Below are 114,367 nucleotides of genomic sequence, written 5' to 3'. Positions count from 1 at the left end.
CTCCTACGAGAAGTACTTCGGCGCCAAGGCCTATGTCGCGGCCGCGTTCTTCTACAAGGACCTGAAGAGCTACATCTACACCCAGACCCGCGACGATTACGACTTCTCCGGCCTGGTCGCCGGCTACGTGCCGCCGCCGGGCTCGGCGCCGGTGCAGACCACCGGCACCTACAGCGCCCCGTTCAACGGCAAGGGCGGCACCCTGCGCGGCCTGGAACTGACCGCCTCCCTGCCGCTGGACATGCTGTTCGCCCCGCTCGAAGGCTTCGGCATCCAGGCCAGCGCGACCTTCAACGACAGCGACGTCAAGATCCGCGACCCGGAAAGCGCATCCAGCGTGGGCGACGGCGAGATCAGCCTGCCGGGCCTGTCCAAGCGCGTCTACAACCTCACCGCCTACTACGAGCGCAACGGCTTCGAAGCGCGCGTCAGCCAGCGCCGACGCTCGGACTTCATCGGCGAGATCGGCAACTTCAATGGCAACCGCACCCTGCGCTACGTGGTCGGCGAGAACATCACCGACGCGCAGATCAGCTACACCTTCGGCGACCTCAGCAGCCTGAAAGGCCTGAGCCTGCTGCTGCAGGCGAGCAACCTGAGCAACTCGCCGTACCGCACCTATGCCGGGACCAAGGATCGCCCGCTGGAATACATCGAGTGGGGCCGCACCTACGTGCTCGGGGTGAACTACAAGTTCTAGGCCAACCCTCCGTGCCTGCAGCAAGCCCGCCGGCGCGATGCCGGCGGGCTTTTTTGTGTCCAATGCGCAGCGCTGTGGCGCACGGCGAAACGCATCGGCCCGCCAGTCCAGCTTGAGCAAACCGGCGATGCCGGCGCGCGAACAATGAATGACGCGGGCGAGTGCCGCACGTTCGTTGCCCATGCCACGCGCGTAACGGCCACGGCCGTGCCGATGCAAGTGTCGGTATCGTCCGCGACAAAACGGGCGCATACATCGCAAGAGCCGCTTTCGCCCATAGATCATGGACAAGCACCATTTCAGTCAGAGCAACGGCTTGTGCACCTTAGGACAGCACAAGCCGATGCTTCGCAACCTGCCCGCGCTCTGGGCGCTGCCATGACGGCACCATGCGGGTTTGGATATGCAGCAGGCTGCGTGCGCAGATCGAGCACAGCAGCATTCAGGGGACAGGCGAACGTCCTGCACCAGGGAGGAAATCCACTCCCAGGCCCAACAGCGTCAGCCGTCCGGAAGAAGAACGGCGCTTGCGCTGCCTGTCACGCAGGCAGCTGAACTGGAGAATTCCGCGAAGGTTACATGCCTTCCAGGCACACCATCGCGTAACCGGGCAGCTGCAGGCCGCCCTCGACCTTGCCTGGATCGATGCCAGGTACTGCCAGCTGTCGCCATTGCCCCTCGGGCAGCGCCACTTCGGTGGCTTGCGCCGACAGATTGAACGCCAACAGCAGCGTCTGCTGCGCATGCCCGCGCTGGAACATCAGCACCGGCTCGTCGGTCTCGACGAACGCGATATCGCCTTCGCGCAAAGCCGCATGCTGCTTGCGCCAGGCCTGGAACTGCTGGAACGCGATCAACACCGAATGCGGATCGGCCAACTGCGCCGCCACCGACTGCGCGCGATGCGCCGGCGCCACCGGCAGCCACGGCTTCCCGGTGCTGAACCCCGCTTGCGCGCTGTTGTCCCACGGCATCGGCGTACGGCACCCATCGCGGCCCTTGAAGCTCGGCCAGAACGCGATGCCATACGGATCCTGCAATGCCTCGAACGGCACCTCGGCCTCGCCCAGGCCCAACTCCTCGCCCTGATAGATGCAGACCGAACCGCGCAACGAGCACAGCAACGCGATCAGCAGCCGCGCGAACGCGGGCGTCTGCGCGCCCTGCCCCCAGCGCGTCACCGCACGCTGCGCATCGTGGTTGGAAATCGCCCAGCACGGCCAACCTTCGGTCATCGCCACTTCGAGACTCGACACCGTCTCGCGGATGTAGCGCGCCCTGAAATCGTCGGTCAACAGCTCGAAGCTGTAACCCATGTGCAGATGCCCGGCCCGCGTGTATTCGGCGGTGGTGGCGAGCGAATCCTCGGACGAAATCTCGCCCAGGCTCACCGTTCCGGGATAGCGATCGAGCAGACCGCGCAGCTTCTGCAGGAACGGCAGATTCTCTGCCTGCGTGTTGTTGTAGTAGTGGTACTGGAACGCATACGGATTGTCGGGACTGAAGCCCCGCCCCACCCGCTTCTCCAGAGGCTTTGGCGGATTGTCCCGCAGCAACGGATCGTGGAAGCAGAAATTGATCGCATCCAGCCGGAACCCATCCACCCCGCGCGCGAGCCAGAACTCGACATTGTCCAACGTGGCCTGCTGCACCTCGGCATTGTGGAAGTTGAGGTCCGGCTGCGACGACAGGAAGTTGTGCAGGTAGTACTGGCCACGACGCGGCTCCCACTGCCAGGCGACGCCGCCGAAGATCGACATCCAGTTGTTCGGCGGCGTGCCATCCTCGCGCGCGTCCGCCCAGACATACCAATCGGCCTTGGGATTGTCGCGATTCTGGCGGCTTTCCTTGAACCACGCATGCTCCACCGACGTGTGGCTGAGCACCTGATCGATCATCACCTTCAAGCCCAGCGCATGCGCCTTGGCCAGCAAGCGATCGAAATCATCCATCGTGCCGAACAGCGGATCGACCTCGCGATAGTCGGCGATGTCGTAGCCGAAATCGGCCATCGGCGACTTGAAGAACGGCGAGATCCAGATCGCGTCCACGCCAAGCGATGCGATGTAGTCCAGCTTCTGCACGATGCCGGGCAGATCGCCGATGCCATCGCCGTTCGCATCGAGGAAGCTACGCGGATAGATCTGATAGATGACGGCACCGCGCCACCATGGAGCCTGAGTCATGCAACGCCCCCCTTCGGGCAGAGATCACGTGTGCAGTGGGCACACGGAAAGCTGCGTTAGGGTAACGTCGATGTGCGAATCGCAGAGGTGCTTGCATACGTATTCAGCGCATCGACATGCCAGCGAAGACATCTAACGAGTCGATGCTGAAGTTAGTGAAGAGCGATATAAACGTTTTACAAGAATGGCCAGGAACAGGACACCAATTTGCTCGAGGCAGCGATGCCAGGCAAGCAAGGGAAAAGGCACAGCCTGGAGCAGGGCTGCATTGTATGGATCAGTCAGAATACAACAATCACTAGACGATCTAAACTCGAAATACTCAAGACATCCAATCGTTGACCATCAACGCTCGTCTAATAGCGGCGAAATACAGGCATACTACAAGCTGAATAAATCACAGAACATTCTGAAGATTTATTGGCTTTCTTGCAATCCTTTTCAGCTATTGCAGTTGCGGCTTTTACATTTTTTCCTGGTCGAGTCACAGGAGAACCACCACGCTCAACCCCATTCACCGAGGGCGCAAGTATGGCGACGCACTGATTAGAATATGACATCACAATGCCGCAGTTCGCGCTACCCAAAGACCGGCATTTTTCCAAGGCATCATTGATGGCGTCTTCTTTCGAAGTCTTGTTGGCGGCCACTCCTGTATTTCCCGAAGTAGACATATCTGCGGCAACAGCACCGAATCTACTGTCCCATTCTCCAGCAGGCTGAGGGGGCGGAGGTTCTACATAGCTAACTGAAGGCCCACATGTTGCACTGCCTGCTGCCGTGCCGACCGGACATGCAGTTTGCGCTACTGCACCTCCAGCAAAATAACCTAAGGCAAATAAAAAAACCGCAATAAATTTTCTCATATAAATTACCTCAGAAAAAAGCCATTACCCAACATCACCACCTGGTTTCTTTCCAGCCAACCCCATATTTCTATTATTATAATTAAGATCTGGACCATCGGAGCCCGCAACTCGGCTCCCATGAGTATTAACTGGATTAGTACCTACGCCATTATTTTGAGCTTGTGCCTGCCCAAGATCCGAGGCACCTTGCGTTTGGCGAGGTACATAAGCCCCCCCTGGCCCCGCTGGCACCGCGCCACCACCAGCACCCATCGCCGAGTACGGGCTGAACTGGCCGAGCACGCCTTGGAAGAACGCAGCCGCCATCGGGGGCGCAGTCACAACCAGTGTCGTCATCACCAAGCCCAACCCTCCTTGCTGCAGCGACATGCTGCTGATGCCCTCGCCGGAAAGACTCCAACCATTTGCAGCCCATTTGGTAACGAATGCCAAAGCCACCGCCCCCACCACTTTGGTGGTGATCGCGACCATCACGCTCAATACCGACAATGAAAAAACCGTACCGATTCCGTAATACAGCCATTTGCTGAAGAGCTGTTTCGTGGCATTGAATAGCAGACACATGATGAACAGCGGCCCAAAACCAATGAACAGCGCCATCGCGATCTTGTTCAGCAGCAGCATCGAACCGGCGACCACGCCCGGTCCGGCGATGCCCAGGCCCATGAACCAGCGCGCGCGGGTCTTGTCGTCCTCCTGCTCCTTGTTGCCGGCCGCTTGCAACGCATCGATACTCGCCAATGCCGTCTGCATGAGCAGAAGGTTCTGGTCGATCTTGTCGTAAGGACTGGCGTCATCACCGGTGACCACCTCGGTGATCTCCTTGCTCAGTCCGTCGGTCAGCGTCCAGTACAGTTTGGAGGAGCCAGTCGCCATGCTTGTTGCCAAGGCGATGATCAACGTGGCGCGCAGCGCCGTCACCACCATCGCCATCGCCGAATCGCGCGCCTGGCCCGTCGCAATGCGATACCCCTGCAACAGGATCCACAAGGTCAGCACGGTCAACGCGATGGCACCCATCCACATCGTTGTGCGCTGCAGAAGCGCCCACTGGAAGATGTCGATCTCGTCGCGCAAATAATCATTGATCAGCGAAAAGAACGCATAGTTGGCCATGTTGCCAAGAAAGGAGCTGAGCGCCCCGCCAAGTGCGGCATCCATAAAACCGGTGGTCGTGTTAAACATGTTGGATCTTCCATGCGGGCGAGGTAGCACCCGAACCTGTGTTCAATTCGGAGATGGGCTTGGGCGGCACATCCATGCACAATGAGCAAACGACATATCTCAAGCGGCTTCGCTTCACTTTTCGAAGCTCAGCGTTTGCATCCCGGACGGCTTGCTGCTCTTGACACCCTCAAGCGCTCCCTTCATCACCATGCCCGCCACAGATGCCTTGGCCAGATCGGCGATCGGACCAGGCAAGTCATCGAACCAACCGTTGGGGTTCTTCTTCTTGCCCTTCATCGCGGCGTCGGTCTGGTCGGCCTGCTCTTTCTGCAGATACTTGAGCCGGATCTCGTACGCGAACATCGCAGATTCCATCTGCTGACGGTCGATATCCATCAACGTCTTGAGCGCGATCAGCTTGTTGGTGTTGTCCTCCAACTTGCCGACCTGGTTTTCCGCAATCTGGCCGCGCTCCTTCTCCAGCGCACGCAGGCGCTCCAGGCGCTTGGTGGTGATCTCGTACATGGCAACCATGTAGTTGTACTGAGCGTTCCTGGTCTTCTGCATGAGCTCGCAGTTGGTCTTTTGCTCGTCTGAGACTGGCGTGCCCTGGGTTCCTGCACAGTTGCCGGTGCCGTAGTCTTCCGCGACCTTCTTCGGCTTGGTATCGCCGTCCTTCAACGCCTCGACCTCCTCGCCGCTGGGCTTGTCCCCGGAGTCCTTGCCACCGATCTGGTTGTCCTCGCGGATCTTGTCGAGCTTCTTGTCGAGCGTATCCGTGTTGGTCTTGTTCTCCTCGATCTGCTTGTCGTCCTGTACCCACCACTGCGCGAACGCAGTCGACGGCACCAAAGCGCACGCGAGGCAAGCGATCGCCAACAGGCGGAATCGAGCGAAGGATTTCATTTTCTTGTCCATATAGACCTCACAGCTAGTCATGTAGAACGAAACGATCTTTCAGGGAATGCATGATCAAGCGAGCGCCGCGGTGCCCTTGCTGTCCGATGCCGAAGGCCTGGTCGCGGACTTGCCGGATCCCTTGCGCTTAGCATAGAACTCGCTGAGCCATTGCTCGGGCCGCAACTCATCCTGCGTCACCCCGTGCTCGGCCGCTTTCTGCTCGAGCACCTGGTGCATGATCTCGATGTTGTCGGTGGATGCCGAAATGACCGACAGCGCGTCGTCCATGCCGCGCAGGTTGAGCTGGCATACCGACGAGCCATGGCCTTGCTTGACCAGGAAGCAACGCGAGCGCTCGTCCAGATTGACGACCACCTGGTACTCGGCCTCGGTCAGCTTGAGGCCCTCCATGTAGTCTTCCTTGCTCGCATTCGGGTTGGGCAGCAGGATCATCGTGGCGGTCTGCTCGACCAGCGCCGCGGAAATGTCGCTGGCCAACGCATCTTCCGGACTCTGGGTAGCGAAGATGCCCAGGCCGTTCTGCTTACGGATGGTCTTCTGCTTGTTCTTCGCGAATTCCTTGAGGCCGCCCTTGCCGTCCAGGATCTTCCAGAACTCGTCCATCACATAGATCAGGGGACGCCCGTCGATCAGTGCCTCGAGCCGGTGCAGCAGGTAGTTGATGACCGGCACGCGCACTTCCGGGTTGTCGATGACGTCGGTGTAGTCGAAGCCGATGATGCTGGCCTTTTCCAGGTTGATGGTGTCGACCGGATTGTCGAACACCCAGCCCAACGAGTTGCCTGCGGTCCATTTGCGCATGCGCGCATAGAGGCCGTCGTCGCCCATGTTGGGCAGGCTCTTGCGGAAATTGGTCATGCTGCGCAGCTGCATCGGCGTATCCAGCATGCCCTCGACGGCACGGAAGATGTCTTCGTCGTCGCGTGAGCTGTACTCGGCCTTGCCGGCAAGCACCTTGATCAGGTCCGCCAGGAACTGCACGTTGGCTTCGCTGCGCTCGCACTGAAACGGATTGAAGCCGGTGGGGCGACCATTCTCCAGGGCGAGATAATTACCTCCACAGGCGCGAACGAAGATCTCGGCGCCACGGTCCTTGTCGAAGAAGAAGATCGTCGGGATCGGATCGAACTTTTGCACCTGGCTTAGCAGGAAGTTGATCAATGCCGTCTTGCCGGTACCGGACTTGCCGATGACCATCGTATTGGCGATCGCCTTTTCGCCCAGCGAATTCTCCGCAGGGTGCGTCGCATGGAAATTGAAGTAGTACGGCTGGCCGTTGGTGGTCTGCAGCGTGGTGACGCATTCGCCCCACGGATTGTTGTCGCGCTTGCCCTGCGCGAAGTTGTGCAACGGCGACAGGCCCAGGAAGTTCAACGAACTCACGTTCGCCAGACGCGTGCGATAGCGCCAGTTGCCGGGAAGCTGCGAATAGAACGACGAGGCGATGGCCAGGTCTTCCTTCGAAGAGACGAAGCCGGCATTGGACAGCTCGGCGCGCGTAGTCGCGATCTGTTGCGACAGCTTCTCCTGGGTATCGGCGTAGACCGCAATGGTGAAGTGGTACTCGCCGAGCACGAAATTGCCCGACGACAGCTGATCCATCGCCAGGTCCAGCTCATGGATCTGACTGACCGCCTTGTCGCCGGACGAGATCATCATGCCCTTGGTCCGATCCAGAACCTTCAGCGCATCGTGACGCCCCATTGGGCTGAAGGAATGCGTCACCACGTATTCGAAATCGAGGTACTTCAGTCCGTTCAGGATGCCTGGATAGGTACCGTCGGTGTATTCCTTGATATTCAGGATGGAACCGAAATGATTGGTGCCTTCGGGTGTCTTGATGACGAAGTCGCCGGTCTTGTTGGCGAACATATGCTTGCTCACCGGCAGGTATGCAGGCACCGGCGCCTGCAGGACCGGCACCGGCTCGTCGATCCGGTTGATCAGATAGCCGAAGAATTCCAGCGCTTCGGAAAAGACGACGCCGTTGCTGGCCTCGTACATGCTCAGCCGGTAGGGCGAGTAGTCCTTGAGCACGGCCTCGACGTTGCCGGCCAGCTCCACGACCTTGGCAATGGACTGATCCTGCTCGGACTGCAGCTGCGCCAGGTTGGCCGACTTTTCCATCAAGCGCTTCCCGGTGACCACCGGACGATACAGCATGGTCAGATACAGCTCGTTCTGCATGATTTTCTGCGACGAGAGCGCGCTGTAGTACTGATCCGACAACTCTTGGTTGAACGTCTGCTGAAACTTGCCGCGGGACTTGATGCGCCGGCGACGCCGCACGTCGTGCACCCAGAAGGCCACGTTGGCGAAGTCGGGAGCGCGCAAGGTCTGAAGCATGCGGTTGAAGGTGTTGTGGCGGTGCTCGATTTCCCACTCTTCGCGGCCGACGAAAGGCAGCCCGCCCAGATGCCAGGTCAACATGTAGTCCCCACCCGTCGTCTTGAGCACCGATGGTGCTACATGCGTAGAGACGGGAATGAACTCGCTGATCGAAGTGTCTGGGATGAACATAGGGAATTACTCTGAATCCATTTCGTCTTGCCGAGGCCCGATTCGGACGAACCGGGAGTAGTCAAACGCGTACCTACTACAAAAATTTATGCAACACGGTAAAACCGAACAACCCCATGCACGAAACGACTCGTTCGTGCATGGGGTTCAGGCACTGGCACAATGCCGAACTTACCGCTTGGCGCCAGGCACGTTTCTCCGATATTCGTTGGGAGAAAACACCCAGGCGCCGGAGTAGCGCTGCAGGTTGCGCACACGCATCCTGAACAACCAACGCAGCCCAAGCATCCTGAATATCATCTCGTCACGCTTGGTCATCTGCTGCAACCCAAAGATAATCACCGGGATCGACAACAGATACCAAAGGTCGAAGTACATTCCCGCCAGCAAGCCGCCACCTGCGCCGATGAAAAAGGGGATGTAGGGCACCCCCATGAACATGGCGGGGCGCGTGCAGCCACGGAAAAGTACGTTTTTATGCATAGTGCTGCAGCGCCTGCTGGACGAGATTCATGGTCGTGGCCGAGCAGGTGGAACCGGTATCGCCGATCAGCATTTTGGCCAGTTGTCCCGCGGTTCCGATGATGAGGCCACCGATCAGGATCGACGCCACCTCCGAAATGCGCTTGTGCGCGAACGCGATCTGGTAGCCGGCGATGATGACGGCGATGGTCACGACCGCGATCGAGCCCATGTTGAGCAGATTGTTGGTCTTGGTGAGGAAGCCGCAGACCTTGCCGTCGGTACCGGCGTAATCGGTCGCGCCCGTCGCCATCGCCGCACCGGCGACCAGCAACGAACCTACGAAAATGGCGGCCTTCAGCGCGGCCATGCCGGCCATCTTGGCGCCCGTGGTCATTTCGCTCTTCTTAGACATCATGGTGTATCTCCTGATTGGAACAGAGGGGTGGTGATCGAAACGCCATTCCCATGGCGGTGCTGCTTCCCTACGCTAGAAGACAAAGGCGCCATCGCCGGGGGCCAGCGGTGGCGAATTCAAGCTCGGGACGGCCGGCTCTGCGGAACCACCAAGGGCCGAACCCCTGGCCACAGATGCTTGCGAAGCTGGATCGGCTCCGCCACCAGCAGGCACCGCCACTCCTTTGCCGGCGCTTGTCGGGCGTATTACATACAGTTCCGCATCGGTTTCGGCCGCTTGACCCATTCGCACTGCGGAGGCATTCGACGCTGCACTGGAAAGCTGCGCTGCTGGATGCACTTGAGCAGGCGCTGCAGCCGCAGCCGGATAAGGTTGGACCTGGGCAGCCAGACCGTTGGCAAGCTGGTTGGCGCCTGCGATGCGGCGCGAGACGACCGAGTCGATTTCACGGACGACGGATGCCTTGGCGGCCTGGGCAGGTCGGCCAGCGCCATTCGGCACGACAGCGATGGCATCGGCGGACGCGACGGCGAGCGCCCTGCCCTGATTGATGGAAGCGTAGACCTTCTGCACATAGCCGTGCTTGTAGCCGGTCTCGAAATTGCCCGAGTAATAGCAGCTGAAGGACTTGCCCCAGTTTCCGCCGGAGCGGCCATAACACTCGGCCAGAATCCGTGAGGCCGCCTGCAGGTTGGGGCAGGTCTTGAACGCCTTCTCGTACGAATCGAGCCCATACTTGAGCAGGTTGTAGCGGTTGACCTGGCCCAGGCCGAGAGAAAAATTGTAACCCTTGTCTTCGAGCATCCGTGCCGTGGCGACGGCCTCGGAGAGATTCTGCGGTTGGCGCACCAGGCGGCCACCGACGACGCCGATCGCGAACGGATTGTGCGACGATTCGACGCGCACGACGTGCTGCATCACTTCAGCCGGAACTGCCATTTCGGGACAGCTCAGTAGTTCCATGCCTGGCAACATGCCGTCATTCCTCCTATATCCGTCGACTATTGGCCTGAGAACCATACAGCCGCAGATCACGCAAATTAATAGTGTCTGAAGAGAAAATCAAAGTCAATCCAACATCGCTTCAGCAATCACTTTCGTGAACAAATTCACTTGCTTCCATGAAGGGTCCGCTCCGGATCGAAATCGATACCCGTGATATAGCGACGCCCCGCATGCGACTTAATATGCACAACGATATCGATCGTCATCATCAGCAGGCGCTTGATCACCGAGAACTCAAGCCCCGAACCCTCGGCCGATGCCTTGACCATCAACGCGAGCTGATCCCAGGTCTGGCCGATGCTGCCTGCGTGGCAACTGGTAATCGAACCCGGATGGCCGGATGCGCAGTTTCTGATGAAGTAGAACGATTCGTCGCCACGCAACTCCGCCAGGATGATGCGATCGGGCTTCATGCGCAGGCAAGCCTCCATGCAGCTTTTCGCCGTCACGTTACTGGCACTTTGTCCACCTTTCGAGTAGAGCAAATGCACGGTATTGGGCTGGCTGATGAACAACTCGCGCGCGTCCTCGATCGTGACCAGGCGCTCTTCGTTGGGAATATGGTTCACAAGCGACTTCATGAACGTGGTCTTGCCGCTACCGGTGGCGCCGGCGACGACGACGTTCTTCTTGAACAGCACGGCCTTCTTGAAGAACTCCGAATAATTACGCTGCCTGCGCAGTTCCAGTAGTTCGTGATCCTGCTCGCCGATGCCCGCTTCCTGCTCGAGGATCTCCTTGAAGAAACCGTCCTCCTGGTACTGCTCCAGGGTCTTGGTGTGCTTGGACGGCAACCGGATTGTGATCGACACCTTGCCCGCGTCGCACGCAGGCGGAATGACGAACTGCGCGCGCTGCCCGGTCGGAAACGTAAGCGACACGACCGGATCGGTATCGGTAATGCGCTGACCCGTATTGCTCTCGTTGACCACCGCGGTGCAGAACTGGCGCGCACGATCGAAGGTCAGCGACGGAATATCGAGTTTCTGCCAACCGCGCAGCGTTTCCAGGTACAGCTCACCGGGGCGGTTGATGCAGATTTCCGTCACTTCCGGCGAATTCAGATAATCCAGGATGCCCAGCACCGAGTACTGGTAATCCAGGAAATCCGAAGATATCTGCGCGGTCGGTGAATCGTCGAGCGTCACGGGATTGTCTCTTCGCTGTCAGCGGGTGAGCACGGCAGAGAAATCGACGTCTTTGGCGACATAGACGCTGACCACGGTGCCTTGGTTGATCGTCACCGTGGCAGGACGGCGTCCCGAACGCTCCAGCGCCTGGTCGGCCATGCGCTGCACCGCGCGCGCCGTGTTGCTCTCAAATGGCTGCTCGGTCACCAGGCCAGAGTTGAGACCGACCGTCGTGGTCTTCGGACCATTTTCGGCTGCCGCCCATTTGAACGCATCGCTGAGCATGCTGATCATCAGGGCGGAAGAGATACGGCTGGCCCAATGCGCGTTGTACTTGCCCGGATGGCCTGAACTGCCGAGATTGTCGATACCAGGCCCCATCAGCGACACGTCGATACCGGTGGGCGTGGTGATCCGATCCCAGATGACCTCCATGCGCGGCCCGGTCGGTTCGACCGAATCGTATTTACCCAACAGCTTGGAGCCCTTCGGCAACAGCAAACGCCTGCCGTTGATGGAGTAGACCGGCTCGGTGATGATGCAGGAGGTGAAGCCCGCGAAATCGCTGATGATCCGCGTCTCGAGCACGCACCGGATATAGGTGCCGCGCACCAGCAGGCCATCAGGGTTGGCGATCGGCTTCGCCGAGGTCTCCTGTTCCTGCCCCTGGCCGGCGCCGGGCTGCTGCGCGCCAGGAGGCAGTATCCCGCCAAACCCTTGCTGACCGCCGCCTACCTGCGCCGGATCCTGCATCCCCGCCATGCGTCGCTCGAGCAGCGACGGACCGCGTTCCTGTTGCGCAGCAGGCGCGGTACGGATGTCGTTATCCGTAGGCATCGGCGGCAACGGCGGCAGGGTCTGCTCCTGCGCCAAAGGCACAGGTTCGGCCGGCAACGGCGCCGCTGTCTGCGGAAGCGCAGGCGCCACCACGGCTTCCTGGCGCGGCTTCGGCGGCGGCTCTTTCGAGTCGTTTCCGCCGACCAGCCAGAAGATGGCCACGATCAGCAGCAACGCGATGCCGCCCAGGAACAGCAGCGCCTTCCGGTTGAGCTTCTGCAGCTCGCTGGACCTCAGAACCGGTTCGTTGGCATCGAGGTCGGGATCCGCCGTTTGTTGTTGCCGGGCGAAGTAGGGATTTTCCTTGCCCACATCCCCGCCTTGCGGAGAACGAGGAGGCTGGCCCTCGTTGTGGCCGTTATTTTCGTCAGACGGAGGTATGTTTGAGTTCACTTTTGCTTATTCCTACGCAAGCCGACAACGTTCTTGCCGTGGCGAACAACCAGGAAAGGATAGGTCCCGTGGACGATCAGCGTATTGCCCTCGACCGTCGTGTTGACCAAGAAGTCCTCGTCATTTTCCTTTTCGCGCGCAAACACGGCTGGGAAATTGCCGGTGGGGAACCTGGTGAGATCCATCTTGATATAGGTGAACTTGCCGTCGTCGTACACGCTGTTGGGCACGATCCAGGTCTGCTTCGAGCGCGTCGAATAGTCGTAATCGAAGTAGTAGTGCCTGTCCTTGGACAGCCTGGTATCGATCTGCGACTCGTCCTTCACTTCTTCGCTGGCAGCAGCGAAGCTGGTGTCCTTTGGATAGACGAAGGTCACCTTGTACTGGACGCCGGCCTGCTTGGCTTGCTCAAGCCGCTGCCAATCGGTCGCCACGACCTTCAATTCCAGAATGTAGGAATGGGTCGCGGTGCGGATCATCATATTGGTGTCGACGTCGACGTTCTTCGGCTTCAGATAGAAGACGTTCTCGCGACGACTCAACTCCCAGCCACTGGTGAAACCAGTGCTGTAATCGAGGATCTTTTCGTTCGGACTCAGCTCGACCTGCGTGGTGATGCCGAGTCCGGTACGCACCTGGTAGATCTTGTCCGCTTCGTACTCGTATTGCTGGACAACCTGAGCGGACGCGAGCGGCGCAACCAAAGCCAGGGCCGCCAGCGCCAGACGCGCTGAGCCGTTTTTAGTCATGAAACTCATCTAACGTTCGCTCCATTGCCATTGTTCTGAGGTGCAGCGTTGGGCACGGGCGCTGCCTGGGTGGGCTGTGTGCCCGGATACACAGGCACGCCGGCAGCGTTCATTACCGGAGCCTGCTGCTGAGCGGGTACCGTTCCATTGACACCCGGCGCACCAGGTTGCGCCATCGGCTGGCCCGGCACCTGACCTGGCATGACCTGCTGCTGGCCTGCGGGCATGGCCTGGCCGACGGGTGCCGCCTGCACTGCCGGCGCCTGCAGCGCCGCCGGCGGCGGTGCAGGAATCGAGGCATAGTCCGTGTCGACGCGGTAATCGGTCACCTGAAAACCCAGCGGATTCTCTACTCGCAGGTTATCGGACATGGCCAGATTGCCGTTATAGCGGAACCCCATGATCGCGAACCGATTGTCCAGCAGCGTGGTCTGCCCCGACTTCTTGTCGTAGATGCTGCGCTGGAAGCGGACATTGGCCCCGGTATAGGGCTTACCGGCGCCCCCCTGCAAGGTGATGCTCAGGATGTTTACGCGGATGGACCTGACCTTGCCATAGATGAAATAAGGCGCCGACGGATTGTTCTGCGAATGCAGCGCCCGATACTCGTTGGCAACCGCGCCATCTTTCTCCGACATCGCAAAGACGGTGTTCCAGTCGTTGAGCCCCATCATCTCGAAATCGTAGGATTCGCGAGCGGTGATGAAGCGCGACACATTGCTTCTGGCCAGCGCCTCGCTTGCAGTGATGTTGCGCACATCGCCGGTATTCTGCAGGACAGCGACGGTTGCAGTGCCGGTGTAGGCATCGGCCATCACCAGGTACGGGGTCTTCTCCTTCAACGGCAGCATGTAGTAATAGCCACCGCCCAGCAGCAGGCACATGACGATCGCGCCGAACGCGACCCACCATGCACGGCGCTCGCTGCGCCGCGCCAGATCAGCGATGCTGATCTCGTAGTTGACAGCCTTTGCAACCGCCTTGTTGACGCTTTCGCTCTCAACTGGTTTTTTACCGAACATCAGACTTCACCAGGTTACGTAATGTGGCTGCGGAGGCACATGGATGGCCTCCGAAAGTAAAGTCACTTCGCGTTGCCGTCGCCGGCCGGCGCCGCGGCCCCGCTCAGCGAAGAAGATGGCTGCACAAGAATGCGGTTGCCCGCAGCGGAGACAGTGACGCCTTCCTGCGCATAGACCACGCTGAGTTCGGCGACCGCCTGCTGAATGCTCGTGGTGTTGATCTTGGCCACCGGCGCATAGAGCGTGTAGTCGGACTGGATGCTGTAGCTCAACTGCATGTTCGAGTCCTTGGCCCAGCGCTCGAGCATGGTCTTCAGGGTGCCGTCCATCGGCACCGCCTGGTACACGTACGAGGAGTACAGCGGGATCTCCATCGTCGACTCGGAGAACCGGTTGACCGGCTTCCACCTGCCGCGAAAATCCGGCGCAGGCCTGGTGGCGCAGGCGCTCAGCAGCGCAACGGCGCTCAGAGTGGCGATCATCCGAAACATATGCGTTCTTTTCACGCGAGCCTCTAAATTGCGGAAACGTTTTTTGATGGACGGCCGGCAAACGGCCGACGGTCTGAGAACTGCAGGTTTCGCCACAGGGACGGCACGGCGCGATGCACAGCCGGCGCAAGAGCCTGGTGACAGAGTCGGGGGTCGCGTAAATCCGGCGCAGGCACGCGCTCCCGCGGACGAAGGACATCCGAGGACAGGCTTTCAGCGCCGAGAAAAACGGAATTTGTCAGAAAACTTTCCATGTCACCCTCGCGTGTGTCCTGAGAACCCACGCCCCTGTTCCTATTGCCAATTGCACCGCACCAGCATCGCGAGAATGTGCCGTAGCGCCATGCTCACGTCAAGCATTTGGAAAAAAAGCGTTCAATCCAGCCAGATTCCCAATAATTTTGCCAACTACGTCACTCTATGTCACAAGGAAAGCGTGGGCACATCCACCTTCGGCTTCAGCCTTGCGGTGAAGTGCCGGTCTTTGTAGTACTTGATCTTGTCGCACTTCACAGGATGCGGGATGCCCTCGTACAGGAACACCTCATGATCGTTCCCCATCGCCTTGAGTTCCTGCGGCAGCATCAGCGCCCTCCTCTCTTCCGACACGCTGCGGGTCACATCCTTGCCGCGCGTCACGTTCTGCTTGCGGAAGGTGGTGTAGCCGAGCATCTCCGAGTAGTCGTTGGCATCCTGCTGCTCGCGCGGAGCGTAGAGGATCTGCAGTGCATGGTTCGTGATGATGGTGCGCGACACGTCCTTGCCGTAGGTCGCATCCAGCTGCGCCATGCTCTGGATGATCGGCAGAAGGCGGACATTGTAGCCGGCCATGTATGACACCGCCGAGGCGATGATGTCGACTTTGCCGATGGCAGTGAACTCGTCCATCAGCAGCAGGCACTGGTACTTCAACGCCGGGTTGCTCTTGGGCAGTTCCTTGGTGTTGAGGTTGATGATCTGGCTGAAGAACAGGTTGATGATCAGGCGGCTCTCGGCCAGCTTGTTGGGCTGGATGCCGATGTAGATGGTCATCTTCTTCTTGCGCAGGTCGGTCAGCAGGAAGTCGTTGTCGCTGGTGGCCGCGTCGAGCACCGGGTTGATCCAGGCATTGAGCGGTTCCTTCAACGTTCCCAGGATCGAGGCGAAGGTCTCCTCGGCCTGCGACAGCATGTTGGAGAACGCCGACTTGGCGTTGCTGCTGAGGAAGCGCCGTTCCGACAACGACTTCAGGTACTTCTTCAGGTCGCTGCCGTCGCCAGAGGACAAGCGGTAGATCGCCCCCAGCGTCGGCGTGCCGAGGCCGCCCGGGAAGCCGATGTTGCGCTCGTCGTCCCAGTTCTCGAACAGGTACAGCGCGAACGCCATGAATGCGTTGCGCGCCTGGCTGACCCAGAATTTCTGGTCGTCCGATCCATCCGGATACAGCATCGCGGCGATGCTCATCAGATCGGAGACGCGGAACGCCGGGTCGTCGGACACGTAGCTGAGCGGGTTCCAGCGATGCGTACGCCGGTCTTCGGCGAACGGGTTGAACAGGAACACCTCCTGTCCCTGGCTGGCGCGCCAGCCGCTGGTGAGATCGAAGTTTTCCTGCTTGATGTCCAGGACCACCACCGATTCCTGGTATTCGAGCAGGTTCGGGATCACCACGCCGACGCCCTTGCCGGAACGGGTGGGCGCGGCCAGGATGACGAACTGCTGACCGCTCAGGCGCACCAGCTTGCCGCGGAACTTGCCGACCACAATGCCGTTGCCGCTCTGCTTGAACAGGCCGTGCTTCGCCAGGTCGGCGGCGCCGGCGAAACGGGCGTCGCCGTGCAAGGCCTGCTTGCGCGGCTTGAACATCAAGAACAGGGTCAGCAGGCACAGCAACCCGGGCAAGCCAAAGCCCAGGTAGCCGGCCCACTTGATCTTGCCGACGAATGGCGCGACCTGCGGCAAGCCGATGGCGTGCACGTATTCGTAATAGGTGCCCAGCCCGAACAGGCGCGTGTCCAGCTTGAGCAGCAGTAACACCATGTAGCCGGACAGGAAATAGCCGACAACGGCAGTGAGTGCGACGACGACCACAGCCGCAACGATCTTACGATTCGACAAGCCCCTATCCTCCCTGATGCACCTTGGCGGCTATTCTAGCTTCGGCGCCGGGTACTCGGCTTGCTCTTCGACGGCTTTTTTTCGACGCTGACGCCGCCGCCGTCCTGCTCGACCAGGGTATCCATCCAGACCCGCGCCTCGTCCCAGGACATGTCGTGCGAGTCCAGGCGCGCGCCACCCTCGGTGGTCACGGTGTAGCCCACCACGTTGGCGGGGCTGTATTCCGGTTCGCGCGTCAACGCCACCAGCTGGTAGCGTCCTTTGACTTGAATCGTATGATGATATTCCATCATGCGTACGGCCTCCTCGCCTGATCGTCGGCCTGGATGCTAAAGCAAGCCGGGCGCCAGGGCCACCCGCCGCCGGTGCGCGACCGCCCTGCCCTGCTCTGGACGATAGGCAACAAAAAAGCCGGCGGGCGCCGGCTTGTCGTGTTCCACGAGTGCATTGCCTGCATGTCGTGGTGGGCGGTACAGGGTTCGAACCTGTGACCCCTACCATGTCAAGGTAGTGCTCTACCGCTGAGCTAACCGCCCATCGCTGCTGCGGACATACCGCTGCAGGGGCGCGAATCTTAGCCCACCTTGCGGCCAAGAACAATAGCCGCGCGGACCAGGCCAGCCGCCGTGCGGCTAGCTGACCAGGCTGGCGTCGCGCAGCTTCTTGATCTGGTCGCGCACCCGCGCCGCGTCCTCGAACTCCAGGTCGCGCGCGTGCTGGTACATCTTCTGCTCCAGCGCCTTAAGCCGGGATGCGACCTCGGCCGGCTCCAGCATGCGGTAGTCGGCCGGCTCTTCCGCCACCCGGCGTCCCTTGCCCTTGCCGGACTTGGTCTCGACCGCGCCATCGGCGCGCGCGCCCTCCAGGATGTCGACGATCGGCCGCGCCACCGACTTCGGGGTGATGCCGTGCTCGAGGTTGTACTCCACCTGCTTCTCGCGGCGACGTCCGGTCTCGTCGATCGCCGCCTGCATCGAACGGGTCATCCGGTCCGCATACAGGATCGCCTTGCCACGAAGGTTGCGCGCGGCGCGGCCGATGGTCTGGATGAGCGAACCGGTGGAACGCAGGAAGCCCTCCTTGTCCGCATCCAGGATCGCCACCAGCGACACCTCGGGCATGTCCAGGCCCTCGCGCAGCAGGTTGATGCCGACCAGCACGTCAAACTTGCCCAGGCGCAGGTCGCGGATGATCTCCACGCGCTCGACCGTGTCGATGTCCGAGTGCAGATAGCGCACCTTGACTCCGTGTTCGCTCAGGTATTCGGTGAGATTCTCCGACATGCGCTTGGTCAGCGTGGTGACCAGCACGCGATCGCCCAGCGCCACACGCAGCCCGATCTCGGACAGCAGGTCGTCGACCTGGGTGCCGACCGGGCGGATCTCCACCTCCGGATCGATCAGCCCGGTCGGGCGCACCACCAGTTCGGTGATCTCGCCGGCCGACTCGCGCAGTTCGTACGGACCGGGCGTGGCCGAGACATAGATACTGCGCGGCGAACGCGCCTCCCATTCCTCGAAACGCAGCGGCCGGTTGTCCAACGCGGACGGCAGGCGGAAGCCGAACTCCACCAGCGTCTCCTTGCGCGAGCGATCGCCCTTGTACATCGCGCCGATCTGCGGAACGGTGACGTGCGACTCGTCCACAACCAGCAGCGCGTCGGCCGGCAGGTAGTCGAACAGGGTCGGCGGCGGCTCGCCCGCGGCCTTGCCGGTGAGATGCCGCGAGTAGTTCTCGATGCCGTTGCAGTAGCCGACCTCGGCCATCATCTCCAGGTCGAACTGGGTGCGCTGCGCCAGCCGCTGCGCCTCGACCAGCTTGTTCTGCGCATACAGCTGCTCCAGCCGCTCCTTCAGCTCGATCTTGATCGTGTCCACGGCGCTGAGCGTGCGCTCGCGGGTGGTGGCGTAGTGGGTCTTCGGATAGACCGTGTAGCGCTGCAGCTTGCGCAGCGTCTCGCCGGTCAGCGGATCGAACAGGGTCAACTGCTCGACATCACCGTCGAACAGTTCGATGCGCAGCGCTTCGCTGTCCGACTCGGCGGGAAACACGTCGATGACTTCGCCGCGCACGCGGAACGTGCCGCGGTGCAGTTCGTATTCGTTGCGGGTGTATTGCAGGTCGGTCAGGTGCTTGATCAGCTGGCGCTGCTCGATATGCTCGCCGATCGACAGGATCAGGCGCAGCGACAGATAGTCCTCCGGCGCACCCAGGCCGTAGATCGCCGATACCGTGGCCACCACCAGCGCGTCGCGGCGCGACAGCAGGGTCTTGGTCGCGGCCAGGCGCATCTGCTCGATGTGCTCGTTGATCGAACTGTCCTTCTCGATGAAGGTGTCCGACGACGGTACGTAGGCCTCCGGCTGGTAGTAGTCGTAATAGCTGACGAAGTACTCGACCGCGTTGTTCGGGAAGAACGCCTTGAACTCGCCGTACAGCTGCGCCGCCAGGGTCTTGTTCGGCGCCATCACCAGGGTCGGCTTCTGGATCGCCTCGACCACGTTGGCGATGGTGTAGGTCTTGCCCGAACCGGTCACCCCGAGCAGGGTCTGCTTGGCCAGCCCGGCCTCGAAGCCGGCCATCAGCTTCTCGATCGCCTGCGGCTGGTCGCCGGCGGGCGAGTACGGCGATACGAGTTGGAAACGGTCGGACATGAACGGGCCTCGAGATGAATTTGAGTGGAGCGAACCTCGGCTGACGCAGCGCCGGGAAGATTCCTTACATGGGAACGGTGAACCCTCTCATTCAAGCCCCCATGCCAGAGGACCGAGACTGATAGCCCTCCCCATCGAAGGACGGCTTCCATGCGGAAATCCAGTGCTCAAGGCTACACATTGCTGCAGTTGGCAATCGTGATGGCGATGATCTGCGTGCTGACCGCGGTCGGCATACCGGCCTTCCAGGACCTTCTGATGCGCCAACGCCTGGCCGTCACCAGCTATCGGCTCAGTTCCCAACTTGCCCTGGCACGTAGCAGCGCCATCAGCTACGGCGTGCCAGTCAGCGTATGCCCATCGAATGGCGATGGGAGGTGCCGCGCCGACAACGACTGGAGCCACGGATGGATGGCCTACCGCGACCTGGATCGGCAGTCGCAACCGACCGACCCGGGTAGCGTTCTGGGCCTGGAAACCGCACCGGCGGTGACCTCCATGACCGTGATTTCGAACAGCGGCAGGCACGTCGTTCGCTTTCTTCCTGACGGCCGCAGTGCTGGCAGCAACCTCAGCATCAGGATCTGCGGGAAGGGACGCCTGATGGCTGAGGTCATCGTGAACAACGCAGGCCGGACCCGCTTGGCCAAGGCGGCGGCAAGCCAGGTTTGCCAAGCGAAAAGCTGAAAAAGCAAATTTCCCGGAAATTTTCCCGGCACAAAGAAAAAGGGCCTGCGGATGATCCGCAAGCCCTTGATATTTCTGGCGCCCGAAGTTGGACTCGAACCAACGACCCCCTGATTAACAGTCAAGTGCTCTAACCGGCTGAGCTATTCGGGCGGGGAGGCGCATTGTATAGAGGCCTCGTGAGCATGGCAAGAGGGTTGCTAGGCACTCTTCTTCCCCGTCAGCACGAGGCTGGCAACCGGGTCACCAGCATTCAGTCTCGAGCGCGCCGGTTGACGTCGTTCGCGCGCCTTTCTGGTCCAGCCCAAGGGTGCCGCACTTTGTGTCCTTCGTCAGCTGCCTCCCCTTCGGGGTTGCGGTGAGCTTGAAAGCACTTGCGCTCGGCGTGCCATCGAACGCGATCGTGTAGAACTGCGCCAAATCCGCATCGCATGTGGGCGCGGTTGCACCGAGGTAGGTCATGTTGGTCGTATAGAAACGTTCCACCAACTGCGCCCCTTGCTGCAGACAGACCGCCGCGGCGGAGCGCCGCGACTTCACGACATAGGACTCGTAGCTCGCGAACGCGATGGCGGCCAGGATGCCCACGATCAGCACCACGATCATGATTTCGATGAGGGTGAAGCCGCGCTGCCGCGAAGGAGTGCCAAGAAGGGGACGCATCAATCGTTCCTCAGGAGTTCACGCCAGGACACGCGCTTCATGCTGAGCGCGCTGCTATTGGTGCCAAGACTGATCGTACTGGCATTGTCCAGACCGATCTGCATCTGGTTGCCGATGAAGATGGGGCTGTTGGGACTGCTGTTCAGCCCTATCCCGGAAACAGGCTTGCCATTCAAGGTGTCTCCGGTGCTGGAGCCACCGCTGCCGTCCAGGTCGAAGAACGACTGCGGCATGCGCCCGCCCGTGAACGGATTGATCGCCATCACGAAGCCCTTGCCGCTGGGACTGCAGACATCGCCCGAGTCGGGTATCCGCGTAGTGCCGATCAATGCGGTTCCCTGGAAGAAATTCGATACGACCATGCGCTCTCCCTGGGCAGTCCCCGGTGGCGGTACCAAGTCCATATACCACCCATCCACACCGGGACTTGGCTGGTCTTCGATGACACGCACGGTGTACCCGTTCACTGTGCCCTGTTCCTCGATATCGACCTTGTTCAAGGTGGAGCGATCCGAAGCGATCGCGTCACCACGGTCGATCAAACCATACCAAGTCTGCACGTCCTTGTTGGAAAGGTCGCCATCGGACAGGTATTTGCCAGTACCGAAGAACACCCAGGTCAATCCCGTAGAGGGATCCTTTGCCGCGGTTGGCGCAGCAGTGATCGGCTGAGTCTTGGCCCCATACTGCGCGGTGAACAAGCGCGTCGCCGTGCCGGACGCGCCGGTCATGTCGAAACGCCACAGGTTGCCTTTCAAATCGCCGGCATAGATTCGATCGACGATGTAGTCGTTGTTCGAGGACCAGGCCAGCACTGAGGACAGGCCGTTGTCGCCAGCCGCGTCAGTCGAAATGCTGCTGGAGTCCCCACTCAGAATGTTGACCAACACCAGATCGGCCGAATTGCCGCTATTGTTGGGACCATTGCCGACCATTGCATACCACTGACCGTTGCCAAGCTGGCCGATGATCGGCTTGCCCAGATTGTTGCCGAGCGTAGTGAGGTCTGTGGAAGTCTTGTCCCACAGCAAGGAAATGTTGTCAGGATCGGTAACGTCCAGCGCGAACATGCCCTTGCCGCCGCGCCCCATGGTCCCGATCAGAACGGACCGCCAGCTCGCAGACGACGTGTCGTAGATGTCGGAAACGGTGAGCTCCCCATCCACGTAGTAGCGATGCTGATAATTGGGATCGGTGTAGTTAAGCAGGCCTGTCATCGCCGCCGTCGGCACGAACGCGAACTTCTCGACGCCAGATTTGGCATCGAAGCCATGCAGCATGCCGTCGTTTGCGCCCACATACAGCATTGGAGTCCGCGTCGCCTTGGCAGCGGCAAAAGCTGCGTAAGCACTCGCACCGGTAAAACTGGCCGTGGTGTAGAGCCGTGCATTCGGCGAGCCTACATAGACGGGTTGCGAATTGACGATATCTCCCAGAATGCCAGTCCGCGTGCGCAGCGTACCGTTAGTATTGGATTTCTCGTTGGAGCGATCTCCACGCAGATAGTTGATCTGCGCCTGAGTGGCAGCAGAGAGAGCAGTACCGGATAGATTCGAAGAATTGAAATCCTCTAGACCGCCCGCGCCACTGAATTTGATGACCCGATTATTCCACGCAGGAAAATTTTCACCAGCACTCCACGCCTGGGAAAGCACGCCAGTAGATTGATTAACATTATAGCCTACGACATCACCACGCCACGTACCGGCGTAAAACAACGACTGATAGGTCATCGCCCCCGCTTCCAACTTCGTCGTATTACTGGCAAGTGACGATGCCGAGCCCCTCAGCTGATCCAGGATACGCTGAAAAGCACTTTTAAGACTGCTAACCATCTTCGCGGCTTCGTTTGCCACATAGAAATTGTCAGCGCGCTGAAAAGTACTGCTGCCACCAACATATTCACCATTCGTCCACCAAGCCTCAATCGCAAGAGGCTTGACATTAGTATTAGGATCATAACCCGCCGGAACAGTAAAACCACCGTACTTTCCAGCCAACCAGTATTGATTCGTCACGTTGGTCTTGTAAACACCGCCTTCGACTACATCCACCCAATTCGTCGAGACAGTCTGGATTCCTGGCAAATCCGGACGCAGATCTTGAGTATGGGCATGATAGGCAAGCGCACCAATATACCCGGAGTTTCCATTTCCGTTAAAATTAGCAGAAGTGGCACGCGACAACGCAGTCGCATCAGACTGCCCTTCCATCTTCAATATATTAGTCAACAGCTTGACCACATCCACGGTCTTGTCATCCTTAACCTCCTGCGGCATCGCAGGCTCATTGCTGAGACTAGTACCCCCATACCCCTGATTTCCAGGAAGATTCTTATCATTATGGGTATTAGTGTCGCCGATACCAAGAATAACGTTTGTCTGACACCAATAGGATATGGGGTCGAGCTTCTTATCATTCCATTTATTGATTACAGGAAACGCATCCGCCTGCTGATAGCGCACATTGGCGTCAGTACTGGTAAAGGCAGAGTAGGCAGCCACATCACCCTGTTTTTTGAAGTACCGCAACGCGGCGTAATAAAGCTCGCTGACGTCATCGTTACTTTTAATATTCTTACCGGTCTTCATCTGCCCAAATCTATTCAGGTAGTTGATGACACCACTATTGACGATAGGCTTATTTGTGCCAACGAGAAGTGTCGTCGCATCCGCATCCGCCTTATCCGGATTTATAACAAGCACACCTGTTGTTGCGTCCCACTCGGCATTTGGATTGACTGCCTGCCCTTGCTCCGGTGCATACGTTTTGGGCCCTACAAACTTCTGCCTGGCACGCAAGACACCTGTATCAACCCCATTACCATCGATATTCAAATATCCAAATATACTGTACTTTATCCGCTGCGAATACTGCTGAATTAGCCCCTCGGGCTTGTAGCCCTGCGAGTACTTGACACAATTGTCTTCCAGACCAGCCGAACTATCGCAAACCTTGACCCGCACGCTTACCGCAAAGACTGCATTCTCGTCGGTCAGAACGCATTTATTTTTGCTGTCATAGCTTACACAGCTACCGTCCAACGTGTGCACTGCTGGATCGTATGGATATATCAAAGAGGTTTTGACGGCAGTGCTCGTGCTACCCACGTCGACATTCTTTGTGATCCACATCTCGCTACCGAGCCCATCCACGCGGATCTTGACGCTACTCCACTTGGAAGCGATGCCCCCCTTCACTGCATTGGCATCGGACACCGTGCGCCTCGGGAAATCTCCAACATCAACCCGCTCGCCGATCGCCTTCTCAACCACGGTGGTGGTCGGCGTATCGACCACGCGATATCCGCCGGTCAATGCCGAACGGAATGGATCGATAGTCTGAGTTCCCGCCCAATTGAGAAAATTTCCCGACCAATAGCCATCTGCATTGCACTGATAATTACTATTGGGCTGAGCCTCGGTCCGATTGACCGGATAAAAATAGCGATTGGCCTCAGTCGCTTCGTAGTGGTATTTGTAACATTTTGACGAGTCAAAATATCCCACATATTTTGTACCAACCACAAAACCGCCCAGGTTAGCCACACTGATGGCAGTCGGATACTCAACCGAAGGTACCAGCGCGAGGTTGCCGGGCACGTCACTGCCCACGTACAGCGGAGACTGCGACACATCGACGTCTGCGCCAGCACTACCGATTGTCCCGATCAGGAGACCTGCCGCCATGGCGAGGAACGAATCCTTGCGCGTCGCACTCTTTGTTCGACTGGTCATGGTGAAGGCCCTTACTTGACGGTGACGTTGGTTTGCAGCACGACGATCGCGCGCCCGCCTGCAGCGGTGGGGTTGGCGCTACGCGCGATGATGCGGTAGTAGTGTTCGAGCGAGGTACCGCCAGTACCGCCGTACTGGTTCTGGTTGATGCTCGACCCCAGCCCTAGCTGATCTTCGCTGGTGCGTTGCCCCATGTACTGGATGTAGTACTGCGCGGCGCTGGCCTGAAGCTTTTGGGTGACGACAGCGTCCACCCAGCACTCCTGGGCACCCAGTGCACACCCGTTGACGTTCCCTGTATAGGTATTGCTCGGAACGGCAGGACATACAGTCGTACCCGAAGCACAGTTGAATCCCACGGGACTACCGCTTGCCGCGGCGCCCTGGATGACTTTTTCCGCATCGCGCAGCGCGCCTTCCGCCGCCTGGAATGCCAGGCTGCGGTCGTACATGTTGGACGACATGCGCTCTTCCAGCAGGGTACTGCGCAGCACCGCCAGACCCAGCAAGGTCATGACCAGCAACAGCATCAATACGATGATGAGGGAGATACCGGATTGCCGATTGATGTGCGCATTCATGCTCACGAATTCCTGTTCCTGATGCTCACGATCGTCGTCACCTCGCGCGACAGCGGCGTATTGTCGCTACTGACGGCATCCGCGGAATTGACCGTCATGACGACCTTGACTGCCACCACGTTGGCCCAGTTCAAGCCTGCGCTGCCGTCCACATAGGCACTCGCACCAGTCAATAGATACTCGAACTGCAGATTCGAGACGCCTTCGGTGATTTCGTTGGAGGTGACCGTACCGCCCGGCCCGACCACGGCCTGGTACAGCGACGTGCCGCCACGTGTGTTGTCCGCCAAATACCAACGCACTGCGCGCAGTTCGGTCAGCAGGGAGTTCATCTCGTAGGTGTAATTGTTGGAACCGGCAACGCAGACTCCGGGCAAGCGACCCAACCGATTGCATGCGTTCAAGGAACCGCTTACGTAGGTCACGCTGGTGCCGGACACGCCATCGGCCTGCAGCACCGCGACTTGCTGTCGGTCGCATAGCAACATCACGGCATTGGCATGCAGATCGGGGGCGGCGGCGTTGAGGGTCAGGGTTTGGCTGCCGGCGTTATGCGCGGTAACGGTGGCACCGCCGGTGCTTGCGGACAGCACCTGAATCGCATCGGTGCCGCTCTTGGACGTGATGCCAGGCGGGCTGCTGTTGTCGAACCCTTGCAGCGGCTGCGCCCAGTCTTTCCACCAAGTGGCGGTAGGGTCGGACAACACATTGGCCACGGGCAGCCCGGAATCGCAAGGATTGCCGCCAGCCTCGCGGATGTCCCGCGCCATCATCTCGAAGGCGATGCGAGCCGATTCCTGGACACGGCTGAGGCCTTCGGTAGCTGCATAGGTCTTGCGATTGGATAGGAAAATACCGACGGCCGCGCCAACTACCAGCAGACCGAGCAGCATCGAGATCATCAACTCGACCAGATTGAAGCCGGACTGGCGAGACGGTGAAGTGCGAAGGGAGAGGGTTCTCACAGCTGCGTCACCGTTTCCAGCTTTTGCGTGGCACTGCCATTGGCGGCAGCGTCTTTTGCACGGCTGTCGTCCCACTGGACGCCGATTGCGCAATTGCCATCGAGGCAGGCGATGGAACCGCATGTCGTTTCGGGATCACCACCGATGGCGTCTTTCAGGCCAGCGAGCCAAGCGGCCTGGTCATTCTCGATCAGGCTGCCACCAGTGGGCGCCGTACAGAGCATCCCCGTGGTGTTGTAGCCGCCGATCAGGGCGGCGTCGCGGTTGGCGCGCATCGCGTCCAGGATGGTGTAGGTCTGCATGACGATCTGGCTGCGCTGCATCGCGCTCTGGTTGTTGCGTAGCGCGGTCGTCTGCATCGCGGCAACGCCGAGCATGCCGATTCCGAGTATCAGCACGGAAATCATCACCTCGATGAGGGTGACGCCGGCAATGTTCCTGTCACTGTGAAACCGTTTCATAGCGCCTCTGCTTGTCAAAGAGCGGTCTGCTGGGCCGAACATTGGCCGCCGTTCGAACTACGCGCGATGGAAACCCGACTGCCCCCGCTCATAGACACGGTGCGCACGTTGTCGGAAGGACTGGTGACCGGCATGCAGACAGTGATGTCCATTGCCAGCGGCGTACCGCTGCTGTCGCGAGCGATGCCGTCGGCGTTGAACGTAACCTTGTCACCCAGCGCATCCAGTGCCGAACTGGAAACAGACAGGCCGGTGCGCAGCGTCGTGGCCCGCAACACGGTGCCGTCGCGCGTCACCGTCAGCAGATGGGTCCAGTCGCCGCCGCTGGCGCAGGTGCTGCCGTCATCGCTGCGGCACAGACTGACCCCCCCGTTCAGGCGGACCGCCTCCGAGCGCGATGCCTGCAAGGCGGCGACCAACTCATTGGCCGTGCTGGTCAACCGGTTGCTGCGGATCAGCATGGTGAAGCTCGGAAATGCCAATGCCATGATGATCGCCAACACCGCGACCGTGACCATCAGCTCTACCAGAGTGAACCCGCGCTGCCCCGATATGGAAAGGCGACGCTGCTCAGGAACGCACATATCGTTTCCCCAAATTTCCCCAAGCGAACGCTAACGGGTGTACCGCCGCCGCGCCAGCCATTGCCGACGGATGGCGGATATCGGGGGCTGGACGGATCGTGCGGGCCGGCGTCGTTGCCGGCATGATGCGCGTCTACCCTCTTCCGCCCGCCCTCGATGCCCTCCCCCGCGTACTCGAACGACCAGTTGCAGGTGCTCAAGCAGCCATCCACCCTGATCTGGATCGTCATGGCCGGCGAATGCATCGCCGCCATCCTGGCGCTAACCCCAAGCCAGGGCCCGGGGGGGAACCGCTGGGTCTATTTCGGCCTGGCATCGCTCGGCATCCAATGGGTGGCATTGCTGACCCTGGCTAGTCTGCTGATGCTGCGCCGCAGCCTGGCCGGGAGAGGCATCCTGCTGATCACTGCCGCGACGCTTGGCCTGATGCAGTTGCTGACCTGGTTGATCAGCTGGGTGATCATGTCTGCGTTCGGCGACTACTGGCAGTTGTCGACCGCGGCATGGCTGACGCTCTCGCTACAGCTGTCCGGCATCGCATTGCTGATCGGCCTGCTCGGCATGGCCGCACTGAACAACCATATCCGCATCAAGCAACTGGTCGAACGCGCCAAGCAGGCGGAAATCGACGCGCTCACCGCGCGCGTACAGCCGCACTTCCTGTTCAATACGCTCAATACCGCGGTGATGCTGGTGCATCGCCAACCGCAGCAAGTCGAACAATTGCTGATGGATCTATCCGATCTGTTCCGCGCCGCGCTGGCAACGCCCGACTTGGTCAGCCTCGACGACGAAATCGACCTGGCGAGGCGCTACCTCGACATCGAAGCCATTCGTTTTGGACCGCGCCTGCGCGTGCACTGGGAGCTACCGTCGCCCTTGCCGCAGGCCAGGGTCCCGCGGCTTTCGTTGCAACCCCTGGTCGAGAATGCAGTGCATCACGGGATCGAATGCTCGCCCGATGGCGGCGAGATCCGCATCGCCATCGGCGAAACTCACAACCGACTGAAGATCGAGGTCAGCAATACGCTGCCCCCGGCCGGTTCCACGCCTCATCTGGGTCGTGGCCACCGGGTCGGTTTGTCGGCATTGCGCACGCGCCTGGAAAGCATGCAGGGCGGCGTCCTGAGCACGGGCCTGGAGGACAACGCGCTGTTCGTGGCGACGATCCGGATTGAACTCAGGCCATGACCCGATAACAAGGCCGATACTCCCCGGAAATCTTCATCCGGCGCTGCTCGACGAAGGCGCGCAGCAGTTCGTCCAGGGCCTGCATCATGTCCGCGTCGCCGTGGATCTCGAACGGGCCGTACTCCTCGATGCGGCGCATGCCGTCTTCCTTGACGTTGCCGGCGACGATGCCGGAGAAGGCGCGGCGCAGGTCCGCCGCCAGTGCGTGCGGCGGGCGCCCGTGGTGCAGGTCGAGCGCGGCCATCGCCTCGTGGGTGGGCACGAACGGACGCTGGTATTCCAGCGGGATGTCCACCGACCAGTTGAAGTAGAACGCGTCCTTCTGCTCCTTGCGGTGCATGCGCACTTCCTGGATGCCCTCGGCCATCTTGCGCGCCACCGCGATCGGATCGCCGACGATGATCTGGTAGCGCGAGGTGGCGGCCTCGCCCAGGGTCAGGCGCAGGAAGCGGTCGATCTGCTCGAAGTACGGCGCGGCGATGGTCGGGCCGGTCAGGATCAGCGGGAACGGCAGGCCGCGGTTCTCGTCGCGCAGCAGGATGCCGAGCAGGTACAGGATCTCTTCGGCGGTACCGACGCCGCCGGGGAACACGATGATGCCGTGGCCGATGCGGACGAAGGCCTCCAGGCGCTTCTCGATGTCCGGCATGATCACCAGGTGGTTGACGATCGGGTTCGGCGACTCGGCGGCGATGATGCCCGGCTCGGTGACGCCGATGTAGCGGTTGTCGTGCTTGCGCTGCTTGGCATGGGCGATGGTGGCGCCCTTCATCGGCCCCTTCATCGCACCCGGACCGCAGCCGGTGCAGATGTCCAGACCGCGCAGGCCCAACTCGTAGCCGACCTGTTTGGTGTACAGGTACTCGTCGCGCGAAATCGAATGACCGCCCCAGCACACCACCAGGTTCGGATCGGCCGGTTGCAGGATGCGCGCGTTGCGCAGCTGCCCGAACACGGCGCTGGTGATGCCTTCGCTGGATTCGAGGTCGGCGGCGGAGTCCGGGCCGAGTTCGATGGCCATGTAGGCCAGGTCGCGGACCACGGCGAACAGCAGTTCGGCCACGCCGTTGATGATCTCCCCGTCCACGAAGGCCATCGCCGGAGCATTGAACAGGTCGATGCGCGCGCCGCGGTCGCGCTGGACCACCTGGATGTCGAAGTCGGGATACAGGTCGCGCGCGGCGCGCGGATCGTCGGACGCGCTGCCGCTGGTCAGCACCGCCAGCGCGCAGCGCCGCAGCAGTTCGTGCAGTCCGCCGCTGGAGGCATCGCGCAGGCGCACCACTTCGGCGCGCGAGAGGATGTCCAGGCCGCCGCGCGGGTAGATCCGCGCGTCCACTACCGGCAGCGCCCGCGCGGCCGTATTGCTCGTCGTCATATCGGAATTCTTGTCGTTGTCGTCAACGGCGACTTTAGCGTCAGCCCCCGCAAAAGAAAACGGCCGGGTTGCCCCGGCCGTTCGCTTGTACCGCTGCGGTTGCGAGCGGATCAGAACTCGTAACGGAAGCCCAGGTTCAGCGACCACTGCGAAACGCCAGTGTTGAAACCGTCGGCATCGGCATTGGCGGCGGACGGCTGGTCGGTGTACAGGGTGTTGTACACGTACTTGCCGTTGTAGATGCCCTGCAGGTTCGCCACGCGCGCATCGGCGAAGAAGCCGTAGTCGTAGATCTGGCCCCACTTCTTGTTCAGCAGGTTGCCGACGTTCTGGATGTCCAGCCACACCTCGGACTTGTGGCCCTTGAAGAAGCCCGGCAGCTGCTGGCTGATGTGCACGTCGAAGGTGTTGATCCAGGACGAACGGAAGCCGTTGGCCGGAGCGTAGCTGCCCGCGTACTTGGCCAGCTGCGGATTCTGCGCCAGCCAGTCGAAGAACTGCTTCTCCAGCGCCGGGTTGGCGGTGAACGCGCCGGTGCTGCTGAGGTTACCGAACAGCACGTCGCCCGGACCCTTCGGCACGTAGAACAGGTCGTTGGTCGAACGGCTGTCGCCATTGGCGTCGCCGTTGTACACGTAGCTGTACGGACGGCCGCTGCGGCCTTCGTAAACCAGGCCCACACGGGTTTCATAGTCGCTGAAGAACTTGTGCTTCCAGTTCAGCGAACCGGAGATACGGTCCTTGATCTCGTAGCGCGACGTGTTCTCGGTTTCCGAGTTGGCGTTGAAGGCGTACTGGTAGCCCCAGCCGGAGCTGGCGGTGGAGCTGGTCAGCGAACCGACTTCGGTGGCGTGGGTATAGGTGTAGCCCAGGTTCCACGACCAGTCGCCGCCTTCGCTGAACGGCTTGGACAGCGACACGGTGAACTGCTGGGTCTTGCCCTTGTCGGTGTTCTCGATCAGGAAGACGTCGCTGTAGGCGCCGTTGCGGTTGTAGCGGTTGTTGCCGGCGGCCCACGCGCGGCCGGTCTGCGCCGGGTTCCAGTACAGCGCACGGCCATCCGGGCCGTAGTAGGCCGGGGCCGGGTCCTCGCCCGGATTGTTCACCCGACCGATGTTCAGGCTCTTGTAGTACAGGCCGTTCTTGACCTTGGTCACCAGCAACTCGGCCGACGCCACGATGCCGTACCACGGGGTTTCGTGGTCGAGCGCGAGGTTGGCCTTGTACAGCGACGGCAGCTTGAAATCGTTGCCGACGAAGCTGACGCCCTGGGTGGCGGAACCCGGCGCGGTCGGAATCGGCTGCGTGTCCTTGTTCGGGCTGAACGGCAACGCCGGGTTGTAGGCGGTATAGCTGTAGGCGTTGTAGTTGAACCCGGTATTGGAGTAGCTGTTGCCGATCCACACCTGCGGCGCATCGCCCTGGAACAGGCCCACGCCACCGCGCAACTGGGTCGGACGGTCGGTGTCGAACGTGTAGTTGAAGCCGAAGCGCGGCTGGATCAGGAAATCGCCGCCGAACACCTTGCTGTTGTCGTAGCCGAAGTACGCCTGGGCGGCCGCGTTATAGGTCGGATCCGGACTGACGCCCGGCCGGTCGCCGCGCAGGCCCAGGGTCAGGGTCAGGTTGTTGTTGACATACCAGGTGTCCTGGATGAACAGGCCGAGATTGTCGTTCTTGTAGTCGGCCGCGATCGAACCCGGGGTGCGCTCGCTGTTGAGCTGGTAGGAACTCCAGCGGCCATTGGCGAAGTTGTCCAGGCCCAGGAACGTGTACACGCCCCAGCTGTTGCGGCCGAACAGGTTGTAGACGTCGTTGGTGGTGTAGTCGACGCCGAACTTCAGGTCGTGGTTGCCGAGGGTCAGGGTGCCGGCGCCGTAGTAGTTCCAGGTCTTGGTGGTGAGGATGTTGCCCTGCGAATTGGTCTCGGTGCCGAGGAACAGCACGTCGCCGGTCGGCGCGGCGACGGTGCCGTCGAAGTAGATCGCGACGCTGGGGGCGTCGGTCGGCACCACGCGGATCGCGGAGTAATCGCGGTAAGACGCCTTGAACTCCGTGGAGAAGTTCTCGGACCAGTCACTGAACAGCTGGCCGACGTAGCTCTCGACGGTCTTCTCATGCTGGTACCAGTACGAGCTCAGCGAGGCCTGGCTGGTGCTGCTGGCGCCGTTGATGCGCAGCTTGCTTTGGTCGAGCTTGCTGTAGCGGAAGCTGGCGCGGTGGTTGTCGTTGATGTTCCAGTCGAGCTTGAGCGCGTATTCCTCAAGATCGGTATTGCCGTTGCTGTCGAGCGAACCGGCGTCGAAGCCGTAGTTTTGCGCGATCTGCTGCGCACGCGCCACGTCCGCCAGGGTGTACTTGGCGTTGGCCTTGCCCAGCGCGGTGCTGCCCAGGTCGAGGCCAGGCGCGTCCTGCTGGAACTTTTCGTAGTTGGCGAAGAAGAACAGCTTGTCCTTGACGATCGGGCCGCCGAAGGTGGCGCCGTAGGTCTTTTCCTTGGTGAAGCCGTTGAACTTGCTGCCGTCCGGGTTGTCGCCGAACCAGTCGCCATCGCGCATGTAGCCGTAGACCGAACCATGGAACTCGTTGGTACCGGACTTGGTCACCGCATTGACGGTGGCGCCGGCGGCGCTGGCGATGCTGACGTCGTAGTTGGACAGGTTGACGTCCAGCGCTTCGATGGCTTCCATCGACACCGGCTGGCGCCGGGTGGTCATGTTATTGCCTTCCAGGCCGAAGGTGTCGCTGGCCGAGACGCCGTCGATGTTGATCGAGTTGTAGCGCGGGTTCAGGCCGCCGGCGCTGATGGTGCCGGACGCGCGATCGACGAAGGCCACGCGCGGATCCAGGCGCATGTAGTCCTGGATATTGCCGTTGACCGACGGCAGCGACTCGATCTGCTCGCGGCCGACGTTGGTGCCCGCGCCCATCTTGGTGGCGCTGAACATGTCGGAACCGCCGGCGACCGCGACCGCGTTCACCGTCTGCAGCGTCGTCACGTCGCCACTCAGCGCGGCATTGACGCTGGCGGTCTGATTCACGCTCAGGTACACACCGTCTTCGGTCTTGGTGCCTTCGCCGGGCTTGGTGATGGTGATGGTGTACGGGCCACCGACGCGCAGGCCGCGCGCGTTGTAGCGGCCGCTGGCGTCCGTGGTGGCGCGGCTGACCGTGCCCGATTCGGCGTGGGTGATGGTCACTTCGGCGCCGACCACAGGCTGGCCATCGTGGGTGACCAAACCGCCGACGCCGGCGGAGGTGCTCTGGGCGAACACAGGGGCGGCGGCAAGCGCAGCAACGAGGCCAAGGGTGAGCTTGGACATCCGGAGACGGCGGGGTTGAGTCATTGCAATAGCCTCGATGGAGTTTGACGAAATGCGCATAGCTCGCCGTGCTGGTGGGCACACGGCAGCGGAATGTGGTTCGTGCCCCCTTGCTGGATCCCCCGCAAGGGTTAACGCGAGTTTAACACCATAGGGCCGATTTGTTGCCGAAACGTGACAAACCGGCATAGACGGACATGACACGACATGGATCGCAGTTCCCATGTCGGTGCAGGACACTGGGTGACGCCGCCGCGCGCACCTCGGGGCCTGCATCGCCTGCTCAGGTAGTGCAGTTACTCGATGGTTTGGCCGGTAGCGTCGGCTGCGCAGGATTTGCTCGAATCGTCGGCTCAGCGCCGTTTCCGGGCCGCCGGGCGCTGGTACGCAGGCGCTCGCGTATCTCGCCTGTCCCAGGACTGGTGGCCGGGCTAGGTCGCCCGCCCGGCTCCGCAACCGAGACGGCGGCGGCTCGCACTCCGGCACGCCGCATGGTGCTGCGAGCGCCCCTCACCCAGGTGCCCGACCGACTCGGAAACGGCTTGACGAGGGCAGCCATGGGCAACGACCCGACAAGGATCCGATGCAGATATCCGCACACTGCAACAGTCCCGTGGCGGGCTTGGCACGGCGACGGCGGAGCAAGCCCGCAAAAACGCAAACGGCCGGGGCTAGACCCCGGCCGTTTGCACTGCTTTCCGTTTCCAGCCCCGGTATGGGGCTCGGCCGTTCCTCAGAACGAACCGCCGAAGGTTACCGCGAACGCGCGCGGCTCCAACACGGAGTAGTACGGGGTGCCGGTGGACACCACATCCGGATACTCGCTGGCGCCGGAGGCCGCCAACACCTGCGTGGTGCTGGCCCAGGTGACCGCCTGCTTGTCGGTCAGGTTGTACAGATTGAGCTTGATCGACGGCTTCTTCAGCCAGCCCCAGTCGGCGAACGCGTAACCGGCATCGGCGCCGAAGGTGGTGTAGCCCCCTACCCGCTCGGTGTTCATGTAGTCGCCGTAACGCGAGCCGGAGTAACGGCCCTTCAACGCGATCCAGAAGTCGCCGATGCTGTAGCTCAGGCGCAGGTTGGCCAGGTTCTTCGGCGTATTGGCCAGCTGCTTGCCACCAACCGCATAGTCGTAGATGCCGTTGGACGTGCCCACCGCCAGGGTGTCGCTCAGGATCTTGGCCTGGGTGTAGGTGTAGGAGCCGTACAGTTTGAGATTGTCGGTGATGTTGTAGCTGGCCTCGCTGTTGAAGCCGCGCATGCGCACCTTGCCGATCGAGATGTAGGTGGTCAGCGCCGTGGCCTGGTCGTAGCTGGACATCTGCTTATTGCTGTAGTTGCTCTGGTACAGCATGGCCGACAGCGAGAAGCGGTCGCCGTAGTAGCGCCAGCCCAAGTCGTGGGTCCAGGCCGATTCCGGCTCCGGAATCTCCTGCGCGGCCGACAGGTTCACCGAAATCGAATTGGTCGCCGGTACGCGGAAGGTCTTGGCCACGCCGTAGTAGAACTGGTTGCGGCTATCCGGCGCGTACTTGATGCCGAAGGCCGGCAGCAGTTTGCTGTAGCTGTTGTCGAAGTCCACGCCGATCTCCTTGGCGGTATCCGGCCACTGGTAGTTGTGGCCCTTGCGCGTGGCATGGATCCAGGACACGCCGTAGTTGACCGCCCAGTCGTCGGCCGGTGTCCAGTTGTCCTGGATGAAGTACTTCTGCACGTCGGTGACGGTGTAGGTGCGGTAGCTCTGCTGCACCTGGCCATCGGCGTAGGCCAGGAAGCAATCGTCGCTGTCGGCCCAGATGTCGCAGGCCTGGCCGGTGCTCTGGTCGGTCTTGACGATGCTGTTGTTCTGGCTCTTGCGCGAACGGTCGTACCACAGGCCATAGACCAGGTTGTGGTCCATGCCGATGTCCTGGAAGAACTTGGCGACCACGCCCGGACGTACCGTGCTGGAGTAGGAATAGGTGTAGTCGACGTCGCGACTGCCGCTCACGCCGCTGGAGTAGCCATAGACGTTGCCGCTGCTGGTGGACGGATACACCGACGCGGCGCTGGAGCCGCCGCCGTCGCCCCACCACACGTACGGCACCACCGACAGGCGCAGGCTGTCGCTCAGGGTGAACTCGCCATCCAGGCTGGCGAGCAGGCTCTTGTACGGATTGCGCCGCAACTTCCAGTAGGACTGGTCGGCCGAGGTGCTGCCGCCGCCCCAGGTGTCGTTGTAGTCGTAGTCGTAATCGCTGGCCAGCTGCGCCTTGCTGGCGGTGTTGTAGGAGTAGTTGGACTGGCGGTTGTACTGGAACGAGGCGCTGATCGAGTTGCCGGGGCTGATGTCCCACACGCTCTTTCCGTCGATCTTGTTGACCGACATGTCGCCGTTGCCCTTCCACTTGTCGGCGCTGTTGGTCGAGAACGACACCCACGAACGCACCGCGCCGGTATCGCCGGTGTTCACGCGCACGAAGGTGCGCCGATAGTCGTTGCTGCCGAAGCTCTGGGTGAAATCCACGCCGAACGTGTGGCTCGGGTCGATCGTCGACCAGGCGATCTGGCCGCCGGTGGCGCCCATTTCCGGCTGGTCCACGTTGGGCGTGCCCTGGGTGACGGTGATGTCGTTGTAGTTCTCGGCATCGCCGTATTCGGTGGCGTAGACGGAGTAGCTGCCGCTGTCGGTCACCGGCGCGCCATTGACGGTGATGCCGATCGCGGAGGAGTCGAAGCCGCGCAGGCTGTAGTTGCCGTTGTTGAGGCCGGTCACGTCGCTGGTGGCGGCGTCCACGCCCGGGATCGCATCGATCATCTGGGTGAAGTTGCTGCCGCCGGATGCCTGCGCGATGGCCTCGCGGGTCACCGTGGAAATCGCCTTGCTGGCGGTCTGCACGGTCATGTTGCCGCCGCCGAGCACGTAGCTGCTCTTGTCGGCATTGACGTTGACCTTGTCCAACTGCTGCACGCGCTTGGTCTCGTAGGCGGCGGTGGTGTTGGAAGTACTGGAGGCGGTGACGCGCTGCTCCGCGGTGTCGGTGCCGGCGTCCTGAGCCAGGGCCGGATGCGCCGAAAGCGCGGTTGCCAGCGCCAGGCAAAGAGTGGAAATACGGTGTGCGGAACGGGACTTCATCGGGCGAACGCCTCTGTGGCTAACGTGGGAGCGGCAGAGAGCGGAGGCGCGATTGGCATGGACACGGCGCACGCGCGCCCACCGCTTCGGAAGGCGCTACGGTAGGCGGGCTATTTCGCCCGCGTATGCCTCGGGCGTTTACAGGAACTTAATCTGGCGCCACGCACCGACACACGGCGGCACAAAAAAGCGCCGCACATGTCATCGAATTGCCGCAAACGCCTGGGATGTCGCAGCGTTGGCGCGTAGCGACAGGCGCGACAAAGGCGCGCGGTGGCCCGCTCAGCCGGCGACCGGCAGCTTCAGATAGACGCCGAGACCGTCCAGGAACATCTGCACCGAGATCGCCACCAGCAGCATGCCCATCAGTCGTTCGACAGCGATCAGCACGCGCATGCCGAGCAGCTTGTACAGCAGCGTGCCGGCGAACAGCAGCGCCGAGGTGCCGATCCAGGCCAGTATCAGCGCCAGGCTCCATTCGCCCAGGCGGGTGGGTTCGTTGCTGCCCATCAGCATCACCGCGGCCATGCCCGACGGCCCGGCCACCAGCGGAATCGCCAGCGGCACGATGAACGGCTCGCCGTCGGGAATCTCGCCCATCAGCCCTTCCGGGCGCGGGAAGATCATGCGGATGCCGATCAGGAACAGCACGATGCCGCCGGCGATCGCCACCGATTCCTGGCGCAGGTGCATCACTTCCAGCGCGTACTTACCGCCCCACAGGAACGCCATCAGCACGCCCAGCGCGATCAGCAGTTCGCGCGCCAGCACCACGCGCTGGCGCTTGGCCGGCAGCGGCTTGAGCACGCTGAGGAACACCGGGATGTTGCCCAGCGGGTCGAGGATCAGGAACAGCAGCAGGGCTGCCGACAGGATGGTCATGCCAGTGGATTCCAGATCGCGCCGCGGTGCGCGGCGCCGGCGGACGACAGCAGTTGCACGCAGGCGGCGGCGTAGTGCGCCGGATCGACCGCGTCGAAGTCTTCCTGGTGGGTGTAGGCGCGTGCGCGCAGCGCGGTGCGCATCGGCCCGGGTTGCAACCCGGCCACGCGCACCGTCGAGGCGGCCAGTTCGCCGTGCAGGGTCGCCAGCAGGCCGCGACGGCCGTGCTGGGCCACGCCGTAGCCGCCCCAGTAGGCCTGGCCGACGCGCGCCGGGTCGTCGAGCGCGAACACGATCGCCGCGTCCGCAGCCTGCTTCAGCAGCGGCAGGCAGGCCTGGGTCAGCCAGCCCGGGGCGGTGAGGTTGACGTGGATGGCGCGCGCGAACTGCGCCGGGTCGGCGTGTTCGAACGGGGTCAGGCCGACGAAATCGGCGGCGCAGTGCAGCAGTCCGTCCAGCCGCCCGAGTTCGGCCTGCAGCCGCTCGGCCAGCGTCGCATAGTCTTCCGGCGTGGCACCGAGCAGGTCCAGCGGATACAGCAGCGGCGGCGCGCCGACGGCGGCGATCGCGTCGTAGACCCGATTCAGGCGCGCCGGCTTGTGCCCGAGCAGCACCACCGTGGCGCCGGCCTGGGCGCAGGCCATGGCCGCGGCGCTGCCCAGCCCGCCGGCGGCACCGCAGACCAGCACCACGCGCTGCGCCAGCGCGCCCGCGTGCGGCGTCGCCTCCGCTGTCACGGCTGGTAGGCCTCGGCCACGATGCGCTGCAACTCGCCGGATTCGAACAGTTCCATGGTGATGTCGCAGCCGCCGATCAGTTCGCCGTGGATGAACAGCTGCGGGAACGTCGGCCAGTTCGAATAGCGCGGCAGATTGGCGCGGATCTCGGGCTCGTCGAGCACGTTGACGGTGTGCAGCCGGTCGGCGCCGGCGGCCAACAGGGCCTGCAGCGCGCGACTGGAAAAGCCGCACATCGGGTACTGCGGCGTGCCCTTCATGAACAACACGATGGGGTGGTGTTCGACGTCGGCCTGGATGCGCTCCATCACCTGCATGGGGGATTTCTCCTGCTGGGGCGAAAAAACGGACCTCGGCGGTCGGCTAGACTTTCGCGTAGCCGCATAGTGTAAGCCCTGCGCACGACAGTACCGAAACGCGCTCCCGAAACCGCTCCCGAGGATCCATGGCCATCGAACTCGCTCCCCTGCCGTACGACCGCGCGGCGCTGGCGCCGCACCTGTCCGCCGAGACCCTGGACCAGCACCACGGCCAGCACCAGCGCGCGCTGGTGGAACGTCTCAATGCGCAGATCGCCGGCAGCGAATTCGCCGACCTGCCGTTGCAGGACCTGGTGCGCCGCACCCAGGGCCGCCTGTTCCAGCACGCGGCCGAGGTCTGGAACCACGAGTTCTACTGGCGCGGGCTGCGCCCGCGCGGCGGCGGCGAGCCGGGCGGCGAGCTCGCCGAGCGCATCGCCAAGAGCTTCGGCGACGTCGCGCGCTTCAAGGCCGAGTTCGCACGCATGGCGCTGGCCGTGTTCGGCTCGGGCTGGGTCTGGCTGGTGCAGCGCCCGGACGCCACGCTGGCACTGCTTGCCACCGTCAACGCCGGCTCGCCGTTGACCGGCGAGGACCTCCCGCTACTGGCCTGCGACCTGTGGGAGCACGCCTACTACATCGATTACCGCGGCGACCGGACGCGCTACCTGGAAGCGTTCTGGAAGCTGGTGAACTGGGAGTTCGTGGCGGCGAATCTGCGGTGAAGCCGGGATTGAGGATTGGGGATGACCGGCCTGCGGCCGCGTGGATTGGTCGAATGACGGCTGACACGTAGCCGCGTGGGCGTTGCCACCCTTTCGGGCCGCCCCAGGCGCAGCCTGGACGCGGCATTCCCAGTCCGCTCAGACTTCGCGCAGCCGCTCGATCACCGGCGCGACCTGGTCGCCGCGCTGCAATTGCGCGCCGACCGTGTGCAGCGCCTGCGCCAAGGCCGCCGGCGTGTCTTCGCGCAGCGTGGCGTGGCCGACCTTGCGGCCCTCGCGCGCCTCCTTGCCGTAGTCGTGCCAATGCCCGCCGGGTTGCGCCAGCACTGGCGCGGCGTCGGGCATCTGCCCGATCCAGTTGAGCATGCAGGCATGGCCGAGCATGCGCGTGGACCCCAGCGGCAGGCCCAGCACCGCACGCAGGTGGTTCTGGAACTGCGAGGTCTCGGCGCCTTCGATGGTCCAGTGGCCGGAGTTGTGCACCCGCGGCGCCATCTCGTTGGCGAGCAGTTCGCCGTCGCGGCAGAACAGCTCCAGCGCGAACACGCCCACGTACTGCAGGCGCTCGGCCAGCGCCTGCGCATGGGCAATGGCCGCCTGCGCCAGCGCCGCGTCGGCCTGCGCCGGGGCCAGGCTGGCCGACAGCACGCCCTGCACATGCCAGTTCTCGGTCAGCGGCCAGGTGCGGAACTCGCCGTCGCGGCCGCGCACCGCGACCACGCTGATCTCGCGCTGGAACGGCACGAAGGCTTCCACGATCAGGCCCACGCTGGCTGCCTGCGCGCCCAGCGCGGACCAGGCCGCATCGGCGTCGGCCGCGGACTTGATCCGGAACTGACCCTTGCCGTCGTAGCCCAGGCGCCGGGTCTTCAGAATGCACGGGGTGCCGACCTGCGCCAGCGCCGCGTCCAGTTCGGCGCGGCTGTCGATCGCGGCGAAATCGGGCACCGGGATACCCAGTTCGCGGAACAGGGTCTTCTCGGCCAGCCGGTCCTGCGCCACCGCTAGCGCGCGCGGGTTCGGGAACACCGGCACCTGGGCGGCCAGCCATTCGGCGCTGGCCGCCGGCACGTTCTCGAAATCGAAGGTGGCCACGTCGACCTTGGCCGCGAACGCGGCCAGCGCCGTCTCGTCGCGGTAGTCGCCGACCTGCAACGGCGCGACCTGCCCGGCGCAGGCGTCGGCCACCGTATCCAGCATCACGAAACGCAGGCCCAGCGGCGCGCCGGCCACGGCCATCATCCGCGCCAGTTGGCCCCCGCCCAGGATTCCGACAGTGGTGCTCATTGGCGCGGGTCGTCCTTGGCCATCACCTCGTCGGTCTGGCGCTGGCGGAAATCGTCCAGCGCGGTGGCGATGTCGGCGTGCTCGGCGGCGAGCATCGCCGCGGCGAACAGTGCGGCATTGGCCGCACCGGCGTTGCCGATCGCGAACGTGGCCACCGGGATGCCGGCCGGCATCTGCACGATCGACAGCAGCGAATCCAGGCCGTTCAGCGCCTTGGACTGCACCGGCACGCCGAGCACCGGCACCGCGGTCTTGGCCGCGAGCATGCCCGGCAGGTGCGCGGCGCCGCCGGCGCCGGCCACGATCGCGCGCAGGCCACGGCTGGAGGCCGCCTCGGCATAGGCGAACAGCACGTCCGGGGTGCGGTGCGCGGACACCACTTTCACTTCATAGGGCACGCCCAGCGCATCGAGTTTCTGCGCCGCATGCTGCATGGTCTCCCAGTCGGAGCGGGAACCCATCACGATGCCGACGAGCGGCGCGGTTTGCTTGGAGGTCATGGCCGTCCCCTGCCTTAAAGACGTATTCTAGCCGTCTTCCACGCAAGACGAAGACCGGATGGATCGCAAACTGCTCGACCTGCTGTGCTCGCCCGACACCCGCCAACCGCTGGCCCTGCTGGATGCGCGCGGGCTGGAGGCGCTGAACCGCGCCATCGCCGCCGGCGGCGTGCAGCGCGCCGACGGCAGCCCGCAGGCGCAAGCGCTGCGCGAGGCGCTGATCACCCGCGACCGCAAGCAGCTGTTCCGCGTCGACGACGGCATCCCGGTGCTGTTGGCCGAAGAAGCGATCGGCACCGCCCAGCTCGCCGACTTCCCCGGCAAATGAGCGGCGCCGCGGCGCCGCTGCAGCCGCCGGCGCAGGCCTCGATCGACGCCGACGTGGCACGCGCGCTGGCCGAGGACATCGGCAACGGCGACGTCACCGCCGCGCTGCTGCCCGATCGCGCCGACAGCGCCTATCTGTTGTGCAAGCAGGACGCGGTGATCGCCGGCCGGCCCTGGTTCGACGCCTGCCACCGCGCGCTCGACCCGCAGGTGCGGATCGACTGGCGCATCGCCGAAGGCGAACGCGTCGCCGCCGGCACGGTGCTGGCGCTGCTGCATGGGCGCAGCCGCGCGCTGGTCAGCGCCGAGCGCGCCTCGCTGAACTTCCTGCAGACCCTGTCCGCCACCGCCACCGCCACCGCCGCCTACGTGGCCGCGGTCGCCGGCACCGGCGCGCGCATCCTCGACACGCGCAAGACCCTGCCCGGCCTGCGCCTGGCGCAGAAGTACGCGGTGCGCTGCGGCGGCGGCAGCAACCATCGCTTCGGCCTGTACGACACGGTGATGCTGAAGGAAAACCACATCCATGCCGCTGGTTCGCTGACGGCGGCCGTGCAGGCCGCGCGCGCGCAATGGCCGGCGCTGCCGCTGGTGGTCGAGGTGGAAACGCTGGCGCAACTGCGTGAAGCCTTGACGGTCGGCTGCGACCGGATCCTGATCGACGACTTCGACGCGACGCAGCGCCGCGAGGCGGTGGCGATCGCCGCCGCCGCGCCGTTCCATCGCGCGATTCCGCTGGAAGTCTCCGGCGGCGTCGACCTGGACGGCGTGCGCGCGATCGCCGCCGACGGCGTGGACTGCATCTCCATCGGCGCGCTGACCAAGCACGTGCAGGCGGTGGATCTGTCGCTGAAGCTGGGCCCGCCGCCGCACTGACTTCACGGCCGCGGCCACGCCGCTCTGCGACGCTGCACGCATCCCCCCTATTCACCGAGTTCGCCGATGGCCCGCCCCTGGTTCGCGTTGTTGTGTGCCGCCGCCCTGTTTCCCGCCGGCCGCGCGGCCGCCGCGGAGGTGTGCGACCTGCCGCCACGCTTCGGCCTGACGCCCGCCGCCGTCGCCATCGTGCGCACCGCCTGCAACGAGCATCGCCTGTGGTGGCGGCCGTTCATCGACAGCGATGGCCGGCTCGCCGGCCTGCGCGTGACCGAGGCCGAGCGCAGCTATCTCGCCGATCACGGCATCGAGGCCTGGCAGCGTGTGGCCGCCTATTGGCGCGACAGCGGCACGCTGGGCGCGATGAGCGGCAGCGACGGCGCCGCCAGCTGCCAGCAACTGGACGGCTCGCGCTACCGGCAAGCGGACTGCCGTGCGTTCCTGGTCGACAACCCGTGGTCGGCGGCGTTCGTGTCCTGGGTGATGGTGCGCGCCGGCGTCAGCGGCTTCCATACCTCGGTGCGCCACATCGACTACATCCGCGCCGCCTACCAGGCCGGTGCCGACGGCCTGCCCTACCGCTATGCCGACCCGCAGCAGGACAAGCCCGCGCCGGGCGACCTGCTGTGCTTCCTGCGCGGGCGCAAGCAACCGCTGGGCGCGGCCGGGCTGCGCGAGGCGCTGGCACGCGGCGGCGCGCTGCCGTGGGAATCGCATTGCGACATCGTGGTCGCGGCCAACGTCGGCGGCGACCACACGCTGTACCTGATCGGCGGCAACGTGCTCAACGCGGTGACCATGCGCAAGCTGCCGCTGGACCGCGCCGGCCGCCTGCAGCTGGAGGCGCCGCTGGCGCAGGACCAGGTCGGCGACGACGGCGCAGGCCTGGAGTGCACGCCCGGCCACGAGGAACTGTGCGACTTCAATCGCCAGGACTGGGCGGCGCTGCTGAAGTTGCAACCGCAGGCGCAGTTGCAGCCACCAGTGATGCCGGGCGTCGTTCCCGCCGTGGATCCGGCCGCGCCGCAGGTCCCGCTGCCGGCCACTGCGCCGATGGCGCCACCGGCGGCATCCGGCGCGGCGCCAGCTGCACCGGCCATACCGACCGCGCCTTCCCCTGCATCGGCGACACCGGTACCGCAACCGCAAGCGACCGAACCGCCGCCGGGACGGTAGCGTTTTATCGACTGTCTGCGGCTTTCAGGATCCATGCCGACCCGCCTCGGGTCATCGGTCGTAGCGGGCTTTGTCAGTGAGGCCTGTCGCGACTGAAGTCGCTCCTACAAGAGGCCATGAGCCGCACACGAAAACTTTGCGCTCGCAATCGGCGCTTCTTCGAATTCCGGCCCCTGCCCCTGCCCCTGCCCGGCCCCGGCCCCGGCCCCTGCCTCTGCCCCGGCCCCGAGTCCCGAGTCCCGAATCCCCAACCAAGCATTGCCGCTCCACCCCGCGTCTCGCTACAGTGACGCATGCCTAGCCTGATCCTGTTGATGATTGCCGGCGCCGCGGTGTTCGCGTTCTGGAACGCGTCGCGCGCCGCCGCCGAACGCGCCGAAAGCCTCGGCCGCAATGCCTGCAAGGCGGCCGATGTGCAATGGCTGGACCAGAGCGTGCACGGCACCGGCCTGCGCCTGCGGCGCCTGCCCAGCGGCTGGCTCGGCTTCGAGCGGACCTTCCGTTTCGACTACTCCTACGATGGCGTCGATCGCCACAGCGGCCGCCTGGTGCTGCTCGGCGACCAGTTGATCGCCTTCACCGGCCCCTCGGTGGCCACGGTGACGGCGTTGCACGAAGGACGTGCGCCGCGCGAGTGAGGCGCTGCCGCGTCGTTCGCGAAGACGCGCCCCGCAAGGACTCTCTCGCAGGGCGGACAACGATGTTTTGCATGGATGTCGGTCGCGCCTGAAGGCGCTCCTACAGGGGCTCGATCCAACCTGGGATTGGCGCGCGGGGAGCCGCGGCGAATGATGCGCAGCGCCTGACGATGCGCGCGACCCGCCAGGCATCGACGCCAACAGCGAATCGAACTGTCGCGCCGGCCACATTCGCGCCGGCGCGGGTCCCACATTGTCGTTACTTCACCACGCGCAGATGTGGACGCTTGCCGCCAGAGCCATCGTCGGAACCGCTGGGACGCGGCGGCGGTGTATCGTCGCCCGGTGGCTCGGTGGCGCCGTGGATATCGTCCGGCAGCGCCATGCCCTGCCCGGTCTCGCGCGCGTACACCGCCAGCACCGCGGCCATCGGCACCTGCACCGGATAGCTGACGCCGCCGAAGCGGGCGGTGAAGCTGACCCCGTCGTTGTCGATCTGCAACCGCACCACCGCGCGCTCGGCGATGTTGAGCACCACCCGGCCGTCCTTGACCGCGCTCGGCGGCACCTGCACGTTGGGCAGGCCCGCATCCACCAGGATGTGCGGGGTCATGCCGTTGTCGTTGATCCACTCCACCAGCGCCCGCAACAGGTAAGGGCGATGGCTGGTCATGCGGGAAATATCGTCGGTCATGCGCCAATTCTACGCGCCGGCACGCAATGGCGCCGGCGCAACGCGGGAAAAACCGGATGCGCCACGCGCGGCCGGAGCATCAGGCCGGCAGGTCGCGCAGCTTCTTTTCCTGATCCGTCAGGCTGCGGATGAAACCGGGATTGCGGAAGATGCGGTTGCCGTAGTCCTCGATCGCCTTGCCGTCCTTGGGCAGCGGAATGTCCAGCGCCTGCAGGCGCCAGATGATCGGCGCCATCGCGCAATCGGCCAGGCTCATTTCCGGATTGAGGAAGAACTTGCTGGCCTTGAACAGCGGCACCGACGCGGTCAGCAACTCCTTGAGCCGCTTGCGCCCGGCCTCGGCCTGGGCCTTGTTGCCGAGTTGGATCGCCTGCACCTGCGGCACCCAGTCGTGCTCGATGCGCAGCATGGCCAGGCGCAGGCGCGCGCGCGACAACGGATCGACCGGCATCAGCGGCGGATGCGGATAGCGCTCGTCCAGGTATTCGCTGACCACGGAGGCGGCGTACAGCACCAGCTCGCGCTCGACCAGCGTCGGCACCGAGTGATAGGGATTGAGATCGATCAGGTCTTCCGGGGGATTCTGCGGATCCACCGCCACGAAATCGTAGGTCACGCCCTTTGCGGCGAGCACCAGACGGACGCGGTGGCACAGCACGTCATCCGTGGAAGAAAACAACGTCAAGGTATTTCGCATACGCACACTCGCCGCCATTCAAGGCTCTCCGACGACCGGAATCCGCCGGCCGCATCGATGCCGCCAACACCCTGCTGACGGTCATCACGGCCCCTGAGTGTGCAACCCTCGCTCGCAAAAGCCAATAGGATGAACAGGGGATCGGGTCAGCAACGATGCAGACAACGCGCCGGCACTGCGGCCGACGCTCAATGCACGTCCTTCCAGTATTCCTTCTTCAGCAGATAGGCGAGGAAGGTCAGCAGCGCCAGGAACAGCACCACCCACACGCCCAGGCTCTGTCGCTTCAGCGCGGCCGGTTCGCCGGCGTATTCGAGGAAGTTGCTGATGTCGCGGACCGTCTGGTCGAACTGCGCCGGCGTTTCCCGGCCCGGCGAAGACAGCTGCAGCCGTTCCACCGGCTTGTCTACGCCGGGCTGCTCGGCCTTGCCGTAGATCGGCTGCTGCAGGCCCTGCAGCTCCCACAGCGGATTGGGCATCGAGGCGTTGGCGAACAGCTTGTTGTTCCAGCCCAACGGGCGCGACTGGTCCAGATAGAACGACTTGAGGTAGGTATAGACCCAGTCGGTGCCGCGCACGCGCGCGATCAGGCTCAGGTCCGGCGGCGCCTTGCCGAACCACTTGGCCGCCGCATCGTGCGGCATCGCCGCCTCGATGTGCTCGCCGACCTTGGCACCGGTGAAGTTGAGGTTGGCCATCACCTCGTCCTCGCTCAGGCCCAGGTCCTCGGCCATGCGCGAGTAGCGCAGGTATTTCAGCGAATGGCAGCCGGAGCAGTAGTTCATGAACAGCTTGGCGCCGCGCTGCAGCGAGGCGCGGTCGCCGAGGTCGTTGCCGGCCTGCTGGGTGGCGCCGCCCTCGGCGGCCAGCGCCGAGGCGGACAACAGCAGCGCGGAGGCGAAGCAGGCCAGGACGGACATCAGGCGCTTGCTCATAGGGATCCCTCCGCCATCGCACCGAACAGGGAGCCGAGCGCCTGCCGGCCCCAGAACACGATCTGCCCCACCGGCAGCAGGTAGCTCATGGCGGACAACAAGAAGACGCTCGCGGAGCAGGCCAGCACGGCAATCACGGGCTTAGTCATGGGTGGTCACCCGCTCCGGCACCGGCTTGGTCCGGTCCAACGTGGTCCAGACCGGCATGGTCAGGAAGAATCCGAAGTACAGCACGGTCAGCACGCGGCCGATGATGGTCTCGCTGGCATCGGTGCCGGGACCGGAGCCGATCACGCCGAGCCACACGAAGCACACCGCCAGCACGCCCAGCATCACCCTGGAGATCCAGCCGCGGTAGCGGATCGACTTGACCTTGGCGCGGTCCAGCCACGGCACCAGGAACAGGATCGCGATCGCCGAGAACATCACCAGCACGCCGCCGAGCTTGTTCGGCACCACCCGCAACATCGCGTAGTACGGCGTGTAGTACCACACCGGCTTGATGTGCTCGGGCGTGACCAGGCGGTTGGCCTCGGTGAAGTTGTCGTGCTCCAGGAACAGGCCGCCGAACGCGGGCACGAAGAAGATGATGAAGGCGCCGATCAGCAGCAGGAAGCCGACCCCGACCAGGTCCTTGACCGTGTAGTACGGGTGGAACGGAATGCCGTCGGCCGGCTTGTTCGGATCCCAGCGGTTGCCCTTGGGTCCCTTCTTGATCTCCACGCCGTCGGGGTTGTTGGAGCCGACCTCGTGCAGCGCGCCCAGGTGCAGCACCACCAACAGCAACAGCACCAGCGGCAGCGCGATCACGTGCAGCGCGAAGAAGCGGTTGAGCGTGGCGTCGGACGGCAGGTAGTCGCCCATGATCCACTCGGTCAGGCCGTTGCCGATCACCGGGATCGCGCCGAACAGCGAGATGATCACCTTGGCGCCCCAGAACGACATCTGCCCCCACGGCAGCACGTAGCCCATGAACGCCTCGGCCATCAGCACCAGGTAGATCAGCATGCCGAGGATCCACACCAGCTCGCGCGGCTTCTTGTAGCTGCCGTAGAGCAGGCCGCGGAACATGTGCAGGTACACCACGATGAAGAACAGCGAGGCGCCGGTGGAGTGCATGTAGCGGATCAGCCAGCCCCACTCGACGTCGCGCATGATGTACTCGACCGAGTTGAACGCCTCGGCCGCGCTGGTCTTGTAGTGCATCGTCAGGAAGATGCCGGTGACGATCTGGTTGACCAGCACCACCATCGCCAGCGAACCGAAGTAGTACCAGATGTTGAAGTTCTTCGGCGCGTAGTACTCGCCGACGTGCTTGCGGTAGAACGGCATCAGCCCCGGCGCGCGCTCGTTGACCCAGTCGAACACGTTGCCCGCGGTGCGGGTAAGGAGATTGTCGGCCATGGCTTACGCTGCCCCCTTCGCGGACGAACTGGGATCGACGCCGATGATCAGCGTGTTGTCGTCCTGGTAATGATGGGGGGGCACCAGCAGGTTGATCGGGGCGGGCACGCCCTGGAACACGCGGCCGGCCATGTCGAAGCGCGACTTGTGGCAGGGGCAGAAATAGCCGCCCTTCCACTCCGGATCGTAGGGTTCGGGACGGATCTCGGCGACCATCTCCGGCGAACAGCCCAGGTGCGTGCACAGCCCGACCAGCACCGAGATGTCGGGCTTGATCGAACGGCCCTCGCCCTTGATGTAGGCCGGCTGCTGGTCGGTGACCTCGGACTTTGGGTCCTTGAGCCGCCCATCCAGCGTCGGCAACGCGTCCAGGATCGCCTTGGAGCGCTTGACGATCCAGATCGGCTGACCGCGCCACTCCATGATCAGGCGCTGACCTTCCTGCAACGCGCTGATGTCCGCGGTGACCGGCGCACCGGCCAGTTTGGCCTTTGCGCTGGGGTTCCAGGACTTGATGAAAGGAACCGCGACGAAACCCGCACCCACCGCGCCCACCACCGCCGTGGTGGCGGTGAGAAAGCGGCGGCGTCCTGCATTAACAGAATCGTTGACCCCATCGTTGGCCATCCGGCACTCCGATTTTTTGATTGGGTAGCATTAGGCTGCCAGCGGTTCGGTGGGGGTCGAACCGCATAAAATCCACTGCAGTGTAGCGGAACCCTTAACGCGCAGACAATGCATCGTCGCGACGGCAAGAGAATGCCTCAATGCGCCGTCGCCAGCACGCCGCGGTAGCGGTCGGCGAGCAGGCCGACGCGCTGCACGTAGCGCTGGGTCTCGCTGTACGGCGGCACCCCGCCGTGTTTGTCTACCGCGCCTTCGCCGGCGTTGTAGCCGGCGGCGGCCAGGGTCAGGTTGCCGTTGAAGCGCTTCAGCAGCCAGGCCAGGTACTGCACGCCGCCGCGGATGTTCTGCGACGCATCGAACGAATCGCTGACCCCGAAGCGGCGCGCGGTCGGCGGCATCAGCTGCATCAGGCCCTGCGCGCCGGCGCGGCTCAGCGCCATCGGGTTGTAGGCCGACTCGGCGTGGATGATCGCGCGCACCACCGCCTCGTCGACCCCGTACTCGCGCGCGGCGGCGGCGATCTCGCTCTGGTAGGCGGTGGTGTTCAGCCGCACCGCACCGAAGTTCAGCCCGGGGTTGGCGCAGGCGTAGCAGGTCTCGATGAAGCTGTAGCGGATGGTGCGCACCGCGCCGAGGCTGGCGACCTGGGTCGGCCGCGCGCTGGTGTAGTGGCGCACCCCGTCCTTCATATAGGAATAGACCTGGCCGCTGACCACCCGCCGCGGCGCGGCACCGGTCATCGCAGGCACGGGCGCCACGCTCTTCGGCGCCACGCTGGCGGCGACCGGCGCCGGCGCTGCGACCGGCGTGCTGATGATGGTGGCCGGGGCGCCGGACTGCGGCGCGGCCAGGGTGATGACACCGCGGTTGGCCGCACGTTCGGCGGAGACGGCGGCAACTGCGGGCGCAGGGCGTGCGGCGCGGCGGTCGGGCGCATAGCTGCCGACCACGCTGCAGCTGGCACCGGCCACGCGCTTGCTGACGTAGCTGGGCACGCCGTCGCCGCCGATGCACTTGTATAGGGTGCCCGCACTGGCCGGCATTGCCGACAGCGTTGCGATTGCAAGCCCCAGAAGCCCCACCATCCCCTTCATGGCGGCGAGTGTCCCAACTTCGCCGGCGCTTGCCAAGTGCGCGGCGGCGGCAGCGGGACCGGCCGCCCGTTTCGCCACCCGGCCCGCCTCGCGCCCTGGCCGGCTCATTCGGAGGTGGCCGGCAGCTGCGCCAGCAGGTCGGCCAGCGCGCTGCGCAGTCCGGCCATCACCGCCGCGTCGGCCTGCAGCGCTGCGAACGGCACGCCCAGGGTGAGCAGTTGCGCCGCCAGCCAGGGCAGCGTTTCGGCCAGCATGGTCAGCCGGCAATGGCCGTCCTGCTCGGCCTGCAGGGTTCCGCACCAGGACGGAATGCGCGGCCCCAGGTCGGCCATGCTGCCTCGCAGTTGCACGCTCAGCCCGAACTGCTGCGGCAGCGGGCTGTGCTGGATCGCGTCGCGCACCATCGCGGCCGGGTCGCGCGGCGGCAGCCGCAGCGCGATCGTCTCGCCCGGCTGCAGCGGCGGCACGATGCGCTCGGCGCGGAACGTGCGCCAGTCGGCACGGTCGCGGTCCCAGCCCAGCAGGTACCAGCGGCGCCCGTAGTTGACCAGGCGCAGCGGCTCGATCAGGCGCTGGCTGCTGCGTCCGGCATGGTCGCAGTAGCCGAAGCCGAGCAGGCGCCGATCGCGGCAGGCGCTGGCGATGCCAATCAGCACCTGGGTGTCCGCCGCCGCCGGCTCCTGGCCCAGCGACACGGTGACCGCCTGCAATGCCCCGGCGCGCTGCCGCACCCGCGCCGGCAGCAGCGGGTCGAGCTTGGCCAATACCCGCAGCGCGGTGTCCTCCAGGCCGCCCATGCTCGCCGCGGCCGCGCGCAGCGCCACCGCGACCGTCACCGCCTCGTCGTCCTCGAACAGCAGCGGCAGCATCTGCGCCCCGGCCGCCAGCCGGTAGCCGCCGCCGACCCCGGACGAGGCCTGCACCGCGTAGCCCAGGGCGCGCAGGCGCTCGATGTCGCGGCGCAGGCTGCGCCGGTCCACGCCCAGGCGCTCGGCCAGCTCCGCGCCGGCCCAGACCCGGCGAGTCTGCAGCAAGCCGATCAGGCGCAAGGTGCGGGAGGCAGGGGAAGTCATATGGCGCACGGTATTGCGGACAGAATCCGTCCGCAATAGCGCCTAGCATGAGCGCTTGATCAACGAGGAGAGCCGCCATGCCCATCGCCGACCGCCATGTGACCCTGTACCACAACCCCAAATCCCGCTCCAAAGGCGTGCTGATCCTGCTCGAGGAGCTGGGCGCGGACTACGCGCTGGAACGCATCGACTTCGCCAGCGGCGAACAGTTGGCGCCGGAGTACATGGCGATCAACCCGATGGGCAAGGTGCCGGCGATCGACCACGCCGGCGCGGTGGTCACCGAACAGGTGGCGATCTACCAATATCTGGCCGATCTGTACCCGGAAGCCGGGTTGGCCCCGGCGATGGGCGATCCGCGCCGTGGCCCCTACCTGCGCTGGCTGGCGTTCTACGGCTCGGCGTTCGAGCCGGCCATCATCGACCGCGCGCTCAAGCGCGAGGCGCCGCCGCGGGCGATGTCGCCGTACGCCGACTGCGACACGGTGATGGGCGTGGTCGACGACCAGCTGGCGCGCGGCGACTACCTGCTCGGCGAGCGCTGTACCGCAGCCGACGTGCTGTGGGGCAGCGCGCTGGGCTGGATGATCGGCTTCGGCCTGGTCGATCCGCCGGCGCCGACCCGCGCCTACGTCGAACGCATGGCGGCGCGGCCGGCGGTGCAGCGCGCGCAGGCGATCGACGCCGACAGCGCCTGACGCGGCGGCATCTTCCCAGACGGCAATCGGCACCGTACCATCTCGCCGCAGCTCAGCCGGGAAGCACCGGCCGCCACCGTCACCAAGGAAGGAAACGCATGCAAAAGACTCTCATCGCGATCTTGATCGTGGCGCTGTTGGCCGTAGGCGGCGGTTGGGCCTATACCGCATGGAAGGGGCAACAGTCCGTCGCGGCCGTACCCGCGACGCTGCCCCCTCCGGCCAAGCCCGCGGCCAAGGGCGCCTCCGCCGATGCGGTCGCCGATGCCGCCGCCGGCCATGCGGTCGATGCGCAGCAGGGTCCGCAGCCGGAGGCGGCAAAGGACGCGACGACCGAGGAGCCGAAGGCCGAGGGCGTCAAGTTCACCTACGAATACGTGCCGCCGCGCGATCCGGCGCTGCAGGACGCGTACGACTTCGCCGTCAAGATCGACATCCTGCACCGCCTGCCCGAGGTCAACGCGATGGACGGGCTATTGATGCTGCCCGGCCCGCTGCACCTGATCACCGCCGAGTGCAAGCAGACCAACGCCTTCTATTCGCCGACCAAGCACGAGTTGGTGCTGTGCTACGAAATGGTGGAGATGCTGACCAAGATCGGCGCCAGCCTGGGCGAGCAGAACCAGGACGACAGTTTCAGCGCACGTTTCCTGCTGGCGAACACCCGTTTCATCATGCTGCACGAATTCGGCCATGCGCTGATCGACATGCTGAGCCTGCCCAGCACCGGCCGCGAGGAGGATTCGGCCGACCAGCTCGCCTCTTCGCTGATGCTGATGTTCATGGCGCCCAACGAGTCGCCCGGCGACCTGGCCGAGAACCTGCGGCTGGCCGGGCTGTTCTTCGTGCTCAACACCAAGGAACAGTACGGCGCGGCCGACTTCGCCGATGAGCACTCGCTCGGCCAGCAGCGCTTCTACAACCTGATGTGCATGCTGTACGGGCGCGACCCGGGCAAGTACCTGCGCCTGGTGACCAGCGGCATGCTGCCCGAGGACCGCGCCCAGCGCTGCCCCACCGAGAGCAGCCGCATCACCACCGCCTGGGCCAAGCTGCTGCTGCCGCACATCGCCCCCAAGTACCAGATGAGCGGCGAAGAAGCGCAGAAGCGCTACGACGAGGCGAAGCGCAAGCAGGAAGAGAACGCCGAGTCGCCGTACGTGCGCTGAGGCGCCTCCCGCGGCAGCGCGACGCTCGCGGCGCCGACGCGGGGACGGCAGCGGGCCGTCCCGACGCGAAACGCCCTGCGCGGCGCCGGTTCGCCGCCGCCCGCCGCGGCAGTGTCGGTTGCCGATACAATGCGCGGCTGATCGCGGCCATCGCCGGCCGCGCCCGCAACCCGTCTGGAGTAAGCGCCATGCCCGGGACGCCAGCCCCCGTTTCGCCACTCGCGGCTCCCGCCGCGAGCGCCCCTGCCCTGCTGCCGCTGCCTGCCACCCGGCCGGCGGCGCCGGCGGTGGTGCGCGGCAAGCTGTACATCAAGACCCACGGTTGCCAGATGAACGAGTACGACTCGGCCAAGATGGCCGACGTGCTCGCCGCCGCCGAGGGCCTAGAGCTGACCGACAACCCCGAAGAAGCAGACGTGGTGCTGGTCAACACCTGCTCGATCCGCGAGAAGGCGCAGGAGAAGGTGTTCAGCCAGCTCGGCCGCTGGAAAGCGCTGAAGGCCGGCGGCAAGCCGGTGATCATCGGCGTCGGCGGCTGCGTGGCGTCGCAGGAGGGCGAGGCGATCGTCAAGCGCGCGCCCTACGTGGACCTGGTGTTCGGCCCGCAGACCCTGCACCGGCTGCCGGAGCTGATCCGCGCGCGGCGCGAATCGGGCAAGTCGCAGGTGGACATCAGCTTCCCCGAGGTCGAGAAGTTCGACTGCCTGCCGGAACCGCGCGCCGACGGCCCGTCGGCATTCGTGTCGATCATGGAAGGCTGCTCCAAGTACTGCTCGTTCTGCGTGGTGCCCTATACCCGCGGCGAGGAGATCAGCCGGCCGTTCGAGGACGTGCTGGTGGAAGTGGCGCAGCTGGCCGCACAGGGCGTGCGCGAGATCAACCTGCTCGGCCAGAACGTCAACGCCTACCGCGGGCCGTACGCCGACGCCGAGGCCGGGGAAGAGCCGCAGTACGCCGACCTGGGCCTGCTGATCCGCAGCATCGCGCAGATCGACGGCATCGGCCGCATCCGCTTCACCACCTCGCATCCGCTGGAGTTCAGCGATTCGCTGGTCGATGCGTATCGCGACGTGCCGCAGCTGGCCAACTACCTGCATTTGCCGGTGCAGGCCGGCAGCGACCGCATCCTCAGCGCGATGAAGCGCGGCTACACCGCACTGGAATTCAAGCAGAAGATCCGCAAGCTGCGCGCGGTGCGCCCGGACATCTCGATCAGCTCGGACTTCATCGTCGGCTTCCCCGGCGAGACCGACGCCGACTTCGACAAGACCATGAAGCTGATCGAGGACGTTGGCTTCGACCAGAGCTTCTCCTTCATCTACTCGCGCCGCCCGGGCACGCCCGCGGCGGACCTGGAAGACAACACGCCCGACGCGGTCAAGCACGCGCGGCTGGCGCGGCTGCAGGCGCACATCAACGCGCACTCGCTGCAACTCTCGCGCGACATGGTCGGCAGCGTGCAGACGGTGCTGGTCGAAGGCCCGTCGAAAAAGAACCCGGCCGAGCTGACCGGCAAGACCGAGAACATGCGCTCGGTGAACTTCCCCGGGCATCCGCGCCTGGTCGGCCAGTTCGTCGAGGTGGCGATCACCGAGGCGCTGAGCAATTCCTTGCGCGGGCGCCTGCTCGTCGACGCCGGCTGAGCGCGGCGCGCGCCACCAGCGCGCGCCGCATCGTCCGTGCCGACGCGACTGGTCCTTCACCACCACGCGCGCTACGCTTCGCTTCCCTGTCCTGAACGACACCGGCAGCCACGCGCCCGCCGCGTCCGCATCGAATGACCATTCCCACGCAACGCGATTTCACCCTGGACCCCGCCGACACCGAACGCATGGCCAACCTGGCCGGGCCGTTCGACGCGCACCTGCGCCAGATCGAACTGCGCCTGGGCGTGGAGATCTCCAACCGCGGCAACGTGTTCCGGATCACCGGCCCGTCCAGCGCGGTCGCCGCCGCCGAGATTTTGCTGCAGGCCCTGTACGCCGAGGCCGACAGCGTGGTGTTCGACGATCAGGCCATCCACCTGCGCCTGAACCAGGCCAATGTCGACCACGTCGCGCAACGCGCCTACGAACCGCAGGAGGTGGCGATCAAGGTCAAGCGCGGCACCGTGCGCGGCCGCGGCGCCAACCAGGCCAAGTACCTGCACCAGATCGCCAGCCACGACATCAACTTCGGCGTCGGCCCGGCCGGCACCGGCAAGACCTTCCTGGCAGTGGCCAGCGCGGTCGAGGCGCTGAACGAATCGCGCGTGCAGCGGCTGATCCTGGTGCGCCCGGCGGTGGAAGCCGGCGAGAAGCTCGGCTTCCTGCCCGGCGACCTGAGCCAGAAGGTGGATCCCTATCTGCGCCCGCTGTACGACGCGCTGTACGAGATGCTCGGCGTGGAGAAGGTGATCAAGCTGCTGGAAAAGAACGTCATCGAGATCGCGCCGCTGGCCTACATGCGCGGGCGCACGCTCAACGACGCCTACGTGATCCTGGACGAAGCGCAGAACACCACCATCGAACAGATGAAGATGTTCCTGACCCGCTTGGGCTTCGGCTCCACCGCGGTGGTCACCGGCGACCTGACCCAGATCGACCTGCCCAAGCACGTCAAGTCCGGCCTGCGCGACGCGATCGAAGTGCTGCACGAGGTCGAGGGGGTCAGCTTCACCTTCTTCGAGGCGCGCGACGTGGTGCGCCACCCGCTGGTGGCGCGCATCGTCACCGCCTACGAAAAGCGCGATTTCACCGACAAGGCGACCGGTCCGGCCGCATGACCCGGCGCTGGCCCGGCGTTGCGCTGACGGCCCTGCTCGGCATGGCCTGCAACCAGTGCGGCCTCGCCCAGACCCAGGCGGCGATTCCGGCGACGCCACAGCGCATCGCCCTCGCCCAAACCATGGCACCGCCGTGCCTGTCGGTCAGGGTAAACAACGCGACCATCAGCCTCCCTGGCGCCGAACTCAAACGCGCCGCCGACGCCTGGCGCGCCTCCGCCACCGCGCCGAGAGACGACGAGCGACAGCGGTTGGCCTGGATCGCCGGAGGGCGTGCGCAAGCGCTCCTGGCCGTCGCCGGCGGCGCACACGACCGCTTCGGCTGCACCGTGGTCGAAGAAGCGAACATCCCCACCGACAGCCTGTATTTAGTGGGACAGCTGCTCGAACATGGACAAGCCGCAGTGTGGATGGACGCGATGCCGGGCCTGGTGCCGGCGATCGAGGTCGAGCGCACCAACCCGGACTGCCAGGACGGGCCGATGGGCGGTGTGGTCTACCGCGCCGCCTCCGGCGGACCGCCCGTGCTGGCGCTGACCGAATGCGTCACCTGACCCTGCCGTAGGGCGCACCATCCATCCCACAGCAGATCGCGCCGCTCTTGTGCGTGCACGAGGCAAGCAAGAGCGAGAAGGCGTGGAGCTGGTCCGCAAGACCACGACCCACAAGGACTTCAACTGCCACGACTCGGTCGAGGACGCGGGCATCGACCGTGATGCCGACGCGCATGCCGACGCAAACGACGTGATCGAGATCGCCTACGCCGCCGCCTGGAAGTCGCGGTGACGCGCCGCACGCGCGATACTGTCTGCTCCTGTCCGCTCTGATTGCCGGTATCGCCATGACCAAAGGTCCGGTCCACCTCGACGTCGGCGTCAGCTACGCCCTGCCCCGCGCCGGGTTGCCGGCGGCGGCGAGCTTCCGCAAATGGGTGGCCGCCGCGCTGAAGGGCCGCATCCGCGAAGCCGACCTGGCGATCCGCCTGGTCGACGACAAGGAAGGCCGCTCGCTCAACCACCACTACCGCGGCAAGGACTACGCCACCAACGTGCTCAGCTTCCCGGCCGAACTGCCCGAAGGCCTGCCCAAGGGCGTCAAGCTGCCATTGCTCGGCGACCTGGTGATCTGTGCGCCGGTGGTGGCGCGCGAGGCCGCCGAACAGGGCAAGCCGCTCAACGCCCATTACGCGCACCTGACCGTGCACGGCGTGCTGCACCTGCTCGGCTGGGACCACGAGGACGACAAGGAGGCCGACGCGATGGAGCAGCTGGAGCGCGAGATCCTGGCCGACCTGGGCGTGGGCGATCCCTACGCCGGGGAACGCTGAGGGCTGCCGCACGCGGCGCGTTTTTCGAAAGCGATCGAGGTGGACACGGATGCTCGAACCAGGACAACCCGCACAGGAACGAATCGGCCAACGCGCCACGCGGCTGCAGCGCATCGCCATGGTGCTGTGGGCCGCCGGCCTGGCCGCCTATCTCTATCTGGGCCTGATCCGTCCGGCGCCGCTGTTCGCCGGCAGCGGCAGCCTGCCCGAGCCGTTGCTGCCTTGGTTGGGCGCACTCGCCCTGCTGGTGCTGGCGACCACGCCCAGCGCCTGGCGCTGGTTCTACCTGCGCCGGCGGCAAGGGCGGGTCGGCGGCCCGGTGCGCGTCGCCGCCCAGGCCGGACGGGTCGCGCTGCTGTGTCCGTTGTCGATCGGCGCGTGGCTATGCTGCCGCCACTTGAACACCCAGTTCGACAGCGGCGGCACGCTCGCTGCGCTGTCCGTGCTGTACCTGGCCAGCGCGCTGCTGACCTTGTCCAGCACGCGGCACTGGCTGGTCAAGCGCTGGCGCGGGCGCTAACGTTGCCGTGCGGCCGCTGCGCCGCAACTCCCCGCTTTCCGGCCCGAGGTCCAGCGCGTTGATCCGTCCATCGTTGCTTCTGTTCGCGCTCGCGGCCGCACTGCCCGCTGCGGCCGCCGCTGCTGCTGCCGCTCCTGCGCCCGCACCCGCCCCTGCACCCGCCATCGACCTGCCGGCGCTGCTCGAATGCCGCCAGCGCGTGGCCGACTTCGCCGCGCTGGGGCCGCTGCTGGCCGATCCGCTGAAAGCCGTCGCGCAGGGCTGGCGGCCGCTGCCGCAGTCCAACCTGTTCATGAGCGAATACGAACTGGTGCGGCCGATCCAGGTGTTCGGCCACAGCACCACGCGCATCGCCGTCGCCGGCGCCAGCGTGATGGCGATCCTGGACCTGCCCGATCCGCGCCCGCTGGCCAAGCAGCTGCAGCTGGAGGCGGCGGTGGACACGCCGGACAAGGCGATGTTCGGCCGCGAGCTGGTCAGCCGCGACGTGGCCGATCCGAAGACCGGCGAGCCGATGATCGAATCGATCATCCTCAGCCTGTCCACGGTGAAGTCGCATCCGGGCCAGACCCTGGCCGGTTGCAGCTACAGCCTGGACCTGCCGGAGGACCCGGACGCGCCGCCGGCACCGGACCCGCTGCGCACGCCCGCCAGCGGCGGCTGAACCCGTCCCCGCGCGCGCTGCCGCGGCCGCCGCCGGCGTCGCGGCTCTGTCCCATTGGCCCTGCTAGACTTGCGCACATCGCCCGGCAGACCGGGTGCCGTATCCATAGAACATGTCAGAAGACGACTCTAGTAGCTCCCCTCCGGAAACCCACGAAAAACGCCGCGGCTGGCTGGAACGCCTGAGCTCGGTCTTCTCCGGCGACCCGCACACCCGCGACGACCTGGTCGAGGTGCTGCGCGACGCCCAGCACGACGGGCTGATCGCTGCCGATACCCTGCGCATGATGGAAGGCGCGCTGTCGGTGTCCGAACTCACCGTCGGCGATGTGATGGTCTCGCGCTCGCAGATGGTGTCGCTGTCGGCCGAAGCGCGCTTTCTCGACCTGATGAAGCAGGTGGTCGAATCCGGCCATTCGCGCTTCCCGGTGCATGGCGAGAACAAGGACGACATCCTCGGCATCCTGCTGGCCAAGGACCTGCTGCGCGGCGTGGTCGCCGATCACGGTCCGGGCACGGTGCGCGAGCTGCTGCGCCCGGCGGTGCTGATTCCCGAGTCGAAGAAGCTCAACGTGCTGCTCAAGGAGTTCCGGCTCTCGCGCAACCACATGGCGATCGTGGTCGACGAGTACGGCGGCGTCGCCGGGCTGGTCACCATCGAGGACGTGCTGGAGCAGATCGTCGGCGAGATCGACGACGAGCACGACGACGCCGAGGACGAAGCCTCGCTGATCGCCGCGCAGGCCGACGGCCAGTACGTGGTCGATGCGCTGACCCCGATCGAGGATTTCAACGAACGCTTCGGCGCCGACTTCTCCGACGACGACTACGACACCGTCGGCGGCCTGGTCACCGAGGCCATCGGCCACCTGCCGGAAACCGGCGAGGAGCTGACCCTGGGACGCTTCGCGTTCCGCGTGGCGCGCGCCGACGCGCGCCGGGTGCAGGCCTTCCACGTCACCATCCTGCCGCCCGACCCGCAGGAAGACGCTTGATCGCGCGTGCGCTGTCGCGCGGGCCGGCACGCGGCTGGCCGCAATGGCTGCTGGGCACGCTGCTGGCCTGCTGCGCGGCGCTGGCGTTCGCGCAGGCCGGCGACGCGGACCTTGCCGCGCCGCCCGCGCTGGCGCCCGCCACCGGCGCAGCGCCCGCCGCCGGTCCGTCCGGCGACGACGCGTCGGCACCGGCGCCACGCATCGGCGTGGCCACGATGCAGCCGGGCGAGGTGTTCTTCGAACGCTTCGGCCACGACGCGATCGTGGTGGTGGATCCGCGCAGCGGCCAGGCCACCTCGTACAACTTCGGCTTCTTCGATCCCAGCGAGCCGGACTTCGTCAGCCGCTTCGCCGCCGGCGACATGAGGTATTACCTGGTCGCCCTGCCGTTGCAGGAGGACCTGGCGCAGTACCGCGACGCCGGCCGCGGTGTGGACATCCAGTGGCTGGACATGGAACCGGCGCAGGCGCGCGCGCTGCAGCAGGCGCTGGCCTGGCGCGCGCGGCCGGAAAACGCGCGCTACCGCTACGACTACTACACCGCCAACTGCGCCACGATGGTCCGCGATGCGCTGGACCGCGCGCTGGACGGCACGCTGCACGCGCAGCTGTCGGGGCGTTCGCGCGGCAACACCTATCGCAGCGAATCGGTGCGCCTGGCCTCGCCAGCGCCGTGGATGTGGCTGGGCTTCGACCTGGGCCTGGGGCCGTTCGCCGACAAGCCGCTGTCGCGCTGGGAAGAGGCGTTCGTGCCGATGCGCCTGGCCGAGAGCCTGGGCGAAGTGCGCAACCGCGCCGGACGCCCGCTGGTGCAGGCACGGCAACAATTGCTGCCGCAGCGGCTGGCGCCGGAACCGAGCGAACGGGCGCGGCACTGGTGGCCATGGCTGCTGGCCGGGCTGCTGGTCGCGGTCGGCGTGGTCGCGCTGGCGCGGCGGTCGCGCTGGCTGGCGGCGCTGGCACTGCCGTTCTGGCTGCTGTGCGCGCTCGGCGGCGGTGTGCTGCTGTACCTGTGGGGCTTCAGCGACCACCGTGCGGCCTGGGCCAATCGTAATCTGCTGCTGCTCGACCCGCTGTGCCTGCTGCTGATCGGCGGCGCCATCGCGCAGCTGCGCGGCCGCCAGCCCGGACGCTGGTTCGGCATCGCGCTGTGGACGGTGGTGGCATTGGCCGGCGCGGCTTTGCTGATCCACTGGCTGTCGATGCTGCAGCCGCAATTCAACCTGCAGTGGATCGCCCTGCTGCTGCCGGTGCACGCCGCGCTGGCCTGGGCGTTCACGCGGCGCCGCTTGCAGCGCTGATCCCGCCCGCACACCATTGCTGCCCATGGCCACCGTCCCCGCCAATCCCGCCTGCGTCATCAACTGCGTGCACTACGACGGCCACGGCCGCCGCAACGACATCGCCCTGGAACAGATCAGCGACGTGCTGGCCGCGCCCGACGGCTTCGTCTGGGTCGGCATGTACGAACCCGCCGACCACGTGCTGCAGAAGCTGCAGGAAGAATTCCAGCTGCACGACCTGGCGATCGAGGACACGCGCATGGCGCACCAGCGGCCCAAGGTCGAGGCCTACGGCAACTCGCTGTTCCTGGCCGTGCACACCGCGCAGGTGATCGACGAGCGCATCGTCTACGGCGAGACCCACGCCTTCCTCGGCGCGCGCTTCCTGCTGACCGTGCGCCACGGCGCCTCGCTGCCGTACGCGCCGGTGCGCGAACGCCTGGAACGCGAGTCGGCGCTGATGCAGTTGGGCCCGTCCTACGCGCTGTATGCGGTGCTGGACTACATCGTCGACAACTACCAGCCGATCCTGGACGAATTCCGGCAAAGCCTGGAGCGCCTGGAGAAGGACATCTTCGCCGAGGCCTACCGGCGCGACACCGCGATCCGCCTGTACGAACTCAAGCGCGAACTCAACCAGATGCGCCTGGGCGTGGCGCCGCTGCAGGACGTGCTGTCCCACCTCAAGCGCAACCCCGGCCCGCTGATCCCCGACGAAGTGCGGCTGTACGTGCGCGACGTGCTAGATCATGCGGTGCGCACCAACGAAGCGATCGACACCCTGCGCGAGATGCTCGGCACCGCACTGAGCGTGAACCTGTCGCTGGTGACCCTGGCCCAGGGCGAGACGGTCAAGCGCCTCGGCGCCTGGGCCGCCCTGCTGGCCGCGCCGACCCTGATCACCAGCTGGTACGGCATGAACTTCAAGCAGATGCCGGAACTGGAATGGCACTGGGCCTATCCGCTGATGATCGGCGGCGTCGGCGTCGTCTGCCTGGGGCTGTATCTGGCGTTCAAGCGGGCGCGGTGGCTGTGAGCCGGGATTGGAGATTGGGGATTCGCAATGGCGAAACTCCACGCCGTAGCCAGTTCGAGGCAAGCCACGCGTTGAAGCAACAGCTTCGTCGCTAGGAGTCAGGCATCGGGATCCGCTGTTGCGAATCCCTAATCCCGACTCCCCAATCCCGGCTTCAACCAACATACACCGACTTGATATTCATGAACTCATGAATGCCGTGCTCGGCCAGTTCGCGGCCGAAGCCGGAGCGCTTGATGCCGCCGAACGGCAGGCGCACGTCGCTCTTGACGATGGCGTTGACGAAGGCCGCGCCGCATTGCAGCTGGCGCGCGACGCGCTCGCCGCGGGCGCGGTCGGCGCTCCACACGCTGCCGCCCAGGCCGAAGCTGGTGTCGTTGGCCACGCGTACCGCCTCGGCTTCGTCGGCCACGCGCAGGATCGCGGCGACCGGGCCGAACAACTCTTCGTCGTAGGCGGGCATGCCCGGCACCACGTGGTCGAGGATCGAGGCCGGATAGCCGGCGTGGGTGGACGTATCGGGCGCGGCGCCGAGCAGCGGCTTGGCGCCCTTGGCGATGCTGGCCTGTACCTGCTTGTGCAGTTCGTCGCGCAGGTCCTGCCGCGCCAGCGGCGCCAGCGTGGTCGCTTCGTCCTGCGGATCGCCGAGGCGGCGCTCGGCCGCGGCGGCGACGAAGCGGCGCACGAAGGCGTCGGCGATGGCCTCGACCACCACAAAGCGCTTGGCCGCGATGCAGGTCTGCCCGGCATTGTCGAAGCGCGACTTCACCGCCGCGGCCACAGTGGTGTCCAGATCGGCGTCGTCCAGCACCACGAAGGCGTCGCTGCCGCCGAGTTCCATCACGCACTTCTTCAGCTGGTCGCCGGCGTTGGCGGCGATCGAGCGGCCGGCGCGCTCGCTGCCGGTCAGGGTCACCGCGGCGATGCGCGCGTCGCGCAGCACCTCGGCGGCCTGGTCGTTGTCGATGTGCAGCACGTCGAACACGCCGGCCGGCACGCCGGCGGCGGCCAGCGCGGCGTGGATCGCATCGGCGCAACGCGGCACGTTGCTGGCGTGCTTGAGCAGCGCCACGTTGCCGGCCATCAACGCCGGCGCCAGGAAGCGGAACACCTGCCACAGCGGAAAGTTCCACGGCATCACCGCCAACACGCAGCCCAGCGGCTCGTAGCGCACGTAGCTGCGCTGCGCATCGGTGGCGATCGGCTGCTCGCGCAGGTAATCGGCGGCGTGCTCGGCGTAGTAGTCGCAGGCATCGGCGCACTTGTCGATCTCGGCCAGCGCCTCCTTGCGCAGCTTGCCCATCTCCGCAGTCATCAGCCGCTGGATCTCCTCGCGGCGCGCGCGCAACTGCACGCCGACCTGCCGCAACAGCGCGCCGCGCTGCTCCAGCGGGGTTTCCGCCCACGCGGGGAAGGCCTGCGCGGACGCGGCCAGGCGCTGCTCGACGGCGGCGGCATCCATCAGCTCCAGGCTGTAGTCGACCTGGCCGGTGGCGGGATTGACGGTGTCGTAAGGCATCGCGACGGACTCCTGGAAAAAGTCCGCCCAGCCTAGCGCCGCGAAGGTTGCGGCGGCGTGGCGATGGCGCCGAGGCGATGGACCACAGCGTTCTGCGATGGCGGCAGCCTTTGTAGGAGCGGCTTCAGCCGCGACCGGGGTGTTACCGGAACGCCCGGTCGCGGCTGAAGCCGCTCCTACAGAAAAGCAGCACGTCGCTAACCGCCCTGCTGCAGCGCCAGCTGGACGTCGCGCTGGCGTCGCTTCTCGCTGCGCGCCATCAGCCACCAGCCGATGAAGGCCGCGATCGACACCGCCAGCACCATCAGCGTGGCCAGTGCGTTGATCTTCGGCTTCAGCCCCATCCGCACCGAGGAGAACACGGTCATCGGCAGCGTGGTCGAGTTGGGCCCGGCGACGAAGTTGGCGATCACCACGTCGTCCAGCGACAGAGTGAACGCCAGCAGCCAGCCGGACACCAGCGCCGGGGCGATGATCGGCAGCGTGATCAGGAAGAACACCTTGAGCCGGTTCGCGCCCAGGTCCATCGCCGCCTCTTCCAGCGAGCGGTCCAGTTCCTGCAGGCGCGAGGACACCACCACGGTGACGAAGGACAGGGTGAAGGTGACGTGCGCGGCCCAGATCGCGGTGACGCCCTTGGGCGGGATGCCGATCAGCCCGCCCATCGACACCAGCATCATCATGATCGACAGGCCGATGATCACCTCCGGCATCACCAGCGGCGCGGTCACCAACGCGCCGAACAGGCTCTTGCTGGGGAAGCGACGGAAGCGGGTCATCACCATCGCCGCCAGCGTGCCGATCACCATCGACGCGGTCGCGGTCCAGAACGCCACCTTCAGGCTGATCCACGCCGCCTGCAGGATCTGCCGGTCGCGCAGCAGTTCGCCGTACCACTTGGTGGAGAACCCCGCCCACACCGTGGCCAGCTTTGAGGAATTGAACGAGTACACCATCAACAGCAGGATCGGCAGATACAGGAAGGCGAAGCCGCCGGTCAGCACCGTCCAGCGCAGCACGCGTCCGCCGCGCAGCGCGCCCGCGCCGCTCACGCCTGACCGCCTTCGAGCTGGCGCTGCTGGTAGCGGTTGAAGATCAGGATCGGCACCATCAGCAACAGCAGCATCGCGATCGCCACGGCCGAGGCCGCCGGCCAGTCGCGGTTGTTGAAGAACTCGCCCCACAGCACCCGGCCGATCATCAAGGTGTCCGGGCCGCCGAGCATTTCCGGGATCACGAACTCGCCCACCGCCGGGATCATCACCAGCATGCAACCGGCGACGATGCCCGGGCGCGACATCGGCAAGGTGATGGTCGCGAACGCTTTCCATGGTCGCGCGCCCAGGTCGTAGGCGGCCTCGAGCAGGCGGTGGTCCTGCTTCACCAGCGTGGCGTACAGCGGCAACACCATGAACGGCAGATAGCAGTAGACGATGCCGATATAGGCGGCGATCGGCGTGTACAGGATGCGCAGCGGCTGCTCGATCAACCCCAGCGCCAGCAGCGTGCGGTTGAGCACGCCGTTGCTGTCGAGGATGCCGATCCAGGCGTAGACGCGGATCAGGAACGAGGTCCACGACGGCAGCACCACCAGCATCATCGCGATGTTGCGCGCCGACGGCGACAGGCGCGCGATCACATAGGCCATCGGATAACCGATCAGCAGGGTCAGCAGGGTGGAGATCCCGGCGATCTTGATCGAACCCCAGTAGGCTTCGATGTACTGGTTGTCGCGCACCAGCGCCAGGTAGTTCTGCAGGGTGAACTTCAGCGTCAGCACACCGTCGGTGTAGTCCAGCAGATTGCTGTACGGCGGGCTGCTGATCGCCTGCTCGGCGAAAGAGATGCGCAGCACGATCAGGAACGGAATCGCGAAGAACAGCAGCAGCCACAGGTACGGCGCGGCGATCACCAGCCAGCGCGCGCCGGGCAGGCGCCGCTGGCGCAGGCGCTGCAGCAGCGTGCGCCGCGGCGGCGCGGCAGGTGCGGCGGCAGCGGCGGCGGGCGCGCTCATGCGGTCAGCACCACGCCGTCGTTGTCGCCCCACCACACCCACACCGCATCGCCCCAGGTCAGGTTGTCGCTGGCCCAGCGCTGCCGGTTGGCGAAGTTGGCCATCAGCTTGAAGCCGCTGGGCAGGCGCACGTGGTAGACCGAATGGCTGCCGAAATAGGCGATGTCCTCGATCGTGCCCTGCGCCTTGTTGTGCGCCTGCGCCGGCGCGTCCTTGCCGATGCCCAGCTTCTCCGGGCGCACCGCGAACGACACCGGCTGCCCGGTGATGCCGGTGATGCCGTGGCCGACGTAGATGCTGTCGGCAAACGCGGCGGTGCGCAGGGTCACGTAGTCCGGCAGGTCCTCGTCGATGACCGCGTCGATCAGGTTCACCGAACCGATGAACTCGGCGGCGAAGCGATTGGCCGGCTGCTCGTAGATCTCGTCCGGGGTGCCGACCTGCTGGATCCAGCCGGCATCCATCAGCGCGATGCGGGTGGCCATGGTCATCGCCTCCTCCTGGTCGTGGGTGACCATCACGCAGGTCACCCCGGAGGTCTCGATGATGCCGACCAGCTCCAGCTGCATCTGCGAGCGCAGCTTCTTGTCCAGCGCGCCCATCGGCTCGTCCAGCAGCAGCAGCTTCGGCCCCTTGGCCAGCGAACGCGCCAGCGCCACGCGCTGCTGCTGGCCGCCGGAGAGCTGGTGCGGCTTGCGCTTGCCGAGCTTGCCCAGTTGCACCAGCTCCAGCATCTCGCCGACGCGCTTGGCGATGGCGGCGCGCGACAGGCCGTCCTGCTTCAGGCCGAAGGCGATGTTCTGCTCCACGGTCATGTGCGGGAACAGCGCGTAGGACTGGAACATCATGTTGAGCGGGCGCTCGTACGGCGGCAGGCCGTCCAGCGGCTGGCCGTCGAGCACGATGCGGCCGCGGCTGGGCTGTTCGAAACCGCCCAGGCAGCGCAGCAGCGTGGACTTGCCGCTGCCCGAGCCGCCGAGCAGCGCGAAGATCTCGCCCTTGCGGATATCCAGGTCGACATCGTCGAGCGCGACGAAACCGTCGAATTCCTTGCGCAGGCCGGCGATGGACAGGTAACCGCTGCCCTTGGCCGGCGGCGCCGCCGCAGCCGCGATCGCGGCAGGCGGCAGGTCGGATCTCGCTTCGCTCAACGCCATCTGTTGCTCCCCGTGGAAGACACCGCGGCGCGCGTTCGCCGATGCTGCCGGGATTGCGCGGCCGACCTCAGTGTAGCCGCGGCCGCCGCATCGGCGATACCGCGGCGCAGGCGTTTATTGCGCCGGTGCCGGTGCCGGTGCCGGCGTCTGCGTTGGCGGCGGCGCCCAGCCCAGTCCCAGGCTCTTCTGCAGCGCCACGTAGCGCAGCAGCACCTGGGTGCGCGCCTGCACTGCGCTGTCCTGCGCCGAGGCCTGCTGGCGCTGTACGTCCAGCGCATCGATCAGCGACGAGGCGCCGGCCGCGTAGCGCTGCTGCAGCAGCGCCGCGGAACGGTCCGCCGAGGCTTCGGCCTTGGCCGCGGCCAGCGCCTGCTGGCGCGCGGCGCCGAACCGGGCCAGCGCGCTGTTGGCGTCCTGCAATGCCGCCAGCACCGTGCCTTCGTAGGCGGCCAGGCGCGCCTCGTTGCCGGCGCGAGCCTGTTCCACCTTGGCCTTGGTCGCGCCGAAATCGAAGATCGACCAGCGCAGGAACGGCGCGACCACGCTGTTGATCGCATCGCTGCCGAGGTCGCCCGGCGAGGTCGCGGCCATGCCGATGTTGCCGAGCAGGGTCACCTGCGGGAAGTACGCGCTCAGCGCCTGCCCGATCTGCGCCGACGAAGACGCCAACTGGCGTTCGGCGCGACGCACGTCGGGGCGGCGGCGGATCAATGATCCTGCATCGTCGACCGGCACCACCGCCGGCAGCGTCGGCAATGGACGGTCCGCGGCCAGCGCGGCGTCGAGCGCGCCCGGCTCGCGGCCGATCATCAGCGCCAGTTGGTCTAGCGCTTCCTTCGCCTGCGCCTGCAGGTCCGGCAACACCGCTTCCTGCTGCTGCAGCTGCGCCTGCGCGCGTTCCACCTGCAGGTCGGCGTCGGCGCCGCGCTCGCGGCGCTGCCGGGTCAGTTGCAGGGTCTGCCGCGCCGCCTCCAGGTTGCGCTGGGCGATGGCGATGCGCTCGCGGGTGCCGCGATAGCCCAGGTAGGCCTGCCCCACTTCGGCGGCCAACTGCACCTGGGTGTCGGCCAGCTCGGCCTCGTCGGCCTGCGCATTGGCCAGCGCGCCTTCGCTGGCGCGGCGGCGGCGGCCGAAGAAATCCAGCTCCCAGCTGGCATCGAAGCCGACGCTGTACAGCTGCGCATGCGGATCGATGGACAGCTGCTGGCCGCTGCCGGCAGCGACGCTGCCCAAGCCATCGACCAGCGCGTCCGGCGCCCTGGCGTTGAGATAGGCGGCATTGGCGCCGACGCTGGGCAGCTGTTCGGCGTGGCGCTGCTGCACCAGCGCGCGCGAGGCGCGCAGCTTGGCCTGCGCGGCGCGCAGATTCGGGCTGTTCTGCAGCGCCTGTTCGACCAGGCTGTCCAATTGCGGATCCTGCAACGCCTCCCACCAACGCTGCGGCGGCGCCGCCGGCACCACGCCTGCCGCGGCGGCGACCGCATCGGCGCGATGCAGCTGCGGCTGCGCCTGCGCCGCCTCGGCCACCGGCGGCGGCTTCACGTAGTTCGGGCCGAGCACGCACGCCGACAACAGCAGCGGCAGCACGGCGGGGACGAGCACACGGGAAAAACGCTGAGCCATGGAATCCTCAATGCATCGCAAGCGGAGCGCCGCCCTTGGGCAGCGGTTTGAGCAGCAACCCCAGCGGAATCGTGCATACCACGATCACCCCGAAGATCCAGAACAGGTCGTTGTAAGTCATCACCAGCGCCTGCTGCTGCACCATGCGCGCCAGCTGCGCCACCGACTGCAGCGCCGCGCCGGCGCCGGAAGCGGACTGCAGCTGCGCGGCCAGGCCATGCAGGTAGTCCTGCGCCAGCGGCGAATTGGCGCTGGTGCCGCTGCCGATCATCTGCGTGTGGAACACCATGCGCCGCTCCTGGAAGGTGGAGATCAGCGCCAGGCCGATCGAGCCGCCCATGTTGCGCGCCGCGTTGAACAGCCCGGAGGCGTCGCCGGCAAGCTCCGGCGGGACCGAGGAGATGGCGGCCTGGTTCAGCGACATCATCGCCAGCGCCAAGCCGCAGCCCTGCAGCAACTGGCCGATCACGAAATGCATGCCGACCGAATCGGCGCTGAGACTCATGTTGACGAAGCAGGCGATGGCGAAGCAGCTGAGTCCGCCGATCACCAGGATGCGCACGTCCACGCGCATCAGCATCTTCGGCATCAGCGGCATCAACAGCACCGTGGGCAGGCCGGACAGCAGCACCACGTAGCCGGACTGTTCGGTGTTGTAGCCGGAGATCGTGGCCAGGAACTGCGGGATCATGTACATGACCCCGAACAGGATCATGCCCACCGCCATCACCATCACGAACACCGCGCTGAAACTGCGCTGCAACAGGATCGACAGGCGGATCACCGGCTGCCGGCTGAAGAACTGCGACGCGCCCAGGGCGACGAAGCCGACCAGCGAGAGCAGGCTCAGCAGCACGATCTCGGAGGATTCGAACCAGCGCTCGCGCTGGCCTTCCTCCAGCACCACGGTCAGCGCGCCGAGTCCGGCGGTGAGCCCGAAGATGCCGAGCCAGTCGGCATCGAGCAGCCCGCGCAGGTTCATCCGCTCGTGCGGCAGGCCGAGCAGCAGCAACGCCACCAGCCCGGCGCAGATCGGCACGTTGATGAAGAACGCGTAGTGCCAGCTGACGTTCTCGGTCAGCCAGCCGCCGAGCAGCGGCCCGATCACCGGTCCCAGGATCACGGTCATGCCGAACAACGCGGTGCCCATGGTCTGCTGCGCCGGCGGCAGGCGCGTGGCGACGATGGTCAGCGCGGTGGGAATTAGCGCCCCGCCGGCGAAGCCCTGCCCGACGCGGCCCAGGATCATCATGCTCAGGCTGTTGGACAGGCCGCAGACCACCGAGAAGAAGGTGAACAGCAGCGCGCAGATCAGCAGGAAGTTGCGCAGCCCCAGGGTGCGCACGAACCAGCCGGTCAGCGGGATCATCACGATCTCGGCGACCAGATAGGCGGTGGAGATCCAGGTGCCCTCGGTGCCGCTGGCGCCGACCTCGCCCTGGATGGTCGGCAACGCCGCATTGACGATGGAGATGTCCAGCGTCGCCATGAACGAGCCGATGGTGCCGGCGGCGACCGCCAGCCACGCGCCGGCGTCGGCCTTCTGCTGTGCGCCGGCACCCGCCGCCGGCGCAGCGGCGGCCTCGTTCACGGCCTGCCCTCGCCCTGCTCGCCTTCCTGCTCGACCCGCTCCTTGGCATCCTTGGCCGCGCGCGTGTCCACCGTGACCGTCACCGACATGCCCGGCACCAGCACTTTGCGCGCCTCCGCGCCGGCCTTGAGCCGGATCCGCACCGGCACCCGCTGCACCACCTTGGTGAAGTTGCCGGTGGCGTTCTCCGGCGGCAGCAGCGCGAACTGCGAGCCGGTGCCCGGTGCGATGCTCTCGACCACGCCATCCAGTTCGACCCCGGACAAGGCATCGACCTCGATCCGCGCCGGCTGCCCGGGCCGCATCAGCCCGACCTGGGTTTCCTTGAAATTGGCGCTCAGGTACAGCGCATCGACCGGCACCACGCTCATCAGCCGGGTGCCGGCGGCGACGAACTGGCCGACCTGCACGGTCTTGTCGCCGATGCGGCCGTCGATGCGCGCGGTCAACCGCGTGTCCTCCATCGCCACCTGCGCCTGGTCGGCGTCGGCCTGCGCCTGCTGCAGCCCGGCGCGGGCCTGGTCCAGCTGCGCGCTGGCGCCCTGCACCTGGCTCTCGGCGGCGGCGACCTGGGCCTTGGCCGCGTCGTACTGGGCCTGGGCGCGATCGCGGTCGTGGACGATGCTCTCGTAGTGCTCGTGGGTATCGGCGCCGGACGCGGCCAGCGGCGCGAAGCGCTTGGCCTCGCCCTGGGCGAAGCGCAGGCTGGCCGCGGCCGCGGTGACCTGGGTACGCGCCTGCAGCAGGGTCGCGCGTTGCGCCTGCAGACCGGCCTCGGCAGCGGCGATATCGGCCTGACGTACCGCGACCACGGCCTGCGCCTGCTGCTGCGTGGCGCGATAGGTGCGCTCGTCGATCTGCAGCAGCGGCTGCCCGGCCTTGACCGTCTGGTTGTCGCCGACGAACACGCCGGTCACGTAGCCGTTGACCCGCGGCGCCACCGCCACCGCATCGGCCTGCAGATAGGCGTTGTTGGTTTCCTGCAGGTAGCGGCCGGTGGTCAGGTAGTAGACCAGCCACGCCACCAGGCCGATCAGCACAACCAGGCCGATCAGCAACAGCGTCCATTTCACCTTGGGATTCTTCAGCGGCGACGGCTTTTCTGGTTGCTTATCGTCATCCTGGGCAGGCGCGGCCCGTGCCTCGTCCGAAGCCGCCTGCCGGTGCGTCTGCGTGGGATCTGGGTCGTGAATGCTCAAGTCGCAGGTTCCTGGGGAATGGAAGAAACCGTCGCCGCCTGCGCCTGGCGGTACACGGCAGATACATGCTAAGCCAGACAGCCCGTCCACCAGACGGCGACGTACGGTGGGCCTTGTGGATATCTGTACCGGCGAGTCCAGTTTAAGGGTATCTGTACTGGCGAGTCCAGATTTGTTCGAGCGTTGCTTGCAGCGGTATTCAGTAGTGCGAACACCTGCGTGCGCCGCGAACTGCCCCATCCCTTCGCCTTGCCCGCCGCGGCAACGGCCACGGCCGATGCCTTGCGACATGGCGCATCGGGCACAGCGTGCCGTTCAGGCCTTCCGCTTGCGCCGTACCCTCACCCCTACCCCTCTCCCGGGGGGGAGAAGGGAACATCGCCTCCCTTCTCCCCTCGGGACCATGGCCCCCTTTTCGGGAGAAGGTGCCAGAAGGGCGGATGAGGGTACGGGTACCGGCCATGGCATCCGACCGCGTGATTTCCTGACGGCAACAGCGTGCATCTCCGTGCCTTCTCGGCCCGCCGTACCCTCACCCCCGCCCCTCTCCCGACGGGAGAGGGGAATCACTTGCTGCGCAATCCGCTCAGCGCCCAGTCTTCAACTCCGTCCACAGCCGCGTGTACTGGCGGTCCACTTCCGGCGGCATCACCGCCAGCGCGAACAGCTTGGCCTGCACCTCCGCCGGCGGGTAGATGGTGCGGTCGCCGCTGATCGCCGCATCGATCAGCGGCAGCGACTTGGGCACCGCGTTCGGATAGCTGACGAAGTTGGTATTGGCCGCGGCCACTTCCGGGGTCAGCAGGTAGTTGATGAACTGGTAGGCCTGCTCCGGATGCTTGGCGTCCTTGGGAATGGCCAGCATGTCGAAGAACTGCAGCGCGCCCTCCTTCGGAATCGAATAGGCGATGTGCACGCCGTTCTTGGCTTCCTCGGCGCGGTCGCGCGCCTGCAGGATGTCGCCGGACCAGCCCACCACCAGGCAGGTGCTGCCCTTGGCCAGCGCATCGATGTACTGCGAGGAATGGAAATTCTGGATGTAGGGGCGGATTTCCTTGAGCTTGGCCGCGGCCTTCTCGATCACCTTCGGGTCGGTGCTGTTCGGGTCCTCGCCCAGGTAGTGCAGCACGGTCGGCACGATCTCCGAGGCGGTATCGAGGAAGGTCACCCCGCAGTCCTTGAGCTTGGCCAGGTTCTCCGGCTTGAACACCAGGTCCCAGCTGGCGACCACGTCGGTGCTGCCGAACGCGGCCTGGATCTTGTCGACGTTGTAGCCGATGCCGGTGGTGCCCCACAGGTACGGCACCGCGTAGGTATTGCCTGGGTCCTGCTGCGCGATGCGCTGCATCATCGCCGGGTCCAGATTGGCCAGGTTGGGGATCTTGCGCTTGTCCAGCGGCAGGAACACGCCGGCCTGGATCTGCCGGCCGAGGAAACTCAGCGACGGCACCACCACGTCGTAGCCGCTGCCGCCAGCCAGCAGCTTGGCTTCCAGCACTTCGTTGCTGTCGAACACGTCGTAGGTGACGTGGACACCGCTATGCCGCTCGAAGCCGGGCACGGTGCCCTCGGCGATGTAGTCCGACCAGTTGTAGACGTTCAATTGCTTCGCTTCGCCGGCGCCGGCCGCATCCGCCGCGCCATCCCCCTGGGCCGATCCGCCGCAGCCCGCCAGGCCCAGCACCGCCACCATCCCCGCTATCGCTCGCCGCTTCATCGTCGTCTCCGTGCCGCCCGTTGCGGGCAGCGGTTGGCGGGACGCCGCGCTGGCGCGCGTCCCGGTGGTCCTCCCCTTTGGCGGCCGCGCGCGGCGCGGCCGTACTGCGTGCAGGCGCCGCGTCGAAGCGCCGCGCCATGGACCACGGACGCGACCGGCTCAGCGGCCGGTCTTGATCTCCGTCCACAGGCGGGTATACAGCTTGTCCACCTCGGGCGGGTTGATCGAATAGGTGAACATCTTCGCCGCCACCTCCGGCGGCGGGTAGATGGTCGGGTCGTTGCGGATCGCCGCATCCACCAGCGGCGTCGCCTTCGGCACCGGATTGGCGTAGTGGATGAAGTTGGAATTGGCCGCGGCCACGTCCGGCGTCAGCAGGTAGTTGATGAATTTGTAGGCGTTCTCCGGATGCTTGGCATCCTTCGGGATCGCCAGCATGTCGAACCACTGCGGCGCACCTTCCTTGGGAATCGAATAGGCCACCTTCACGCCGTTCTTGGCTTCCTCGGCGCGGTCGCGCGCCTGGATGATGTCGCCCGACCAGCCCACCGCCAGACAGGTGCTGCCGTTGGCCAGCGAGGTCACGTACTGCGAGGAGTGGAAGTTCTGCACGTACGGGCGAATGCTCTTGATCAGCGCCGCGGCCTTCTCGATCTTGGCGGTATCGGTGGTGTGCGGGTCCTCGCCCTGGTAGTGCAGCGCGATCGGGATCAGGTCCGACGGCGTGTCGAGGATGGTGACGCCGCAATCCTTGAGCTTGGCGATGTTCTCCGGCTTGAACACCAGGTCCCAGCTGTTGGCGATGTCGGTGCTGCCGAACGCGGCCTTGACCTTGTCCACGTTGTAGCCGATGCCGGTGGTGCCGACCATGTACGGCACGCCGTACTTGTTGCCCGGATCCTGCTGCGCGATGCGCTGCATGATTTCCGGATCCAGGTTGGCCAGGTTCGGGATCTTGCTCTTGTCCAGCGGCAGGAACACGCCGGCCTGGATCTGCCGGCCGAAGAAGTTCAGCGTCGGCACCACCACGTCGTAGCCGCTGCCGCCGGCCAGCAACTTGGTCTCGACCATCTCGTCGCTGTCGAACACATCGTAGGTGACCTTGACCCCGCTGGCCTTCTCGAACGCAGGCACGGTGTTCTCGGCGATGTAGTCCGAATAGTTGTAGACGTTGAGGACCTGGTCCTCGCCCGCCGCGGGCTTGCCGCCTTCGCCGCCGCCGGAACCGCCACAGGAGGCGAGCAGCGCCGCGGAAAGGGAAAGGGTGAGCAGTCGCAGCTTCATTGCAGGTCTCCGCAGGTCCATGGGGAAGATCGAAGATACACGCCGCGGCGTCGCGCGGACGGGTCCAGACTGGCCGGCCCAGACTAACCAGCGCCGGGCTATTTGCCCAGCGCCTGCGCGGTGTCCTCCAGCGCCAGCCAGGCCTTGTCGAACAGCTCGTCGACCTGGGCGCGGCTGAGGATCAGCGGTGGCGACAGCAGCATCGCATCGTTGGTCGCGCGCAGGATCAGGCCGCGGCGCAGCGCATGGTCGCGGCACAGCGCACCGACCTTGCCGCGCTCGGGGAAGTAGTGCCGGCGCGGCTTGTCCGGGACCAGTTCCAGCGCGCCGATCATGCCGACGATGCGCGCCTCGCCGACCAGCCGGTGCTCGCCCAGCTCGGCCCAGCGCTGCGCCAGGTACGGCGCGATCTCGCTGCGTGCGCGTTCGACGATGCCCTCGTCCTGCAGCAGGCGCAGGTTCTCCAGCGCCACCGCCGCGCACACCGGATGCCCCGAATAGGTGCAACCGTGCGCCAGCTCGCCGCCCTGCTCCTTCAGCACCGTGGCCACGCGCTTGCCGAACATCGCCGCGCCGAGCGGGATATAGCCGGAGGTGATGCCCTTGGCGATGGTCATCACGTCCGGCTGGAACCCGAAGTGCTGCGCGCCAAACCATTCGCCGGTGCGGCCGAAACCGCAGATCACTTCGTCGGCGACCAGCAGCACGTCGTAGCGGCGGCAGATGCGCTCGATCTCCGGCCAGTAGCTGCGCGGCGGGATGTACACGCCGATCGCGCCCATGATCGGCTCGCCAATGAACGCGGCCACGCGCTCCGGCCCCAGTTCCAGGATCTTGTCCTCGAGCCGGCGCGCGGCCAGCAGGCCGTATTCCTCCGGGTCCATGTCGTCGCCGTCGCCGAACGGGTATGGCGGGTCGATATGGTGGATGTCGGGAATGGGCAGCCCGCCCTGGCGATGCATGCCCTTCATGCCGCCGAGACTGGCGCCGGCCATGGTGGTGCCGTGGTAGCCGTCGTGGCGACCGATGAAGATGCTCTTCTGCGGCTGGTCCTGCACGGCCCAAAAGTGCCGCACCAGGCGCAGGATGGTGTCGTTGGCCTCGGAGCCGGAGTTGGTGAAGAAGGCATGGTCGAGGTCGCCGGGGGTGAGTTCGGCGAGTTTGGCGGCGAGGCGGATGGTCGGCTCGGTGGTGCACTGGAAGAAGCTGTTGTAGTACGCCAGCTGTTCCATCTGCCGCGCGGCGGCCTGGCCGAGTTCCTTGCGCCCGTAGCCGACGTTGACGCACCACAGGCCGGCGAAGGCGTCGAGCAGTTTGTTGCCATCGGCATCCCAGACGTAGGCGCCGTCGCCGCGGGTAAGGATGCGCGTGCCTTTCTGTGCAAGCGCGGCGTTGTCGTTGAACGGGTGCAGGTGATGCGCCGCATCCAGATCCTGCAGGGCCCGCGTCTCTATCCGATCCATGTCCACTCCATGCTCGTGGCTGTGCCTGTTGCTACCGCTGTTGTTGTGGCTGTTGTTGTGGCTGTTGTTGTGGCTGTGTTTGTGGCTGTGGTTGTGGCTGTGGCTGCTGCTCTTGCTGCTCTTGTTCTTGCTGTTCTTGCTGTTCTTGCTGTTCCTGCTCTTGCTGTCGCTTCCGGCTTTGGCTGTTGCCTTTGCAATTGCTTTTGACTTACCGGGTTCCCTTCCGCAGCGGCGGCCATGGCGGGGAAAAACCCGAAGGGCGGCGCACAAGGATGTGCGCCGTTCGCGGCAGGGGCAGGATGCCCCTTCCGCGAATCCCCGTCATGGACGCGGACCTGGAGCGCGCAGCGCGGAAGGCGCTCGGCAGGGCGCGCTTTCTTTTGGTTACTTTTCTTTGCGCGAGCAAAGAAAAGTGACTCGCGCCCAAGCGCGAAAGCTTTTGCCTTTGCCTTCGCTTCGCGTTGTTTCTTCCACAAACCTTGAGCAACAGCAGGAGCAAAAGCTTCCGCTACGCGGGTCACTTTTCTTTGCTTGTGCAAAGAAAAGTAACCAAAAGAAAGCACACCCCGCAGCGCGCCCTCCGCGCTACGCGCTCCGGGTCCGCAGCCCCGACGGGCATTTTTCGATGGCACATCCATGTGCCAACGAAAAACGTCGCGCATCCTGCGCGCCGCCCTTCGGGTATTCGCCCGCCGGGTCTGCCGCGCTGAGGGGACCCGGTAGATCAAAAGCAAAGCAAAGCAACAGCAACAGCTTGCGATTGCAGCCCTCTCGATTCGCCCATCGCAAGCAAGGGCGGACTCACACGTTCAACAACAAGAACTCCCGCTCCCACGAACTGATCACCCGGAAGAACGTCTCGTATTCCTTGCGCTTGACCGAAATGTAGGCGCGCACGAAACGCGGCCCCAGCATCTCCTGCAGCGGCGTGCACCGCTCCAGCTCGTCCAGCGCCTCGCCCAACGAACGCGGCAACTGATAGCCCATCTCCTTGCCGTTGCCGCTGATCGGCGCGGTCGGCTCCAGCTTCTCGCGGATGCCCAGCAACCCGCAGGCCAGCGTCGCCGCCATCGCCAGATACGGATTGGCGTCGGAACCGGCGAAGCGGCTCTCCACCCGCATGTTCTCGATCGTGTCGATCGGCACCCGCAGCCCGCAGGTGCGGTTGTCGAAGCCCCACAGCACGTTGCTCGGCGACACCTCGCCGAACATCAGCCGGCGGTAGGAATTGACGTTCGGCGCCAGCACCGCCATCGCCATCGGCACGTACTTCTGCAGGCCGGCCAGATAGTGCGCGAAGGTGCGGCTGTACTCGCCGGCGCGGCGCCCGCTGAACACGTTCTTGCCGTTCTTGTCGACCAGGCTCTGATGGATGTGCATCGCGCTGCCCGGCTCGTTCTCCATCGGCTTGGCCAGGAACGTGGCGTAGACCCCGTGGCGCATCGCCGCCTCGCGCATCGTGCGCTTGAACAGGAACACCTGGTCGGCGCGCGACAGCGCATCGGAATGGGTGAAGTTGACCTCCAGCTGCGCCGCGCCGGATTCGTGGATCAAGGTATCCACGTCCAGTTCCATCGCGTCGCAGTAGTCGTACATCAGGTCCAGGATCGGGTCGAACTCGTTGACCGCATCGATCGAGTACGACTGCCGCGCCGTCTCCGGCCGTCCCGAGCGCCCGGCCGGCGGCAGCAGCGGGAAGTCCGGATCGGTGTTCTTCTGCACCAGGAAGAATTCCAGCTCCGGGGCGACCACCGGCTTCAGGCTGAGCTCCGCATACGCCTGCAGCACGCCGCGCAGCACGTTGCGCGGCGCCAGGTCGTGCGGCTGGCCGTCCTTGGTGTAGCAGTCGTGGATCACCTGCGCGGTCGGGTCGGTGGCCCACGGCACCATCCGCACCGTGTCCGGGTCCGGGCGCAGTTGCATGTCCGAGTCCGATGGCGAGGTCAGGTCGTAATAGTCGTCGGGATACTCGCCGGTGACGGTGGTGGCGAAGATGCCCTCGGGCAGGCGCGTGCCGTAGTCGTGGGAGAACTTGGCGGCGGGAATGATCTTGCCGCGCGCGTTACCGGTGATGTCCGGCACCAAGCACTCGACTTCGGTGATGTGGCGATCTTTCAGCCAACGGCGCAGCGAGCTTTCCTGCTGTTCGGGGGTGTTCTTGCGCGAGCGCGGTCTGGCCATGGGGGAATTCGATTCAGTGCGTGCGGCGAGCCGCGTAGTGGCGACAGGCATCGCCGAAGGATTGGAAGATGCCCAGATAGAACGGGTCGTCGAGCACGCGCCATTCCGGATGCCACTGTACGCCCAGCAGGAAGCCGGGACCGATCCCGCGGAACGCCTCGATCAATCCGTCCGGCGCGCGCGCCTCCACGATCAGGTCGCCGCCGAGCCGCGCCACGCCCTGCCCGTGCAGCGAGTTGACCCGCACCCGCTCCCTGCCGGCGATTTCCGCCAGCCAGCCGCCCTCGCTCAGGGTCACCTCGTGCACCGGCGCGTACTGCAGATCCAGCGCGGCCTGCGTGTCCTCGCGATGATCGGACAGCCCGGGCACCGCATGCACTTTCTGGTGCAAGCTGCCGCCCAGGGCCACGTTGACTTCCTGGAAGCCGCGGCAGATCGCCAGGATCGGCAGGCCGAGCGCGATCGCCTGCGGGATCAGGTCCAGCATGTTGGCGTCGCGCGCCGGATCGTGCGGATTGCCGAGCCAGCTGGGTTCGTCGCCGTAGTGATGCGGTTCGATGTTGCTGACCGCGCCGGTCAGCAACAAGCCGTCCAGCCGCGCCAGCCAGTCGCACGGCGCGACCGGCGGCTGCAGCGACGGCAGCAGCACCGGCGTCACCCCGGCGCCATCGACCGCGGCGCGCAGATACTTTTCGCCAGCGGCCAGGAACGGATGCTGGCCGATGAGCTTGCGATCGGTCGACAGGCCGACCAGTGGCGATACGGCCATGCGAAGAACTCGTGTGGCGTCGCCGCAAGTTACCCCGGGCGTTTTATTTTTACAACACGCCGCGACGGTGCACAGCGACGCACGAGCGCATGCCGGCTGCGCCGCATCGGGCACAGCGCGCTTTATTACAGGACGAAGTAGCAGGTACGCCCACACAGCGCGCGTCATGCACTCCCCGTCCGGCGCATCGCGCCTGTTGAGTATTCTTGACGCGAACCCGGCTCTGCTAAGCTCGTCGCACTCCCGCAGGCCGCCCTCATGACCCGCACCCACGACGCTCCGCCCCTGCCCCCGGACGCCGCCCAGGCCCTGCAGCGCATCCCCGGCTGCGAACAGATCGACCTGCTGCTGCCGGACAGCAACGGCCTGCTGCGCGGCAAGCGCATCGCCCGCGACGCGCTGGAAAAGGTCTATCGCGACGGCGTGTGCCTGCCGATGTCGTTGATCGCCACCGACATCACCGGCAATACGGTCGAGGAAACCGGCCTGGGCTACGACATCGGCGACGAGGACCGGCTGTGCTTCCCGGTCCCCGGCACGCTGCAGCCGGTGCCATGGGCGCCGGTGCCCTCGGCGCAGCTGCTGCTGGCGATGCAAGACGACGCTGGCAGCCCGCTGGAGTTCGCGCCGCGCGAAGTGCTGGCACGGGTGCTGGCGCGGCTGCGCGCGCGCGGGCTGACCCCGGTGATCGCGGTGGAACTGGAGTTCTACCTGTTCGATCCGCGCGCCGACGCCGATGGCCGGCCGCAGCCGCCGCTGCAGGCGCACACCGGGCTGCGCAACGACAGCACCCAGGTCTATTACATGCAGGAACTGGACGACCAGCGCGGCTTCACCGACGCGGTCGCGCAGGCCTGCCGCGCGCAGGGCATTCCCGCCGATACCGCGGTCGCCGAGTACGCGCCCGGCCAGTTCGAGATCAACCTCAAGCATCGCGGCGACGCGCTGGCCGCCTGCGACGACGCACTGATGCTCAAGCGTGCGATCAAGGCGATCGCGCAGCAGCAGGGCCTGCTCGCCAGCTTCATGGCCAAGCCGTTCGCCGCGCAGTCCGGCAGCGGCCTGCACCTGCACGTGAGCCTGCTCGACGAAGCCGGCGACAACGTCTTCGCCGGCACCGCGCAGGCACCGGCCGACGCGCTGCGCCACGCCATCGGCGGCCTGCAGCGCAGTGCCGACGACTGCCTGCTGCTGTTCGCCCCGCACGCAAACAGCTACCGCCGCTTCGTGCCCAATGCGTTCGTGCCACTGAACGACAGCTGGGGCTTCAACAACCGCACCGTGGCGATGCGGGTGCCGTACAGCGATCCGGCCAATACCCGCATCGAGCACCGCATCGCCGGCGCCGACGCCAATCCGTACCTGGTCGCCGCGGCGGTGCTGGCCGGCATCGAACACGGCCTGCAGCATGGCTTCGACCCCGGCCCGCCGGTGCAGGGCAACGCCTACGAACAGACCCAGATCCGCCATCCGGACTGGCGCGGCGCGATCGCCGGCTTCCTCGCCAGCGACTTCGTCGCCGACCGGTTCGGCGCCCGCTTCCGCCACGTCTACGGCCAGCAGAAACACCGCGAGATGCTGGATTTCCATGCGCAGGTGAGCGACCTGGATTACCGGTGGTACTTACGCACGGTTTGAGTGGAGCCGGGACTGAGGACTCGGGACCGGGGACTCGTAAAGCAAAAGCCAAGCATCCGGAGGCTGACCCCATGATCCCCCTTCCCAGCAACTCGCCACCATGACCCGCTCTTCCACGATTCCCGATTCCCGACTCCCGATTCCCGGCTCCTGGTACTCCGACAGCGCCACCCCGCTGCCGCAGCAGCAGCCGTTGCGCGGGCAGGTGCGGGCCGACGTGTGCGTTCTGGGCGCCGGCTATACCGGGCTGAGCACGGCGCTGGCGCTGGCCGAGGCCGGTTACCAGGTCGCGATCGTGGAGGCGCAGCGCGTGGGCTGGGGCGCGTCCGGGCGCAACGGCGGCCAGGCCATCGTCGGCTACGGCTGCGAGCAGCACACGCTGGAAACGCTGCTCGGCCATGCCGAGGCGCGGCTGCTGTTCGATTTCTCGCGCGACGGCATGCGGTTATTGCGCGACCGCATCCAGCGCCATGCCATCGCCTGCGACTGGCGCGACGGCCATGCGCACGTGGCGATCAAGCCGCGCCAGGTGCGGGCGCTGCAGGCCGGTATCGTCGAGATGGCGCAGCGCTACGACTATCCGCTGCAGTGGTGGGACCGCGACCAGCTGCGCCAGCACCTGCGCAGCGAGCGCTACCTGGGCGCGATGTACGACCCGGCCAGCGGCCACCTGCACCCGCTCGAATACGCGCACGGGCTGGCACGCGCGGCACTGGCCGCCGGCGTGCGCATCTACGAGCACTCGCCGGTGACCGCGCTGGTGCGCGGTGCGCGGCCGATCCTGCGCAGCGCGCACGGCGAGGTGCAGGCCGATTTCGCGGTTCTGGCCGGCAACGCCTGGCTGCGCGGCATCGCCCCGGAGCTGGAATCGCGGATCATGCCGGTCGGCACCTACATCGGCGCCAGCGCGCCGCTGGGTGCGGCGCTGGCGCGCGAACTGATCGGCAACGACATGGCGGTGGCCGACGTGAACTGGGCGCTGGACTATTTCCGCCTCAGCCGCGACCACCGCCTGCTGTTCGGCGGCCGCGCCAGCTATTCCTCGTTGCCGCCGCCGGGCCTGCGCGGGGTCATGACCCGGCGCATGCGCCGGGTGTTTCCGCAGCTGCGCCAGGTCGAGTTGGACTACGTGTGGGGTGGCTATGTGGACATCACCCGCAACCGCGCTCCGCACTGGGGCCGGCTGACCCCGAACGTGTACTTCGCGCAGGGCTTTTCCGGCCATGGCGTGGCCGCCACCGGCCTGGCCGGCGACGCCATCGCCGCGGCCATCGCCGGGCAGTCGCAGCGCCTGGACCTGTTCGCCAGGATTCCGCACGCGCCGTTCCCCGGCGGCCGTGCGCTGCGCACGCCGCTGCTGGTGGCGGCGATGTCCTGGTACAAGCTGCGCGACGCGCTGTGGTGAGCGCGCCGCGCCGGCGGCATGCGCCCGCCGCCGGACGGCCTAAAGTTGCACGCGGCACGGCCGCTAACTCAGGTCTACTTCCCAAGGGCGCCTTGCGCGGCTCGCATGCTGCAACCGTTGCCGGCCTACCCGATCGCCAGCGAAAGCGCGGCTACGCAGCAGCGCATCCTGCTGGTGGAGAATTCGCGCACGTTCACCGGTCTGCTGCGCGAGGCGATCGAGCAGCGGGTGGAACTGCCGGTCACCGTGGTCTCGACCCTGGCCGAAGCGGCGCACGCGCTGGACGACGGTGGCTCCTGGTTCCTGGCCCTGACCGGGCTGGTGCTGGCCGACGGCGACCGCGACACGGTGGTGGATTTCTTCGTCGCCCGCGGCCTGCCCACGGTGGTGGTCAGCGGGGTCTACGACGAAAGTCTGCGCAAGCGCGTGCTGACCCAGCAGATCATCGACTTCGTATTGAAGAACGCGCCCGGCAGCATCGATTACCTGGCCTGGCTGGTGCAGCGGCTGGCGCGCAACCGCAGCATCGCCGCGCTGGTGGTGGACGATTCGCGCTCGGCCCGCGCCTACGCCGCGAGCCTGCTGACGATGTACGGCTACCAGGTGGTGGAAGCCGCCGATGGCGCCGCCGGACTGAAGGCGGTGGAGGCCAATCCGGCGATCCGCCTGGCGGTGGTGGACCAGGAAATGCCGGGCATGGAAGGCGTGGAATTCACCCGCCGGCTGCGTGCGATCCGCGCCCGCGACAAGCTGGCGGTGATCGGCCTGTCCGGCAATAGCGACCCGTCGCTGGTGCCGCGCTTCCTCAAGAACGGCGCCAACGATTTCCTGCGTAAACCCTTTTCGCGCGAGGAATTCTTCTGCCGCGTGTCGCAGAACGTGGACCAGCTGGAACTGATCGGCACGCTGCAGGACCTGGCCACGCGCGACTTCCTCACCGGCCTGCCCAACCGCCGGCACTTCCTGGAACAGAGCCAGCGCCTGCTGCCGCAATGGCTGGCGCGCAGCGACACGGTCAGCGTGGCGATGCTCGACATCGACCACTTCAAGCACATCAACGACAGCTGGGGCCACGAGGCCGGTGACGACGCGCTGCGCGCGGTGGCGACGACGGTGGCCGCGCATGCGCGCCCGCAGGACCTGGTGGCGCGCTTCGGCGGCGAGGAATTCTGCATGCTGGTGCCGGGCCTGGACGCAGCGGCGGCCAGCGCCTATTTCGAGACCCTGCGCCAGCGCATCGATACGCTGCAGGTGCAGGCGGGTGGGCAGACCCTGCGCATCACCATCAGCATCGGCGTGTGCAGCAGCGACGCGCGCCGCGATGCGCTGCATCCGCTGTTGGCCGAGGCCGACAAGCACCTGTACCTGGCCAAGGCCGGCGGCCGCAACCGGGTCGAGCACGCCGCCTGAGCGCGCGCGTGCGCCTCAGCGGCGCCTGGCGCCGATCACCAGCAGCGCCAGCAGGCTCAGCGCCGCGCCGGCACTGAGGTAGTAGCCGACCCATGGCAGGCCGTAGTGCTTGGCCAGCCAGCTGGCCACGTACGGCGCCGGCGCCGCGCCGATGATGCCGGCCAGGTTGAACGACATCGAGGCGCCGGTGTAACGCACCTGCACCGGATACAGTTCGGCCAGCAAGGTGCCGCACGGCCCGTAGGTCAGGCCCATGAAGAACGAGCCCAGCGACAGGAACGCCAGCAACTGCCACGGATGCGCGGCGCTGAACAGCGGCGCGAAGCACAGCCCGAACAGGACGATGACGACGCCGGCCGCGATCATCGCGCGGTGCGTGCCGAAGCGGTCGCCGTAATGCGCCGACAGCGGAATGCCGGCGGCGAAGAACAGGATGCCGACCATCTGCAGCAGCAGGAACTGCTCGCGGCCGTAGCCGAGCACCGCGGTGCCGTAGCCCAGTGCGAACACCGTCATCAGATAGAACAGCATGAAGGTCGCGAACACGCCCAAGGTGCCGAGCAGCAGCGCGCCGGCATGCCGCGACAGCACCGTCCACATCGGCAGCGCCACCCGCACGTTGCGTTCCAGCGCCTTCTGGAAATCCGGGGTCTCGTGGATACGCAGGCGCACCCACAGCCCGGTCACCACCAGCAGCGCGCTGGCCACGAACGGGATGCGCCAGCCCCAGCGCATGAACTGCGCATCGTCGAGCACCGCGCCGAGCAGCAGGAAGATCCCGGAGGACAGCAGGAAACCCAGCGGCGCGCCCAGTTGCGGGAACATGCCATACCAGGCGCGCTTGCCCGGCGGCGCGTTCTCGGTGGCCAGCAATACCGCACCGCCCCATTCGCCGCCCAGGCCCAGGCCCTGGCCGAAGCGGCACAGCGCCAGCAGCGCCGGCGCCCACATGCCGATGCTGGCGTAGCCGGGCAACAGGCCGATCACCACCGTGGACAGGCCCATGGTCAGCAGCGCCGCCACCAGCGTCGCCTTGCGCCCGATGCGGTCGCCGAAATGGCCGAACAGTGCCGAGCCGACCGGCCGCGCCACGAACGCCACCGCGAACGTGGCCAGCGACTGCAGCCGCGCCGCGTCGGCGTCGCCCTCGGGGAAGAACAGCTTCGGGAACACCAGCACCGCGGCGGTGGCGTAGATGTAGAAATCGAAGAACTCGATGGTGGTGCCGACCAGGCTGGCCAGCAGCACGCGGCGCGGCGAATTGACGGGCGAAGCGGGAAGCGCGGCAGCGGTCATGGAAGCGGCATCGATGGAAAACCGCCCGATTCTGGCAGATCGGCCGCGGCGCCGCAGCGCCACGCCGCATGGCGGTCAGCGCGGCAGTTGCGCGCGGCCGGCGGCGGTCAGCACCGCCACCTCGCGCTCGCCGCGCGTCTCCACCCGGATCCAGCCCGGTCCCGCACGCCCGTCCAGGGTGGCCTCGCCCAGCCAAGCCAGTGTGCGCAGCAGCACGCTCATGCGCACCCCGAGGCGCTTGCACAGCCGCGCCAGGGCGATCCCCTCCGGCTCCGGCGCCAACGCCTCGAACAGCGCCCGGGTCAGCGCCGGATCAGCGGACAAGCGCCACGCCGATGTCGCGCGGTGCCGCGTCGGCGGCGTCGGCCAGGTGCGGAGTCACCACCACCGGGATCGACTTGGAGGTCGGCGTGCGCGCCTCGTCGGCGAAACTGGACAGAGGCACCAGGCCGTTGGTTTCCGGGTAGTACGCGGCCAGGCAGCCGCGCGGAATGTTGTACTCGACCAGCAGGAAACGCTTGGCCTGGCGCTGCACGCCGTCCTCGCCGAGGCTTTCCAGGTCCACCCAGGCGCCGGCCTGCAGCCCCAGGTCGGCGATGTCGGCGGCGTTGATGAACAACACCCGGCGCTCGCCGAACACGCCGCGGTAGCGATCGTCCAGGCCGTAGATGGTGGTGTTGTACTGGTCGTGCGAGCGCGTGGTGGCCAGGGTGAACACCACTTGCTCGGGGCGCTGGCGGCGCGCGCGATGGATCGGGTTGTCGATGGGCACCGCGTGCGGCTTGAACACCGCGCGGCCTTCCGGCGTGTCCCACACGCGGTCGCGCGCGGTGTTGGACAGGCGGAACCCGCCGGGCACCCGCACCCGCGTGTTGAAATCGGCGAAGTCCTCGAACACCTGCGCGATCAGCTCGCGGATGCGGTCGTAGTCGGCCACCAGCCAGCGCCAGCGGATCGCGCTGCGCGTGCCGAGCGTGGCCTCGGCCAGGCGCGCGACGATCGCCGGCTCCGACAGCAGTTCCGCCGACGCCGGCGGATTGATGCCGGCCGACAGGTGCACCATGCTCATCGAATCCTCGACGCTGACGCTCTGCGGCCCGCCCTCCTGGATGTCGATCTCGGTGCGACCCAGGCACGGCAGGATCAGTGCGTCGCGGCCGTGCACCAGGTGGCTGCGGTTGAGCTTGGTGGTCACATGCACGGTGAGGTCGCAGCGGCGCAGCGCGCGGTGCGTGGCGTCGGTGTCGGGGGTGGCGGTGGCGAAGTTGCCGCCCATGCCGAAGAAGGTCCGCGCGCGGCCGTCGCCCATCGCCTCGATCGCGCCGACCGTGTCGAACCCGGACGCGCGCGGCGGATCGAAACCGAACACCTGCTGCAGCCGGTCCAGGAACGCGGCCGGCGGCTTCTCGTAGATCATCATCGTGCGATCGCCCTGCACGTTGCTGTGGCCGCGCACCGGGCAGGCGCCGGCGCCGGGGCGGCCCAGATGGCCGCGCAGCAGCAGCAGGTTGGCGATCATGTGGATCGTCGCCACCGAATGCTTGTGCTGGGTGATGCCCATGCCCCAGCAGGCGATCAGCCGTTCGGATTTCAGATAGATCTCGCCGGCGTGGCGCAGCTCGGCCTCGCTCAGCCCGGACTCCTCGACGATGGTCGCCCACGGCTCGGCGATCACGTCCGCGGCGAAGGCGTCGAAGTTGGCGGTGTGCTGGGTGATGAACTGCAGATCCAGCAGGCGCGGTTGCGCCGCGCGCGCGGCCTCGGCATCGCGCTCCAGCACGTGCTTGATGATGCCCTTGACCGCGGCCAGGTCGCCGCCGATCTTCAGCTGGAAATAATCCGACGAAATCCGCGTCGAACCGTTGTGCAGCATCTGCAGCTTGTCCTGCGGATCGGCGAACTTCTCCAGCCCGCGCTCGCGCAGCGGATTGAACGACACGATCGCCGCGCCGCGCTTGGCCGCCTGGCGCAGCTCGCCGAGCATGCGCGGATGGTTGGTGCCGGGATTCTGGCCGAAGATGAAGATCGCGTCGGCCAGCTCGAAGTCGTGCAGCGACACCGTGCCCTTGCCGACCCCGATCTGCGACTTGAGCGCGGTACCCGACGGCTCGTGGCACATGTTCGAACAGTCGGGGAAGTTGTTGGTGCCGAACTCGCGCACGAACAGCTGGTACAGGAACGCGGCCTCGTTGCTGGTGCGCCCGGAGGTGTAGAAGATCGCCTCGTCCGGCGAGGCCAGGCCGTTGAGGTGCGTGGCGATCAGCGCGAACGCTTCGTCCCAGCTCACCGGCACGTAGTGGTCGCTGGCGCTGTCGTAGCGCAGCGGATGGGTCAGCCGGCCCTGCCCTTCCAGCCAATAGTCGCTGTACTTGGCCAGCTGCGTCACGCTGTGCTGCGCGAACAGCTCCGGCGTGGCGCGGCGCGCGGTGGCTTCGGCGGCCACCGCCTTGGCGCCGTTCTCGCAGAACTCGAAGGTCGAGGTGTGGTCGCGGTCGGGCCAGGCGCAGCCGGGGCAGTCGAAGCCGTCGGGCTGGTTCACGTGCAGCAGGGTCTTGGAGCCCTGCACCGCCACGTCCTGCTGCAGCAGGTGGGTGGCGACGGCACGCAATGCGCCCCAACCGCCGGCCGGCTGCGTATAGGGTTGGATGGTTTTCTTGCTCATGCGGGCTCTCCGGCGTGCTCGGCCTGGGTCAGGCGCTGCGGATGGCTGTAGACGACATAGTCGTGGTCGCGGGCGAAGCCGATCAGGGTCAGGCCGGCGCTGTCGGCCAGCGCGATCGCCAGCGCGGTGGGTGCGGAAATGGCGGCCAGCAGCGGGATGCCGGCCTGCGCGGCCTTCATCGCCATCTCGTAGCTGGCGCGGCTGGTGACCACGGCGAAACCGCTGGCCGGGTCCACGCCGGCCGTGGCCAGCGCGCCGATCAGCTTGTCCAGCGCGTTGTGCCGACCGACGTCCTCGCGCGTCAGCTGCACGCAACCATCGGCGTCAGCCCAGCCCGCGGCGTGGGTGGCGCCGGTGATCGCGTTGAGCGGTTGCTGCTGGCGCAGCTCGCGCAGCGCCCGCGCCAGCGCCGCCGGCGCGATCGCGGCGCCGGCCGGCAGCGGCCGCGGCGCGCGCAGCACTGCCTCGATCGATTCGCTGCCGCACACCCCGCAGCCGCTGCGGCCCTGTAGGTTGCGGCGTCGCGCCAGCAGGGCCGCGGCATGCGCGGGCGGGATCTGCAGTTGCAGCGAAACCCCTTCCAGGAAGGTGTCCACGCTGGCGACCTGCAACTGCGTCGGATCCTCGACGATGCCTTCGCTGAGCGAGAAGCCCAGCGCGAAGTCGTGCAGGTCTTCCGGGGTCGCCATCATCACCACGAACGGTTCGCCGTTGTAGGCGAACGCCACCGGCACCTCGGCCGCCACCAAGTCCTGGGTGAGCGCGGTACGCCCGTCGCGATGGCGGCGCACACCGCGCGCGACAGCGCCTGGCCGGGAAGACGCACGCGAGTACATGGTGTACGCCCCCCATTCAGTGGAACAACACGATCGCCTTCTGCACTGCAAGCCGGATGCCAACTGCCTGGTCGCCTCAATCGCCAGTCCGACCGGCAGTGGCGGACGGCCTATCCTGCGCCAGTGCGCGGCCCGCCGCCAGCCTGCCCGAGGTCCGGGCTACGCGCTGGAAAAACGGCCACACCACAACCCGCACAGCATACCCGTCAGGGTGCACGACGCCGTGAGATCGTGCCGGTTCGGTGCTGCGATGCGGCAAAGCCACGCATGCGGCGGCGCAGCACCGCGCCTGCCGCGTGCTTGGCGACACGGGGTGCGAACAGACTGCAAGCGAAGTGCCACGCCGCCGCTTGCGCACAGCGCAGGTCAGCTGGACCGGGCAGTGTCGATCGCCCATAGCTGGGCGCGGTCGGTTAGGCTTTGCGCCCCTCGCTTTGGATGGCCCCACGATGTCCATGTTGCTCCGCCACGGTCTTGCCGCCGCTCTTTGCCTGTTCGCCACGCAGGCCGCACGCGCCGCCGACCTGCCCGCCGACCTGCCCGCCGACGTGCTGCGCCAGCTGCCGGCCGGCTACCTGCCGCTGGAACAACTGCGCACCGATCTCGACGGTGACGGCCGCGCCGACTACCTGGTGGCGCTGCAGCAACGCGGCGAAGCCGAGCGCGAACCGGCGCCGGCACGGCCGCTGCTGATCTTCGTGCAGCAGGCCGACGGCCACTACCGGCTGGCCGCGCGCAACGACCACGTGGTGCTCAAGCGCGACGAGGGCGGCCAGTGCGATCCGTTCACCGACAGCGACGATCCGTTCGCGGCCAAGGGCCGCTACTTCACCGTGCAGAACGGCGTTTCCTGCGGCCAGCACTGGACCTACTTCATCACCTTCCGCTACGACCCCGAGCGCAAGACCTGGCTGTTCCACAAACGCATCCGCCAGAGCTGGCAGCTGAATTCGGATCCGGCGCCGGACGCCGATGCGTTGAAGAAGACCGCGGACAAGGTGGACGCCGCCGATCCCAAGCATCCGGTCACCTTTGCCGAGTACGTGCCGGACTGAGTCCGCACGCAACCGGTGCGCACGCCCTGCCCCCGCGCTTGCGCGGCCGGACCGGGCGTAGCCACGGCGTTGGCTGCAACCGGCTTCGTGCCCGATCGAGGCGCTCGCATGCGACGGCGCCAGACGGGGTCTTTTAGCCCCGGCTGGTGGCCGCTGTCACGTCCGAATCCGGCCAGCGCGACGCCGCGACGGCGGGCACGCTATACGCTCCATCGCCTCTTGGAGCGCACATGTCCAGCTTCGTCTGCATCGGCCTGCCGGCCGCGCCGTTCGCACCGCTGTTCGCACTCGACGATGCGCAGTTGCACGCGCACGGCGCGCGCCGCGTCCGTGCCGACCAGGCGCCGGGCTTCCCGTGCCGGATCAGCCTGGAAGACGCGCAACCCGGCGAGGAACTGTTGCTGCTGCACTACCTGCACCAGCCGGCCGACACGCCATACCGCGCCGCCGGGCCGATCTACGTGCGCCGCCACGTGCAGACCGCGACGGTGGCACCGGACCACGTGCCCGACGCGATCCGCAGGCGCTTGATCTCGCTGCGCGGCTACGCTGCCGATGACATGCTGCTTGCCGCCGACGTGCATCCCGGCGAAACGGTCGCGGCGGCGATCGTGCAGGCCTTCGCCGATCCGCGCGTGCGCTACCTGCATCTGCACAATGCGCGCCAGGGCTGTTTCGCCTGCCGGGTTGAGCGGGTTTGAGTTCGGGATTCGGGATTCGGGATGATGTCCTGCGGCAAGTCGCCGTCAAGCGATTGCGGAAAAATGCCACGTCTAAAAAAGCTTTTTTATGGCTCTAGCCAAGCGCTTCCTGTAGGAGGGGCTTCAGCCCCGACGCGTTACCGGTAAGGCGTCGGGGCTGAAGCCCCTCCTACAGAAAAGCGCAGGTGCGGCGCACTTGCGAATTCCCGCTTTTCCACAGCCGAATGGCTGGTCATCCCCATTCCCGAATCCCCATTCCCGAATCCCCAATCCCCAATCCCCAATCCCGGCTCACACAGCCAGATTGATCCAGGTCGCCTTCATCTCCGTGTACTTGTCGAACGCATGCAGCGACTTGTCGCGGCCGTTGCCCGATTGCTTGTAGCCGCCGAACGGCGCGGTCATGTCGCCGCCGTCCCAGTAGTTCACCCACACGCTGCCGGCGCGCAGCTTGCGCGCCACCCGGTGCGCGCGGCCGATGTCGCGGGTCCACACGCCCGCGGCCAGGCCGTAGTCGCTGTCGTTGGCCATGCGCAACGCGTGCGCTTCGTCGTCGAAGGCGATCACCGACAGCACCGGGCCGAAGATCTCCTCGCGAGCAATCGTATGCTCGTGGCCGACCTCGTCGAAGATGGTCGGCTCCACGTAGCAGCCGCCGGCGACCACCTCCACGCGCTTGCCGCCGAGCAGCAGCCGCGCGCCTTCCTCGTTGCCGCGCGCGATGTAGTCGAGCACGCGATGGGTCTGCGCCTCGTCCACCAGCGCGCCCATCGCCGCGTCGTCGTCGAACGGATGCCGCGGCTGCAGCGCGCGCCCGGCGGCGACCACGCGGGCGACGAAGTCGTCCTTGATCGATCGCTCCACCAGCAGCCGCGACGCCGCGGTGCAGACCTCGCCCTGGTTGTAGAAGATCGCGCCGGCCGCGGCCTGCGCGGCCTGCTCCAGGTCCGGCGCGTCGGCGAACACCAGGTTCGGGCTCTTGCCGCCGCATTCCATGTAGGCGCGTTTCATGTTCGACAGCCCGGCGCATTGCAGCAGGCGCTTGCCGACCGCGGTGGACCCGGTGAACACCAGTCCGTCCACGTCCATGTGCAGCGCCAGCGGCTCGCCGGCGCTCTTGCCGAAGCCCGGCACCACGTTGAAAACGCCATCGGGGATGCCGGCTTCGGCCACCAGTTCGGCCAGGCGCAGCACGCTCAGCGGCGATTTCTCCGAAGGCTTGAGCACCACCGAATTGCCCGCGGCCAGCGCCGGGGCGATCTTCCACGCGGCCATCAGCAGCGGGAAATTCCACGGCACGATCGCGCCGACCACGCCCAGCGGTTCGCGGGTGATCAGGCCCAGCTCGTCCTGCCCGGTCGGCGCCACCTCGCCGTAGAGCTTGTCCAGCGCCTCGCCGGTCCAGGCCAGGCAGCGCACCGTGGCCGCCACGTCCACGCTGCGCGCGTCGCGCACCGGCTTGCCCATGTCCAGCGACTCCAGCAGCGCCAGCTCGTCGGCATGCTGTTCGACCAGCTGCGCCAGCTTGATCAGGGTCTTCTTGCGCTGCGCCGGCCTGGCCTGCGACCAGCGCCCGGCATCGAAGCTGCGCCGCGCCGCGGCGACCGCGCGGTCGATGTCCTCGGCACCGCCCTCGGCGACCTGGCCGAGCACGCGGCCGTCGATCGGGCTGATGCAGTCGAAGGTCTTGCCGCTGGCCGCCGCGACGTAGCGTCCGTCGATGAAAGCCTGGGTGCGCAGGTGCAGCGCGTCGGCCATCGCCTGCCATGCGTCGCGGGTGCGGGGTGCGGTCATCGGAAGCTCCGGGTCGGGAGGAAGGAACGGATCTGCGGGTGGTACGGTCGCGGCGAGGCGGGCGTGCGCGCCGCGGCGCAGGCGGCGCTCAGAACGTGGCCGGGGTGTTGGCGCTGACGATCACCACCGCCTCGCTGCCGACGTTGCGGAACCGGTGCGGCACCCGGCTCTCGAAATAGTACCCCTCGCCGGCGCGCAGCACGCGCACCTGCGTGCCGACGGTGACCTCCACTTCGCCCGCCACCACGACGCCGCCCTCCTCGCCTTCGTGCACCAGCATCGCGGTGCCGGTGTCGCTGCCCGGCGGCATCACCTCGCGCAGGATGCACATCTGCCGCTGCGGGCGGTGTTGCCCGACCAGGTAGTAGTGGATGCCGTCGCTGCCCACGTCGGGCAGTTCGTCGGCGGCATAGAACGGCGCATCGGCCGGCCCGATCTGCAGGTCCTGGGTGAAGAAATCGGCCAGCGAGATCGGAATGCCGTCCAGCACCTTCTTCAGCGAACTCACCGACGGGCTGACCTTGTTCTGTTCTATCAGCGAGATGGTGCTGTTGGTCACGCCCACCCGCTTGGCCAGCTCGCGCTGGCTCAGTCCGTGGGCGGTGCGAACCCGATGCAGGCGGGCGCCGATATCCATCGCGTGATCAGGAGGGCCTTGGCGGTGTTGCCGGATACTTTACACAGCCGGCCCTCGCGGTCAATTTGCTGGTCGCCGCGCGCGGCTGCCGGCATGCGCGCCTGTACGGGCCTGTCGTGGCGCCGTTTCATGCTGCCGTGCGCCGTGCAGCGGGCAGCGACACGGCCTTGGATGCGCCGGCGCCGCGGCGGCGGAGGCCCGCCCGCCGCCACGCGCCCGGTTGGTGTAAAGTTTTTTCAACACCTCTCGCCCGTGGAGCCTGTGATGAGTACCGAGTCGCCCCCCTCCTCCCAGGCGCTGGCCGATCGCTACGCCGCCCAGGCCACGCAGGCGCCGGACGGCATGGACGCGTTCTGGATGCCGTTCACCGCCAACCGCCAGTTCAAGGCGCGGCCGCGGCTGCTGGCCTCGGCCGAGGGCATGTACTACCGCGACGTGGACGGGCGCCAGATCCTCGACGGCACCGCCGGGCTGTGGTGCTGCAACGCCGGACACGCACGGCCGCGCATCGTCGAGGCGGTGTCCAGGCAGATCGCCACGCTGGATTTCGCGCCGACCTTCCAGATGGGCTCGCCGCTGCCGTTCGTGCTCGCCGAACGGCTGGTCGAACTCGCCCCGCCGGGCCTGGACCACGTGTTCTATACCAACTCCGGTTCCGAGTCGGTCGATACCGCGATGAAGATCGCGCTGGCCTACCACCGCGCCCGTGGCGAGGGCCAGCGCACCCGCTTCCTCGGCCGCGAGAAGGGCTATCACGGAGTCGGCTTCGGCGGCATCTCGGTCGGTGGGCTGCCCAATAACCGCAAGTGGTTCGGCCCGCTGCTGGCCGGCGTGGACCACCTGCGGCATACCCTGGACATCGAGCGCAACGCGTTCTCGCAGGGGCTGCCCGAGCACGGCGTGGAGCTGGCCGAGGATCTGGAGCGGCTGGTCGCGCTGCACGACGCCTCGACCATCGCCGCGGTGATCATCGAACCGATCTCCGGCTCGGCCGGCGTGGTGCTGCCGCCGCTCGGCTACCTGCAGCGCATCCGCCAGCTGTGCGACAAGCACGGCATCGTGCTGATCTTCGACGAGGTGATCACCGGCTTCGGCCGCGTCGGCAAGGCCTTCGCCGCGCAGCGCTTCGGCGTCACCCCGGACCTGATGACGACCGCCAAGGGGCTGACCAACGGCTGCGTGCCGATGGGCGCGGTGTTCGTCTCGCACGCCATCCACGACGCGTTCGCGCACGGCCCGGCCGGCGCCATCGACCTGTTCCACGGCTACACCTATTCCGGCCATCCGCTGGCCTGCGCCGCCGCGCTGGCGACGCTGGACACCTATGCGGAAGAGCATCTGTTCGACAAGGCGATCGAACTGGGTGGCTACTGGCAGCAGGCGATCCACGCGCTGAAAGACTTGCCGCACGTCATCGACATCCGCAATTTCGGCCTGATCGGCGCGATCGAACTGGCGCCGCGCAAGGATGCGCCCGGCGCGCGCGCCTACGAGATCTTCGAACGCTGCTTCCACGACGCCGGCCTGCTGATCCGCGTCACTGGCGACACCATCGCGCTGTCGCCGCCGCTGATCGTGGAGCGCGAGCACATCGACCGCATCTTCGCGGTGCTCGCCGACATGATCCGCACCACGCCCTGATCCCCGCCCTCACCCCAACCCGCTCCGCGCTCCCCACGCGCGCCGCATGCCTGGAGAACCGCTCATGCTGGTCGGCGTCCCGAAAGAGATCAAGAACCACGAATACCGGATCGGGCTGACCCCGGCCGGGGTCCGCGAACTGGTGCTGCACGGGCACCAGGTGCTGGTGCAGCGCGACGGCGGCCAGGCCATCGGCCTGACCGATGCCGACTACGAACGGGCCGGCGCGCGCCTGGCCGACGACGCGGCCAGCGTGTTCGCGCAGGCCGACATGATCGTCAAGGTCAAGGAACCGCAACCGGACGAATGCGCGCTGCTGCGCCCGGGGCAATTGCTGTTCACCTATCTGCACCTGGCGCCGGACCCGACCCAGGCCAGCGCGCTGCTGCGCTCCGGCTGCACCGCGATCGCCTACGAGACCGTCACCGACGGCAACGGCGGCTTGCCGTTGCTGGCGCCGATGAGCGAGGTCGCTGGGCGCATGGCGATCCAGGCCGGCGCGCACGCGCTGGAAAAGGCGCAAGGCGGCTCCGGCGTGCTGCTCGGCGGCGTGCCCGGGGTCAAGCCGGCCGAAGTGCTGGTGATCGGCGGCGGCGTGGTCGGCATCAACGCCGCGCGCATGGCGATGGGCCTGCATGCGCGGGTGACGGTGCTGGACCGTTCGCTGGAACGGCTCAAGTACCTGGACGAACTGTACGGCCACCAGCTGACCACGCTGTACTCCACCCGCGACGCGATCGAGCAATGCCTGCCGCACACCGACCTGGTGATCGGCGCGGTGCTGATCCCCGGCGCCGCCGCGCCCAAGCTGGTGTCGCGCGCGCAGCTGGTGTTGCTGCGGCCGGGCTCGGTGCTGGTGGACGTGGCGATCGACCAGGGCGGCTGCTTCGAGACCAGCCATGCCACCACCCACCAGCAACCGACCTACGAGGTCGACGGCATCGTCCACTATTGCGTGGCCAACATGCCCGGCGGCGTGGCGCGCACCTCCACCTTCGCCCTGACCAACGCCACCTTGCCGTTCGTGCTGCAGCTGGCCGAACACGGCCTGCAGGCGCTACGCGACGACCAGGACCTGCGCAACGGCCTCAACGTGCACGCCGGCAAGCTCACCCACCGCGCAGTGGCGCACGCGCTGGGCGAGGATTTCGTGCGGCCGCTGGATGCGCTGGGCTGAGCTTTTCCTTCGAGGAACACCGACCATGACCGAAACACTGTCCCACTACATCGGCGGCGGCCGCGTCGATTTCCGCAACGGCGACTACGCCGAGGTGTTCGACCCGGCCAGCGGCGCGGTGGCGCGGCGCGTGCCGCTGGGCGACGCGCATGCGGTCGACATGGCGGTGACCGCCGCCGCGCAGGCGTTCCCGGCCTGGGCGGCGACCCCGCCGCTGCAGCGCGCGCGGGTGATGTTCCGCTTCCGCGACCTGCTCGAACGGCATGCCGATACCCTGGCCCGCTGCATCAGCGCCGAGCACGGCAAGGTGGTGTCCGATGCGCGCGGCGAGGTCACTCGCGGCATGGAGGTGGTGGAATTCGCCTGCGGCATCCCGCAGCTGCTCAAGGGCGAGCATTCGGTCGATGTCGGCCGCGGCGTGGATTCATGGAGCGAGTACGCGCCGCTGGGCGTGGTCGCCGGCGTCACCCCGTTCAATTTCCCGGCGATGGTGCCGCTGTGGATGCTGCCGGTGGCGCTGGCCTGCGGCAACAGCTTCGTGCTCAAGCCGTCCGAGCGCGATCCGTCCGCCTCGCTGCTGCTGGCCGACTGGCTGCACGAGGCCGGCCTGCCGGACGGCGTGTTCAACGTGGTGCACGGCGCCAAACCGGCGGTGGACGCGCTGCTCGCGCACCCGCAGGTGCAGGCGCTGAGCTTCGTCGGCTCCACCCCGGTCGCCGCCGACCTGTACGCGCGCGGCAGCGCGCTGGGCAAGCGCGTGCAGGCGCTGGGCGGGGCCAAGAATCACCTGGTGGTCCTGCCCGACGCCGACCTGGACGACGTGGTGTCCGCCCTGCTCGGCGCCGGCTACGGCTCGGCCGGCGAGCGCTGCATGGCGATCTCGGTGGCGGTGTGCGTCGGCGATGCGGTCGCCGATACGCTGGTCGCCAAACTGGCTCCTCGCGTGGCCGCGCTGACCCTCGGTGCCGGCACCGACGAGCCGGACATGGGCCCGCTGATCAGCGCCGCGCACCGCGAGCGCGTGCGCGGCTACATCGACAGCGGCGTGGCCGACGGCGCCACGCTGGTGGTGGATGGGCGCGACGCACAAACGCCAGCGGCGGCGGCAGATGGCTTCTTCCTCGGCGGCAGCCTGTTCGACCACGTCCGCGCCGACATGCGCATCTATCGCGAAGAGATCTTCGGCCCGGTGCTGTGCGTGGTCCGCGTGGCCGACGCGGAAGCCGCGCTGCAGTTGATCGACGCGCACGAATACGGCAACGGCGCGGCGGTGTTCACCCGCGATGGCGGCGCTGCGCGCGCCTTCGCCCGGCGCGTGCAGGCCGGCATGGTCGGCATCAACGTGCCGATCCCGGTGCCGATGGCGTTCCACAGCTTCGGCGGCTGGAAACGCTCGCTGTTCGGCCCGCTGCACGTGCACGGCCCCGACGGCGTGCGCTTCTACACCCGGCTCAAGACCGTCACCGCGCGCTGGCCGGCGGCGGCGCGCGATGCCGAGTTCGCGATGCCGACGATGCGCTAACAGCGCACCCCACGCCGAAGAACTTTTTTATTCGCGTTGAAGGTGCCGGAATCATCGACGAACGCCATGACGGAATCACCGAGCGCGTTCCCCTGCCAGATGGCTGCGCCTCGTGATACGGTCGGATTCGTTCGCACGGCAAATTGCCCCTATGCCCATCGTTCACGTCTTCGTATCCAGTGGCAGATTCGCCACCATGGAAGAATTGCGAGGCTACATCGATCGGACCTATACCGAGGATGGCGACGGCGTAGCGTCGCCATTCATGCGCGAGATCGGGCTGATGAGCCGTTGCGAACCCGCTTGCATCGAGGCGGTCGTTGCCGCATCGGGAAGTCCGGAAGGATTGAACGAATTGCTGTCCGACGCTTCGTACTGGGATCAATGGCGGCACGAAGTGGATGGCAGCATCGTGGCGGATGCGGCGATCTGCGTGTTTGCGCCAAACCAGCCGCACCATCCCGCTGGCGCCTCGGTGAGACACATCGGTTCGTTCGGCTACGCCACCACCTGACCATTCGGGCCAGCGCTGCGTCTTGGCCAGATTCGATCCGGCACGAAATTTCGCGCGACTCTTCGCTTCGACGACGCGCAGCCGCAAGACGACACGGCACACATGCGATGGTCGAGGCAGACCGCAGGACCAAGTGGTCGCAGCGCCGGGGCATTGCCGAAACTCCTGGCCATGAGGCGGAGATGGACCGGTGATGGGGACACTCTGTCTTTGCTGATCAACGCCGATGTGGCCCGGCAGCGGGGTCCCGGGGCATCCATTCGGGCATGAGCCGCCCACACGCGAGGGCGCGGTAACGGTGCACTGCCGAGGCGGCAAATCTTCCAGCAGCGCGTTGCCGCCGCAGCGCAGCACGGGCGTAGCAGCGCGAGGGTGTAGCCTGATGCGACTTACGCAGCATGCACACCCTACCGCCGCAGCCACAGGAGTCGCTCCATGATCAAGGTCAGCGTGATGTACCCGTATACGCCAGGCGCCCGTTTCGACCACGCCTACTACCGCGACACGCACATGCCGCTGCTGCAGGCGCGCATGGGCGCGGCCTGCAAGCGCTACACCGTGGACAAGGGCCTGTCCGGCGGCGCCCCCGGCAGCGACCCGACCTATATCGGCATGTGCCACATCTTCAGCGACTCGGTGGAAGCGTTCCAGGCCGGCTTCGGCCCGCATGCCGACGAGATCCTTGGCGACATCAAGAACTACACCGACCTGACCCCGGTGATGCAGATCAGCGAAGTAGTGGTCGACTGAGCGCTGCGGCCGCTTCGCGTTGGCGCAGCGGCCTTCCTGATCGCGCTTAGAGGTTCAGGCACTTGCAGAACAGCGCGAGTTCCTTGCGGTCCGCGACGCGCCGCTGCAGATACGCATATTTCTCCGCCAGTTCCCGGTCCCCGTCCCTGGCGCTGACGTTGCAGCGATACAGCGGGCCGTCTGCACCGCTTTTCTCGAACGAACGGCCGCGCTTCAACGCGAACCATGGGTCGCGAAGCCGGCGGCCAGGACGTCGGTGATGGTTTTCCTCGGATCCTGGACCGCGTTCATCGGCGCGCGCAACACCGGTCCAGCGCCGCGCCGGCGGCCACGCCCACCGCGTAGGCGAGCAGGTCCAGCCACACGAACGTGGAACCCAAGGCCAGGTGCCCGAGCGTGGTGGCGCGCAGCGCGTCGAGCCACGGCGTGCGGTACAGCTGCGACGCTTCCACCAGCCAGCACACAGCCAATGCCACGGTCGCCACCCGCAGCGGCCGCGCGCTGGGCGCGAGCCACGCCAGGCCGAGGTAGACCATCAGCGCCCACAGCGCATCGCCGGGAAACTTGCCCAGCCACGACGGCAGCAACCATGGGAACTGCCGCGACGCCAATCCGGCGGCGATCGTCGCCACGATGGCAGCGCTCAACCACAGGCGGCGGCGTCCGGTTGCGGAAACGGGCATGGCGACGTGTCGGCGGCAGGGCCGCGCATTACAGCAGAACTGGCGCGGCGTTGACGACGGCAGCCTGGTGCGGCCGCTAGGCGCCGCTCCCGTGCAGCAGCACCGCCGCGGCGATCAGCACCGCCAGCACCAGCATCACCAGCCATCCCCAGCGCTGGTGGAACGGGATCGGCACGGCCTGCAGCTTGCTCTCGGCGCTGGCCTGGTTCAGCAGCCAGCCGTGGCAGCACACCGGACACACCAACTGGTACTGCTTTTCGCGCACCCAGCCGAACAGATGGTAGAAGTGCCCATACGCGTAGTGCAGGCGCATCGCGAACGCCTGCTCCTGGTCGCAGTTCTTGCAGAACTCGCGTTCTTCCACGCCGCAGGCGACGTTGCGCTCGCCCCATCCCCACAAGATCATCGTCGCGCCTCCATCGGCCGGGCCGCGATCCCCCGATCGCCAAGCCGTGCGGATTCTGTGCCCGCTCCGAGACAGCGTCAACGACGCATGCTGCCAGGCGCGACCGCACGCAAGTCTCTACAATGCCGGCCCCCTCGCAACACCGTGCCACGCCCCCGATGAACATCGTCGTCAAAGAAGATCTCAAGGCCTACATCGATCCACTCACCGCCGACGAATACGCGGCGCTGGAGCGCAGCCTGCTCGCCGAAGGCTGCCGCGATGCGCTGGTGCTGTGGGGCGAGATCCTGGTCGACGGGCACAACCGCTACGGCATCTGCCAGAAGCACGGGCTGCCGTTCCAGACCGTGCAGAACACCCGTTTCCAGTCGCTGCAGGACGTGCACCTGTGGATGATCGACCAGCACCTGGGCCGGCGCAGCGTGTCCGATTTCCAGCGCGGCGTGTTGGCGCTGCGCAAGCGCGAGATCCTGGCCGAGCGCCGCAGCCGCGCCGCCGCCCCGCCCGCGGAGTCCGCCGACGGCGCCGATGCCGCACCGGGCGATGCTCACGACGATGCCGCGCCCTGGGCCGATGCGCCGGCCGGCGCGGACGGCGCGAGCGTCGAGGCGATGCCGGCACCGCTGAGCCGCGCCGACCTGGCACGGGCCGCACGGCTCAGCAACAGCCAGGTGCTGCAGATCGAGAAGATCCAGAAGCAGGCCACCGCCGAAGTGGTGGAAGCGGTGAAATCCGGCACGATCTCGATCAACGCCGCCGCCGCGGTGGCCAGCCTGCCCGAGGACGAACAGCGCGCTGCGGCGATCGCCGGCAAGGACGAACTCAAGCAGGCGGCCAAGCGCGCCCGCGAATCCAAACGCAAACCGCGCGACACAACGGCCACCGAGCAGGACGGCGATGGCGACACCATGCGCGGCGACACCGAACTGGCCGCACTGCGCCAGCGCGTGGCCGAGCTCGACGCCGAGAACCGGACGCTGCGCGAGGAAGTCGCGGCGTTGCGCGCGCAGTTGCAGGAGTGATCCGGCACCGGCCCGTCACGCATCGCTCCGATGCGTGGCGCCTGCAGGAGGAACTTCCGTCCCGAGGCTTTCCGGCGATACCGCGTCGGGACTGAAGTCCCTCCCACAGGTACGCCGCCCGCCTGCCACGGAGAGGCCACGCACATCGATGACAATCGTTCGTACGTACTCGCCACGCGACACGCAGCCACCCTCGCCCGCACGATGAAATCCCTCTAACCCGGCGCTGCGTACACTGGGCGCCATGAGCGTTTCTTCCGACCCGTCGATGCCGCCCGATCCGCGCCGCGCGCAGCTGCGGCGCATGAAACTGCTGGCCGCGCTGTTGTTGCTGGCGATGCTGGCCGGCTTCCTGCTCAGCCACGTCATGGGCATGCACGGCGCCTGGGCCTGGATCGGCGCGTTCTGCGAGGCCGCCACGGTCGGCGCGCTGGCCGACTGGTTCGCGGTGGTGGCGCTGTTCCGCCATCCGCTGGGGCTGCCGATCCCGCACACCGCGATCATCCCGCACGGCAAGGCGCGCATCGCCGACAGCCTGGCGGTGTTCGTGCGCGACCATTTCCTGGAACCGGCGGCGCTGCTGGCCAAGCTCAGCGCATTCGATCCGGCCAAGCGGCTGGGCCAGTGGCTGGCCGAACCCGCGCAGGCCGGCAAGCTGGCCGACCTGGCGCGCGGCTGGGCGCTGCAGGCGCTGGACCTGCTCGACGAGGCCGCGGTGCGGCGCCGCATCCATGGCTTCGTGGTGGCGCGCCTGCGCGAATGGAACGCCGCCGCCACCGCCGGCGAGATCCTCGGCCTGCTCACCGCCGATGGCCGCCACCAGGCCCTGCTCGACGAAGCGCTGACCCGGCTCGGCCGGCACCTGGACGATGCGACGGTGAAGCAGCGCGTGTCGGCGATGATCGTCAAGTACGCGCGCCGCGAATGGCCCAAGCTGGTCGGCACGGTGGAATGGGTCAAGCCGGTGGAAGGCATCGCCGACACCCTGGCCGAGCGCCTGGCGCATGCGCTGCTGGACGAACTGCAGGACGTGCTGTCGCAACCGCAGCACCCGCTGCGCCAGGACTACGAGCGCTGGCTCGGCGGCTACGTGCAACGCCTGCGCAGCGACCCGGCCACCGCCGACAAGCTGCAGGCGATGAAGCAGCGGCTGATCGAGCATCCCGGCGTGCAGGACTACGTGCAAGGCCTGTGGGACCAGATCCACGCCAGCCTGCGCGAGGACCTGTCGCGCAGCGACGGTGTGCTGGTGCAGCATTTGCAGCGCTCGCTGGGGGCGCTCGGCGAGTCGCTTTCACAGGACAGCGCGTTGCGCGATGCGCTCAACCAGCACCTGCTGGGCGGCGCGGAGAAGCTGACCCAGCGCCTGCGCAGCGGCGTCACCGAACACATCGCGCAGACCGTGAAAGGCTGGGACGAACGCCATCTGGTGGAGCAACTGGAATTGAGCGTCGGCCGCGACCTGCAGTACATCCGCTTCAACGGCACCCTGGTCGGCGGCCTGATCGGGGTCGCGCTGCACGCAGCCGTCACGCTGATTCCATGAAGGTCGTAGACGGTGGCTCCCGCAATCCGCCGCGGGGGCTGGTGCGGCCAAGACGATCGCGCTAGCGTGGGATGCACGGTCGGGGCAGGGCCGTCGCTTCAATCGTGAAAGCCATCCCGTACGGACTGGAGGGACGCCGATGCCTTTGCATCGCCAGCGTTCGCCAAAGGAAAGGGGCGCATGTCGAAGAACCGCTGGACACCCGCTGTCGGCCCTGCACGGTCGGCGCTCGGCGCCGCGCTGGCGGTGCTGCTGCTGGGATTGCTGGCCGCGGTGCTGCTCGCACGCAGCCTGCACGAGCGCAATCGCCAGGAGGCCCGCGACCGCTTCCAGCAACTGACCACCCACGTCACCGGCGAGCTGCAGCAACGCCTGAATGTCTACGAGCACGGTCTGCGCGGCGCGCGCGGCGCGGTCATCGCCGCCGGCGGCGACCATATCTCGCGCGATCGCTTCGACCGCTACAGCGCTTCGCGCGAGTACCGGCGCGAATTTCCCGGGGTGCGCGGCTTCGGCTATATCCGCCGGGTGGCGCCGGCCGACGAGGCCGCGTTCCTGCAACAGGCACACAGCGACGGCGCGCCATCGCTGCAGATCCACCAGCTGGCGCCGCACGACGGCGATCGCTTCGTGATCCTGTATATCCAACCGCGGCGCGTCAACAATCCCGCGCTGGGGTTCGACATCGCCTCCGAGCCGGCGCGGCGCGCGGCGGCGATCGCCGCGGTGCGATCCGGCAAGCCGACCATCACCGCGCCGATCCGCCTGGTACAGACGCCGGGAATCGGCAACAGCGGCTTCCTGCTGTTGCTGCCGATCTACCGCGAAGACCTGCCGCTGCAGACCGCCGAGCAACGCTGGCAGGCCACCACCGGCTGGGCCTATGCGCCGCTGAACATCGCCGAAGTGCTGGTGGCCTCCCCCAACCATTCCCACGAACTGTTGTTGACCCTGGCCGACAGCGAAAACAGCGCCCAGCCGTTCTATAGCGGCGACGGCGCCGCCCAGGCGTCGGCGACCGGGCTGCGCGCCGAACGCAGCATGCCGGTGTACGGCCGCCGCTGGCTGCTCAGCACGCAGGCGACGCCGGCCTTCGTGCGCTCGCTCAACCAGACCTCGCCGCTGCTGGCTGGCGGCCTAGTCGGCGGCATCTCCGTGCTGCTCGCCGCGCTGCTGTACCTGTACCTGACCGGCCGCCACCGCCGCGACCTGATCCTGCGCGAGCAGAGCCAGCTGGCCGCACTGGTCGGCGGTTCCAGCGAAGCGATCGTGGCCGAGGACCCGGATGGCCGCATCACCCACTGGAATCCGGCCGCCGAGCGCATCTTCGGTTACGCCGCGGCGCAGGCCATCGGCCAGCCGTTGCAGGACCTGCTCGGCAGCCAGATCCGCGACTCTGCCGGCAACGGCACGCAGGTGCGGGAACTGCGCCATCGCGACGGCCATCGCGTCAGCGTGCTGGCCAGCGCCTCGCCGATCCTGGACAACGACGGCGACATGGCCGGCCACTCGCACCTGCTGCACGATGTGTCCGAACGGGTGCGTGCCGAAGCGCGGGTGCTGGAGCTCAACGCCACCCTGGAACAGCAGGTGGCGCAGCGCACCAGCGAACTGGTCACCTATTCGGCGCTGCAGCGCGCGATCCTGGCCAACGCCGGCTACGCGATCGTGGCCACCGACCCGGACGGCACCATCACCCTGTTCAACCCCGCCGCCGAAACCATGCTCGGCTATCCCGCGCACGAGATGATCGGGCGCAAGGCCACCGGCCTGTTCCTGGATCCGGAGCAACTGGCCAGCCGCGCCGAAAGCATGGCCGCGCAGTCGGGCATGGCGGTGGCGCCGGCGTTCGAATCGGTGGCCGCGCTGTCCACGCTGGGGCGCAGCGACACCCGCGAATGGACCTACGTCAGCAAGGACGGCCGCCCGTTCCCGGTGCTGCTGACGCTGAGCACGCTGCGCGACGACAACGACCAGGTGATCGGCTACCTGGGCATCGCGGTGGACCTGACCGAGCAGAAGCGCCACGAGCGCGAACTGCGCCTGGCGATCGACGCGGCGGAAACCGCCAACCAGTCCAAGAGCGATTTCCTGGCCAACATGAGCCACGAGATCCGCACGCCGATGAACGCGATCCTGGGCATGCTGTACCTGCTGCAGCACAGCGAACTGCCGCAGGCGGCCAAGGACATGATCCAGAAGAGCGACGCGTCGGCGCGCGCGCTGCTGGAGATCATCAACGACATCCTCGACTTCTCCAAGATCGAATCCGGGCGCATCGACCTGGAATCGGAACCGTTCGACCTGAACCAGCTGCTGGAGAACATCGCCGCGCTGATGACCTCGGCGATCAGCGCCAAGCCGGTGGAGATGATCGTCGAACCGTTGCCGGCCGGCTGCCGCTGGTTGCGCGGCGACGCGCTGCGCCTGAACCAGGTGCTGATCAATCTGGTCGGCAATGCCATCAAGTTCACCGAGCAAGGCGAAGTGGCGCTGTCGGTGCGCAGCTTCCCCAGCGGCGAACCGGGCAAGATCAAGCTGTTCTTCTCGGTACGCGACACCGGCATCGGCATCGCGCGCGACAAGCAGAGCCTGATCTTCTCGCCGTTCCTGCAGGCCGACACCTCCACCAGCCGCCGCTACGGCGGCAGCGGCCTGGGCCTGACCATCAGCCGACGCCTGGTGGAGCTGATGGGCGGCCAGCTCGAAGTGCAGAGCACGCCGGGCCGCGGCAGCGATTTCTATTTCGCGATCAGCTTCCCGGTGCTGCCGGCGCCGGCCGCCGAGGTCGAACATCCGGAAGCGCGGCGGGTGCTGATCGCCGACGACCACGACCTGGTGCGCAGCAACCTGAGCAGCATCGCCAGCGGTTTCGGTTGGCAGGTGGAAGCGGTGGCCAACGGCACCGACGCGATCGCCGCGGCCGGCCCGGAACGCGAGGGCTTCGACGTGATCCTGCTCGACTGGCGCATGCCCGACCTGGACGGGTTGCGCGTGGCGCAGCGCATCCGCGCGCAATCGGCGCCGGACCGGCAGCCGATCATCGTCATGGTCACCGCCTACGAGCGCCGCCTGCTGGAAGAGCAGCACTACGCGCCCAGCGACGTGGACGCGGTGATGACCAAGCCGGTCACCGCCTCGGCGCTGTACCGCACCATCGCCACGCTGCTGGCGCGGCGCCGCGGCGACGGCCCGGCGCCCTTGCTCAGCGGCGACGGCACCCCGCGCCTGGCCGGCGCGCGGCTGCTGGTGGTGGACGACAGCGAGATCAATTGCGAGGTCGCGCAGCGCATCCTCGAAGGCGAAGGCGCACTGGTGGAACTGGCCCACGACGGCGAGCAGGCGCTGCAGCGGCTGCGGCGCGATCCCAGCCGCTTCCAGCTGGTGCTGATGGACGTGCAGATGCCGACCCTGGACGGCTACGAGGCCACTCGCCTGCTGCGCGAGGACCCGCGCCTGGCCGGCCTGCCGGTGATCGCACTGACCGCCGGCGCCTACCGCCAGCAACAGGAACTGGCGCTGTCCAGCGGCATGAACGGCTTCATCGCCAAGCCGTTCCAGGTCGAGGAACTGATCGCGATCATCCGCCAGTTCCTGCCGCTGCGCCTGTCGCTGCCGCTGGAGCCGCTGCCGACCTCCGCCGCAGAGGTCTGGCCCGAGGCCGATCCACAGCTGCTCGACGCCGCGCAGGCGCAACGCCTGTGGAACGAGCGCGTGCCCTATCAGCGTTACCTGCTGAAACTGCTGCAGGACAACCCCGATCCGGCGGCGACGCTGCAGACCCTGCTGGATGCGCAGGCGCCGGCGGCGGCGATCTCCTACGTGCACAAGCTGCGCGGCTCGGCCGGCTCGCTGGCGCTGCCGGCGCTGGTCGCGGCCAGCGCCGCGCTGGAGGAACGGCTCGGCGACGCGCCGGACCAGGCCGACGCCGCGATCGCGGCGCTGGGCACGGCCATGAGCGCCACCGCCACGGCGATTCGGCGCTTCGCGGCCGAGGCCGAGGCGTTGCCCGCGCCGGTGCCGCCTGCCGCCCCCGCCGCCATCGCGGACGACGGCGCCGCGGCCGCGGTCCCGCTGCAGCAACAACTGCAGATGCTGCTGCAGGCCCTGGACAGCGACGACCCGGACCGCGTGGAACGGGTGCTGCACGACCTGGCGCCCTCGCTGCCCGCGGCGATGGCCACGGAGCTGAAGCAGTTGGTCGAGAGTTTTTCCTTCCGCGAGGCCGAAGCTCAAGTCAGGCGCTGGCAGGCCGATGCAATCCACTAGCATCCGCAGCGCCGATCCAATCCGGCTGCCGTTGGATGCACCCGACAAGGAACGACGATGGTCCAGCCCCCCATCCTGTGCGTAGACGACGAAGCCAGCAACCTGGCGCTGATCCGCCAGATCCTGCGCGAGGACTACGCGCTGACCTTCGCCAAGAACGGCGCCGAGGCGCTGCGCGCGGTGGTCAAGCACCGCCCGGCGCTGATCCTGCTCGACGTCGACCTGCCCGACCTGGACGGCTACACCATCGCCCGCACCCTGAAACAGGACCCGCGCACCGCGCCGATCCCGATCATCTTCGTCACCGGCAAGGACAAGGACGCCGACGAGAGCATCGGCTTCGAGGCCGGCGGCGTGGACTACATCACCAAGCCGTATTCGCCGAGCATCCTGCGCGCGCGGGTGCGCACCCATCTGTCGCTGGTCAGCGCCGCCAGCCTGGCCAGCAGCCATCGCGACGCGATCCAGATGCTGGGCATGGCCGGCCACTACAGCGACTCGGACACCGGCACCCATATCTGGCGGATGGCCGCCTACGCCCGCGCCCTGGCGGTGGCCGCCGGCTGGTCGGGCGAGGACGCCAAGCTGCTCGAGCAGGCCGCGCCGATGCACGACACCGGCAAGATCGGCATCCCCGACGCGATCCTGAAGAAGCCGGGGCCGCTGGATGCGGACGAATGGACGGTGATGAAGCGGCATCCGCAGATCGGCTACGACATCCTCAGCCGCAGCGGCGCGCCGCTGTTCCGGCTCGCCGCCGAGGTCGCGCTGTACCACCACGAGCACTGGGACGGCAATGGCTATCCGGCCGGCCTGGCCGGCGAACGCATTCCCGAGTCGGCGCGGATCGTAGCCCTGGCCGATGTGTTCGATGCGCTGACCACGCAGCGCCCGTACAAGGAACCATGGCCGCTGGCGAAGGTGATGGCGATGTTCCAGCAGCAGGCCGGGTCCCAGTTCGAGCCGCGGCTGGTGAGCCTGTTCACCGAGATCCTGCCGCAGATCCTGCAGATCCAGGACTACTGGAGCGAACGCGAGCCGGGCGACGACGTGCCGCACCGCGCCAACGCGCATGCCTCGGTGCAGCACAGCGACGGCTGAGCCGCACGCTCGCTGTCCGCACAAATGCTCGCGCTGCCCGCACCAATGTAGGAGCGGCTTCAGCCGCGACAGGCTCTATCCGTAGAGCCTGTCGCGGCTGAAGCCGCTCCTACAACATACAACAGCAACCACAAGACGAAGACGCTGCGACGCGCGCCGCCCTCAGCGCCGCTGCAACCGCCAGGCACGGTGAATCCGCGGATTGCGCTCGAAATCCGGCGCGATGGTCTGCGCGGTGATCTCCTCGCACGAGGCGAATTCGGCCAGCGCGTCCTCGTCCAGCTTGAAGCGGCGGAAATTGTTGGAGAAGTACAGCACGCCCTCCGGCATCAGCCGCGCCACCGCCGCGCGCAGCAGCCGCACGTGCTCGCGCTGCAGATCGAAATCCTCGGCGCGCGCGGAGTTGGAGAAGGTCGGCGGGTCGCAGAAGATCACGTCGTAGCGATTCTTCTCCGCCTCCAGCCAGGTCAGCGCGTCGGCCTGCACCAACCGGTGCTGGGCGCCGCCCTTGCCGTTGAAGCCCAGGTTGTCGGCGCACCACTGCAGGTAGGTGCCGGACAGATCCACGCTGGTGGTGGAATCGGCGCCGGCCACGGCGGCCTGCACGCTGGCCACGCCGGTGTAGCAGAACAGGTTGAGGAAGCGCTTGCCGCGCGCCTGCTGCGCCATCGCCCCGCGCAGCGGGCGGTGGTCCAGGAACAGGCCGGTGTCCAGGTAATCGAACAGGTTCACCCGCAGCAGCGCGTCGTGTTCGCGCACCACCAGGAACTCGCCGCGCTGCTCGAAACGGCCGTACTTGCTGCCGCCCTTGCCGCGCTCGCGCGACTTCAGCGCCACCCGCTCGGCCGGGACCTCGAATACCTCGCGCGCGGCGGCCAGCAGCTCGTTGCGGCGGCGGCGCACGTCGGCGTCGGGAATCTCCTCCGGCGCGGCGTATTCCTGCACGTGCAGATAGGTGCGCGCCTGGCCGCCGTCTTCCTGGTACACATCGATCGCCGCCGCGTATTCGGGCAGGTCGGCGTCGTAGGCGCGGAAGCAGCCGACCCGTTCGCGCGCGCGCCAGTTCTTGAACTTGCGCAGGTTCTTGCGCAGCCGGTTGGCGACCATCTGCGCGCCGTCGCTGAGCGCGCGCGGCGCCTCGGCCGGCTCGCGCTGCGCCACCGCGATCGGGTCGCAGACGATCAACGGGCATTCCAGCGCGCCATTGAACATCTGGTATTTCTTCGCCGCGCGCAGGCCGGTGGCGTAGGCCAGGTCGGCATTGCCGCACAGCAGGCTGGCGCGCCACTGCGGCACCGCGCGCTTGAGCGCCTCGCCCAGGCGCCGGTACAGCGCGGTGTCGGCGGCCAGGCGTTCGTCGTACGGCGGATTGCACACCACCGTGCCCAGCGCCTGCGCCGGCGTACGCAGGTCGGCGACATCGCGCACCTCGAACACGATCGCCGCGGCGACCCCGGCCGCCTGTGCGTTCTCGCGCGCGGCGCGGATCGCATGCGGATCGATGTCGCCGCCGTATATCACCGGCTGCAACGCGGCGCGGCCGGCCGCCTCGCGCTGCCGCGCCTCGGTCAACAGGGTGCGCCAGGCCTCCTGGTCGAAGCCCAGCCAACGGCTCGGCGCGGCGCTGAATTGCAGCGGCCCGGCGTCGCCACGGCGCGCGGCGGCCAGATCGCCGCGCAGCAGCCCCGGGGCCACGTCGGCGGCCATCAGCGCGCCTTCGATCAGCAGCGTGCCGCTGCCGCACATCGGATCCAGCAGGCCGCCGCCCTGCGCATACAGCTGCGGCCATTGCCCGCGCAGCAGCACCGCCGCGGCCAGGTTCTCCTTCAGCGGCGCGGCGTTCTGCACCTGGCGCCAGCCGCGCCGGTGCAGCGAGCCGCCGCCCAGGTCCACCGACAGCGTGGCGCGGCCCTTGCGCAGCGACAGGTTCAGACGCAGGTCCGGATCCTCCACGTCCACCGACGGCCGCTCCAGGCCTTCGCCGCGCAGCGTGTCCACCACCGCGTCCTTGACCCGCTGCGCGGCATAGCGCGCATGCGTGATCGCGGTGCCGGACACGTGCGCGTCCACCGCCAGGGTGTGCTGCGAGGTCAGGTGCTCGCGCCACGGCAACGCCGCCACTCCGGCATACAGCGCGGTCTCGTCGGGGCAGTCGAATTCGTCCAGCGGCCACAGCACGCGGCTGGCCAGGCGCGACCACAGCACCGCGCGCTGCGCATCGCGCAGCTCGCCCTCGCTGTTGACCCCGGACACGGTGGCGGTGGCTTTGGCGACGCCGAGCGCGAGCAGCTCGTCGACGAGCAGGTATTCCAGGCCCTTGGCGCAGGAGACGAAGAATTTCACGGGAATGCGGACCACACGAAGAAGGAAGGATGCGCGGGCGGGCGCCAGGCCCGCCCCGCGCGTATCGCGGCAGCGCGGCCCACGGCGGGCGGGCGGCAGCAACGGACGGGAAGACGCGAATGGTCGGCCATCGCGCCCGCCATTACCAGCCCGGGCCATGCTCCACGCCCGGCGGTTGCCGCCCAGGGCGCGCGGCGCGCACTCACCACGGCGCCAGCCGCCAGCCGTCCGGGTCGGCCTGCAGGCGCGTGTCCAGGCGCAGGCCGTCGAGGAAGGCGGCATCGTGCGAGACCACCAGCAGCGCACCTGGATACTGCAGCAGCACCTGTCGCAGCGCCTCGCGCGCGTCCAGGTCCAGGTGGTTGTCCGGCTCGTCGAGCAGCAGCAGGTGCGCCGGCGGATCGCGGTAGAACGCGCAGGCCAGCGCCGCCTTCAGGCGCTCGCCGCCGCTGAGCCGGCCGCTGGGCACGCCGATGCGCTGCGCGTCCAGGCCGAGCAAGGCCAGCCGCGTGCGCAGTGCAGCCACGTCGGCCACCGCATTGGCCGCCTGCAGCTGCGCCAGTGGCGGCTGTGCCGGATCCAGCAGCTGCAATGCCTGGTCCAGGTAGGCGCTGGGCACCTCCACCGCGCAGCGCCCGGCCAGCGGCACCAATTGGCCGTCCAGCACCCGCAGCAGGGTCGATTTGCCGCTGCCGTTCGGCCCGACCACGCCGATCCGCTGGCGGCCACCGATGCACAGATCCAGCGCGGCGCGCGTGGACGGCGCGTACGGCAGCCGCAGGCCGCGCAGGTCGGCGACCCGGCGACCGGCCGCCGCAGCCGGCATCGGCGCGAACAAGGCGACCGGTGCCGCGGTCTCGACCGCGCGCGCGGCCTCGCGCACCTGCGCCGACAGCCGCGCGTGCGCGTCGGCGGCTTGCTGCCGGTGCTTGCCGGCGCTGTGTTCGCTGCGCTGCTGCTGCGCGCCGAGCAGGATCGGCGCCTGGTTGGCCTCCTGCGCCTGGCGGCGGCCGTGCGCGCTGCGCCGCTGCTGGCGCGCCTGCTGCTCGCGCAGCGCATCGCCGTGACGCCGGCGTTCGTGCTTGCGGCGTTCCAGCTCGGCCAGCGCCTGTTGTTGCTGCTGCGCCTTGCACTGCGCGTAGAACGCGTAGTCGCCGCCGTAGTCGCGCAAGCCCAGCGACGACAGTTCCACGATGCGCTGCATGTGCTGCAGCAGCGCCCGATCGTGGCTGACCACCAGCAGCCCGTGCGGCCAGCGCTGCAGTTGCTGCTGCAGTTGCTGGCGCTGCTCAAGGTCGAGATGGTTGCTCGGTTCGTCCAGGATCAGCACGTCGGCGTCGGACAACCAGGCGCCGAGCAGCGCGACGCGCATCGCTTCGCCGCCGCTGAGTTCGGCCGCCGGCCACTGCGCGGTCACATGGCCGAGCCCGCACAGCTCCAGTTCGGCGTACAGGCGCTGGGCGATGTCCCAGCGCTCGCCGAGCGTATCGAAATCGGCCGGATCGGCGCTGCCGGCCTCGATCCGCGCCAGCGCCTCCAGCGCCGGGCCCACCCCGGCCAGCGACGCCACCGTGTCGCCAGCGGCGCGCGCGATCTGCTGCGGCAGGTAATGCACGCGGCCATGCCGGCGGCAGTGGCCGGCGCTGGGCGTCAGCTGGCCGGCGAGCAGGCGCGCGAACACGCTCTTGCCGACGCCGTTACGGCCGACCAGGCCGGTGCGGCGCGCATCGAGCGCGAAATCGAGAGCGGAAAACAGGGGCCTGCCGTCGGGCAGGACATACGACGCGCTATCCAGCGCGAGCCACGGATGCGTCATGGGAACTCCAGGGATGCCGGTCACGCCCGCCGCATTCGGCAGGAACGGACAAGGCCGTCGAAGACGGCGGCATCAATGGCGCATCGGAGGCATCCTCGGCTGGCTAACTACACTGAGCCACGATGGTAACCCGCATGCGCGCGGCCATGCAGCGACGCGGCGGCGGCGCTCAGCCGCCGGCCAGGAACGCGTCGTGGTAGTTGGCCTCGGCCACCGGCGGCAGGCGGTCGCCGAAACCGATCGCCTGGAAGTATTCGGCCGGCACCCCGGGCAACACCAGCCCCGGTTCCGGCGCGAAGCCGAAACGCGCGTAGAACGCAGGCTCGCCGAGCACCACGCAGCCGGCCGCGCCCAGCGCCTGCAGCTGCGCCAGCGCCTCGCGCACCAGCCGCGTGCCCAGTCCCTGGCGCTGGTGGCCCGGCCCCACCGACAGCGGCCCCAGCGCGTACCAACCGCGGCTGCCATCGGAGAGCTGCACTGGCGACACCGCCACATGCCCGACGATGTAGCCGTCGTGCTCGACCACCAGCGACAGGGTCAGCGCGCCGTCCGCGCGCAACCGTTCGATGATCTGCTGCTCGTCGTGTCGGCTGTGCTCAACGCGGAAGAACGCGACCAGGGTCAGCGCCTCGATCGCGGCGTGGTCGGCTTGGGTTTCGGCGCGGATGTTCAGTTCCATCGGTGACTCCGGTCGATGCGGCCTGCTGCGCGGAACATGCCGCTCACAGCGTTTCCAGCAATTCGGCGAACGCGCGCGCCGCGGTCTCGACGTGGCCGCCGAGCCGATGCATGTCGTCCACCAGCAGCAGCCGCGCCGCGCGCGCCTGCGCCCAGGCGATCACCTCGGCCGCGGGGATCAGTTCGTCGTGCCAGGCGTGCACGATCGAGATCGGCACCGGCGCCGCGTCCAGCGCCGGCATCCAGCCCATGCGCGTCGGCGGCACCATCAGGAACAGTCCGCGCACCGGCACCTGCAACGACACCTGCGCGGCGATGTACGCGCCCAGGCTGGATCCTGCCAGCACCACCGGCCCGCGCTGCGCGGCGGCCTGCGTCAACGCGAGCAGGCGCTGCAGCCGCGCCGGCACGTCGCCGAGCTGGCTGACCTCGCGGCGCGCGTCCAGGTCGGTGAAGTCCGGACGCTCGTGGCTCCAGCCCAGGCGCTGCGCGACCTCGGCCAGCGCCGCGACCTTGATCGCGTCCGGACCGCTCTCGAACCCGTGCGCAAGAATGCAGTGGCCGCGGCTCACAGCGCCACCACCGCATCGCCGAGCCGCAGCGTGCCGCCGTGCACGATTCGTGCGCACAGGCCGCCATGGCCGCGCATCGCGTTGTAGCCGCCCGGGCCCAGCGCGTGCTCCATGCGCGAGCACGGATCGCACGGCGCGATGCCTTCCAGCTCGACGTCGCCGACGCGGAAACGGCGGCCTTTCAGCGCGATCAGCGGGATGCCGGAGACGACCAGGTTGCGCCGCAGCGTCGCCGGCGCCACCTGCGCATGGCCGGCCAAGGCGGCGATCGCCGGCAGGTGTTCGGCCTGGATCAGGGTCAACCCGCGCTTGCCGTTGCGACCGGCGTAGCGGTCGCCGAACAGGCCGCCCTCGGCGTGCGCCACCGCCTGCTCCACTTCGAGCATCGGCACGTCGCGTGCCGGGCGCAGGCCTATCCAGTCCACGCGTCCGGCGCGCGGCAACGTGGCGAGCAGCGTCGCCAGCGGGCTATCGGGATTCAGAGTCATCGGCGAATGCTAGCATCCGCGCATGTCGCAGACCCCGCCGTTGCCGATCCACGATGCTCCCCTGCCCTACGTCGAACAGCTGCAGGCGCGCACGCTGGATGCGATCGATCTGGCGGTGATCCATTGCACCGAACTGCCCGACCTGGCCAGCGCGCGCGCCTACGGCGAACGCGTGCTGTATCCGTCCGGCACCGGCAACAGCGGCCACTTCTACATCGACCGCGACGGCAGCGTGCACCGCTACGTGCCGCTGCAGCGGGTGGCGCACCACGTGCGCGGCTACAACCCGCGTTCGCTTGGCATCGAACTGGTCAACCGCGGCCGCTATCCGCATTGGCTGGATTCGCGCCACCAGACGCTGGACGAAGCGTATCCGCCGGCGCAGATCCAGGCGCTGATCGCGCTGCTGCGCCAGTTGCAGGCGCAGTTGCCGCAACTGCGCCACATCGCCGGCCACGACGCGCTGGACCGCAGCCGCGAAAGCGCCAGCGACGACCCGGCGCTGCAGGTGCAGCGCAAGCTCGATCCCGGCCCGATGTTTCCTTGGGCGCAGGTGCTGGAGGCGGTGGCGCTGACGCCGTATGCGCCTTCGGCGGATGGGCTTTCAGACCGCTGACACCGCGCCCTGTACCCTCCTGTAGGAGCGGCTTCAGCCGCGACAGGCACCCTGATGGCGTATGTCGCGGCTGAAGCCGCTCCTACAAAAACAGCAGCAACGCCGCCGCACCTTCTCGCCCAGCACCGCAGGCTCAACGCGGACCGACATAGTTTTTTTCGCCCGCAGTCACCGCCAGTTCCAGGCGATTGCCGACCGGCGCCAGCGGGCACACCACGTGCACGGTGAACGCGCACGGCGGGTTCTGCGCCAGGTTGAAGTCCAGCACGATGCGCTCGCCCTGCGACGGCTCCACGAACAGATAGCGCGCGCCGCCATAGCTCTCGCGGCCGCTGGTGCGGTCGGTGAACGGGAAGAACAGCCGCTTGCCGTCGTCGTCGCGCAGCGCCTGCAAGCGGTAACGGCGGCCGTCGAGGGTGAACTCGGCGCTGCCGGCCAGCGCCAGCGGCTGCGGCGTGCCGATCGAGGTGAGCAGCACGATCGCGCGCGGCGCCGGCGCCGGATGCCAATCGGCGACCACACGCCAGCGCGGATCGATCGGGAAATAATCGATCCCGCGGAAACTGCCGCGCGCGGCCGCCTGCGGATCACGGAAGCGCCAACCGAACAGCTTGCCGGTGCGCACCACGTAGAACTCCTGCTCGCCCAGCGCCAGCCGCGTCTCGCTGCCGTGCGCCGCATCGGTGCCGAGGCGACCGGCGCGGAACGGCTGCCCGCGCACCGTCGGCGCGGCGTCTGCGGCGGCTTCGAACGCCACGCCGGCATCGGCGTCGATGCGCAGGCTGCCCAGGTGCGCGGGGCCGGCCGGCAGCTGCACGTCGTTGTCTGCGGCGCTGCCCACCTGATGCACGCCGCTGCGCAGCCGGCCGGAGCCGGTATAGCTGAGCCAGCCGCCCGGCGCGCGCAGCCGCGCCACGCGTTGCGCGCGGCGCTGTTCCACCGCCATCCGGTAGTGCGCGTCGGACTGCGAGCGCGGCGAGGCATCGGCGCCGTTGCCGCGCGGCCGCTCGCCGCAGCCGGCCAGACTCAGCGCCGCCGTCAGCATCCACATCCCACGCCAGCGCATCGCCTCAGCCATTGTACTTGCCACGCATGTCTCCTCCACGCACACCGACGCGCCACGGCGCCTGGCCGTGCCGGCTAGCCGCTGGCGCGCGGCCGCGCCGGATCGGCGATCCAGCCGCTCCACGATCCGGCATACACGCGCGCACCGTGCAGGCCGGCATGCTCCAGCGCCAACAGCAGATGGCAGGCGGTCACGCCCGATCCGCACATCAGCACCACCTCGCGCGGATCGCGCCCGTGCAGCAGCGGCTCCAGTTCGGCGCGCAGTTCCTGCGGCGGGCGCAGGCGCCCATCGCGCAGGTTCTGGCCCAGCGGACGGTTGACCGCGCCGGGCACGTGCCCGGCGACCGGATCGATCGGTTCGACCTCGCCGCGGAAGCGCTCGGCGGCGCGCGCATCCAGCAACCAGCCCGGCGCCTCGTGCAGGCGCGCGGCGATTTCCTCGGCATCGGCAATGCGGCTCGCGTCGAAACGCTGCGGATACGGCGGCAGCGGCGCAGGCGTCGCGGCAGCAGCGGTTTCCGGCAGGCCGAGCCGGCGCCATTCGGCCAGGCCGCCGTCGAGCACGGCGACGCGGCGATGCCCGAGCAGGCCCAGCATCCACCACAGCCGCGCGGCGGCCATGCTGCCGTCGCCGGCGTCGTAGACCACCACCTGGGTGTGCGGCGCGATGCCCCAGCGGCCGAGCGTCTGCGCGAACGCATCGGCCTCGGGCAACGGATGCCGGCCCAGGCCGCGGCGGCCGAGGTCGGACAGATCGGTATTGAGATCGGCGTATACCGCACCAGGCAGATGCGACTGCGCGTAGGCCTGGCGCGCGAGCTGCGCGGCCTGCGGATCGGCCAGCGCGGCAGCGGCGAAACGCGCATCCACGATGCGCAGGTCGGGGTGGCCAAGCACGGCGGCCAGCGCCGGCGCATCGACCAGATGCTGCCACTCGGGGATGGGTTCGCTCATGCGGTTTGCTCCAGTCGTCGGCGCAGGTTGAGCAGGATCGCCGCGGTCGCGCCCCAGATCCGCTGCCCCGGCCAGCCGTATTCCAGCACCACCCGCGGCCGCCCGCGGTAATCGGTCTCGATGCTGCGCAGGTTGTCGGGCGCCATCAGGTAGGCCAGCGGCACGTCGAACACGTCCGCCACTTCGCCGGGATGCGGCTGCGGCACGAACGCCGGATCGATCGCAGCCACCACCGGCATCACCCGGAAACCGCTGATGGTCACGAACGGATCGAGATAGCCCAGCGGTTCCACCTGCGCCGCGGACAGCGCGATTTCTTCCTCGCTCTCGCGGATCGCCGCGGCCACCGCATCGGCGTCGTCGGCTTCGATGCGGCCACCGGGAAAACTGACCTGGCCGCCATGGTGGCGCAGGCTGTCGGTACGCCGGGTCAGCAGCACGTGGGTGCCGTCGGCGCGCGGCAGCAGCCCGACCAGCACCGCCGCCTCGGCCAGTACGCCGTCTGGCAGCAAGTCGTG

The 114,367-nt window shown here is 66.7% G+C and carries 103 protein-coding genes and 2 tRNA genes (2 of these 105 cut by a window edge); 36 read left to right on the top strand and 69 right to left on the bottom strand.

Annotated elements, in window-relative coordinates; genetic code table 11:
- Positions 1-700, top strand: the final stretch of a protein-coding gene (locus HEP75_RS08745) for a TonB-dependent receptor (RefSeq protein WP_185826160.1). Its footprint begins 2,060 nt before the window's first position; the window shows 700 of its 2,760 coding nt (coding positions 2,061-2,760); its start codon lies beyond the left edge, outside the window; the stop codon is at positions 698-700.
- A gap of 575 nt (positions 701-1,275) precedes the next feature.
- On the opposite strand, the gene HEP75_RS08740 is transcribed toward HEP75_RS08745, so the two are convergent.
- The 17 genes from HEP75_RS08740 to uvrB all read right to left on the bottom strand — a co-directional run bounded on the left by HEP75_RS08740 (position 1,276) and on the right by uvrB (position 19,621).
- A complete protein-coding gene (locus tag HEP75_RS08740; protein ID WP_185826159.1) occupies positions 1,276-2,886 on the bottom strand; it encodes an alpha-glucosidase in 1,611 nt (536 codons plus the stop codon).
- 356 nt (positions 2,887-3,242) lie between these two features.
- Entirely contained in the window at positions 3,243-3,752 is a 510-nt protein-coding gene (locus HEP75_RS08735; protein WP_185826158.1) for a DUF4189 domain-containing protein, read from the bottom strand.
- Between the two features lie 24 nt (positions 3,753-3,776).
- Positions 3,777-4,916, bottom strand: a complete 1,140-nt coding sequence (locus HEP75_RS08730) for a type IV secretion system protein (RefSeq protein ID WP_185826541.1) — start codon at positions 4,914-4,916, stop codon at positions 3,777-3,779.
- A gap of 138 nt (positions 4,917-5,054) precedes the next feature.
- Complete coding sequence (locus HEP75_RS08725; RefSeq protein WP_185826157.1) at positions 5,055-5,828, bottom strand: hypothetical protein; 774 nt, start codon at positions 5,826-5,828, stop codon at positions 5,055-5,057.
- A 66-nt stretch (positions 5,829-5,894) separates the two neighbouring features.
- Complete coding sequence (locus HEP75_RS08720) at positions 5,895-8,363, bottom strand: VirB4 family type IV secretion/conjugal transfer ATPase (protein WP_185826156.1); 2,469 nt, start codon at positions 8,361-8,363, stop codon at positions 5,895-5,897.
- Between the two features lie 171 nt (positions 8,364-8,534).
- The gene (locus HEP75_RS08715) at positions 8,535-8,846 is read right to left on the bottom strand and encodes a VirB3 family type IV secretion system protein (RefSeq protein ID WP_185816046.1); all 312 of its coding nucleotides are present in this window, start codon (positions 8,844-8,846) and stop codon (positions 8,535-8,537) included.
- A complete protein-coding gene (locus tag HEP75_RS08710; RefSeq protein WP_185816553.1) occupies positions 8,839-9,240 on the bottom strand; it encodes a TrbC/VirB2 family protein in 402 nt (133 codons plus the stop codon). The genes HEP75_RS08715 and HEP75_RS08710 overlap by 8 nt, the downstream gene beginning before the upstream one ends.
- A 75-nt stretch (positions 9,241-9,315) precedes the next feature.
- Positions 9,316-10,206 (bottom strand): lytic transglycosylase domain-containing protein, encoded by an 891-nt coding sequence (locus HEP75_RS08705; protein WP_185816552.1) that lies wholly within the window; start codon positions 10,204-10,206, stop codon positions 9,316-9,318.
- Between the two features lie 146 nt (positions 10,207-10,352).
- A complete protein-coding gene (virB11, locus tag HEP75_RS08700) occupies positions 10,353-11,396 on the bottom strand; it encodes a P-type DNA transfer ATPase VirB11 (RefSeq protein ID WP_179565404.1) in 1,044 nt (347 codons plus the stop codon).
- An 18-nt stretch (positions 11,397-11,414) separates the two neighbouring features.
- Complete coding sequence (locus HEP75_RS08695) at positions 11,415-12,608, bottom strand: TrbI/VirB10 family protein (protein ID WP_185826155.1); 1,194 nt, start codon at positions 12,606-12,608, stop codon at positions 11,415-11,417.
- Complete coding sequence (locus tag HEP75_RS08690; RefSeq protein ID WP_179565408.1) at positions 12,605-13,366, bottom strand: TrbG/VirB9 family P-type conjugative transfer protein; 762 nt, start codon at positions 13,364-13,366, stop codon at positions 12,605-12,607. Before HEP75_RS08690 ends, HEP75_RS08695 begins: the two co-directional genes overlap by 4 nt.
- Positions 13,363-14,379 carry a type IV secretion system protein gene (locus HEP75_RS08685; RefSeq protein ID WP_185826154.1) on the bottom strand — a complete coding sequence of 339 codons (1,017 nt, stop codon included), beginning with the start codon at positions 14,377-14,379 and terminating at the stop codon, positions 13,363-13,365. The genes HEP75_RS08690 and HEP75_RS08685 overlap by 4 nt, the downstream gene beginning before the upstream one ends.
- A 62-nt stretch (positions 14,380-14,441) precedes the next feature.
- A complete protein-coding gene (locus tag HEP75_RS08680; RefSeq protein WP_185826153.1) occupies positions 14,442-14,870 on the bottom strand; it encodes a hypothetical protein in 429 nt (142 codons plus the stop codon).
- Between the two features lie 423 nt (positions 14,871-15,293).
- Positions 15,294-16,967: a type IV secretory system conjugative DNA transfer family protein gene (locus tag HEP75_RS08675; RefSeq protein WP_185826152.1), complete on the bottom strand. Its 1,674-nt coding sequence runs from the start codon at positions 16,965-16,967 to the stop codon at positions 15,294-15,296.
- A 35-nt stretch (positions 16,968-17,002) separates the two neighbouring features.
- Complete coding sequence (locus HEP75_RS08670; protein ID WP_185826151.1) at positions 17,003-17,260, bottom strand: hypothetical protein; 258 nt, start codon at positions 17,258-17,260, stop codon at positions 17,003-17,005.
- A 168-nt stretch (positions 17,261-17,428) separates the two neighbouring features.
- Positions 17,429-17,503 (bottom strand) — tRNA-Val (locus HEP75_RS08665).
- A 96-nt stretch (positions 17,504-17,599) separates the two neighbouring features.
- Positions 17,600-19,621 (bottom strand): excinuclease ABC subunit UvrB, encoded by a 2,022-nt coding sequence (uvrB, locus tag HEP75_RS08660; protein ID WP_185826150.1) that lies wholly within the window; start codon positions 19,619-19,621, stop codon positions 17,600-17,602.
- 150 nt (positions 19,622-19,771) lie between these two features.
- Here uvrB and HEP75_RS08655 point away from each other — a divergent pair, with 150 nt between their 5' ends.
- Positions 19,772-20,308, top strand: coding sequence for a Tfp pilus assembly protein FimT/FimU (locus HEP75_RS08655; protein WP_185826149.1), 537 nt, complete (start codon positions 19,772-19,774; stop codon positions 20,306-20,308).
- Positions 20,309-20,384: 76 nt separating this feature from the next.
- Here the strand turns inward: HEP75_RS08655 and HEP75_RS08650 are convergent.
- From HEP75_RS08650 to HEP75_RS08620, 7 genes are all read right to left on the bottom strand, one after another.
- Positions 20,385-20,461, bottom strand: a tRNA-Asn gene (locus HEP75_RS08650).
- Positions 20,462-20,551: 90 nt separating this feature from the next.
- On the bottom strand, positions 20,552-20,971 hold the full coding sequence (locus tag HEP75_RS08645; RefSeq protein WP_185826148.1) for a type IV pilin protein: 420 nt from the start codon (positions 20,969-20,971) through the stop codon (positions 20,552-20,554).
- Entirely contained in the window at positions 20,971-24,708 is a 3,738-nt protein-coding gene (locus HEP75_RS08640; RefSeq protein ID WP_185826147.1) for a pilus assembly protein, read from the bottom strand. The genes HEP75_RS08645 and HEP75_RS08640 overlap by 1 nt, the downstream gene beginning before the upstream one ends.
- An 11-nt stretch (positions 24,709-24,719) precedes the next feature.
- Positions 24,720-25,289: a PilX N-terminal domain-containing pilus assembly protein gene (locus tag HEP75_RS08635; RefSeq protein ID WP_185826146.1), complete on the bottom strand. Its 570-nt coding sequence runs from the start codon at positions 25,287-25,289 to the stop codon at positions 24,720-24,722.
- A gap of 2 nt (positions 25,290-25,291) precedes the next feature.
- A complete protein-coding gene (locus tag HEP75_RS08630; protein ID WP_185826540.1) occupies positions 25,292-26,191 on the bottom strand; it encodes a PilW family protein in 900 nt (299 codons plus the stop codon).
- 59 nt (positions 26,192-26,250) lie between these two features.
- Positions 26,251-26,715 (bottom strand): type IV pilus modification protein PilV, encoded by a 465-nt coding sequence (gene pilV / locus HEP75_RS08625; RefSeq protein WP_185826145.1) that lies wholly within the window; start codon positions 26,713-26,715, stop codon positions 26,251-26,253.
- Positions 26,716-26,729: 14 nt separating this feature from the next.
- Positions 26,730-27,233 (bottom strand): GspH/FimT family pseudopilin, encoded by a 504-nt coding sequence (locus tag HEP75_RS08620; RefSeq protein WP_255424038.1) that lies wholly within the window; start codon positions 27,231-27,233, stop codon positions 26,730-26,732.
- 222 nt (positions 27,234-27,455) lie between these two features.
- Here HEP75_RS08620 and HEP75_RS08615 point away from each other — a divergent pair, with 222 nt between their 5' ends.
- Complete coding sequence (locus HEP75_RS08615; protein ID WP_185826143.1) at positions 27,456-28,490, top strand: histidine kinase; 1,035 nt, start codon at positions 27,456-27,458, stop codon at positions 28,488-28,490.
- Here the strand turns inward: HEP75_RS08615 and ppnN are convergent.
- The 6 genes from ppnN to grxD all read right to left on the bottom strand — a co-directional run bounded on the left by ppnN (position 28,480) and on the right by grxD (position 38,242).
- Positions 28,480-29,868 (bottom strand): nucleotide 5'-monophosphate nucleosidase PpnN, encoded by a 1,389-nt coding sequence (gene ppnN, locus HEP75_RS08610; protein WP_185816033.1) that lies wholly within the window; start codon positions 29,866-29,868, stop codon positions 28,480-28,482. The two genes, HEP75_RS08615 and ppnN, sit on opposite strands and share 11 nt — an antisense overlap.
- A gap of 110 nt (positions 29,869-29,978) precedes the next feature.
- On the bottom strand, positions 29,979-33,191 hold the full coding sequence (locus HEP75_RS08605; RefSeq protein WP_185826142.1) for a TonB-dependent receptor: 3,213 nt from the start codon (positions 33,189-33,191) through the stop codon (positions 29,979-29,981).
- Between the two features lie 733 nt (positions 33,192-33,924).
- Positions 33,925-36,306, bottom strand: coding sequence for a TonB-dependent receptor (locus tag HEP75_RS08600; RefSeq protein ID WP_185826141.1), 2,382 nt, complete (start codon positions 36,304-36,306; stop codon positions 33,925-33,927).
- 282 nt (positions 36,307-36,588) lie between these two features.
- Positions 36,589-37,188 carry a MarC family protein gene (locus HEP75_RS08595; protein ID WP_185816030.1) on the bottom strand — a complete coding sequence of 200 codons (600 nt, stop codon included), beginning with the start codon at positions 37,186-37,188 and terminating at the stop codon, positions 36,589-36,591.
- Entirely contained in the window at positions 37,185-37,832 is a 648-nt protein-coding gene (locus HEP75_RS08590; protein WP_255424090.1) for an SDR family NAD(P)-dependent oxidoreductase, read from the bottom strand. Before HEP75_RS08590 ends, HEP75_RS08595 begins: the two co-directional genes overlap by 4 nt.
- Before the next feature lie 89 nt (positions 37,833-37,921).
- Positions 37,922-38,242: a Grx4 family monothiol glutaredoxin gene (gene grxD, locus HEP75_RS08585; RefSeq protein ID WP_179565437.1), complete on the bottom strand. Its 321-nt coding sequence runs from the start codon at positions 38,240-38,242 to the stop codon at positions 37,922-37,924.
- Between the two features lie 128 nt (positions 38,243-38,370).
- On the opposite strand from grxD, the gene HEP75_RS08580 reads away from it, so the two are divergent.
- Positions 38,371-38,949 (top strand): Fe-Mn family superoxide dismutase, encoded by a 579-nt coding sequence (locus HEP75_RS08580; RefSeq protein ID WP_185816028.1) that lies wholly within the window; start codon positions 38,371-38,373, stop codon positions 38,947-38,949.
- A gap of 138 nt (positions 38,950-39,087) precedes the next feature.
- Here the strand turns inward: HEP75_RS08580 and HEP75_RS08575 are convergent, their stop codons facing one another.
- Positions 39,088-40,236, bottom strand: coding sequence for a 5-(carboxyamino)imidazole ribonucleotide synthase (locus tag HEP75_RS08575; RefSeq protein WP_185826139.1), 1,149 nt, complete (start codon positions 40,234-40,236; stop codon positions 39,088-39,090).
- Positions 40,233-40,736 (bottom strand): 5-(carboxyamino)imidazole ribonucleotide mutase, encoded by a 504-nt coding sequence (purE, locus tag HEP75_RS08570; protein ID WP_185816026.1) that lies wholly within the window; start codon positions 40,734-40,736, stop codon positions 40,233-40,235. Before purE ends, HEP75_RS08575 begins: the two co-directional genes overlap by 4 nt.
- A 58-nt stretch (positions 40,737-40,794) precedes the next feature.
- On the opposite strand from purE, the gene HEP75_RS08565 reads away from it, so the two are divergent.
- The 4 genes from HEP75_RS08565 (at position 40,795) to HEP75_RS08550 (ending at position 43,753) form a co-directional block, all read left to right on the top strand.
- The gene (locus HEP75_RS08565) at positions 40,795-41,064 is read left to right on the top strand and encodes a Trm112 family protein (RefSeq protein WP_039005221.1); all 270 of its coding nucleotides are present in this window, start codon (positions 40,795-40,797) and stop codon (positions 41,062-41,064) included.
- The gene (gene nadC / locus HEP75_RS08560; protein WP_185826138.1) at positions 41,061-41,939 is read left to right on the top strand and encodes a carboxylating nicotinate-nucleotide diphosphorylase; all 879 of its coding nucleotides are present in this window, start codon (positions 41,061-41,063) and stop codon (positions 41,937-41,939) included. The genes HEP75_RS08565 and nadC overlap by 4 nt, the downstream gene beginning before the upstream one ends.
- 66 nt (positions 41,940-42,005) lie before the next feature.
- On the top strand, positions 42,006-43,115 hold the full coding sequence (locus HEP75_RS08555) for a DUF2272 domain-containing protein (RefSeq protein WP_185826137.1): 1,110 nt from the start codon (positions 42,006-42,008) through the stop codon (positions 43,113-43,115).
- Positions 43,116-43,408: 293 nt separating this feature from the next.
- Positions 43,409-43,753 (top strand): DUF3301 domain-containing protein, encoded by a 345-nt coding sequence (locus HEP75_RS08550; RefSeq protein WP_184410328.1) that lies wholly within the window; start codon positions 43,409-43,411, stop codon positions 43,751-43,753.
- Positions 43,754-44,012: 259 nt separating this feature from the next.
- Here the strand turns inward: HEP75_RS08550 and HEP75_RS08545 are convergent, their stop codons facing one another.
- From HEP75_RS08545 to HEP75_RS08510, 8 genes are all read right to left on the bottom strand, one after another.
- Complete coding sequence (locus HEP75_RS08545; protein WP_185816023.1) at positions 44,013-44,447, bottom strand: ClpXP protease specificity-enhancing factor; 435 nt, start codon at positions 44,445-44,447, stop codon at positions 44,013-44,015.
- A gap of 79 nt (positions 44,448-44,526) precedes the next feature.
- The gene (locus HEP75_RS08540; protein WP_009598113.1) at positions 44,527-45,162 is read right to left on the bottom strand and encodes a glutathione S-transferase N-terminal domain-containing protein; all 636 of its coding nucleotides are present in this window, start codon (positions 45,160-45,162) and stop codon (positions 44,527-44,529) included.
- A 170-nt stretch (positions 45,163-45,332) separates the two neighbouring features.
- Entirely contained in the window at positions 45,333-46,079 is a 747-nt protein-coding gene (locus HEP75_RS08535; protein ID WP_185822878.1) for a cytochrome c1, read from the bottom strand.
- Positions 46,076-46,228 (bottom strand): hypothetical protein, encoded by a 153-nt coding sequence (locus tag HEP75_RS08530; RefSeq protein WP_185826136.1) that lies wholly within the window; start codon positions 46,226-46,228, stop codon positions 46,076-46,078. Before HEP75_RS08530 ends, HEP75_RS08535 begins: the two co-directional genes overlap by 4 nt.
- On the bottom strand, positions 46,221-47,483 hold the full coding sequence (locus HEP75_RS08525; protein WP_185816020.1) for a cytochrome bc complex cytochrome b subunit: 1,263 nt from the start codon (positions 47,481-47,483) through the stop codon (positions 46,221-46,223). Before HEP75_RS08525 ends, HEP75_RS08530 begins: the two co-directional genes overlap by 8 nt.
- Before the next feature lie 3 nt (positions 47,484-47,486).
- Entirely contained in the window at positions 47,487-48,110 is a 624-nt protein-coding gene (petA, locus tag HEP75_RS08520) for a ubiquinol-cytochrome c reductase iron-sulfur subunit (protein WP_009598116.1), read from the bottom strand.
- A gap of 137 nt (positions 48,111-48,247) precedes the next feature.
- On the bottom strand, positions 48,248-49,204 hold the full coding sequence (locus HEP75_RS08515) for a lytic transglycosylase domain-containing protein (RefSeq protein WP_185826135.1): 957 nt from the start codon (positions 49,202-49,204) through the stop codon (positions 48,248-48,250).
- A 104-nt stretch (positions 49,205-49,308) separates the two neighbouring features.
- The gene (locus tag HEP75_RS08510) at positions 49,309-50,277 is read right to left on the bottom strand and encodes a WYL domain-containing protein (protein ID WP_185826134.1); all 969 of its coding nucleotides are present in this window, start codon (positions 50,275-50,277) and stop codon (positions 49,309-49,311) included.
- A 77-nt stretch (positions 50,278-50,354) separates the two neighbouring features.
- Here HEP75_RS08510 and HEP75_RS08505 point away from each other — a divergent pair, with 77 nt between their 5' ends.
- From HEP75_RS08505 to HEP75_RS08450, 12 genes are all read left to right on the top strand, one after another.
- On the top strand, positions 50,355-50,975 hold the full coding sequence (locus HEP75_RS08505; protein ID WP_185826133.1) for a glutathione S-transferase family protein: 621 nt from the start codon (positions 50,355-50,357) through the stop codon (positions 50,973-50,975).
- 98 nt (positions 50,976-51,073) lie between these two features.
- The gene (locus HEP75_RS08500; RefSeq protein ID WP_185826132.1) at positions 51,074-52,144 is read left to right on the top strand and encodes a DUF4344 domain-containing metallopeptidase; all 1,071 of its coding nucleotides are present in this window, start codon (positions 51,074-51,076) and stop codon (positions 52,142-52,144) included.
- 188 nt (positions 52,145-52,332) lie between these two features.
- A complete protein-coding gene (gene miaB, locus HEP75_RS08495) occupies positions 52,333-53,787 on the top strand; it encodes a tRNA (N6-isopentenyl adenosine(37)-C2)-methylthiotransferase MiaB (RefSeq protein WP_185826131.1) in 1,455 nt (484 codons plus the stop codon).
- Positions 53,788-53,921: 134 nt separating this feature from the next.
- Positions 53,922-54,908: a PhoH family protein gene (locus HEP75_RS08490; protein WP_185826130.1), complete on the top strand. Its 987-nt coding sequence runs from the start codon at positions 53,922-53,924 to the stop codon at positions 54,906-54,908.
- Positions 54,905-55,462, top strand: a complete 558-nt coding sequence (locus HEP75_RS08485) for a hypothetical protein (protein ID WP_185826129.1) — start codon at positions 54,905-54,907, stop codon at positions 55,460-55,462. Before HEP75_RS08490 ends, HEP75_RS08485 begins: the two co-directional genes overlap by 4 nt.
- Before the next feature lie 82 nt (positions 55,463-55,544).
- Positions 55,545-55,694 carry a hypothetical protein gene (locus HEP75_RS08480; RefSeq protein WP_185826128.1) on the top strand — a complete coding sequence of 50 codons (150 nt, stop codon included), beginning with the start codon at positions 55,545-55,547 and terminating at the stop codon, positions 55,692-55,694.
- Between the two features lie 55 nt (positions 55,695-55,749).
- A complete protein-coding gene (ybeY, locus tag HEP75_RS08475; protein WP_185816012.1) occupies positions 55,750-56,235 on the top strand; it encodes an rRNA maturation RNase YbeY in 486 nt (161 codons plus the stop codon).
- Between the two features lie 49 nt (positions 56,236-56,284).
- Entirely contained in the window at positions 56,285-56,755 is a 471-nt protein-coding gene (locus HEP75_RS08470) for a hypothetical protein (RefSeq protein WP_185826127.1), read from the top strand.
- A 163-nt stretch (positions 56,756-56,918) separates the two neighbouring features.
- Positions 56,919-57,419, top strand: coding sequence for a hypothetical protein (locus tag HEP75_RS08465; protein WP_255423782.1), 501 nt, complete (start codon positions 56,919-56,921; stop codon positions 57,417-57,419).
- A 112-nt stretch (positions 57,420-57,531) separates the two neighbouring features.
- The gene (locus HEP75_RS08460) at positions 57,532-58,413 is read left to right on the top strand and encodes a transporter associated domain-containing protein (protein WP_184410344.1); all 882 of its coding nucleotides are present in this window, start codon (positions 57,532-57,534) and stop codon (positions 58,411-58,413) included.
- Between the two features lie 128 nt (positions 58,414-58,541).
- A complete protein-coding gene (locus tag HEP75_RS08455; protein WP_255424089.1) occupies positions 58,542-59,714 on the top strand; it encodes a DUF4105 domain-containing protein in 1,173 nt (390 codons plus the stop codon).
- A 25-nt stretch (positions 59,715-59,739) separates the two neighbouring features.
- Entirely contained in the window at positions 59,740-60,732 is a 993-nt protein-coding gene (locus HEP75_RS08450; RefSeq protein ID WP_185826126.1) for a magnesium and cobalt transport protein CorA, read from the top strand.
- 154 nt (positions 60,733-60,886) lie between these two features.
- Here HEP75_RS08450 and HEP75_RS08445 read toward each other — a convergent pair whose 3' ends face one another.
- From HEP75_RS08445 to HEP75_RS08400, 10 genes are all read right to left on the bottom strand, one after another.
- On the bottom strand, positions 60,887-62,251 hold the full coding sequence (locus HEP75_RS08445; RefSeq protein ID WP_185826125.1) for an NAD-dependent succinate-semialdehyde dehydrogenase: 1,365 nt from the start codon (positions 62,249-62,251) through the stop codon (positions 60,887-60,889).
- A gap of 197 nt (positions 62,252-62,448) precedes the next feature.
- The gene (locus HEP75_RS08440; RefSeq protein WP_185826124.1) at positions 62,449-63,303 is read right to left on the bottom strand and encodes an ABC transporter permease subunit; all 855 of its coding nucleotides are present in this window, start codon (positions 63,301-63,303) and stop codon (positions 62,449-62,451) included.
- Entirely contained in the window at positions 63,300-64,265 is a 966-nt protein-coding gene (locus HEP75_RS08435) for an ABC transporter permease subunit (protein ID WP_185826123.1), read from the bottom strand. The genes HEP75_RS08440 and HEP75_RS08435 overlap by 4 nt, the downstream gene beginning before the upstream one ends.
- Entirely contained in the window at positions 64,262-65,422 is a 1,161-nt protein-coding gene (potA, locus tag HEP75_RS08430; RefSeq protein ID WP_185822865.1) for a polyamine ABC transporter ATP-binding protein, read from the bottom strand. The genes HEP75_RS08435 and potA overlap by 4 nt, the downstream gene beginning before the upstream one ends.
- Before the next feature lie 114 nt (positions 65,423-65,536).
- Positions 65,537-67,045 carry an efflux transporter outer membrane subunit gene (locus tag HEP75_RS08425; protein ID WP_185826122.1) on the bottom strand — a complete coding sequence of 503 codons (1,509 nt, stop codon included), beginning with the start codon at positions 67,043-67,045 and terminating at the stop codon, positions 65,537-65,539.
- A 7-nt stretch (positions 67,046-67,052) separates the two neighbouring features.
- The gene (locus tag HEP75_RS08420; protein WP_185826121.1) at positions 67,053-68,636 is read right to left on the bottom strand and encodes a DHA2 family efflux MFS transporter permease subunit; all 1,584 of its coding nucleotides are present in this window, start codon (positions 68,634-68,636) and stop codon (positions 67,053-67,055) included.
- The gene (locus tag HEP75_RS08415; protein WP_185826120.1) at positions 68,633-69,835 is read right to left on the bottom strand and encodes an HlyD family secretion protein; all 1,203 of its coding nucleotides are present in this window, start codon (positions 69,833-69,835) and stop codon (positions 68,633-68,635) included. Before HEP75_RS08415 ends, HEP75_RS08420 begins: the two co-directional genes overlap by 4 nt.
- A 586-nt stretch (positions 69,836-70,421) precedes the next feature.
- Entirely contained in the window at positions 70,422-71,552 is a 1,131-nt protein-coding gene (locus tag HEP75_RS08410; protein WP_185826119.1) for an extracellular solute-binding protein, read from the bottom strand.
- Positions 71,553-71,711: 159 nt separating this feature from the next.
- Positions 71,712-72,836, bottom strand: a complete 1,125-nt coding sequence (locus HEP75_RS08405) for a polyamine ABC transporter substrate-binding protein (RefSeq protein ID WP_185816000.1) — start codon at positions 72,834-72,836, stop codon at positions 71,712-71,714.
- 98 nt (positions 72,837-72,934) lie between these two features.
- Positions 72,935-74,299, bottom strand: coding sequence for an aspartate aminotransferase family protein (locus HEP75_RS08400; protein WP_185826118.1), 1,365 nt, complete (start codon positions 74,297-74,299; stop codon positions 72,935-72,937).
- On the opposite strand from HEP75_RS08400, the gene HEP75_RS08395 reads away from it, so the two are divergent.
- Complete coding sequence (locus HEP75_RS08395; protein WP_185826117.1) at positions 74,298-75,188, top strand: hypothetical protein; 891 nt, start codon at positions 74,298-74,300, stop codon at positions 75,186-75,188. The genes HEP75_RS08400 and HEP75_RS08395 overlap by 2 nt on opposite strands.
- On the opposite strand, the gene HEP75_RS08390 is transcribed toward HEP75_RS08395, so the two are convergent.
- Together HEP75_RS08390 and HEP75_RS08385 are read right to left on the bottom strand one after the other, a co-directional pair.
- Positions 75,101-76,480 carry a glutamine synthetase family protein gene (locus HEP75_RS08390; protein ID WP_185826116.1) on the bottom strand — a complete coding sequence of 460 codons (1,380 nt, stop codon included), beginning with the start codon at positions 76,478-76,480 and terminating at the stop codon, positions 75,101-75,103. The two genes, HEP75_RS08395 and HEP75_RS08390, sit on opposite strands and share 88 nt — an antisense overlap.
- A 13-nt stretch (positions 76,481-76,493) precedes the next feature.
- The gene (locus HEP75_RS08385) at positions 76,494-77,249 is read right to left on the bottom strand and encodes a gamma-glutamyl-gamma-aminobutyrate hydrolase family protein (protein ID WP_185815997.1); all 756 of its coding nucleotides are present in this window, start codon (positions 77,247-77,249) and stop codon (positions 76,494-76,496) included.
- 258 nt (positions 77,250-77,507) lie between these two features.
- Here HEP75_RS08385 and HEP75_RS08380 point away from each other — a divergent pair, with 258 nt between their 5' ends.
- The 3 genes from HEP75_RS08380 (at position 77,508) to HEP75_RS08370 (ending at position 81,702) form a co-directional block, all read left to right on the top strand.
- Positions 77,508-78,887, top strand: coding sequence for a glutamine synthetase family protein (locus HEP75_RS08380; RefSeq protein WP_185826115.1), 1,380 nt, complete (start codon positions 77,508-77,510; stop codon positions 78,885-78,887).
- Between the two features lie 100 nt (positions 78,888-78,987).
- On the top strand, positions 78,988-80,292 hold the full coding sequence (locus HEP75_RS08375; RefSeq protein WP_185826114.1) for an FAD-binding oxidoreductase: 1,305 nt from the start codon (positions 78,988-78,990) through the stop codon (positions 80,290-80,292).
- Between the two features lie 105 nt (positions 80,293-80,397).
- The gene (locus HEP75_RS08370) at positions 80,398-81,702 is read left to right on the top strand and encodes a diguanylate cyclase (RefSeq protein ID WP_185826113.1); all 1,305 of its coding nucleotides are present in this window, start codon (positions 80,398-80,400) and stop codon (positions 81,700-81,702) included.
- Between the two features lie 15 nt (positions 81,703-81,717).
- Here HEP75_RS08370 and HEP75_RS08365 read toward each other — a convergent pair whose 3' ends face one another.
- The 4 genes from HEP75_RS08365 to fdhD all read right to left on the bottom strand — a co-directional run bounded on the left by HEP75_RS08365 (position 81,718) and on the right by fdhD (position 86,496).
- Positions 81,718-82,998, bottom strand: coding sequence for an MFS transporter (locus HEP75_RS08365; RefSeq protein WP_185826112.1), 1,281 nt, complete (start codon positions 82,996-82,998; stop codon positions 81,718-81,720).
- Positions 82,999-83,073: 75 nt separating this feature from the next.
- Positions 83,074-83,322, bottom strand: coding sequence for a hypothetical protein (locus HEP75_RS08360; RefSeq protein WP_179565709.1), 249 nt, complete (start codon positions 83,320-83,322; stop codon positions 83,074-83,076).
- Complete coding sequence (locus HEP75_RS08355) at positions 83,312-85,660, bottom strand: FdhF/YdeP family oxidoreductase (RefSeq protein ID WP_185826111.1); 2,349 nt, start codon at positions 85,658-85,660, stop codon at positions 83,312-83,314. Before HEP75_RS08355 ends, HEP75_RS08360 begins: the two co-directional genes overlap by 11 nt.
- On the bottom strand, positions 85,657-86,496 hold the full coding sequence (fdhD, locus tag HEP75_RS08350; RefSeq protein ID WP_185826110.1) for a formate dehydrogenase accessory sulfurtransferase FdhD: 840 nt from the start codon (positions 86,494-86,496) through the stop codon (positions 85,657-85,659). The genes HEP75_RS08355 and fdhD overlap by 4 nt, the downstream gene beginning before the upstream one ends.
- 449 nt (positions 86,497-86,945) lie before the next feature.
- On the opposite strand from fdhD, the gene HEP75_RS08345 reads away from it, so the two are divergent.
- Positions 86,946-87,551: a hypothetical protein gene (locus tag HEP75_RS08345; RefSeq protein ID WP_185826109.1), complete on the top strand. Its 606-nt coding sequence runs from the start codon at positions 86,946-86,948 to the stop codon at positions 87,549-87,551.
- Between the two features lie 230 nt (positions 87,552-87,781).
- A complete protein-coding gene (locus HEP75_RS08340; protein WP_185826108.1) occupies positions 87,782-88,252 on the top strand; it encodes a DUF1203 domain-containing protein in 471 nt (156 codons plus the stop codon).
- Positions 88,253-88,543: 291 nt separating this feature from the next.
- Here HEP75_RS08340 and HEP75_RS08335 read toward each other — a convergent pair whose 3' ends face one another.
- Entirely contained in the window at positions 88,544-90,046 is a 1,503-nt protein-coding gene (locus HEP75_RS08335) for an aldehyde dehydrogenase (protein WP_185826107.1), read from the bottom strand.
- A gap of 88 nt (positions 90,047-90,134) precedes the next feature.
- Positions 90,135-90,683 carry a cupin domain-containing protein gene (locus tag HEP75_RS08330; RefSeq protein ID WP_185826106.1) on the bottom strand — a complete coding sequence of 183 codons (549 nt, stop codon included), beginning with the start codon at positions 90,681-90,683 and terminating at the stop codon, positions 90,135-90,137.
- 342 nt (positions 90,684-91,025) lie between these two features.
- Here HEP75_RS08330 and HEP75_RS08325 point away from each other — a divergent pair, with 342 nt between their 5' ends.
- From HEP75_RS08325 to HEP75_RS08305, 5 genes are all read left to right on the top strand, one after another.
- Positions 91,026-92,324 carry an aspartate aminotransferase family protein gene (locus HEP75_RS08325; protein WP_185826538.1) on the top strand — a complete coding sequence of 433 codons (1,299 nt, stop codon included), beginning with the start codon at positions 91,026-91,028 and terminating at the stop codon, positions 92,322-92,324.
- Between the two features lie 64 nt (positions 92,325-92,388).
- Complete coding sequence (gene ald, locus HEP75_RS08320; RefSeq protein ID WP_185826105.1) at positions 92,389-93,501, top strand: alanine dehydrogenase; 1,113 nt, start codon at positions 92,389-92,391, stop codon at positions 93,499-93,501.
- Between the two features lie 25 nt (positions 93,502-93,526).
- Positions 93,527-95,023 (top strand): CoA-acylating methylmalonate-semialdehyde dehydrogenase, encoded by a 1,497-nt coding sequence (locus HEP75_RS08315; RefSeq protein WP_185826104.1) that lies wholly within the window; start codon positions 93,527-93,529, stop codon positions 95,021-95,023.
- Between the two features lie 151 nt (positions 95,024-95,174).
- Entirely contained in the window at positions 95,175-95,537 is a 363-nt protein-coding gene (locus HEP75_RS08310) for an immunity 22 family protein (protein WP_185826103.1), read from the top strand.
- Positions 95,538-95,972: 435 nt separating this feature from the next.
- Positions 95,973-96,287 (top strand): EthD family reductase, encoded by a 315-nt coding sequence (locus HEP75_RS08305; protein WP_185826102.1) that lies wholly within the window; start codon positions 95,973-95,975, stop codon positions 96,285-96,287.
- A 46-nt stretch (positions 96,288-96,333) separates the two neighbouring features.
- Here HEP75_RS08305 and HEP75_RS08300 read toward each other — a convergent pair whose 3' ends face one another.
- From HEP75_RS08300 to HEP75_RS08290, 3 genes are all read right to left on the bottom strand, one after another.
- Entirely contained in the window at positions 96,334-96,504 is a 171-nt protein-coding gene (locus HEP75_RS08300; protein WP_185826101.1) for a hypothetical protein, read from the bottom strand.
- Between the two features lie 70 nt (positions 96,505-96,574).
- Positions 96,575-96,970, bottom strand: coding sequence for a DUF2809 domain-containing protein (locus tag HEP75_RS08295; protein ID WP_185826100.1), 396 nt, complete (start codon positions 96,968-96,970; stop codon positions 96,575-96,577).
- Between the two features lie 76 nt (positions 96,971-97,046).
- A complete protein-coding gene (locus HEP75_RS08290) occupies positions 97,047-97,376 on the bottom strand; it encodes a hypothetical protein (RefSeq protein WP_185826099.1) in 330 nt (109 codons plus the stop codon).
- A gap of 158 nt (positions 97,377-97,534) precedes the next feature.
- Between HEP75_RS08290 and HEP75_RS08285 the strand changes: the two genes are divergently transcribed.
- The 4 genes from HEP75_RS08285 to HEP75_RS08270 all read left to right on the top strand — a co-directional run bounded on the left by HEP75_RS08285 (position 97,535) and on the right by HEP75_RS08270 (position 105,314).
- Positions 97,535-98,398, top strand: a complete 864-nt coding sequence (locus HEP75_RS08285; RefSeq protein ID WP_185826098.1) for a plasmid replication/partition related protein — start codon at positions 97,535-97,537, stop codon at positions 98,396-98,398.
- Positions 98,399-98,702: 304 nt separating this feature from the next.
- Entirely contained in the window at positions 98,703-99,944 is a 1,242-nt protein-coding gene (locus HEP75_RS08280; RefSeq protein ID WP_185826537.1) for a DUF445 family protein, read from the top strand.
- A 180-nt stretch (positions 99,945-100,124) separates the two neighbouring features.
- Positions 100,125-104,213: a CHASE domain-containing protein gene (locus HEP75_RS08275; protein ID WP_185826097.1), complete on the top strand. Its 4,089-nt coding sequence runs from the start codon at positions 100,125-100,127 to the stop codon at positions 104,211-104,213.
- A gap of 57 nt (positions 104,214-104,270) precedes the next feature.
- On the top strand, positions 104,271-105,314 hold the full coding sequence (locus tag HEP75_RS08270; protein WP_185826096.1) for an HD domain-containing phosphohydrolase: 1,044 nt from the start codon (positions 104,271-104,273) through the stop codon (positions 105,312-105,314).
- A 162-nt stretch (positions 105,315-105,476) separates the two neighbouring features.
- On the opposite strand, the gene rlmKL is transcribed toward HEP75_RS08270, so the two are convergent.
- From rlmKL to HEP75_RS08245, 5 genes are all read right to left on the bottom strand, one after another.
- A complete protein-coding gene (gene rlmKL, locus HEP75_RS08265) occupies positions 105,477-107,657 on the bottom strand; it encodes a bifunctional 23S rRNA (guanine(2069)-N(7))-methyltransferase RlmK/23S rRNA (guanine(2445)-N(2))-methyltransferase RlmL (RefSeq protein WP_185826095.1) in 2,181 nt (726 codons plus the stop codon).
- A gap of 202 nt (positions 107,658-107,859) precedes the next feature.
- Positions 107,860-109,473 (bottom strand): ATP-binding cassette domain-containing protein, encoded by a 1,614-nt coding sequence (locus HEP75_RS08260; RefSeq protein ID WP_185826094.1) that lies wholly within the window; start codon positions 109,471-109,473, stop codon positions 107,860-107,862.
- Positions 109,474-109,642: 169 nt separating this feature from the next.
- The gene (locus HEP75_RS08255) at positions 109,643-110,152 is read right to left on the bottom strand and encodes an N-acetyltransferase (RefSeq protein ID WP_185826093.1); all 510 of its coding nucleotides are present in this window, start codon (positions 110,150-110,152) and stop codon (positions 109,643-109,645) included.
- A 43-nt stretch (positions 110,153-110,195) separates the two neighbouring features.
- Positions 110,196-110,723: an alpha/beta fold hydrolase gene (locus tag HEP75_RS08250; protein WP_185822825.1), complete on the bottom strand. Its 528-nt coding sequence runs from the start codon at positions 110,721-110,723 to the stop codon at positions 110,196-110,198.
- Positions 110,720-111,211, bottom strand: coding sequence for an MOSC domain-containing protein (locus tag HEP75_RS08245; protein ID WP_185826092.1), 492 nt, complete (start codon positions 111,209-111,211; stop codon positions 110,720-110,722). The genes HEP75_RS08250 and HEP75_RS08245 overlap by 4 nt, the downstream gene beginning before the upstream one ends.
- Positions 111,212-111,233: 22 nt before the next feature.
- On the opposite strand from HEP75_RS08245, the gene HEP75_RS08240 reads away from it, so the two are divergent.
- Positions 111,234-111,827, top strand: coding sequence for an N-acetylmuramoyl-L-alanine amidase (locus HEP75_RS08240; protein ID WP_185826091.1), 594 nt, complete (start codon positions 111,234-111,236; stop codon positions 111,825-111,827).
- A gap of 133 nt (positions 111,828-111,960) precedes the next feature.
- Here HEP75_RS08240 and HEP75_RS08235 read toward each other — a convergent pair whose 3' ends face one another.
- The 3 genes from HEP75_RS08235 to HEP75_RS08225 all read right to left on the bottom strand — a co-directional run.
- Positions 111,961-112,878, bottom strand: coding sequence for a DUF1684 domain-containing protein (locus tag HEP75_RS08235; protein ID WP_255424037.1), 918 nt, complete (start codon positions 112,876-112,878; stop codon positions 111,961-111,963).
- A gap of 89 nt (positions 112,879-112,967) precedes the next feature.
- Positions 112,968-113,849 (bottom strand): sulfurtransferase, encoded by an 882-nt coding sequence (locus HEP75_RS08230; RefSeq protein ID WP_185826090.1) that lies wholly within the window; start codon positions 113,847-113,849, stop codon positions 112,968-112,970.
- Positions 113,846-114,367, bottom strand: partial view of a DUF1289 domain-containing protein gene (locus HEP75_RS08225; protein WP_185826089.1) — the 3' portion only. Its footprint extends 279 nt past the window's final position; the window shows 522 of its 801 coding nt (coding positions 280-801); the start codon falls outside the window, past its right edge; its stop codon occupies positions 113,846-113,848. The genes HEP75_RS08230 and HEP75_RS08225 overlap by 4 nt, the downstream gene beginning before the upstream one ends.

Source organism: Xanthomonas sp. SI, assembly GCF_014236855.1.
GTDB lineage: Bacteria > Pseudomonadota > Gammaproteobacteria > Xanthomonadales > Xanthomonadaceae > Xanthomonas_A.
The sequence above is the reverse complement of the archived record's forward strand: the minus strand, read 5'-3'. Positions and strand labels throughout refer to the sequence as shown.

Coding starts and splice junctions, on each gene's coding strand:
- HEP75_RS08385 (WP_185815997.1), bottom strand. CDS start 77,249: ATGGCCGTATCGCCACTGGTCGGCCTGTCGACCGATCGCAAGCTCATC.
- HEP75_RS08595 (WP_185816030.1), bottom strand. CDS start 37,188: ATGACCATCCTGTCGGCAGCCCTGCTGCTGTTCCTGATCCTCGACCCG.
- fdhD (WP_185826110.1), bottom strand. CDS start 86,496: ATGTACTCGCGTGCGTCTTCCCGGCCAGGCGCTGTCGCGCGCGGTGTG.
- HEP75_RS08310 (WP_185826103.1), top strand. CDS start 95,175: ATGCCCATCGTTCACGTCTTCGTATCCAGTGGCAGATTCGCCACCATG.
- HEP75_RS08260 (WP_185826094.1), bottom strand. CDS start 109,473: ATGACGCATCCGTGGCTCGCGCTGGATAGCGCGTCGTATGTCCTGCCC.
- HEP75_RS08425 (WP_185826122.1), bottom strand. CDS start 67,045: ATGGCTCAGCGTTTTTCCCGTGTGCTCGTCCCCGCCGTGCTGCCGCTG.
- HEP75_RS08630 (WP_185826540.1), bottom strand. CDS start 26,191: ATGATCTCGATGCTGCTCGGTCTGCTGGTAGTTGGCGCGGCCGTCGGT.
- HEP75_RS08450 (WP_185826126.1), top strand. CDS start 59,740: ATGGCCACCGTCCCCGCCAATCCCGCCTGCGTCATCAACTGCGTGCAC.
- HEP75_RS08340 (WP_185826108.1), top strand. CDS start 87,782: ATGTCCAGCTTCGTCTGCATCGGCCTGCCGGCCGCGCCGTTCGCACCG.
- HEP75_RS08725 (WP_185826157.1), bottom strand. CDS start 5,828: ATGAAATCCTTCGCTCGATTCCGCCTGTTGGCGATCGCTTGCCTCGCG.
- HEP75_RS08295 (WP_185826100.1), bottom strand. CDS start 96,970: ATGCCCGTTTCCGCAACCGGACGCCGCCGCCTGTGGTTGAGCGCTGCC.
- pilV (WP_185826145.1), bottom strand. CDS start 26,715: ATGAAACGGTTTCACAGTGACAGGAACATTGCCGGCGTCACCCTCATC.
- HEP75_RS08345 (WP_185826109.1), top strand. CDS start 86,946: ATGTCCATGTTGCTCCGCCACGGTCTTGCCGCCGCTCTTTGCCTGTTC.
- HEP75_RS08740 (WP_185826159.1), bottom strand. CDS start 2,886: ATGACTCAGGCTCCATGGTGGCGCGGTGCCGTCATCTATCAGATCTAT.
- HEP75_RS08505 (WP_185826133.1), top strand. CDS start 50,355: ATGCCCATCGCCGACCGCCATGTGACCCTGTACCACAACCCCAAATCC.
- HEP75_RS08555 (WP_185826137.1), top strand. CDS start 42,006: ATGGCCCGCCCCTGGTTCGCGTTGTTGTGTGCCGCCGCCCTGTTTCCC.
- HEP75_RS08285 (WP_185826098.1), top strand. CDS start 97,535: ATGAACATCGTCGTCAAAGAAGATCTCAAGGCCTACATCGATCCACTC.
- HEP75_RS08590 (WP_255424090.1), bottom strand. CDS start 37,832: ATGGCCTGCGCCCAGGCCGGCGCCACGGTGGTGCTGCTCGGGCACAAG.
- HEP75_RS08330 (WP_185826106.1), bottom strand. CDS start 90,683: ATGGATATCGGCGCCCGCCTGCATCGGGTTCGCACCGCCCACGGACTG.
- HEP75_RS08370 (WP_185826113.1), top strand. CDS start 80,398: ATGCTGCAACCGTTGCCGGCCTACCCGATCGCCAGCGAAAGCGCGGCT.
- HEP75_RS08635 (WP_185826146.1), bottom strand. CDS start 25,289: ATGAATGCGCACATCAATCGGCAATCCGGTATCTCCCTCATCATCGTA.
- nadC (WP_185826138.1), top strand. CDS start 41,061: ATGAGCGGCGCCGCGGCGCCGCTGCAGCCGCCGGCGCAGGCCTCGATC.
- HEP75_RS08255 (WP_185826093.1), bottom strand. CDS start 110,152: ATGGAACTGAACATCCGCGCCGAAACCCAAGCCGACCACGCCGCGATC.
- HEP75_RS08670 (WP_185826151.1), bottom strand. CDS start 17,260: ATGATGGAATATCATCATACGATTCAAGTCAAAGGACGCTACCAGCTG.
- HEP75_RS08540 (WP_009598113.1), bottom strand. CDS start 45,162: ATGGCGGCGAGTGTGCGTATGCGAAATACCTTGACGTTGTTTTCTTCC.
- HEP75_RS08460 (WP_184410344.1), top strand. CDS start 57,532: ATGTCAGAAGACGACTCTAGTAGCTCCCCTCCGGAAACCCACGAAAAA.
- HEP75_RS08290 (WP_185826099.1), bottom strand. CDS start 97,376: ATGATCTTGTGGGGATGGGGCGAGCGCAACGTCGCCTGCGGCGTGGAA.
- HEP75_RS08580 (WP_185816028.1), top strand. CDS start 38,371: ATGGCCATCGAACTCGCTCCCCTGCCGTACGACCGCGCGGCGCTGGCG.
- HEP75_RS08605 (WP_185826142.1), bottom strand. CDS start 33,191: ATGTCCAAGCTCACCCTTGGCCTCGTTGCTGCGCTTGCCGCCGCCCCT.
- HEP75_RS08500 (WP_185826132.1), top strand. CDS start 51,074: ATGCAAAAGACTCTCATCGCGATCTTGATCGTGGCGCTGTTGGCCGTA.
- HEP75_RS08530 (WP_185826136.1), bottom strand. CDS start 46,228: ATGACTAAGCCCGTGATTGCCGTGCTGGCCTGCTCCGCGAGCGTCTTC.
- HEP75_RS08445 (WP_185826125.1), bottom strand. CDS start 62,251: ATGCCTTACGACACCGTCAATCCCGCCACCGGCCAGGTCGACTACAGC.
- HEP75_RS08305 (WP_185826102.1), top strand. CDS start 95,973: ATGATCAAGGTCAGCGTGATGTACCCGTATACGCCAGGCGCCCGTTTC.
- HEP75_RS08405 (WP_185816000.1), bottom strand. CDS start 72,836: ATGAAGCTGCGACTGCTCACCCTTTCCCTTTCCGCGGCGCTGCTCGCC.
- HEP75_RS08390 (WP_185826116.1), bottom strand. CDS start 76,480: ATGGCCAGACCGCGCTCGCGCAAGAACACCCCCGAACAGCAGGAAAGC.
- HEP75_RS08575 (WP_185826139.1), bottom strand. CDS start 40,236: ATGAGCACCACTGTCGGAATCCTGGGCGGGGGCCAACTGGCGCGGATG.
- HEP75_RS08715 (WP_185816046.1), bottom strand. CDS start 8,846: ATGCATAAAAACGTACTTTTCCGTGGCTGCACGCGCCCCGCCATGTTC.
- HEP75_RS08395 (WP_185826117.1), top strand. CDS start 74,298: ATGTCCACTCCATGCTCGTGGCTGTGCCTGTTGCTACCGCTGTTGTTG.
- petA (WP_009598116.1), bottom strand. CDS start 48,110: ATGGCCAACGATGGGGTCAACGATTCTGTTAATGCAGGACGCCGCCGC.
- HEP75_RS08535 (WP_185822878.1), bottom strand. CDS start 46,079: ATGAGCAAGCGCCTGATGTCCGTCCTGGCCTGCTTCGCCTCCGCGCTG.
- grxD (WP_179565437.1), bottom strand. CDS start 38,242: ATGCAGGTGATGGAGCGCATCCAGGCCGACGTCGAACACCACCCCATC.
- HEP75_RS08355 (WP_185826111.1), bottom strand. CDS start 85,660: ATGAGCAAGAAAACCATCCAACCCTATACGCAGCCGGCCGGCGGTTGG.
- HEP75_RS08470 (WP_185826127.1), top strand. CDS start 56,285: ATGCTCGAACCAGGACAACCCGCACAGGAACGAATCGGCCAACGCGCC.
- HEP75_RS08705 (WP_185816552.1), bottom strand. CDS start 10,206: ATGGAACTACTGAGCTGTCCCGAAATGGCAGTTCCGGCTGAAGTGATG.
- HEP75_RS08435 (WP_185826123.1), bottom strand. CDS start 64,265: ATGAGCGCGCCCGCCGCCGCTGCCGCCGCACCTGCCGCGCCGCCGCGG.
- HEP75_RS08720 (WP_185826156.1), bottom strand. CDS start 8,363: ATGTTCATCCCAGACACTTCGATCAGCGAGTTCATTCCCGTCTCTACG.
- HEP75_RS08510 (WP_185826134.1), bottom strand. CDS start 50,277: ATGACTTCCCCTGCCTCCCGCACCTTGCGCCTGATCGGCTTGCTGCAG.
- HEP75_RS08380 (WP_185826115.1), top strand. CDS start 77,508: ATGACCCGCACCCACGACGCTCCGCCCCTGCCCCCGGACGCCGCCCAG.
- HEP75_RS08245 (WP_185826092.1), bottom strand. CDS start 111,211: ATGACTCTGAATCCCGATAGCCCGCTGGCGACGCTGCTCGCCACGTTG.
- HEP75_RS08735 (WP_185826158.1), bottom strand. CDS start 3,752: ATGAGAAAATTTATTGCGGTTTTTTTATTTGCCTTAGGTTATTTTGCT.
- ppnN (WP_185816033.1), bottom strand. CDS start 29,868: ATGACGACGAGCAATACGGCCGCGCGGGCGCTGCCGGTAGTGGACGCG.
- HEP75_RS08645 (WP_185826148.1), bottom strand. CDS start 20,971: ATGCGTCCCCTTCTTGGCACTCCTTCGCGGCAGCGCGGCTTCACCCTC.
- HEP75_RS08315 (WP_185826104.1), top strand. CDS start 93,527: ATGACCGAAACACTGTCCCACTACATCGGCGGCGGCCGCGTCGATTTC.
- HEP75_RS08230 (WP_185826090.1), bottom strand. CDS start 113,849: ATGAGCGAACCCATCCCCGAGTGGCAGCATCTGGTCGATGCGCCGGCG.
- purE (WP_185816026.1), bottom strand. CDS start 40,736: ATGACCTCCAAGCAAACCGCGCCGCTCGTCGGCATCGTGATGGGTTCC.
- HEP75_RS08235 (WP_255424037.1), bottom strand. CDS start 112,878: ATGTGGATGCTGACGGCGGCGCTGAGTCTGGCCGGCTGCGGCGAGCGG.
- HEP75_RS08240 (WP_185826091.1), top strand. CDS start 111,234: ATGTCGCAGACCCCGCCGTTGCCGATCCACGATGCTCCCCTGCCCTAC.
- HEP75_RS08400 (WP_185826118.1), bottom strand. CDS start 74,299: ATGGATCGGATAGAGACGCGGGCCCTGCAGGATCTGGATGCGGCGCAT.
- HEP75_RS08335 (WP_185826107.1), bottom strand. CDS start 90,046: ATGACCGCACCCCGCACCCGCGACGCATGGCAGGCGATGGCCGACGCG.
- HEP75_RS08710 (WP_185816553.1), bottom strand. CDS start 9,240: ATGTCTAAGAAGAGCGAAATGACCACGGGCGCCAAGATGGCCGGCATG.
- HEP75_RS08280 (WP_185826537.1), top strand. CDS start 98,703: ATGAAACTGCTGGCCGCGCTGTTGTTGCTGGCGATGCTGGCCGGCTTC.
- ald (WP_185826105.1), top strand. CDS start 92,389: ATGCTGGTCGGCGTCCCGAAAGAGATCAAGAACCACGAATACCGGATC.
- HEP75_RS08680 (WP_185826153.1), bottom strand. CDS start 14,870: ATGTTTCGGATGATCGCCACTCTGAGCGCCGTTGCGCTGCTGAGCGCC.
- HEP75_RS08375 (WP_185826114.1), top strand. CDS start 78,988: ATGACCCGCTCTTCCACGATTCCCGATTCCCGACTCCCGATTCCCGGC.
- HEP75_RS08275 (WP_185826097.1), top strand. CDS start 100,125: ATGTCGAAGAACCGCTGGACACCCGCTGTCGGCCCTGCACGGTCGGCG.
- uvrB (WP_185826150.1), bottom strand. CDS start 19,621: ATGTCCGACCGTTTCCAACTCGTATCGCCGTACTCGCCCGCCGGCGAC.
- miaB (WP_185826131.1), top strand. CDS start 52,333: ATGCCCGGGACGCCAGCCCCCGTTTCGCCACTCGCGGCTCCCGCCGCG.
- HEP75_RS08410 (WP_185826119.1), bottom strand. CDS start 71,552: ATGAAGCGGCGAGCGATAGCGGGGATGGTGGCGGTGCTGGGCCTGGCG.
- HEP75_RS08365 (WP_185826112.1), bottom strand. CDS start 82,998: ATGACCGCTGCCGCGCTTCCCGCTTCGCCCGTCAATTCGCCGCGCCGC.
- HEP75_RS08515 (WP_185826135.1), bottom strand. CDS start 49,204: ATGAAGGGGATGGTGGGGCTTCTGGGGCTTGCAATCGCAACGCTGTCG.
- HEP75_RS08550 (WP_184410328.1), top strand. CDS start 43,409: ATGCCTAGCCTGATCCTGTTGATGATTGCCGGCGCCGCGGTGTTCGCG.
- HEP75_RS08525 (WP_185816020.1), bottom strand. CDS start 47,483: ATGGCCGACAATCTCCTTACCCGCACCGCGGGCAACGTGTTCGACTGG.
- HEP75_RS08685 (WP_185826154.1), bottom strand. CDS start 14,379: ATGTTCGGTAAAAAACCAGTTGAGAGCGAAAGCGTCAACAAGGCGGTT.
- HEP75_RS08620 (WP_255424038.1), bottom strand. CDS start 27,233: ATGGTCACGGTCGCGGTGTTGGCGATCATCATGGCATTGGCATTTCCG.
- HEP75_RS08485 (WP_185826129.1), top strand. CDS start 54,905: ATGACCCGGCGCTGGCCCGGCGTTGCGCTGACGGCCCTGCTCGGCATG.
- ybeY (WP_185816012.1), top strand. CDS start 55,750: ATGACCAAAGGTCCGGTCCACCTCGACGTCGGCGTCAGCTACGCCCTG.
- HEP75_RS08565 (WP_039005221.1), top strand. CDS start 40,795: ATGGATCGCAAACTGCTCGACCTGCTGTGCTCGCCCGACACCCGCCAA.
- potA (WP_185822865.1), bottom strand. CDS start 65,422: ATGGCGTTGAGCGAAGCGAGATCCGACCTGCCGCCTGCCGCGATCGCG.
- HEP75_RS08600 (WP_185826141.1), bottom strand. CDS start 36,306: ATGAAGTCCCGTTCCGCACACCGTATTTCCACTCTTTGCCTGGCGCTG.
- HEP75_RS08615 (WP_185826143.1), top strand. CDS start 27,456: ATGCCCTCCCCCGCGTACTCGAACGACCAGTTGCAGGTGCTCAAGCAG.
- HEP75_RS08640 (WP_185826147.1), bottom strand. CDS start 24,708: ATGACCAGTCGAACAAAGAGTGCGACGCGCAAGGATTCGTTCCTCGCC.
- HEP75_RS08690 (WP_179565408.1), bottom strand. CDS start 13,366: ATGAGTTTCATGACTAAAAACGGCTCAGCGCGTCTGGCGCTGGCGGCC.
- HEP75_RS08655 (WP_185826149.1), top strand. CDS start 19,772: ATGCGGAAATCCAGTGCTCAAGGCTACACATTGCTGCAGTTGGCAATC.
- HEP75_RS08490 (WP_185826130.1), top strand. CDS start 53,922: ATGACCATTCCCACGCAACGCGATTTCACCCTGGACCCCGCCGACACC.
- HEP75_RS08325 (WP_185826538.1), top strand. CDS start 91,026: ATGGACGCGTTCTGGATGCCGTTCACCGCCAACCGCCAGTTCAAGGCG.
- HEP75_RS08730 (WP_185826541.1), bottom strand. CDS start 4,916: ATGGATGCCGCACTTGGCGGGGCGCTCAGCTCCTTTCTTGGCAACATG.
- HEP75_RS08545 (WP_185816023.1), bottom strand. CDS start 44,447: ATGACCGACGATATTTCCCGCATGACCAGCCATCGCCCTTACCTGTTG.
- HEP75_RS08270 (WP_185826096.1), top strand. CDS start 104,271: ATGGTCCAGCCCCCCATCCTGTGCGTAGACGACGAAGCCAGCAACCTG.